The 115,343-nt window shown below is 66.0% G+C and carries 111 protein-coding genes, 1 tRNA gene and 2 pseudogenes (2 of these 114 running past the window's edge); 70 read left to right on the top strand and 44 right to left on the bottom strand.

Annotated elements, in window-relative coordinates; genetic code table 11:
* The 5 genes in view from ACQP2D_RS33180 to ACQP2D_RS33160 are tightly spaced (at most 38 nt apart) and all read right to left on the bottom strand, a layout consistent with a single transcriptional unit that may run on beyond the window.
* On the bottom strand, positions 1-91 hold the 5' end (the start) of the coding sequence (locus ACQP2D_RS33180; protein WP_433679856.1) for a carbohydrate ABC transporter permease. 722 nt of this gene lie to the left of the window's left edge; the window shows 91 of its 813 coding nt (coding positions 1-91); its start codon is at positions 89-91; the stop codon falls past the left edge of the window.
* Positions 81-1,022 (bottom strand): carbohydrate ABC transporter permease, encoded by a 942-nt coding sequence (locus tag ACQP2D_RS33175; RefSeq protein ID WP_433679854.1) that lies wholly within the window; start codon positions 1,020-1,022, stop codon positions 81-83. Before ACQP2D_RS33175 ends, ACQP2D_RS33180 begins: the two co-directional genes overlap by 11 nt.
* Positions 1,023-1,874: a metallophosphoesterase gene (locus ACQP2D_RS33170; RefSeq protein WP_433679853.1), complete on the bottom strand. Its 852-nt coding sequence runs from the start codon at positions 1,872-1,874 to the stop codon at positions 1,023-1,025. It lies immediately after the preceding gene.
* A complete protein-coding gene (locus ACQP2D_RS33165) occupies positions 1,871-3,244 on the bottom strand; it encodes an ABC transporter substrate-binding protein (RefSeq protein ID WP_433679852.1) in 1,374 nt (457 codons plus the stop codon). Before ACQP2D_RS33165 ends, ACQP2D_RS33170 begins: the two co-directional genes overlap by 4 nt.
* A gap of 38 nt (positions 3,245-3,282) precedes the next feature.
* On the bottom strand, positions 3,283-4,389 hold the full coding sequence (locus ACQP2D_RS33160) for an ABC transporter ATP-binding protein (protein ID WP_433679850.1): 1,107 nt from the start codon (positions 4,387-4,389) through the stop codon (positions 3,283-3,285).
* Positions 4,390-4,696: 307 nt separating this feature from the next.
* Between ACQP2D_RS33160 and ACQP2D_RS33155 the strand changes: the two genes are divergently transcribed.
* The 3 genes from ACQP2D_RS33155 to ACQP2D_RS33145 all read left to right on the top strand — a co-directional run bounded on the left by ACQP2D_RS33155 (position 4,697) and on the right by ACQP2D_RS33145 (position 6,953).
* The gene (locus ACQP2D_RS33155; RefSeq protein WP_433679848.1) at positions 4,697-5,395 is read left to right on the top strand and encodes a hypothetical protein; all 699 of its coding nucleotides are present in this window, start codon (positions 4,697-4,699) and stop codon (positions 5,393-5,395) included.
* 374 nt (positions 5,396-5,769) lie between these two features.
* A complete protein-coding gene (locus ACQP2D_RS33150) occupies positions 5,770-6,168 on the top strand; it encodes a hypothetical protein (protein WP_433679847.1) in 399 nt (132 codons plus the stop codon).
* A gap of 38 nt (positions 6,169-6,206) precedes the next feature.
* The gene (locus ACQP2D_RS33145) at positions 6,207-6,953 is read left to right on the top strand and encodes a hypothetical protein (RefSeq protein ID WP_433679846.1); all 747 of its coding nucleotides are present in this window, start codon (positions 6,207-6,209) and stop codon (positions 6,951-6,953) included.
* A gap of 309 nt (positions 6,954-7,262) precedes the next feature.
* On the opposite strand, the gene ACQP2D_RS33140 is transcribed toward ACQP2D_RS33145, so the two are convergent.
* Positions 7,263-7,916, bottom strand: a complete 654-nt coding sequence (locus ACQP2D_RS33140; RefSeq protein WP_433679844.1) for an IPT/TIG domain-containing protein — start codon at positions 7,914-7,916, stop codon at positions 7,263-7,265.
* 295 nt (positions 7,917-8,211) lie between these two features.
* A complete protein-coding gene (locus ACQP2D_RS33135) occupies positions 8,212-9,444 on the bottom strand; it encodes an ROK family protein (protein ID WP_433679843.1) in 1,233 nt (410 codons plus the stop codon).
* A 147-nt stretch (positions 9,445-9,591) separates the two neighbouring features.
* Here ACQP2D_RS33135 and ACQP2D_RS33130 point away from each other — a divergent pair, with 147 nt between their 5' ends.
* The 10 genes from ACQP2D_RS33130 (at position 9,592) to ACQP2D_RS33085 (ending at position 20,629) form a co-directional block, all read left to right on the top strand.
* Positions 9,592-10,641, top strand: coding sequence for a substrate-binding domain-containing protein (locus tag ACQP2D_RS33130; RefSeq protein ID WP_433679842.1), 1,050 nt, complete (start codon positions 9,592-9,594; stop codon positions 10,639-10,641).
* On the top strand, positions 10,632-12,152 hold the full coding sequence (locus tag ACQP2D_RS33125) for a sugar ABC transporter ATP-binding protein (RefSeq protein WP_433679840.1): 1,521 nt from the start codon (positions 10,632-10,634) through the stop codon (positions 12,150-12,152). The genes ACQP2D_RS33130 and ACQP2D_RS33125 overlap by 10 nt, the downstream gene beginning before the upstream one ends.
* Positions 12,149-13,207: an ABC transporter permease gene (locus tag ACQP2D_RS33120; protein WP_433679839.1), complete on the top strand. Its 1,059-nt coding sequence runs from the start codon at positions 12,149-12,151 to the stop codon at positions 13,205-13,207. Before ACQP2D_RS33125 ends, ACQP2D_RS33120 begins: the two co-directional genes overlap by 4 nt.
* Positions 13,208-13,243: 36 nt before the next feature.
* Positions 13,244-14,131, top strand: coding sequence for an SMP-30/gluconolactonase/LRE family protein (locus ACQP2D_RS33115; RefSeq protein ID WP_433679838.1), 888 nt, complete (start codon positions 13,244-13,246; stop codon positions 14,129-14,131).
* Positions 14,128-14,742: a bifunctional 4-hydroxy-2-oxoglutarate aldolase/2-dehydro-3-deoxy-phosphogluconate aldolase gene (locus ACQP2D_RS33110; RefSeq protein WP_433679837.1), complete on the top strand. Its 615-nt coding sequence runs from the start codon at positions 14,128-14,130 to the stop codon at positions 14,740-14,742. The genes ACQP2D_RS33115 and ACQP2D_RS33110 overlap by 4 nt, the downstream gene beginning before the upstream one ends.
* Positions 14,743-14,815: 73 nt before the next feature.
* On the top strand, positions 14,816-15,760 hold the full coding sequence (locus tag ACQP2D_RS33105; protein WP_433679836.1) for a sugar kinase: 945 nt from the start codon (positions 14,816-14,818) through the stop codon (positions 15,758-15,760).
* A 10-nt stretch (positions 15,761-15,770) separates the two neighbouring features.
* A complete protein-coding gene (locus tag ACQP2D_RS33100; RefSeq protein WP_433679835.1) occupies positions 15,771-16,526 on the top strand; it encodes an SDR family NAD(P)-dependent oxidoreductase in 756 nt (251 codons plus the stop codon).
* On the top strand, positions 16,523-17,668 hold the full coding sequence (gene dgoD, locus ACQP2D_RS33095; RefSeq protein WP_433679834.1) for a galactonate dehydratase: 1,146 nt from the start codon (positions 16,523-16,525) through the stop codon (positions 17,666-17,668). Before ACQP2D_RS33100 ends, dgoD begins: the two co-directional genes overlap by 4 nt.
* Positions 17,669-17,776: 108 nt before the next feature.
* Positions 17,777-19,732, top strand: a complete 1,956-nt coding sequence (locus tag ACQP2D_RS33090; RefSeq protein WP_433679833.1) for an amino acid transporter — start codon at positions 17,777-17,779, stop codon at positions 19,730-19,732.
* Positions 19,733-20,077: 345 nt separating this feature from the next.
* Positions 20,078-20,629 (top strand): hypothetical protein, encoded by a 552-nt coding sequence (locus ACQP2D_RS33085; protein WP_433679832.1) that lies wholly within the window; start codon positions 20,078-20,080, stop codon positions 20,627-20,629.
* A 149-nt stretch (positions 20,630-20,778) separates the two neighbouring features.
* Here the strand turns inward: ACQP2D_RS33085 and ACQP2D_RS33080 are convergent, their stop codons facing one another.
* Positions 20,779-21,702: an alpha/beta hydrolase gene (locus ACQP2D_RS33080; RefSeq protein WP_433679831.1), complete on the bottom strand. Its 924-nt coding sequence runs from the start codon at positions 21,700-21,702 to the stop codon at positions 20,779-20,781.
* A gap of 702 nt (positions 21,703-22,404) precedes the next feature.
* On the opposite strand from ACQP2D_RS33080, the gene ACQP2D_RS33075 reads away from it, so the two are divergent.
* Complete coding sequence (locus ACQP2D_RS33075; protein WP_433685842.1) at positions 22,405-23,154, top strand: alpha/beta hydrolase family protein; 750 nt, start codon at positions 22,405-22,407, stop codon at positions 23,152-23,154.
* Positions 23,155-23,374: 220 nt separating this feature from the next.
* Positions 23,375-24,169 (top strand): alpha/beta fold hydrolase, encoded by a 795-nt coding sequence (locus ACQP2D_RS33070; protein WP_433679830.1) that lies wholly within the window; start codon positions 23,375-23,377, stop codon positions 24,167-24,169.
* 327 nt (positions 24,170-24,496) lie between these two features.
* Here the strand turns inward: ACQP2D_RS33070 and ACQP2D_RS33065 are convergent, their stop codons facing one another.
* Complete coding sequence (locus tag ACQP2D_RS33065) at positions 24,497-25,120, bottom strand: TetR/AcrR family transcriptional regulator (RefSeq protein ID WP_433679829.1); 624 nt, start codon at positions 25,118-25,120, stop codon at positions 24,497-24,499.
* A gap of 120 nt (positions 25,121-25,240) precedes the next feature.
* On the opposite strand from ACQP2D_RS33065, the gene ACQP2D_RS33060 reads away from it, so the two are divergent.
* Both ACQP2D_RS33060 and ACQP2D_RS33055 read left to right on the top strand, forming a co-directional pair.
* Complete coding sequence (locus ACQP2D_RS33060) at positions 25,241-26,293, top strand: aldo/keto reductase (RefSeq protein WP_433679828.1); 1,053 nt, start codon at positions 25,241-25,243, stop codon at positions 26,291-26,293.
* Between the two features lie 186 nt (positions 26,294-26,479).
* Positions 26,480-27,421, top strand: coding sequence for an acyl-ACP desaturase (locus ACQP2D_RS33055; RefSeq protein WP_433685841.1), 942 nt, complete (start codon positions 26,480-26,482; stop codon positions 27,419-27,421).
* Positions 27,422-27,554: 133 nt separating this feature from the next.
* Here the strand turns inward: ACQP2D_RS33055 and ACQP2D_RS33050 are convergent, their stop codons facing one another.
* Positions 27,555-28,589: a PucR family transcriptional regulator gene (locus ACQP2D_RS33050; protein ID WP_433679827.1), complete on the bottom strand. Its 1,035-nt coding sequence runs from the start codon at positions 28,587-28,589 to the stop codon at positions 27,555-27,557.
* Between the two features lie 95 nt (positions 28,590-28,684).
* Between ACQP2D_RS33050 and ACQP2D_RS33045 the strand changes: the two genes are divergently transcribed.
* On the top strand, positions 28,685-29,581 hold the full coding sequence (locus tag ACQP2D_RS33045; protein ID WP_433679826.1) for an alpha/beta hydrolase: 897 nt from the start codon (positions 28,685-28,687) through the stop codon (positions 29,579-29,581).
* A gap of 67 nt (positions 29,582-29,648) precedes the next feature.
* On the opposite strand, the gene ACQP2D_RS33040 is transcribed toward ACQP2D_RS33045, so the two are convergent.
* Positions 29,649-30,593: an SDR family oxidoreductase gene (locus tag ACQP2D_RS33040; protein WP_433679825.1), complete on the bottom strand. Its 945-nt coding sequence runs from the start codon at positions 30,591-30,593 to the stop codon at positions 29,649-29,651.
* Between the two features lie 104 nt (positions 30,594-30,697).
* Between ACQP2D_RS33040 and ACQP2D_RS33035 the strand changes: the two genes are divergently transcribed.
* From ACQP2D_RS33035 to ACQP2D_RS33015, 5 genes are all read left to right on the top strand, one after another.
* Entirely contained in the window at positions 30,698-31,282 is a 585-nt protein-coding gene (locus ACQP2D_RS33035; protein WP_433679824.1) for a TetR/AcrR family transcriptional regulator, read from the top strand.
* 220 nt (positions 31,283-31,502) lie between these two features.
* Positions 31,503-31,964, top strand: a complete 462-nt coding sequence (locus tag ACQP2D_RS33030) for a hypothetical protein (RefSeq protein ID WP_433679823.1) — start codon at positions 31,503-31,505, stop codon at positions 31,962-31,964.
* Positions 31,965-32,188: 224 nt separating this feature from the next.
* Entirely contained in the window at positions 32,189-33,610 is a 1,422-nt protein-coding gene (locus ACQP2D_RS33025) for an amidase (RefSeq protein ID WP_433679822.1), read from the top strand.
* A gap of 18 nt (positions 33,611-33,628) precedes the next feature.
* Entirely contained in the window at positions 33,629-33,796 is a 168-nt protein-coding gene (locus tag ACQP2D_RS33020; RefSeq protein WP_433679821.1) for a hypothetical protein, read from the top strand.
* A gap of 111 nt (positions 33,797-33,907) precedes the next feature.
* Entirely contained in the window at positions 33,908-35,146 is a 1,239-nt protein-coding gene (locus tag ACQP2D_RS33015) for a cytochrome P450 (protein ID WP_433679820.1), read from the top strand.
* A 9-nt stretch (positions 35,147-35,155) separates the two neighbouring features.
* Here ACQP2D_RS33015 and ACQP2D_RS33010 read toward each other — a convergent pair whose 3' ends face one another.
* Entirely contained in the window at positions 35,156-36,043 is an 888-nt protein-coding gene (locus ACQP2D_RS33010; RefSeq protein WP_433679819.1) for a LysR family transcriptional regulator ArgP, read from the bottom strand.
* 65 nt (positions 36,044-36,108) lie between these two features.
* Between ACQP2D_RS33010 and ACQP2D_RS33005 the strand changes: the two genes are divergently transcribed.
* The 4 genes from ACQP2D_RS33005 (at position 36,109) to ACQP2D_RS32990 (ending at position 40,883) form a co-directional block, all read left to right on the top strand.
* Positions 36,109-36,738: a LysE/ArgO family amino acid transporter gene (locus tag ACQP2D_RS33005; protein ID WP_433679818.1), complete on the top strand. Its 630-nt coding sequence runs from the start codon at positions 36,109-36,111 to the stop codon at positions 36,736-36,738.
* 326 nt (positions 36,739-37,064) lie between these two features.
* Positions 37,065-37,826 carry an N-acetylmuramoyl-L-alanine amidase gene (locus ACQP2D_RS33000; protein ID WP_433685840.1) on the top strand — a complete coding sequence of 254 codons (762 nt, stop codon included), beginning with the start codon at positions 37,065-37,067 and terminating at the stop codon, positions 37,824-37,826.
* 115 nt (positions 37,827-37,941) lie between these two features.
* Positions 37,942-40,206, top strand: coding sequence for an MMPL family transporter (locus tag ACQP2D_RS32995; protein WP_433679817.1), 2,265 nt, complete (start codon positions 37,942-37,944; stop codon positions 40,204-40,206).
* A complete protein-coding gene (locus ACQP2D_RS32990; protein ID WP_433679816.1) occupies positions 40,203-40,883 on the top strand; it encodes a TetR/AcrR family transcriptional regulator in 681 nt (226 codons plus the stop codon). Before ACQP2D_RS32995 ends, ACQP2D_RS32990 begins: the two co-directional genes overlap by 4 nt.
* 21 nt (positions 40,884-40,904) lie before the next feature.
* Here ACQP2D_RS32990 and ACQP2D_RS32985 read toward each other — a convergent pair whose 3' ends face one another.
* On the bottom strand, positions 40,905-42,134 hold the full coding sequence (locus ACQP2D_RS32985; RefSeq protein ID WP_433679815.1) for a DUF2252 domain-containing protein: 1,230 nt from the start codon (positions 42,132-42,134) through the stop codon (positions 40,905-40,907).
* A gap of 267 nt (positions 42,135-42,401) precedes the next feature.
* On the bottom strand, positions 42,402-43,145 hold the full coding sequence (locus tag ACQP2D_RS32980) for a glucose 1-dehydrogenase (RefSeq protein WP_433679814.1): 744 nt from the start codon (positions 43,143-43,145) through the stop codon (positions 42,402-42,404).
* A 202-nt stretch (positions 43,146-43,347) separates the two neighbouring features.
* On the opposite strand from ACQP2D_RS32980, the gene ACQP2D_RS32975 reads away from it, so the two are divergent.
* Entirely contained in the window at positions 43,348-44,316 is a 969-nt protein-coding gene (locus ACQP2D_RS32975) for an alpha/beta fold hydrolase (RefSeq protein ID WP_433679813.1), read from the top strand.
* Here ACQP2D_RS32975 and ACQP2D_RS32970 read toward each other — a convergent pair.
* Positions 44,313-45,710: a WS/DGAT/MGAT family O-acyltransferase gene (locus tag ACQP2D_RS32970; RefSeq protein WP_433679812.1), complete on the bottom strand. Its 1,398-nt coding sequence runs from the start codon at positions 45,708-45,710 to the stop codon at positions 44,313-44,315. The genes ACQP2D_RS32975 and ACQP2D_RS32970 overlap by 4 nt on opposite strands.
* Before the next feature lie 781 nt (positions 45,711-46,491).
* Here ACQP2D_RS32970 and ACQP2D_RS32965 point away from each other — a divergent pair.
* The 3 genes from ACQP2D_RS32965 (at position 46,492) to ACQP2D_RS32955 (ending at position 50,334) form a co-directional block, all read left to right on the top strand.
* A complete protein-coding gene (locus ACQP2D_RS32965; RefSeq protein WP_433679811.1) occupies positions 46,492-47,394 on the top strand; it encodes a metal-dependent hydrolase in 903 nt (300 codons plus the stop codon).
* A gap of 11 nt (positions 47,395-47,405) precedes the next feature.
* Positions 47,406-48,497: a PDR/VanB family oxidoreductase gene (locus ACQP2D_RS32960; RefSeq protein WP_433679810.1), complete on the top strand. Its 1,092-nt coding sequence runs from the start codon at positions 47,406-47,408 to the stop codon at positions 48,495-48,497.
* Positions 48,498-48,561: 64 nt separating this feature from the next.
* A complete protein-coding gene (locus tag ACQP2D_RS32955; protein ID WP_433679809.1) occupies positions 48,562-50,334 on the top strand; it encodes an SDR family oxidoreductase in 1,773 nt (590 codons plus the stop codon).
* 6 nt (positions 50,335-50,340) lie between these two features.
* On the opposite strand, the gene ACQP2D_RS32950 is transcribed toward ACQP2D_RS32955, so the two are convergent.
* Positions 50,341-50,841 (bottom strand): hypothetical protein, encoded by a 501-nt coding sequence (locus ACQP2D_RS32950; protein ID WP_433685839.1) that lies wholly within the window; start codon positions 50,839-50,841, stop codon positions 50,341-50,343.
* A 979-nt stretch (positions 50,842-51,820) separates the two neighbouring features.
* Here ACQP2D_RS32950 and ACQP2D_RS32945 point away from each other — a divergent pair.
* Together ACQP2D_RS32945 and ACQP2D_RS32940 are read left to right on the top strand one after the other, a co-directional pair.
* Positions 51,821-52,819 (top strand): zinc-binding dehydrogenase, encoded by a 999-nt coding sequence (locus ACQP2D_RS32945; protein WP_433679808.1) that lies wholly within the window; start codon positions 51,821-51,823, stop codon positions 52,817-52,819.
* Positions 52,820-52,885: 66 nt separating this feature from the next.
* Positions 52,886-53,035 carry a hypothetical protein gene (locus ACQP2D_RS32940; RefSeq protein WP_433679807.1) on the top strand — a complete coding sequence of 50 codons (150 nt, stop codon included), beginning with the start codon at positions 52,886-52,888 and terminating at the stop codon, positions 53,033-53,035.
* Positions 53,036-53,037: 2 nt separating this feature from the next.
* Here ACQP2D_RS32940 and ACQP2D_RS32935 read toward each other — a convergent pair whose 3' ends face one another.
* Positions 53,038-53,469 carry a nitroreductase family deazaflavin-dependent oxidoreductase gene (locus tag ACQP2D_RS32935; RefSeq protein WP_433679806.1) on the bottom strand — a complete coding sequence of 144 codons (432 nt, stop codon included), beginning with the start codon at positions 53,467-53,469 and terminating at the stop codon, positions 53,038-53,040.
* A 156-nt stretch (positions 53,470-53,625) separates the two neighbouring features.
* Between ACQP2D_RS32935 and ACQP2D_RS32930 the strand changes: the two genes are divergently transcribed.
* A tRNA-Ile gene (locus ACQP2D_RS32930) sits at positions 53,626-53,699 on the top strand.
* Between the two features lie 773 nt (positions 53,700-54,472).
* Here the strand turns inward: ACQP2D_RS32930 and ACQP2D_RS32925 are convergent.
* Positions 54,473-54,601 carry a hypothetical protein gene (locus tag ACQP2D_RS32925; protein ID WP_433679805.1) on the bottom strand — a complete coding sequence of 43 codons (129 nt, stop codon included), beginning with the start codon at positions 54,599-54,601 and terminating at the stop codon, positions 54,473-54,475.
* Positions 54,602-54,627: 26 nt separating this feature from the next.
* Between ACQP2D_RS32925 and ACQP2D_RS32920 the strand changes: the two genes are divergently transcribed.
* On the top strand, positions 54,628-54,777 hold the full coding sequence (locus tag ACQP2D_RS32920; RefSeq protein ID WP_433679804.1) for a hypothetical protein: 150 nt from the start codon (positions 54,628-54,630) through the stop codon (positions 54,775-54,777).
* A 386-nt stretch (positions 54,778-55,163) separates the two neighbouring features.
* On the opposite strand, the gene ACQP2D_RS32915 is transcribed toward ACQP2D_RS32920, so the two are convergent.
* A complete protein-coding gene (locus ACQP2D_RS32915; RefSeq protein WP_433679803.1) occupies positions 55,164-55,952 on the bottom strand; it encodes a MerR family transcriptional regulator in 789 nt (262 codons plus the stop codon).
* 55 nt (positions 55,953-56,007) lie between these two features.
* Between ACQP2D_RS32915 and ACQP2D_RS32910 the strand changes: the two genes are divergently transcribed.
* Entirely contained in the window at positions 56,008-57,300 is a 1,293-nt protein-coding gene (locus tag ACQP2D_RS32910; protein ID WP_433679802.1) for an amidohydrolase family protein, read from the top strand.
* A 248-nt stretch (positions 57,301-57,548) separates the two neighbouring features.
* Here the strand turns inward: ACQP2D_RS32910 and ACQP2D_RS32905 are convergent.
* Positions 57,549-57,989 (bottom strand): annotated as a pseudogene (locus ACQP2D_RS32905) (helix-turn-helix domain-containing protein); the annotation flags it as partial.
* A gap of 410 nt (positions 57,990-58,399) precedes the next feature.
* The gene (locus ACQP2D_RS32900; RefSeq protein WP_433679801.1) at positions 58,400-58,627 is read right to left on the bottom strand and encodes a hypothetical protein; all 228 of its coding nucleotides are present in this window, start codon (positions 58,625-58,627) and stop codon (positions 58,400-58,402) included.
* A gap of 124 nt (positions 58,628-58,751) precedes the next feature.
* Here ACQP2D_RS32900 and ACQP2D_RS32895 point away from each other — a divergent pair.
* A pseudogene (locus tag ACQP2D_RS32895) lies at positions 58,752-58,931 on the top strand (IS481 family transposase); the annotation flags it as partial.
* Positions 58,932-59,095: 164 nt separating this feature from the next.
* Here ACQP2D_RS32895 and ACQP2D_RS32890 read toward each other — a convergent pair.
* Positions 59,096-59,941 (bottom strand): NAD(P)-dependent oxidoreductase, encoded by an 846-nt coding sequence (locus ACQP2D_RS32890; protein ID WP_433679800.1) that lies wholly within the window; start codon positions 59,939-59,941, stop codon positions 59,096-59,098.
* Positions 59,942-60,069: 128 nt separating this feature from the next.
* Between ACQP2D_RS32890 and ACQP2D_RS32885 the strand changes: the two genes are divergently transcribed.
* Positions 60,070-60,978 carry a helix-turn-helix transcriptional regulator gene (locus ACQP2D_RS32885; RefSeq protein ID WP_433679799.1) on the top strand — a complete coding sequence of 303 codons (909 nt, stop codon included), beginning with the start codon at positions 60,070-60,072 and terminating at the stop codon, positions 60,976-60,978.
* Positions 60,979-61,136: 158 nt separating this feature from the next.
* On the opposite strand, the gene ACQP2D_RS32880 is transcribed toward ACQP2D_RS32885, so the two are convergent.
* Positions 61,137-61,664, bottom strand: coding sequence for a DUF6508 domain-containing protein (locus ACQP2D_RS32880; RefSeq protein WP_433679797.1), 528 nt, complete (start codon positions 61,662-61,664; stop codon positions 61,137-61,139).
* A 989-nt stretch (positions 61,665-62,653) separates the two neighbouring features.
* On the opposite strand from ACQP2D_RS32880, the gene ACQP2D_RS32875 reads away from it, so the two are divergent.
* A complete protein-coding gene (locus tag ACQP2D_RS32875) occupies positions 62,654-63,436 on the top strand; it encodes an HAD family hydrolase (RefSeq protein WP_433679796.1) in 783 nt (260 codons plus the stop codon).
* Between the two features lie 52 nt (positions 63,437-63,488).
* Positions 63,489-64,928: a nucleobase:cation symporter-2 family protein gene (locus ACQP2D_RS32870; RefSeq protein ID WP_433679795.1), complete on the top strand. Its 1,440-nt coding sequence runs from the start codon at positions 63,489-63,491 to the stop codon at positions 64,926-64,928.
* Positions 64,929-65,345: 417 nt separating this feature from the next.
* On the opposite strand, the gene ACQP2D_RS32865 is transcribed toward ACQP2D_RS32870, so the two are convergent.
* Complete coding sequence (locus ACQP2D_RS32865) at positions 65,346-66,434, bottom strand: lipocalin-like domain-containing protein (protein ID WP_433679794.1); 1,089 nt, start codon at positions 66,432-66,434, stop codon at positions 65,346-65,348.
* A gap of 59 nt (positions 66,435-66,493) precedes the next feature.
* Positions 66,494-66,814 carry a putative quinol monooxygenase gene (locus tag ACQP2D_RS32860; protein WP_433679793.1) on the bottom strand — a complete coding sequence of 107 codons (321 nt, stop codon included), beginning with the start codon at positions 66,812-66,814 and terminating at the stop codon, positions 66,494-66,496.
* A gap of 60 nt (positions 66,815-66,874) precedes the next feature.
* On the opposite strand from ACQP2D_RS32860, the gene ACQP2D_RS32855 reads away from it, so the two are divergent.
* From ACQP2D_RS32855 to ACQP2D_RS32825, 7 genes are all read left to right on the top strand, one after another.
* A complete protein-coding gene (locus tag ACQP2D_RS32855; protein ID WP_433679792.1) occupies positions 66,875-67,861 on the top strand; it encodes a GlxA family transcriptional regulator in 987 nt (328 codons plus the stop codon).
* A 373-nt stretch (positions 67,862-68,234) separates the two neighbouring features.
* Positions 68,235-69,032 carry a crotonase/enoyl-CoA hydratase family protein gene (locus ACQP2D_RS32850; protein ID WP_433679790.1) on the top strand — a complete coding sequence of 266 codons (798 nt, stop codon included), beginning with the start codon at positions 68,235-68,237 and terminating at the stop codon, positions 69,030-69,032.
* A 247-nt stretch (positions 69,033-69,279) separates the two neighbouring features.
* A complete protein-coding gene (locus ACQP2D_RS32845; protein ID WP_433679789.1) occupies positions 69,280-69,447 on the top strand; it encodes a hypothetical protein in 168 nt (55 codons plus the stop codon).
* Positions 69,448-69,542: 95 nt separating this feature from the next.
* A complete protein-coding gene (locus ACQP2D_RS32840; protein WP_433679787.1) occupies positions 69,543-70,331 on the top strand; it encodes a hypothetical protein in 789 nt (262 codons plus the stop codon).
* Positions 70,332-70,477: 146 nt separating this feature from the next.
* Positions 70,478-70,816, top strand: a complete 339-nt coding sequence (locus ACQP2D_RS32835) for a hypothetical protein (RefSeq protein ID WP_433679786.1) — start codon at positions 70,478-70,480, stop codon at positions 70,814-70,816.
* A 131-nt stretch (positions 70,817-70,947) separates the two neighbouring features.
* Positions 70,948-71,352: a hypothetical protein gene (locus tag ACQP2D_RS32830; RefSeq protein WP_433679785.1), complete on the top strand. Its 405-nt coding sequence runs from the start codon at positions 70,948-70,950 to the stop codon at positions 71,350-71,352.
* Positions 71,353-71,400: 48 nt separating this feature from the next.
* Positions 71,401-71,994: a DUF3159 domain-containing protein gene (locus tag ACQP2D_RS32825; RefSeq protein WP_433679784.1), complete on the top strand. Its 594-nt coding sequence runs from the start codon at positions 71,401-71,403 to the stop codon at positions 71,992-71,994.
* Between the two features lie 15 nt (positions 71,995-72,009).
* On the opposite strand, the gene ACQP2D_RS32820 is transcribed toward ACQP2D_RS32825, so the two are convergent.
* Positions 72,010-73,305, bottom strand: a complete 1,296-nt coding sequence (locus ACQP2D_RS32820) for a hypothetical protein (protein ID WP_433679783.1) — start codon at positions 73,303-73,305, stop codon at positions 72,010-72,012.
* A gap of 507 nt (positions 73,306-73,812) precedes the next feature.
* Here ACQP2D_RS32820 and ACQP2D_RS32815 point away from each other — a divergent pair.
* The 3 genes from ACQP2D_RS32815 to ACQP2D_RS32805 all read left to right on the top strand — a co-directional run bounded on the left by ACQP2D_RS32815 (position 73,813) and on the right by ACQP2D_RS32805 (position 76,554).
* Positions 73,813-74,439 (top strand): hypothetical protein, encoded by a 627-nt coding sequence (locus ACQP2D_RS32815; protein WP_433679782.1) that lies wholly within the window; start codon positions 73,813-73,815, stop codon positions 74,437-74,439.
* Entirely contained in the window at positions 74,430-75,971 is a 1,542-nt protein-coding gene (locus ACQP2D_RS32810) for a hypothetical protein (protein ID WP_433679781.1), read from the top strand. The genes ACQP2D_RS32815 and ACQP2D_RS32810 overlap by 10 nt, the downstream gene beginning before the upstream one ends.
* 118 nt (positions 75,972-76,089) lie before the next feature.
* Positions 76,090-76,554 (top strand): hypothetical protein, encoded by a 465-nt coding sequence (locus tag ACQP2D_RS32805; RefSeq protein ID WP_433679780.1) that lies wholly within the window; start codon positions 76,090-76,092, stop codon positions 76,552-76,554.
* A gap of 142 nt (positions 76,555-76,696) precedes the next feature.
* Here ACQP2D_RS32805 and ACQP2D_RS32800 read toward each other — a convergent pair whose 3' ends face one another.
* Genes ACQP2D_RS32800 through ACQP2D_RS32790 form a run of 3 tightly spaced genes read right to left on the bottom strand, consistent with a single transcriptional unit; the run spans position 76,697 to position 80,698 of the window.
* Positions 76,697-78,337 (bottom strand): AMP-binding protein, encoded by a 1,641-nt coding sequence (locus ACQP2D_RS32800; protein WP_433679779.1) that lies wholly within the window; start codon positions 78,335-78,337, stop codon positions 76,697-76,699.
* Positions 78,327-79,268: an SDR family NAD(P)-dependent oxidoreductase gene (locus ACQP2D_RS32795; protein WP_433679778.1), complete on the bottom strand. Its 942-nt coding sequence runs from the start codon at positions 79,266-79,268 to the stop codon at positions 78,327-78,329. Before ACQP2D_RS32795 ends, ACQP2D_RS32800 begins: the two co-directional genes overlap by 11 nt.
* Positions 79,265-80,698 (bottom strand): TetR family transcriptional regulator, encoded by a 1,434-nt coding sequence (locus ACQP2D_RS32790; RefSeq protein WP_433679777.1) that lies wholly within the window; start codon positions 80,696-80,698, stop codon positions 79,265-79,267. The genes ACQP2D_RS32795 and ACQP2D_RS32790 overlap by 4 nt, the downstream gene beginning before the upstream one ends.
* Here ACQP2D_RS32790 and ACQP2D_RS32785 point away from each other — a divergent pair.
* Both ACQP2D_RS32785 and ACQP2D_RS32780 read left to right on the top strand, forming a co-directional pair.
* On the top strand, positions 80,646-81,830 hold the full coding sequence (locus ACQP2D_RS32785) for a lipase family protein (RefSeq protein ID WP_433679776.1): 1,185 nt from the start codon (positions 80,646-80,648) through the stop codon (positions 81,828-81,830). The two genes, ACQP2D_RS32790 and ACQP2D_RS32785, sit on opposite strands and share 53 nt — an antisense overlap.
* A gap of 280 nt (positions 81,831-82,110) precedes the next feature.
* Positions 82,111-82,491 (top strand): phage tail protein, encoded by a 381-nt coding sequence (locus ACQP2D_RS32780; protein WP_433679775.1) that lies wholly within the window; start codon positions 82,111-82,113, stop codon positions 82,489-82,491.
* 73 nt (positions 82,492-82,564) lie between these two features.
* On the opposite strand, the gene ACQP2D_RS32775 is transcribed toward ACQP2D_RS32780, so the two are convergent.
* Genes ACQP2D_RS32775 through ACQP2D_RS32765 form a run of 3 tightly spaced genes read right to left on the bottom strand, consistent with a single transcriptional unit; the run spans position 82,565 to position 84,718 of the window.
* Complete coding sequence (locus tag ACQP2D_RS32775) at positions 82,565-83,245, bottom strand: GntR family transcriptional regulator (RefSeq protein ID WP_433679774.1); 681 nt, start codon at positions 83,243-83,245, stop codon at positions 82,565-82,567.
* Positions 83,232-83,963 (bottom strand): maleate cis-trans isomerase family protein, encoded by a 732-nt coding sequence (locus tag ACQP2D_RS32770; protein WP_433679773.1) that lies wholly within the window; start codon positions 83,961-83,963, stop codon positions 83,232-83,234. Before ACQP2D_RS32770 ends, ACQP2D_RS32775 begins: the two co-directional genes overlap by 14 nt.
* 14 nt (positions 83,964-83,977) lie before the next feature.
* A complete protein-coding gene (locus tag ACQP2D_RS32765) occupies positions 83,978-84,718 on the bottom strand; it encodes a maleate cis-trans isomerase family protein (RefSeq protein ID WP_433679772.1) in 741 nt (246 codons plus the stop codon).
* A gap of 85 nt (positions 84,719-84,803) precedes the next feature.
* On the opposite strand from ACQP2D_RS32765, the gene ACQP2D_RS32760 reads away from it, so the two are divergent.
* Together ACQP2D_RS32760 and ACQP2D_RS32755 are read left to right on the top strand one after the other, a co-directional pair.
* Complete coding sequence (locus ACQP2D_RS32760; protein ID WP_433679771.1) at positions 84,804-85,769, top strand: D-2-hydroxyacid dehydrogenase; 966 nt, start codon at positions 84,804-84,806, stop codon at positions 85,767-85,769.
* A 28-nt stretch (positions 85,770-85,797) separates the two neighbouring features.
* Positions 85,798-87,183, top strand: a complete 1,386-nt coding sequence (locus ACQP2D_RS32755; RefSeq protein WP_433685838.1) for an amidase — start codon at positions 85,798-85,800, stop codon at positions 87,181-87,183.
* Between the two features lie 4 nt (positions 87,184-87,187).
* On the opposite strand, the gene ACQP2D_RS32750 is transcribed toward ACQP2D_RS32755, so the two are convergent.
* Positions 87,188-87,682, bottom strand: coding sequence for a DUF3830 family protein (locus ACQP2D_RS32750; RefSeq protein ID WP_433679770.1), 495 nt, complete (start codon positions 87,680-87,682; stop codon positions 87,188-87,190).
* Between the two features lie 16 nt (positions 87,683-87,698).
* A complete protein-coding gene (locus ACQP2D_RS32745) occupies positions 87,699-88,946 on the bottom strand; it encodes an aspartate aminotransferase family protein (protein ID WP_433679769.1) in 1,248 nt (415 codons plus the stop codon).
* Positions 88,947-89,074: 128 nt separating this feature from the next.
* Here ACQP2D_RS32745 and ACQP2D_RS32740 point away from each other — a divergent pair, with 128 nt between their 5' ends.
* The 7 genes from ACQP2D_RS32740 (at position 89,075) to ACQP2D_RS32710 (ending at position 95,646) form a co-directional block, all read left to right on the top strand.
* Positions 89,075-90,547, top strand: coding sequence for an NAD-dependent succinate-semialdehyde dehydrogenase (locus ACQP2D_RS32740; protein WP_433679768.1), 1,473 nt, complete (start codon positions 89,075-89,077; stop codon positions 90,545-90,547).
* Complete coding sequence (locus ACQP2D_RS32735) at positions 90,544-91,650, top strand: tartrate dehydrogenase (RefSeq protein ID WP_433679767.1); 1,107 nt, start codon at positions 90,544-90,546, stop codon at positions 91,648-91,650. The genes ACQP2D_RS32740 and ACQP2D_RS32735 overlap by 4 nt, the downstream gene beginning before the upstream one ends.
* Positions 91,651-91,828: 178 nt before the next feature.
* Positions 91,829-92,716, top strand: coding sequence for an ectoine/hydroxyectoine ABC transporter substrate-binding protein EhuB (gene ehuB, locus ACQP2D_RS32730; RefSeq protein WP_433679766.1), 888 nt, complete (start codon positions 91,829-91,831; stop codon positions 92,714-92,716).
* 4 nt (positions 92,717-92,720) lie between these two features.
* A complete protein-coding gene (locus ACQP2D_RS32725; RefSeq protein WP_433679765.1) occupies positions 92,721-93,446 on the top strand; it encodes an amino acid ABC transporter permease in 726 nt (241 codons plus the stop codon).
* The gene (ehuD, locus tag ACQP2D_RS32720; RefSeq protein ID WP_433679764.1) at positions 93,446-94,114 is read left to right on the top strand and encodes an ectoine/hydroxyectoine ABC transporter permease subunit EhuD; all 669 of its coding nucleotides are present in this window, start codon (positions 93,446-93,448) and stop codon (positions 94,112-94,114) included. The genes ACQP2D_RS32725 and ehuD overlap by 1 nt, the downstream gene beginning before the upstream one ends.
* A gap of 4 nt (positions 94,115-94,118) precedes the next feature.
* Positions 94,119-94,883 carry an ectoine/hydroxyectoine ABC transporter ATP-binding protein EhuA gene (ehuA, locus tag ACQP2D_RS32715; RefSeq protein ID WP_433685837.1) on the top strand — a complete coding sequence of 255 codons (765 nt, stop codon included), beginning with the start codon at positions 94,119-94,121 and terminating at the stop codon, positions 94,881-94,883.
* 25 nt (positions 94,884-94,908) lie between these two features.
* A complete protein-coding gene (locus tag ACQP2D_RS32710; protein ID WP_433679763.1) occupies positions 94,909-95,646 on the top strand; it encodes a glutamine amidotransferase in 738 nt (245 codons plus the stop codon).
* Here the strand turns inward: ACQP2D_RS32710 and ACQP2D_RS32705 are convergent.
* The 4 genes from ACQP2D_RS32705 to ACQP2D_RS32690 form a co-directional block, all read right to left on the bottom strand.
* Positions 95,643-96,725, bottom strand: a complete 1,083-nt coding sequence (locus tag ACQP2D_RS32705; protein ID WP_433679762.1) for a thioesterase domain-containing protein — start codon at positions 96,723-96,725, stop codon at positions 95,643-95,645. The genes ACQP2D_RS32710 and ACQP2D_RS32705 overlap by 4 nt on opposite strands.
* Positions 96,726-97,073: 348 nt before the next feature.
* Positions 97,074-97,241 (bottom strand): hypothetical protein, encoded by a 168-nt coding sequence (locus ACQP2D_RS32700; RefSeq protein WP_433685836.1) that lies wholly within the window; start codon positions 97,239-97,241, stop codon positions 97,074-97,076.
* Between the two features lie 442 nt (positions 97,242-97,683).
* Entirely contained in the window at positions 97,684-98,280 is a 597-nt protein-coding gene (locus tag ACQP2D_RS32695; RefSeq protein WP_433679761.1) for an NADPH-dependent F420 reductase, read from the bottom strand.
* 30 nt (positions 98,281-98,310) lie between these two features.
* A complete protein-coding gene (locus tag ACQP2D_RS32690) occupies positions 98,311-99,144 on the bottom strand; it encodes an inositol monophosphatase family protein (protein WP_433679760.1) in 834 nt (277 codons plus the stop codon).
* A 134-nt stretch (positions 99,145-99,278) separates the two neighbouring features.
* Between ACQP2D_RS32690 and ACQP2D_RS32685 the strand changes: the two genes are divergently transcribed.
* The 4 genes from ACQP2D_RS32685 to ACQP2D_RS32670 all read left to right on the top strand — a co-directional run bounded on the left by ACQP2D_RS32685 (position 99,279) and on the right by ACQP2D_RS32670 (position 103,781).
* Entirely contained in the window at positions 99,279-100,202 is a 924-nt protein-coding gene (locus ACQP2D_RS32685; RefSeq protein WP_433679759.1) for a LysR family transcriptional regulator, read from the top strand.
* A 161-nt stretch (positions 100,203-100,363) separates the two neighbouring features.
* Positions 100,364-101,005, top strand: coding sequence for an NADPH-dependent F420 reductase (locus ACQP2D_RS32680; protein ID WP_433679758.1), 642 nt, complete (start codon positions 100,364-100,366; stop codon positions 101,003-101,005).
* A gap of 282 nt (positions 101,006-101,287) precedes the next feature.
* Positions 101,288-102,550 carry a cytochrome P450 gene (locus tag ACQP2D_RS32675; protein ID WP_433679757.1) on the top strand — a complete coding sequence of 421 codons (1,263 nt, stop codon included), beginning with the start codon at positions 101,288-101,290 and terminating at the stop codon, positions 102,548-102,550.
* A gap of 10 nt (positions 102,551-102,560) precedes the next feature.
* The gene (locus ACQP2D_RS32670) at positions 102,561-103,781 is read left to right on the top strand and encodes a cytochrome P450 family protein (protein ID WP_433679756.1); all 1,221 of its coding nucleotides are present in this window, start codon (positions 102,561-102,563) and stop codon (positions 103,779-103,781) included.
* Between the two features lie 82 nt (positions 103,782-103,863).
* Here the strand turns inward: ACQP2D_RS32670 and ACQP2D_RS32665 are convergent, their stop codons facing one another.
* The 5 genes from ACQP2D_RS32665 to ACQP2D_RS32645 all read right to left on the bottom strand — a co-directional run bounded on the left by ACQP2D_RS32665 (position 103,864) and on the right by ACQP2D_RS32645 (position 109,950).
* The gene (locus ACQP2D_RS32665; protein ID WP_433679755.1) at positions 103,864-104,850 is read right to left on the bottom strand and encodes a potassium channel family protein; all 987 of its coding nucleotides are present in this window, start codon (positions 104,848-104,850) and stop codon (positions 103,864-103,866) included.
* 57 nt (positions 104,851-104,907) lie between these two features.
* A complete protein-coding gene (locus ACQP2D_RS32660; protein WP_433679754.1) occupies positions 104,908-105,690 on the bottom strand; it encodes a hypothetical protein in 783 nt (260 codons plus the stop codon).
* Between the two features lie 146 nt (positions 105,691-105,836).
* On the bottom strand, positions 105,837-107,516 hold the full coding sequence (gene glpD / locus ACQP2D_RS32655; RefSeq protein ID WP_433679753.1) for a glycerol-3-phosphate dehydrogenase: 1,680 nt from the start codon (positions 107,514-107,516) through the stop codon (positions 105,837-105,839).
* Between the two features lie 63 nt (positions 107,517-107,579).
* Positions 107,580-109,100 (bottom strand): glycerol kinase GlpK, encoded by a 1,521-nt coding sequence (gene glpK, locus ACQP2D_RS32650; protein ID WP_433679752.1) that lies wholly within the window; start codon positions 109,098-109,100, stop codon positions 107,580-107,582.
* 34 nt (positions 109,101-109,134) lie between these two features.
* Positions 109,135-109,950 carry an MIP/aquaporin family protein gene (locus ACQP2D_RS32645; protein WP_433679751.1) on the bottom strand — a complete coding sequence of 272 codons (816 nt, stop codon included), beginning with the start codon at positions 109,948-109,950 and terminating at the stop codon, positions 109,135-109,137.
* 257 nt (positions 109,951-110,207) lie between these two features.
* Here ACQP2D_RS32645 and ACQP2D_RS32640 point away from each other — a divergent pair, with 257 nt between their 5' ends.
* The 5 genes from ACQP2D_RS32640 to ACQP2D_RS32620 all read left to right on the top strand — a co-directional run bounded on the left by ACQP2D_RS32640 (position 110,208) and on the right by ACQP2D_RS32620 (position 115,090).
* Complete coding sequence (locus tag ACQP2D_RS32640) at positions 110,208-110,972, top strand: IclR family transcriptional regulator (RefSeq protein WP_433679750.1); 765 nt, start codon at positions 110,208-110,210, stop codon at positions 110,970-110,972.
* A gap of 65 nt (positions 110,973-111,037) precedes the next feature.
* Positions 111,038-112,561, top strand: coding sequence for a glycerol kinase GlpK (glpK, locus tag ACQP2D_RS32635; protein ID WP_433679749.1), 1,524 nt, complete (start codon positions 111,038-111,040; stop codon positions 112,559-112,561).
* A 13-nt stretch (positions 112,562-112,574) separates the two neighbouring features.
* Positions 112,575-112,772: a hypothetical protein gene (locus ACQP2D_RS32630; RefSeq protein WP_433679748.1), complete on the top strand. Its 198-nt coding sequence runs from the start codon at positions 112,575-112,577 to the stop codon at positions 112,770-112,772.
* A 105-nt stretch (positions 112,773-112,877) separates the two neighbouring features.
* Entirely contained in the window at positions 112,878-113,726 is an 849-nt protein-coding gene (locus tag ACQP2D_RS32625) for a DUF5995 family protein (RefSeq protein ID WP_433685835.1), read from the top strand.
* Between the two features lie 44 nt (positions 113,727-113,770).
* Positions 113,771-115,090: a vWA domain-containing protein gene (locus ACQP2D_RS32620; RefSeq protein ID WP_433679747.1), complete on the top strand. Its 1,320-nt coding sequence runs from the start codon at positions 113,771-113,773 to the stop codon at positions 115,088-115,090.
* A 48-nt stretch (positions 115,091-115,138) separates the two neighbouring features.
* Here the strand turns inward: ACQP2D_RS32620 and ACQP2D_RS32615 are convergent, their stop codons facing one another.
* Positions 115,139-115,343: the 3' portion of a hypothetical protein gene (locus tag ACQP2D_RS32615; protein WP_433685834.1), read on the bottom strand. Its footprint extends 71 nt past the window's final position; the window shows 205 of its 276 coding nt (coding positions 72-276); its start codon lies beyond the right edge, outside the window; its stop codon occupies positions 115,139-115,141.

The raw sequence follows: 115,343 nt of genomic DNA, 5'->3' as shown, positions 1-115,343 counted from the left end.
CGAACAGCCAGTAGATCGGGAATACGCACACCACCGCGGTGACCGCGAGCAGCGCATGGCTGCCCGCGGTGCGCAGACGGTCAATCATCATGGAAGGCAACCTTTTCCGAGATCCACACCAGAATCCCGGCGAGCACACCGAATCCGGCGAACAACAGCACTCCGGCCGCGGCGCTGAGCCCGGCGTCGAAGCTGTGGAAGGCGTAGTCCCACAGCAGGTAGTAGATATTGGTGGTGGCCTGCGCTGGCCCGCCCTGCGTCATCGAATCGATGAGTGGGAAGGTCAGCGTCGGACTGAGCAGAACGGTGGTCAGCACCAGGAACAGCAGGGTGGGGGAGAGCAGCGGCAGGGTGATCCAGCGCCGGATCTGGCCCGGGCTCGCACCGTCCACCTGCGCCGCCTCTTCGTAGTCGCCGCTGATACCGGCCGATCCGGCCCACACCACCAGCACCGCGAAGCCGAGCAGCTGCCAGCCGGTGATCCCGATGATGACGGCGTGCGCGGTGCCCGCGTCGTACACCCAGTTCCGATCCGAGCCGAGTACCCGGTCGACGAAACCCGTGCCCGGATGCAGCAACCATCGCCACACCGCCGCTGCCGCAACCGGAGCCACCAGAAACGGCACGAATAGGAAGGCGTGATAAATGGTCCGGCCGCGCACCCTGCTGCTGGCGAATGCGATGAACACCGGCAGCACCACGGTGAACGGCAGCATGCCCGCGATCAGTACCCCGGTCCTTTCGACCGAATCCCAGAAGGCCGGAAGGTGCACCAGCCGTTCGTAATTGCCGGTACCGACCGGCTTCATCGGTGCGGTCGGCAGCAGATTCCACGAGTAGGTGGACAGCTCGAATGCCTGGACCAGCGGTCGGTAGGTCCACACCACCAACAGCAATAGGGCGGGCGCGAGATAGAGGTAGGGCACCAGCAGCCGCCTCGCCCGGCGAAACCGGGCGAGGCGTCGGGGTAGCGGAGCCGGGGCGATATCCGCTGCCGCGGTCGGTATGTCGACGACGAACATCTACCCGGCCTCGGCAGCCAGTGCCGCCAGCTGGTCGAGCACATCCGCTTCGGCTCTGTCGTAGACGGTTTCGGCGGGTGTCGCCTCGATCGCGGTGGCCACCAAGGTCGTACCGAGCAGATCGATGCGGCTGTAACCGAATCCGCTCAGGCCGCGGTGCCGCCCGCGTGGCGCGATCGGATCGATCCGATATGCCATCGCTGGCCCGATCCACACCGGAATGCCGCCGAGGGCCGCCGCACCGGTCAAATGGTTGTGCCCGCAGATGATCAGTCGCACATCCGATCCCGTCAGCGCCTCGCCGAGCAGCTCCGGCTGCTCGAGCCGCAGATATTCGGTGGCGGCCACCGGGGACGGGATCGGCGGATGGTGCAGGACGAGCAGTGTGCCGTGCGGTGCGGGTTCGCGCAGCTGATCGGCCAGCCAGTCCAGCTGTTCGGGTTCGAGCCGTCCATCGTGCCGGCCTGGTGTACTGCTGTCCAGTGCGATGATCCGCAAACCGGCGACCTCGACCACCCGGTCATGGCTGGCGTCCGGATCGACCGAATCCAGGCCGAGCAATTCGATCCCGAAGGCCACGCGCTCATCGTGATTGCCCATCACGTACACCGGCTGTGCGCCGAGTTCGGCGGCCGCCGCCTCCACCGCGTCGCGCAGCCGCCGATAGGCCTCCGGTGCTCCGTTATCGGTCAGATCGCCCGACAACACCAGTGCGTCGATGCGCTGGCGCGAGTCCAGCAGCTGCTGCAGCACCTGGGTGAGGTTGGCGTAGGTGTCCACCATGCCGTGCACCCGTTGACCGGCGGGCCGGATGTGGGTGTCGGTGAGCTGGACGACGGTCACCGAACTCATGACGCGGGCAGCAGTTCGGCGCCCTGTGCGCGGGCGGTGGCCAAGGTGGACTGCGGATCCTTGCCCTGGAAGACGATCGATTCGACCGCATCCATCATGCCGTCACGGATCTGCAGGTAGTTGGTGCCCGGCATGGAGATCCACGGCTCCATATTCGCCAGCTGCGCGACATTCGGTGCCAGCAAGGGATTCTGCTCGGACCAGGTCTTCAGTCCGTTCGGATCGTCCAGCAAACCGGTACGCAGGGGCAGATACCCGATGCCCTGCGAGATCTTGGTGTAGGCCTGCTCGCTGGTGAGGAATTCGATCAGTTCCCACGACGCCCGCTGCTTGGCCGGGTCATTGGACAGAATATGCAGCGACGCACCGGAATTCGTCGGCACGGTGGGTTTGCCGGCGAAGCTGGGCATGGGCGCGGACCGCAGGTCCCATTTGTCCTTGGCGCCGGTGACGAAGGTGCCCTGGATGGCGCTGGTCTCCAGGATCATGCCGATCTCACCGCGCGCGAAGGCCTCGTAACCCTGCTTCTGGTTGAGCTTCGGCATACTGCCCGTGTCGACGAGTTGCCTGCTCATCCGCGTCACTTCGACCGCGGGGGCCTCGGCGAACGACAGCGTCCTGCGGTCTTCGGAGATGACCCGGCCGCCATTGGAGCGCACCAGCGACTGGAAGCACCAGTCCTTGGCGGTCTTGGTCAGACAATCGATGTACACGCCGCCCTTGCCGGTCTTCCCGGTGATCGCGGCGGCTGCCTCGGCGACCTGCTGCCAGGTGGCGGGTGGTTTCGCCGGATCGAGCCCGGCCTCGGTGAACAATGAGGCGTTGAAGTACAGGACGGGCGTGGAGAAGACGAACGGGACGCCATAGGTGTGGCCGTCCCAGTCCGCCAGGGTCCGCGCCTTCGGGGCATACGGGTACTTGGCCCCGTCGAAGTTGCGCTGGACCTCCTGTCCGGAAACCAGGGTGTCCAACGGCTTGGCGCCGAGCTGGTGGATGGTGTAGTCCAGATCGCTGAAGCCGAGCTGCGCGACATCCGGCGGGGTGCCGGCCACCAGCTGGTTCTGAATGCTGGAGATGGTATCGGTGGCCGGATTCGGGCTATTGCCCTGCGGCTTCTGCGCGGTGACCTTGATATTCGGGAACTTCTTGCCGAAATCGGCGAGCAGCGCGTTGAAGGTGTCGGTCCATGCTCCGGCGAGTCCGTAGTTATAGGACTCGAACACGATGGACACCTGCTGATTCGGCTGCAGTTCCGGGATCTGGGCGGTATCGGCATTCGAGTCGGTGGTGGTGCTCCCGAGGCCGCCGCAGGCGCTGAGCGCGACGGTGGCTGCGAACACCAGGCCCAGCACGGGCACGGTGCGTTTCACGATGGTTCTCCTCATTGGTGACGGATGGGTGTGATGAATCAGGCTGCTGCCGAATCTCGTTGTGGCTCTCGCCAAGTCAGGCGCAATCCGGATTCCGGGTGGAACAGGTGCAGGTGCGCGGGATCGACGCGCAGCCCGATGGACTGCTCGGCGCGGACTCCGGCCGGGCGCGGTGCGCGGGCGCACAGCGTGTGCGCACCGGTGCTGAAGTGGATCAGTTCCTCGCTGCCCAGGTTCTCGACCATCGTGACCCGGCCGCGAACCGCGAAGTCGGCGGGGGCCGGGCGTAACTGCTCGGGGCGGATTCCGGCGACGACGTCGATGTCGTCGCCGAAATCCGCTGCGGTGATAGCCAATTCGGCGTCGATGCCATCGGCCGCCAGGTACAGGCGGTCCGCGCGCCGGGTGACGACCGCGGGAAACAGATTCATCGGCGGGGCACCGAGGAATCCGGCGACGAAGGTCGAACGCGGCCGATCGTAGAGTTCGGTCGGCGTGCCGACCTGCTCCAGCCGACCGTCGTTGAGCAGCGCGATTCGATCCGCCATTGTCATGGCCTCCACTTGGTCGTGGGTGACATACAGAAACGTCGCGCCCAGCTCGCGATGCAGCGAAATCAGTTCGGCCCGGGTGGCACTGCGCAGTTTCGCGTCCAAATTGGACAGCGGTTCGTCCATCAGGAAGGCACCCGGATCGCGAACCATTGCGCGGGCCAGGGCAACTCGCTGCCGCTGCCCGCCGGACAGCGCGGCGGGTTTGCGCCGCAACAGCTCGGCCAGTCCGAGCGTCGCGGCCACCGCCGAAACCCGCTCGGCGATCTGCGCGCGCGGTGCGCGCCGTGCCCGCAGCGGAAAGCCGATATTCTTCGCCACCGTCAGATGCGGATACAGCGCATAACTCTGGAACACCATGGCCAGGTCGCGCCGCTGCGGCGCCTGATCGGTGATATCGGTGTCGCCCAGCAGGATTCGACCGCTCGTCGGGTCATCCAAACCCGCGATCATCCGCAGCAGGGTGGATTTGCCGCAGCCGCTCGGTCCGAGCAGCACCATGAACTCGCCGTCGGCGATATCGAGGCTCACCTCCCGCACCGCACAGGTCGCGCCGAATTTCTTGGATACCTGCTCGATACGCAGTCTCGCCACCGGATCTCCTCGGTCCACCAATCGCGCCACAGTGGGCATGGCGTCAGTTTCGGTGGACACACGGTGTTGGAGTCGCGTCGATAGTCAATGTCGATTGTGCGAATGAACTGCGCATTCGTCCGGTGCGGACCGGCTACATCTCGGCGACGGTTGTCGCGAAGTCGAGATAGCCGAGGGCACCGGGTGACGGAGCTTGCTCGCCCGCTGACCGGCGACCTCTGACCTGTCGGCGCGATCCGCGACCGGCATTCGGCGCACGCTCGCGCGCCCGACCTCCCCTGGAAAACCCGAGAGGAAAGAAATAACGATGAGGAAAATCGTTGCGGCGGCGGCCGGATTGGTCGCCGCGGTCGGCATCGCCGCCGGTACCGCCGGTGCCCAGCCCGAAGGTGCGGACGCCGTCGGATTCACCGCCGCCGCCACCGACACCCAGAGCATCATCAAAACCGACGCCGGTGCCATGGTCGTCGAGGACGGCGTCTTCGAGATCAAGGCGAGCAACGGGACCGTACTCACCGGCATGCCGCTGAAGTTCCGCGTCGATGACTTCGAATTCCCGATCGCGGCCGATATCGCTTACCGCACAGCGACTCTCACGCCGCAGTTCGATATGGCGCACGCGACTTACAAGCCGGTCGCGTTGCCCTTCGAGGACAAGGCGCCGTGGAAGACCGAGTACGACCGTGAACAGGCCGCTTGGACCCGCATGACCAGCACCATCACCATGGGCGCCACCATCGGCACCCTGGTGGGCGGCATCGGCGGCGGCGCTGTCGGCTGCGTGCTCGGCGGTATCGCCGGTGCGACGGTCGCCGCGGCCGCCATCGTCGGCCTGTTCGGCGCCTTCATCCCCGCCGCCGCCATCGGCTGTCTCGGCGGCATCGTCGCGGTCGGCGCCCTCGGCACCCTCGCGGGCCAACTCCTGGTGACCGCCCCGGTCGCCATCGGCGCCGCCATCCAATACTTCTCCACTATCAACCAGCCACCCCTTCCTCCGGCGAAGTAGATAGCGAAGAAGAACCCAACGACGTTCGTTGGGGGACACCCGATCCCGCCCGGTTCCTCACCCCGGGCGGGGTCTCACTATGTGGCGGTTGCACAACCTCGGCGTGCGTGTTCGGGTTCCTCGGGCGACGTAAGGCCGTGACGTAGTTGCGAATCAGCCGTAGCGTGAATGTATGAGTGCGGACCCTGGGGAGCGACTGAAGTCGTTGCGAAAGCGGCGCGCCCTGACCCAACGTTGGCAGACACTTCCGGCTGCTCACTGTCGTTGATCCGAAAGCTCGAGCAACGCGAGCGCACAGAGGTCCGAGTGGAGACCTTGCGAAAACTGGCCATTGCGTTGCGAACACGCACGTCCACCCTCCAGGCCCAGAGCAAGTGCAGGCCATCCTGCGCGAGGGTCGAGAGAATCAGCGCGGGGATCGTACTCGTGTGATCGAACCCTCGCGCGGGCAACAGCCCCAGCAGCAACCGCCTGCACCGCAGCGAACGCCTGAGCAGGAACGCGACAATGCCCGAGCGTTCGCGAAAGTGGCCGGGCTTTCGCCGGAGATCATGGGCATTCTGGGGCTCAACACCACCAACCCGACAAAGATGCTCGACGCTTACCAACCCCGAACCCATGCCGACGCCGAACGGGAGCGGTCGATACATCAGCAGCGCGAACGCGAACGGGCCGAACGCCGAACAACTGCTCCCGTTCGGTGGGGCGCGGTTCGCGGCCGACAACGCCGTGGAACGAAGATGCAAAGCGCCGGAATTGATGGTCTGCGTTAGTGTACTTGCCGAATACGAAGGCGCTGTTAGGGGTACCGATGGATTCAAAACGCACCGGCCGCAAGGTCGTTGACCCCGGTCGCTTCGATCCGGACACACCGAAGCGACGGACCTCCCAGCAGTCCCATCAGTGGCTGCTGGCGCGTATCCAGACCCCGGTCGTCCGCGAACGCGGAATGACGCCGCGGACAGCAGCAGCGACAGTGGCGCTCATGCTAGCAGCGGCGGTCGCGCTAGCAGGGTCGATAGCAGCTGCTTACTACGCTCTCCCCCTGATCAACGAATTCAGCGATGGGTGCAAGAAGTTGTCGGAGAGGGACGTCATCCGTGTGCTCGGGGCCGGAACGACGGTTGGTAGGTTCGATTACGAGCCCCCGCCTTCCGCCGCTCCGTCCCCGGGCATGGCCAGGAACGTGCTGGCGGAAGGGGACATGTGCGCTCGGGATGTCAGCGGATGGAAGGACGGCGACCGCGTGCGCAGCAGTATGGTGTTCGCGAGGACGCACACCGGGAGCGATGCGACAGCTGTATTCCGACGTGAGCGGGAAAAAGCCCTCACCCGCGACCCCCAGGACACAGTAACGCTGAGAACCTTCTTCCTGAACGACACCCGGCTCGGCGACGAAGCGTTCTGCACTGTCACCAAGGACGCCTATCACCCCGCTCACGGCGTGCTGGTGCGTTTCGGCGACAAGGTGGTATATGTCGATGTCCCCACTGTCAGCGTCCTGACCGATGGGGAAAACTGCGATCGGGCCCGACGGCTTGCCAACGAACTCCGCTAGGAATCTGCCGAACAAGCCTTATTCAGCAGATTCCTGGTGCCGCGTCCAGATAGCTCCTGCCGTATCGAGCCCGGGGCCTGGTTTCGTCGTAGTCGAATGGTGGTCGCGCATGCCCTTGGGGTTCGACCGCCATATGACTACGCTCGACGAGCAGTCGGAGTGGGTACAGCAATCTATTGCTGAAGGCGAAATTCGACGGATTCGAGGAGCACCCTTTCGGTGCGGGAGGCGGCGTCGCGGTACCCGCGATGGTCCCCGCCCGGTTCGGGCCGGGAACAACGCGCGGATAAATTAGCAGTCCTGCTGAGATCAAACGGCGATGCCGGATGCGCCGGTGAGTCCACCGGCGACCAAGGTGGGGTTCCCGCCACTGATCGGCGCGGACACCACCCTCAGATTCCCGCTGTCGGTGATGTAGAGCCTTCTACCGGAAACCTTGACATCGGTCGGGCCCGATAGACCGCTCGCAGCCAGGCGGGCTTCCTGGCCACCGTTCGGCGGCACCAGGGGGGTGACCGCACCACCGGTCGTCGGCACCGATACCACCCGGTTGGCCGCGAATTCCGCAATGTAGAGGGTGTTTTCGACGCGGGCGATACCCATGGGTCGATTCAGGCCGGTTACCACGGGGGTTGCCGTGCCGCCGGCGGCCGGTATCGAATACACCGTGTCTATGCCATCGCTGACGTAGATGAGGCCCTGAGCAGGAGTGTCGTAGGTGTAGGGCATCGGGTTGCTCGTGCCGTCCAGCAGTGCGGTGACGGTGACGTCCACGGTGCCCGTCCCCGGCGGGACGATGGCCGTGATCTGAGTATCGGAGTCGATGGTGAATGTCGTTGCCGTCGTGCCGAAAACCACGGTCAATGGACCGACATTGGCGAATCCGGAGCCGGCGATAACCACGGAGTTGAAACCCGCTTCGGGGCCGGAAGAGGGTGTGAGTGAGACGATTTGAGGTGTCATCGTACGCGTTCCTAACCACTGTAGGATGAGAAATAGTTGTGCTGCAACGGATGTCGATCTTGTCGGGAGCCCGCTATATCAAGTAACTCTCCAGAGAGGCACCTCGGCAACAAATCCCCGGTCCGTCTTTGTGCGGTTTCAACCACGTAGGCATCAAACGAGACTGCCCCGGCTTTGGTTGATCGGCGGTTTGATCGGTTCAGGCCGGCGTGGAAATCGCCGGGACGAGCCGAGATGACGAAGCCTTCGATCGGGGCGCGACCGGTCCGAGATATTGCCGCGCAGGGGAATCGCGTCAGGTGCTCGAGGTGCGGATGGCGCGGCGGGCGGCTATCGAGCCGAAGGTTTCGCGGTCGGCGAGGAAGCCTTCGAGGGCGAAGGTGGCGGCGCCGAGGCTGGAGGGGTTGTGGGGGAGGGTGCACAGTTGCAGGGTCACTGCGGCGAATGGGTCGGACATGGCGTGGTGGGCGGCTACTCGTCGGGTTACTTCCAGTAGGCGTTCGCCGAGGACGTTGGCGACCAGGTCGCCGAAGACCATAGTGCGGGGGTTGAACAGATTCACCAGGTTGGCGACGGCGACACCCAGGTAGCTGCCGGTCTTTTCGATGACTTCGAGTGCGGTGGCGTCATCGCGTGCGGCCGCGGCGGCGATCGCGGTGATGGTGGCCGCGTCGTCGGGTCCGAAAAGCGAACTGGCCGGGTCCGATTCGCGCAGGGTCTGGACGATGCCGGGGGCGCTGACATAGGCCTCGACGCAGCCCTGACGCCCGCAGCGGCACAAGCGTCCGTCGAGGACGAGGTTGGTGTGGCCCCATTCGCCCGCGCTATTGGTGACGCCGCGGTAGAGCGTGCCATCGATGACGACACCGATGCCGACACCGGCGCGCAGTGTCACGAAGATCAGATCGTCCACATCGCGTCCGGCCCCGAACCAAAGATGCGCCGCCGTACTGGCTTTCAGCGGATTGTCCAGGTACAGCGGATGCGGCAGGCGCGGTGCGAGCAGTGACTTGAGCGAAACATCGTGCCAGTGCCAGTACGGCGAGAACACCGAGACCCCGCCCTCCGGCTCGACCAGGCCGGGCACGCTCAATCCGACGCCGAGCACCTTGTCGGCATCGTCGGCGGTCAGCTCGCGGATGCCGCGGATAATGAGTTCGGCGACATCGTCGGGCCGGGTGGCCTCGGGATCGACGGGTATCTCGACCGAACGCAGCACCGTCATGGCCAGGTCGAAAAGGTCGAAGTGGATGCTGGTTTCGGCGATATCGACGCCGACGAGCATGCCGCGCTCCGGATTGATCGCCAGCTGGGCGCGCGGCCTGCCGACCCCCGGCGCGTCATAGCCGAGTTCGGCGAGCACCCCGACGTCCAATAACTCGGCGATCATATTGCCCACCGTCGCGAACGAAAGCCCGGTGGCTCGGGCGATCTCCTGACGGCTGGTGTGGCCCTCGGCGGCATATACCGCCTGCAGCACGTAGAAGCGGTTCCGGCGTCTGATGTCGCGCGCGGTCAGCTGGTACACGGTCGGGCCATCTCCTTTCGATTGATATTCGCAGACGTTACCCGAGCACTTCGGCCAACAGTATTTACAACCGTTAGCGGAAGTCCTACTGTAACCCAGGTCACCACCAGACGCCGAGTGCGCGGCAGATCACACAAGGAGCGCCCCATGTCCTGGACCCACCGAAGCCGTTGGACCAGAGCCGTTTTCTGCGGGGTATCGCTCGCACTAGCCGTGTCGGCCTGCTCATCCGGCAAGGACGACAACTCGAAGGCGACCGGGCCGCAACACACCAGCGGCCCGATCAGCCTGGTGTATGCCCAGAAGCAGGGCGATCAGGAGTACTTCATCGGCGAGGCCGATGGCGCCAAGGCCAAGGCCAAGGAATTGGGCATCGACCTGAAGGTGGTCAATCTCGGCAATGACGCGAACCGGGCGGTCACCGAGGTACAGAACTCGGTCAACCAGAAGGCCAGCGGCGTGATCGTGGTGGTACCCGATCCGTCGGTCGGCCCGCAGGTCGCGCAGCTGGCCAAGGCCGGTGGCGTCGCGCTGCTGACCTCCGATGACCAGGTCTGTGCGAACGGTCCGGATCCGGCGTCCTGCGCCAAGGACAATCTCGTGCCCCGGGTGGGCTTCAGCGGCACCCAAATGGGCACCGAGGTCGGCACCCGCGCCGGTCAGGACTTCAAGAAGGCGGGATGGAAGCCGGAGGAGACCGCGATCATCGACGCCTGGAAGCAGGACGTGACCGTCTGCACCGACCGAGTGAAGGCCAATCAGAAGGCATTCCGGGAGGCCGCCGGTGTGGATGTCAAGGTGATCGAGGTCGGCACCGACAACACCCCATCGGATGCGCAGAACAAGATCTCGGCAACGGTGTCGGGCAACCGGTCGGTGAAGAACTGGATTGTCATGGGCTGCAATGACGAGAATGTCAGCGGCGGTGTCGCTGCCATCCAGAACGCCGGATACTCCGCCGACAATGTGCTCGGTGTCGGCCTCGGCGCCTATCTGGCCTGCAAGGAATGGCGCGGCGGCAAGCCGACCGGATTCAAGGCCGCGCTGTTCATCAATGGCAAAGACGTTGGCGCGCTGTCGGTTCAGACGATCTACGACTACCTGAAGAACGGCAAGCAGATGCCGCCCGAGGCGTACGCGCCGACCAAGATGGTCGATTCGACCAACTGGCAGCAGGCGGGCGTCACATGCAGCTGACCGGACTGCGGGTGTCCGGGCTGAGCAAGAGCTTCGCCGGGGTGCCGGCCCTGCGCGAAGTGAGCCTGGATTTTCCCGCTGGTGCGGTGACCGCGCTGATGGGTGAGAACGGGGCGGGTAAATCCACCCTGATCCGCATCCTCGGTGGCGATCACCGCCCGGACAGTGGCCATCTCGAGTTGGATGGTGTGCGATTCGAGATGGCCACCCCGGCCGCCGCGCGGGCGGCCGGGATCCGGGTGATCGGTCAGGAGCCGGAGATCGTTCCGCATGTTTCGGTCGCCGAGAACGTCTACCTCGGTGCGCTGCCGCGGCGCGCGGGTCGCCTGCTCGACCGGGCGGCACTGCGCGAGCGCATGCGTACCGACCTCGCCCGACTGGGATTCGACCGTGATCTCGATCCGGACATCCTCGGTTCGAAACTCACTGCCGCACAACGGCAATTGGTGGAGATCATGCGGGCGCTGACCACCGACGCCAAGGTGATCGCATTCGACGAGCCGACCTCCTCGCTCTCGGACCATGAGACCGAATCGCTGTTCGCGCTGATCGGCCGATTGCGGGAGCAGGGCCTCGCGGTCATCTATGTGTCGCACCGGATGCGGGAGATCTTCCGGCTGGCCGACCGGGTCGCGGTGCTGCGCGACGGCGCGCTCGTCGGCGAGCGGGCGACCGGCGAGACCACCGATCGCGAGATCGTCCGGATGATGGTCGGCCGGGATCTGTCGACGTTGTTCGCGCGCAAGCACGGGACGCCGGGTCGGGTCGTCCTCGACGCGGATGCGGTCACGACCGACGATGTGTCGGAAGTGAGCCTGCGGGTGCGCGCCGGTGAGGTGGTCGCGCTGGCCGGACTTGTCGGCGCGGGCCGCTCGGAACTGGCCGGTGCGCTCGCCGGTGATCTGCCGATCCGCTCGGGGGAAGTGCGGGTGGACGGTAAGAAGCTGCGCCTGCGGCAGCCGCGGGATGCGGTGCGGGCCGGATTAGGGTATGCGCCGGAAGAGCGCAAGGCGCAGGCGCTGCTGCTGCATCGCGGTGTGCGGGACAATATTTCGCTCGCGATGCTCGACCGGTTGCGGCGGCTGCGGTTCGTCCGGCGCGGCGCGGAACGGCGGCTGGCTCGGCAGTACGTCGAATCACTGAGGGTGCGAACACCTTCCATCGAGCAGGAGGTGCGCAAGCTCTCCGGCGGCAATCAGCAGAAGGTGGTGCTGGCCCGCTGGCTGGCGCGCAAACCCAAGGTGCTGATCTTGGACGAACCGACCCGCGGTGTCGATGTCGGGGCGAAGGTCGAGATCTACCACATCATCGAGGAACTGGCCGAATCCGGCGTCGCGGTGCTGGTGATCTCCTCCGAACTTCCCGAAGTGCTCGGCCTGGCCGACCGGATCGTCGTCATGCAGCACGGCCGGGTCACCGGCGAGCTGGACCGGGGCGAGGCCAGCGAGGAGGCGATTCTCGCGCTGGCCATGGCCGCAGACCTGTCGCATACATCTCGAGGAAACCCATGACAGACCAACAACTCTCACTCCCGGTGGAGACCGCCGCCACCGCGCCGCCCTCGATCCTGGCGCGCGGTGCGGCCACGCTCACGCCGCGGCGTCTGGTGCAGGCGATCGGCAGCGGCAATCTCAGTCTGATCGGCGCGCTCGCGGTGGTGGTGGCGATCTTCGCCTGGCTCAACGACGGCTATCTCGATCCGGCGAATCTGGCCGGAATCGGTGAAGCGGTCACGGTTTTCGGTCTGCTCGCCGTGGTGCAGACGGTGGTGATCATCTGTGGCGCACTCGATATTTCGGTCGGCTCGCAGGCCGGTGTCGCGTCGGTGATCAGCGCGATGGCGTTCACCGCGACCGCCGACAATGCCTTCCTGGGCATTCTGGCGGCGATCGGTGTCGGGCTGGTGCTCGGGTCGATCAATGGGCTGATCATCGTCTATGGTCGCGTCAATCCGGTCATCGCGACGCTGGCCACACTGGCCGCGTTCAAGGGCGTCGCGCAGTTGATATCCGGCGGTAAGGCTCAGGGTTTCGTGCTGGGCAATGATGTGTTCATCTTCATCGCCCGCGGCAAGATTCTCGGTTTGCCGGTGCCGGTGGTCATCCTCGCGGTGGTCGCGACCGGCATGCATGTGCTGCTCAAATACACCGATATCGGCCGCAATATCTACGCCATCGGCGGAAATGACACGGCCGCACGGCTTTCCGGAATCAACATCAACAAGTACCTCATCGCGGTATTCGTGCTGGCCGGTGCGGTGGCGGCCGTGGCAGGAATCATCCTGACCGCGCGGACCGGCTCCGGACAGCCGGTCTCGGGCAGTGAAGGGCTCGAGCTGAAGGCGATCACCGCGGCGGCACTGGGCGGATGTGCGTTGAAGGGCGGCAAGGGCACCATCGGCGGCACGCTGCTCGCCGTTGTGCTGCTCGGTGCCTTGGACAACGGGCTCAACGTGGTCGGGGTGAATACCTTCTGGCAGAACGTCGCTCAGGGTTCATTGCTGGTCGCCGCGGTCGTCATCCAGCAGCGACGCAGCGGGGAACGCGCGGTCGGGCTCCCGACGTAGCCCGCCGCCGTTGCCAACTCACACCAGGAGCAAACGATGATCGAACTGCAAGCCGACCGGTGCTCGCCGCGGCCCGGCAGACTGTGTGAAGGACCGGTCTGGGATGACCGCACCAATGAGCTGTTGTGGGTCGATATCCCGGCCGGGCGCATCCATCGTGCCGCCCTGCGCGACGGCGACCTCGAACGCCGTTCCACCGTTGCGGTGGGCAGGCGGGTCAGCGCGGTGGTGCCGTGTGCATCGGGCGGGCTGATCGCGACCGCTGTCGACACCTTTCTGCATATCGCCGATGACGGGACGATCACCGAGGTCGCGGCACTTTCCCTGCCCGAGGACGGGGTGCGTCGACGCATGAACGACGCCAAGGCCGACCCGCGCGGTCGGCTGTTCGCCGGGACCATGTCGGAGGACGAAATCGTCGGCACCGCCGCGCTGTATCGTCTCGACCCCGATGCGACGGTGCGCATGGTGCGCGAGCAGGTGACGATCTCCAACGGTCTCGGCTGGAGCCCGGACGGCACCACGCTGTACTACGCCGACAGCCCGACGCATCGGGTCGATGCCTTCGACTACGACATGGCCACCGGCACATTCAGCGGTGGCCGGACCTTCGCGGAATTCCCGGATGGTCTCCCCGATGGTTTGACCGTGGACACACGGGGTTTCGTCTGGGTCGCGGTCTGGGGCGCCGGACAGGTGCGTGCGTTCGACCCCGCGGGCCGACCGCACGCGGTCATCGATATCGGCCCGCCGCAGGTCTCCAGTTGCGCCTTCGCCGGACCGGATCTGGATGTCCTCGTGATCACCACCGCCGCGGAAGGTTCCGCGGCACCGGGTGCGGGCTCGCTGTTCACCTGCAGGCCCGGTGCGACCGGACTCTCGACGAATACGTACTCCGACGCGAGGTTGGTGAGCAACCCATGACGACCGAGCACGACCTGCCCCTCGATCTGCCGGTGATCGCGATTCTGCGTGCCCCGTCGGCCACCCGGTTCGCCGAGGTGACCGCCACCCTGCACGAGGCGGGCATTACCGCGGTGGAGTTCACGCTCAATACCCCCGGCGCGCTGGACGCATTGCGCGACAGCTCCGGATTCGCCCACCCGGTCGGCGCGGGCACGGTACTCACCGCCCTCGATGCCACACGAGCTGTGGACGCCGGTGCGGCGTATCTGATCACGCCGACCGTGTGTCCCGAGGTGATCGCCGAAGGCCGCCGCATGGGCGTCCCGGTGATCTGTGGTGCGTTCACACCCACCGAGATCCACAGCGCCTGGACCGCGGGCGCCGCCATGGTCAAGGTGTTCCCGGCCTCGGTCGGCGGACCCGGATATCTGAAGGCGATCCGGGGTCCGCTGCCGCAGATCCCGCTGGTGCCGACAGGAGGAATCGGTCTCGCCGATGTCAGAGCGTATCTGGATGCCGGTGCCGAGGCACTCGGCATGGGCTCGCCGCTCGTCGGTGATGCGTGCACCAGCGGTGATCTGGATGCGTTGCGCGAGCGCGCGGCTGCTGTGCGGAAGGCATTGCTATGAGCACTGCTGTTTCGCGGGATGGGATTGCCTCGATTGCCATCATCGAAGCTGTCGCCGCGCGAAAGTCGCAGCTGTGACGGGCGGATTGGTGACACTCGGCGAAGCACTCGGTGTCGTCGCCGCCACTGAGCCCGGTCCGCTGGCTCCCGGTGCCGCACTGCGCATGGATTTCGCGGGTGCGGAAGCGACGGTGGCCATCGGCGTTCGCAGGCTCGGCCACGACAGCGCATGGGTGGGTAGCGTCGGTGCCGATGCCATCGGCACCATGGTGCTCGACCGGCTCCGCGCCGAACGCGTCGATACCTCGCGGTGCCGGATCGATCCGGAACTGCCCAGTGGTCTGATGCTGCGCGAGCGCCGCACCGCCGACCACATCCGAGTCACCTACTACCGCAAGGGTTTCGCGGGTTCACGACTGTCGGCTGTCGATATCGACACCACCCAGATCGCCGCCGCGCGCGTACTGCATCTCACCGGAATCACCCCAGCTCTGAGCCCATCCGCCCGCGACGCCGTCCACACCGCACTCGACGCCGCCGTCGATGCCGGAGTGACCGTCTCACTGGATATCAACTATCGCCGCGCACTGTGGTCGGAAGCCGATGCCGCGGTGGAGCTTTCGAAGCTGGTCTCCCGAGCCGATATCGTCTTCGGCGGCACCGATGAAGCGGCCCTGCTCGTTCCGGCCGCGAGCCCGGCCGCCATGGCGGAATCCCTTGCCGCACTCGGCCCTTCGCAGATCGTGATCAAACTCGGAGCCGAAGGCGCACTCGCACTGCACAACGGCGAGCTGATCCGGCAGCCCGCGGTCGCGGTCCGCAGTATCGACCCGGTAGGCGCGGGCGACGCATTCGTCGCGGGCTACCTCGCCGGAGTGCTCGACAACGGGTCCGCGCGACACCGCCTGCGCTTGGCCGCCACCTGTGGCGCATTCGCCGTATCCGTACCCGGTGACTGGGCGGGACTGCCGTCGCGGCACGAACTCGGCCTGATCACCGGCGCCGACATCAACCGATGAGGGGAAGAGCATGAGTCGTCTGGCAGACCGGGTCGCGGTCGTCACCGGGGCCGCATCCGGCATCGGTGCGGCCACCGCCCACCGGCTCGCCGCCGATGGCGCCATGGTCGTCATCGCCGATATCGCCGAACCGGCGGGGCGCGAGGTCGCCTCGAAGATCCGCGCGGCGGGCCATCGGGCCGAATTCGTCAGCTGCGATGTGTCCTCGGAAGAGTCCTGGATCGAACTCCGACATCAGGTCAACGAGCTGTTCGGACCGCTGGACTTCTTGTGCAGCAACGCATCCCAACAGGCCACCATCCCGGCACACGAGCTGACCCGCCGGGCTTGGGACGACGGTCTCGCGGTCAATCTGACCCCGCTGTTCCTCGGCCTGCGCACCTTCATCGACGATCTGCGCGACCGCGGCGGCAATGTGGTCGCGATCTCCAGTGTGCACGCACAATTCGGCCTGCCCGGCTATCCGGTCTACGCCGCCGCCAAGGGCGGGCTGACCGCACTGGTCCGACAATTGGCCGTGGAGTACGGACGCGCCCGCGTCCGCGTCAATGCCGTGCTGCCCGGCCCGATTCTCACCCCGGTATGGGACGACGTCGACGAGGCGGGTAGGCGGCTGTCCGCCGCGGCCACCGCCCTGGACCGGATGGGCGCGCCCGAGGAGGTGGCCGCCGCCGTCGCCTTCCTCGCCTCCGACGACGCCTCCTTCATCACCGGCGCCAACCTGGTCGTCGACGGCGGCTGGAGCGTGCGAAAGGAGTCCCGGTGAAAATCACCGCACTCACCACCTATCTGGTCGCGCCGCGCTGGTGCTTTCTGAAGATCGAGACCGACGAGGGCATCACTGGCTGGGGCGAGCCGGTAATCGAGGGCCGCGCGCACACCGCCGCCGCCGCCGTCGACGAATTGGCCGACTATCTCATCGGCAAGGATCCGATGAGCATCGAGGCGCACTGGCAGGTCCTCACCAAGGGCGGCTTCTACCGGGGCGGGCCGATTCTGTCGAGTGCGGTGGCCGGCATCGACCAGGCGCTGTGGGATATCACCGGTAAGGCGCTCGGCGTGCCGGTGTGGCAGTTGCTCGGCGGCGCGGTCCGCGATCGGATCCGGGTGTACAGCTGGATCGGCGGCGATCGTCCCGACGACGTCGCCGCGGCCGCGCTGGAGCGAAAAGCGCAGGGCTTCACCGCGATCAAGATGAACGGCTCCGCCGAACTGGAGCCGATCGATACACCACGCGCGACCCGGGAGATCGTCGACCGGGTGGCCGCCGTGCGCGCGGCGACCGGTGACGAGTTCGATATCGCCGTCGATTTCCATGGCCGCCTGTCGATTCCGATGGCGCGGCGGGTGCTGCCCCTGCTCGAGCCATATCTCCCCTTCTTCGTGGAGGAACCACTGGTCCCGGAATGCAGTGCGCAGATCGGCGAGATCACCCGCGCGACGAGCATTCCCATCGCGACCGGCGAAAGACTGTATTCACGCTGGGATTTCAATGCTGTGCTCGATCAAGGCATTGCCGTAGTGCAACCCGATCTATCGCACGCCGGCGGCATTTCCGAGGTCCGGCGCATCGCCGCGCTGGCCGAAAGCCGGGATGTCGCGTTGGCCCCGCATTGTCCGCTCGGCCCGATCGCCCTCGCCGCCAGCCTGCAGGTCGGCTTCACCACCCCGAATCTGCTCATCCAGGAACAAAGCCTCGGCATCCACTACAACACCGGCTCCGACCTCCTCGACTACCTGCTCGACCCGGCCGTCTTCGCATACCGCGACGGCTATGTCGAACTGCTGCGCGCCCCCGGCCTCGGCATCGAGATCGATGAGCAAGCGGTGGCGCGCGCCGCCGAGCAGGGCCATCGATGGCGTAACCCGATCTGGTATCGAAAGGACGGGTCATTCGCCGAATGGTGATGTGTCCCAGCCGCACGGGGCCTCGTTGTCCGACGGAGAGTTCCCGTAGATTTGCGCGGGGTCGGAGATCATCCGGCGTAAACCGGACGAATCTCGCAGGGGAATGTCATGACCACAACCCAGGAGCGAACGCGCTCGCCCTTCTCATCCTGGCTATTGCAGGGCGCGACCGACGAGCGGTATTCCCAGCATGCGGGTCCGATGCGCAAACCGGGCAATGCCGAACACGAGCGGTCCTGGTGGCAGGTGATGTGCCTGACCGGTGTCGACTACTTCTCGACCCTGGGATATCAGCCCGGTATCGCGGCCGTCGCGGCCGGTGTGCTGTCACCGCTGGCCACGCTGGTGCTGGTCGCACTGACGCTGTTCGGTGCGCTGCCGGTGTATCGGCGGGTGGCGCGGGAGAGTCCGCACGGCGGCGGCTCGCTGGCCATGTTCACCCAGCACCTGCCGCGCTGGACCGGCAAGATCTTCATCCTGGTGCTGCTCGGATTCGCGGCCACCGACTTCGTCATCACGATGACGCTGTCCGCCGCCGACGGTGCCGCGCATATCGTCGAAAACCCTTATGTCCCTTCGGCTCTGCACGATCACAATCTGCTGATCACACTGGTCCTGCTGGCATTGCTCGCCGCGATCTTTCTGAAGGGCTTCGCGGAGGCCATCAAGATCGCGGTAGCGCTGGTCGCGGCGTACCTATCGCTGAATGTCGTTGTCGCCGTGGTCGGTTTGTATCAGGTACTCACGGCGAGTGACCTGGTCGTGGACTGGACGCATGCGCTGACCGTCGAACACGGCAATATCGCGGCCATGATCGGCGTCTCGCTTCTGGTGTTCCCGAAGCTGGCGCTCGGGTTGTCCGGATTCGAGACCGGTGTCGCGGTAATGCCGCAGATCAAGGGCGCGCCAGGCGATTCCGAGGACGATCCGGTCGCACGCATCGCCGGTGCGCGCAAGCTGCTGACGACCTCCGCCCTGATCATGAGCACCTTCCTCATCGTGACCAGTTTCATTACGGTCGTGCTGATTCCGGAGCAGGAGTTCGAAACCGGCGGATCCGCGAACGGCCGGGCCCTGGCCTTCTTGGCGCACAAATATCTCGGCGATGTCTTCGGCACCGCCTATGACGTCAGCACCATCGCGATCCTGTGGTTCGCGGGTGCTTCGGCCATGGCCGGACTGCTGAATCTGGTGCCGCGCTACCTACCCCGGTACGGCATGGCGCCGGAATGGGCGCGCGCGGTGCGGCCCCTGGTGCTGGTATTCGCGGTCATCGCCTTCGGTATCACGTGGTACTTCGACGCCGATGTCGACGCGCAGGGTGGTGCGTACGCGACCGGTGTGCTCGTGCTCATCACCTCCGCCGCAGTCGCGGTGACCCTGTCCGCGGCGCGAAAAGGCCAGCGCAACAAGGTGTTCGGCTTCGGCGTGATATCGGCGGTCTTCGTCTATACGACCATCACGAATATCTTCGAACGCCCCGAGGGGGTGCAGCTGGCATCGCTGTTCATCGTCACGATCATCGCGGTGTCCTTCATCTCGCGCGCCCGGCGCTCCTTCGAATTGCGCGCCATCGAGGTGACTTTCGACGAAACCGCCGCCGCGATGATCGACCGGGCCGCGGCCGAGGGCATGATCCGCATCGTCACCCACGATATCGACCAGCGTCGGCCCGAGGAGTACCGGGAAAAGGAGGCCGACCAGCGTCTGGAGAGCCACATTCCCGCGGACGCCCCCATCCTTTTCCTGGAGGTCATCGTCCGCGACGCCTCCGACTTCAGCACCGACCTGCGAGTGACGGGACTCGAAGTGGCGGGCTATCGAATCCTCAGCGTCGAAGCCACCGCCATCCCGAACTCCATCGCCGCGATCCTGCTCGCCATCCGCGACCGCACCGGCCTGGAACCACACGTGTATTTCGAATGGACAGAGGGCAATCCGCTGGTCAACCTGCTCAAATTCCTCTTCGTCGGCGAGGGGGAGGTCGCACCGGTGACCCGGGAGATTATTCGCCGAGCCGTGCCGAATCCGGCCGAGCGCCCGCACGTCCACGTCGACAGCTAGCCCATCAGTCGACCCGCGCGGTCGGCAGGGGAACGTATTCGCCGAGTTGGGTGAAGTTTTCGTTCACCCCGCTGGCTCGCGGCATCATTCCGCCTCGGCCTGTTCGTTGCCGTTATTGCAACGGTGAAAATCTGCGCCCGGGTAGCTCGCGCGTCGATTCCGCATCGTTTTCCGCGACACGCGCGGAATACGGGAAATTCGGGCAAATCCCTAGGGGGCGAAAACAGACCAAAATTTGGAAATTCGGTTACCTATCGACATTAGTTAATTAGCCGGCGCATGATTGTAGTTGTCTGGGTGCCATTTGTCGGGGGATCAAAGGAATCGCCAAGGATTGGAAGGCAGATGTTCATCAAGAAATTGCTCGCGACCGCGTTTATGGCCGTCGCGGCAACCAGCATAGCCACGGCCACCGCACAGGGCGAAGCCGCGCTGGCGGATGTCAGCTTCACCGCTTCGGATGGCCCGATCGCCTACACGACGAGTCTCGCGGCCGATCACACCAGCGCTCTGGTGACCCTCGCCTCCGGCAGATTCGTACTCGCGCCGGATGCGGTCACTGTGCTTGCGGACGACGGCGCGATAGTCGGCACTATCCCGACGACACTGCGCACCGACGCGGGGCAGGCGCTCGCGGTGACACCGGGGCTGGACAGCACCAGCACGCAACTGACCCTGACACCGGTCGGCGGGCCGTCCGATGAGGTCATCACGTCGCAGAATATGCCCGGTGTGCATCAGGCATGGGGCCCGATTTCCATTGCCGTCGGTGCGACCATCGGCTGCCTGGTGGGCGTTGCGATCGGGATCTGGTTCTTCCTGGTCGGAGCCATCCCCGGATGCGCAATCGGCGCAGCCGTCGGTGCCGCGATCGGCTTCTTCTCACCGTTCCCGTGATCGGTGGATCAGCGGAGGTAATCGAACACAATGATCCGCGGGCCGGGCGACCATTGGCCGCCCGGCCCGCTTCTATATCCGCCCGTCGAGGAACCTGAGCGTGTCGCTACCCGACCGCGGGTTCCGCGGCTCGCACTCGTGAATGACCGTTACACGCCGAGCGCACCGAGAATCATCGGTCGCGCCGTCGCGAGTGCCTGCTGCCAGTAGGGCCAGGTGTGTGTTCCGTTGACGATGTCGATTCGGGCGGCAATTCCCAACGCCGCCGCACGATCGCGGAACATCTCGGCGGATATCTCCGTAATCGCCTCCAGGCCCATCGCGTTCACCGTATTCCCCACGCCGTACGGAAGGTCGAGTGGACCCGGCGTCCCGTTGCCCGTCCAGAGGTAGATCGGCAGTCCGCGCAGCAATTCGGCCTGTTCGGTGGCGTCATTTCGGTTCCATGCGGGATCCCCGACCGGGCCCCACATATCGTCGAGATTGAAGTTGCCCTCGTCCACCATGGCGGCGCGCATCGCTTCGTTCCAGAGCGGAAATGTCGGGTGCACGAATCCCGAAAAGGATCCGGCGAATTTGAACTGGTCGCGATGGTGGCCAGCCAACGTCAGTGCCGCACTGCCGCCCATGGAGGCGCCGACAATGGCGTTGTTGGTACGTGACACGCCGAACCCCTCTAAGAAGGCAGGCAGTTCCCGGGTGAGGAAGGTTTCCCACTTGTACGTGGTCGCCTGATTGTTGGTACTACTCGGTCGATACCAGTCGGTGTAGAAACTCGACCGACCGCCGACCGGAAACACCAACGTGACGTTGTCGCCCGCGAACTGGCGCAGCGCATCGGTGTCCGTCGTCCACTGACTATGGTCGTTCGGCGCACGGAGACCGTCGAGCACATAGAGTGCCGCGCTCCCGCCGCGCGCCGCCCACTGCACCTGGAGTTTGATCGGCCCCATGCTGGACGGCGCGAAAAGTTCCTCGAAACCGCCTGCTGGCGTGCGCACTATTTGTGTGTCCGGCGGATCGGCGACAGCCGCTGCCGCACCGATCCATGACACCAGCACAGCTGTCGCCATGACAATGCCGATTCTGCTCAGCAAACCATGAACTCCCCGCTCGTCCCTTGTTCGCGCTGTCACGTCCACTCGCACCTCCTGCTCGTTTTCTGACAAGTTGCCGAACGGACCGAATTCCGCCGCCATCCAGGCCGGGTTGCTTCGTGTGTGCCTGTACCCCCGTGCGCTCGGAATCGGGGATAGCCATCATAGATTGTGCCCGCATTTGCTCTCGAGGCTGGGAAATCGGGATCAGACGACCTGGATCAGCGGCACATTCGTTACCATTCGGCCGCAGTTACGGATGGGATGCGGCAGCTGCCTGTATGCCGAATTGATCGCCAGGAAGAATGGTTCGGCAGGCGACCCTGGACGCCCTGCAGGCACTGCCCGCATCTCGGCCGGGGTGGCACGGCACCGGCTTGATGTGACAGGTATCGGCGTCCATATTCCGCCGTTTGCCGATACCGCCGCCCGCTGCGTTGGCGCACGTCGCACCTCGATCTGCCGGACGTATGGACATGTACCGGAAGAAAATGATTGGGCGGGATGCGGTTCGGGCTGTTAATGTGCCCGAGACCGTGTATCGCGCGAGGAGGTGAGACCCATGAACGCTGTATCCGTATGGGTGCTCCCTTGTTCGTCACGGTCGGGCGATTGACGTAGGTGTCGCCGGGAGCGCCTGAAACAAGGCAATCCCGAAAGGCAACATCTGTGCATTCTGTGCATTTCACCGCGGAGACATCATCGAATGGTGTCGTCGAACGCGACTTCACGGTGGGGGAGGTCCCCGGCGTGCTCTTCTCGCCCGAATCCGGCTCCGAGCTGGCCCCCTTGGTGCTGATGGCACACGGTGGCGGCCAGCACAAGCGAGCTCCTGGAATCGTCGGTCGCGCACACCGTTTCGTGACCGGCTGCGGCTTCCATGTCGCCGCGATCGATGCGCCCGGACACGGTGGCCGGCCTCGAACGGCGGCCGATGAGCAGCACATCGCCGCGCTACGGCAGGCACAGGCGGCGGGTGAGCCGCTCGGCCCACATGTCGTGCGGATCCACATCGACCTGGCGGAACGTGCCGTCCCGGAATGGCAGGCGACCTTGGATGCCCTGCAGCAATTGCCGCAGATCGGCGCCGAAGGGCCGGTCGGCTTCTGGGGCATCATGCAGGGCACCGGGATCGGGGTGCCGTTGACGGCGGTCGAACCGAGGATCACCGCGGCCGTCTTCGGCTGCCTCGGGCAGGAATCCCTGACCGAGGCGGCAGCGCGGATCACCGTCCCGATCGAATTCCTGGTCCAGTGGGACGACGAGCACATCGATCGTCGATCCGGTCTCGCATTGTTCGACGCCTTCGCCTCGAAGGAAAAGACATTGCACGCCAATGCGGGTGGACATGGCGAGGTGCCCGGATTCGAGGTCGACAGCGCGGCCCGATTCTTCGCCCGGCATCTCGGCGGCACCGCACCGGCCTGATGTGACAGGTATCGGCGTCCGGTCATCAGCCGGTCGCCGATACCGCTGTCGAACCTCGTCGGCCCCGCCGGTGATGACAGGGCTCGGTCATCCAAAGCGCCTGCGACGCAGCACATCCTCCCGTGGGTGGAGGAAATATCCGCTCGCGGCAGGACGGCCCGATAGCGTTCGGCCGTAGCGTTTTCCCCGTGACCGATGAACTGTGAATAGACTTGGGCCCGTGCGGAAAACGGCGAAGGTCAACGATGACCAACTGGTGAGCTTTATCGATCACGGCGGCACCGGGCCCGCGGTGTTGCTGCTGCACAGCTACCTCATGGACGCCGATATGTTCGCCCCACAGGTGCAGGCGTTCGGCGGGGCGTTCCGGCTCATCGCGATGGATGAGCGCGGTCACGGTGGTACGCCGGCCGAGACTCCGTTCACCTATTGGGATGTGGCTCGCGACGCGCTCGGCCTGCTCGACGAGCTCGGGGTGGCCCGGTGCGCGGTGATCGGCACGAGCCAGGGCGGGTTCATCGCCCTGCGCATGGCACTGCTGGCGCCGGAGCGGGTGGCCGCACTCGCGCTGCTCGGCACCTCGGGCAGTGCGGAGGATCCGCAGGTAGCCGCCGGGTACCGCCAAGCGGCCGCCGCTTGGCACGAAAACGGTCCGACCCAGGAGTTGCTCGACCTCAATGCCGCGATCTGCCTGGGCCAGCACGACGCGACAGAGTGGCAGGCCAAGTGGCGGCGGCTGTCCGGGGACCACATCGACCGCGTGCTCACCCCACTGGTCGAGCGGGACAGCGTGCTCGACCGCGCGCCGGAGATCGCCTGCCCGGCACTGGTCCTGCACGGTTCGGCCGACGCCGCCTACTCCGTCGACCGCGCTCGCGAGCTGGCAGCGGCCCTGCCCAACGCCGAACCACCAGTGATCATCGACGGCGGCGCGCACTTCCTGAGCCTCACCGACGCCGAAGCCGTCAACCCACACCTGGGGGCATTCCTCGACCGGGCACTGCACGTCGAATAGGACGGCTCTGCGGTCCGCACGGACCTTCCGTGCGACCAAAAGCCCTGTGCCGCAACCCTCTGGGTGCAGCCAGCCACTGTCATCGCGGGCGTGCTGAGTGCCCAGGCGGTGGTTCCCGAGCTCACTGCTCCTGCATCGTTCGAGGAGGAGTGGCCCGACACGAACGGGGGCGCGAGTTCGGCTCGGCGTGGTCGGCGGGCGCGCTTCGTGACGCATGGCCGGCGTCCGGTGTGGCCCGCGGTGTTCGCCGGTCCTCACCTCATCGTCGGTCAACTTCGTCAGCACGAACAGCGGTCGGCCACTGGCACCGTCATCGCGGCAGGTGCCTCAGGTCGCTCGACCGCCAGGGGCGCCGTACCGCAACCCGTCGATGAGCAGGTCGACCATGCGCTGGGCGTGGGCGTTATCGGCGGGTAGGCACAGGTTGGCCACCGCTTGCAGCAGATCGTAGGGCTCGATATCGGCGCGGATCGAACCTGCGGCCGCCGCCGACTCGAGCAGCGATCCGAGAGCGGGCACGAGGTGCTGCTGGAAGTAGGCGGGTAGGGGCTCGAAGGCGGGATCTCCCGAGTGCAGCGCCGCGGCGAGTCCGCGTTTGGTCGCGATGAAGCTGGTGTACCGATGCAGCCAGCGCACCAGTGCCGCATCGGGCTCGTGCTCGGCCGCCAGGGTGGAGGCCGCATCGGCGCAGGCGTCGACCTCCTGTTGAAAAACGGCCACGACGAGGTCGGAGCGCTGCGGGAAGTGGCGGTAGATGGTGCCGAGGCCAACGCCCGCCCTGACGGCGATCTCGCGCACCGGGGCGTCCACGCCCGAGACGGCGAAAACAGCCTTGGCCGCGTCCAGCACCGCGGTGATATTGCGCTGCGCATCGGCGCGTACCCGACGTCCCGACGCACCCCGCGCGGTACCGGATGCGCCTGGGGTGTCGCCATGCTCGATCTCGCCCACTCCGCTCCTCCTCTTGCCATACCGGAACAATGTTCCGTATAGTTCTGGAACATCGTTCCGCTTGATTGATGGTAGGCCACGCACGCGGTGCCGACCATCGACCCCGCCATGAGGAGAGCCATGAACTACCGCACGCTGGGCCGAACCGGCATCAAGGTCAGCCCGTACTGCCTGGGCGCCATGATGTTCGGCGCAGTCGGCAACCCCGACCACGACGATTCGATCCGGATCATCCACAAGGCCCTGGACGCGGGCATCAACTTCATCGACACCGCCGATTTCTACTCACGCGGTGAGTCCGAGACGATCGTCGGCAAGGCCATCAAGGACCGCAGGGACAATGTCGTGCTCGCCACCAAGGCGCATCTCCCCATGGGGGAAGATCCCAATCAGCAGGGGAATTCGCGGCGCTGGCTGGTGCGCGCGCTCGACGATTCGCTGCGCCGACTGCAGACCGATCATGTCGACCTGTTCCAGGTCCACCGTCCGGATCCGTCGGTCGATGTGGAGGAAACGCTCTCGGCACTGTCCGATCTGGTGCGCAGCGGCAAGGTCAGGGCCATCGGCACGTCCACGTTTCCCGCATCGGACATCGTCGAGGCGCAGTGGGTCGCCGAGCGCCATGGTCTGCAGCGCTTCCGCAGCGAACAGCCGCCGTATTCGATCCTCAATCGCGGCATCGAGCGCGAGGTGCTTCCGGTCTGCCAGCGCTACGGAATGGGCACGCTGGTCTGGAGTCCGCTGGCCGGGGGCCTGCTCACCGGCCGCTACCGCAGGGGCCAGCAGCCCAACAGTCATCGGGCCGGCTTCGGCTTCCGACATCTGCGCGACGAGCGTCGGCTCGACGCTATCGAGCAACTCATCCCCGTCGCCGAGGCCGCCGGGATGTCGTTGACGCACCTGGCGACGGCATTCGTGATCACCCACCCGGGCGTGACCTCGGCGATCATCGGCCCGCGCACCATGGACCAGCTCGACGACCTGCTCGCCGGTGCCGAGACGATCCTGAGCGACGACGTGCTCGACCGGATCGACGCCATCGTGCCGCCCGGCACCGATATCGGAATGCTCGACATGGCCTACGACCCACCCGCCATCGAACAGGCCCGCCTGCGCCGTCGCCCGACCGACGAGCGCGCCGCCAGCGCGGATATCGTCCCCAGCTACCAGTGATCCCCAGCTACCGGTGATGCTTCCGCCGCCGCACTTCCTTCGGTCGGCCACTCGGTTGATCGACCGAAACCGGTGCACCAACCCGATCGCGCTCGTCTAGGGTTGGATGCGGCGAACTCGCACAGTCAAAGATGCATGAACAGCGGTACGTTCCGTGGTCTTCTCCACCGAATCGAAAGGCGCTGCATAGCAATGGATTTGACGCAGATCGAGTTACTCACCGAGTTGGAGCCGGTGGTGGCGACCAATGTCGACCGGCACTTGGCCACAGTCAAGGACTGGTGTCCGCACGATTATGTGCCCTGGGACGAGGGTCGCAATTTCGCGGCAATGGGCGGCCAGGATTGGGATCCCGAGCAATCACGGCTGTCGGAGGTCGCCAAGGTCGCGATGATCACGAATCTGCTGACCGAGGACAACCTGCCCTCCTACCACCGCGTCATCTCGGAGAACTTCTCGCAGACCGGTGCGTGGGGCACCTGGGTCGGCCGCTGGACCGCCGAGGAAAACCGCCACTCCATCGCCATGCGTGACTACCTGGTATGCACCCGCGCCGTCGATCCGGTCGCCTTGGAGAACGACCGGATGGTGCATCTGACTCGCGGTGTGCACGCGCCGCCCGGCTTCGGCGGTGTGCTCGATCAGGTCGCGTATGTGACGTTCCAGGAGTTGGCCACCCGGGTCAGCCATCGCACCACGGGCCGCGTCTGCGACGACCCGATCGCCGACCGGATGCTGCAGCGCATCGCCGCCGACGAGAACCTGCACATGATGTTCTATCGCAACATCACCGGCGCCGCGTTCGACATCGCTCCCGACCAGACGATGGAGGCCGTGACCGGCATCGCGAAGACCTTCGCCATGCCGGGTACCGGAATGCCGAACTGGCGTCGCAATGGCGTGTTGATGGTCAAGCACGGGATCTACGATTTGCGCCAGCACTTGGACGAGGTGCTGTTGCCGGTCCTGCGAGTCTGGGATGTCTTCCAGCGAACCGATTTCACCGCGCGCGGCGAGCGCAGCCGCGAAGAACTCGCCGAGTACCTCGACAAACTCGGTCGCGATGTCATCCGCTTCGAAGAACAGCGCGACCGTATCCTCGCCCGCGAGGCGGCACGAGTCGGGTAACCCACCCTGGACGTCACGGTCACTCGACCGTGACATCGTGCCCGGATGGGCGCCCGAACGCGCTGGTCGCGGCATCCCGCGGGCTCAGGGGCGGTCGCGCAGTTCCCGACCGATGGCGTGGGCGAGGACTTCCCTAGTCGTCGAGCAGCCGCCATGCGGTGAGGGCGAGCCTGGCCCGTATCAGTCCGGTGGGGTCGGTGAGTTCGAAGCCGAGGGTCTTGCCGATCTGTTCGAGGCGGCGGGCGACGCTGCTGTGGTGCAGGTGCAGCGTCTCGGCGGCCCGGCGTAGTGAGCCGGTTGCGCAGTAGGCGTCCAACGTATCCAGATCGTCCGGGTTGTCGGCCATTCGGGCGATCGCGGCGACGTCGGCGTTGTCTCGCGCGGCGTCTCGGGGGACCTGTGCGAGCAGCGCCAGCGCGCCCAAGTGGTCGTAGTGGACGATCGGTTGGAGCGCGGTGCTGAAGCGCAGGGCGGTGCGGCCTTGCCGCCAGGACCGGTCGGGGCTGGCGGTGGCCCCGATGCCCGCGCGGACACCGGCCGGAAACCGGGCCGGATCCACGGTGGTGGCCAGGATGACGCCCACCTCGGCGACCGGTGCCGCCTTGACCGGACGGTTCGGGCAGATCAGGCCACCGATGTGGTCGAGCGGAAGCCGCGACCGTACGGCGATGACGCGCACCGGAACATCGGCGGTGAAACCCAGGAGCCGCAGCGCTCGAGCTCTGGCCGCATCATCGCTGTCGGCGCTGATCACCAGTTCGACCAGGGCCGGGTCGGCCATGGTGGTGCGGGCCGGGCCGTAGCGCTCGACGACCGTCGCGACGGCAATGGCGAGCCGGTCCAGCAGCACTTCATCGAGCGATCCGGATGGGCCGGTGCGCTCCAACCACACCGTGCCGATCTCCTCCTCGTCCAGTGTGATCGGCGTCGTGCTGAACGCGGGAGGCGGCGGTGCCGATGCTTCTCGGCCGTCGGGCGAGAATCGGATCACCTGTCCCGTGCCGTGCAGTCGGACCCCGGCCACACATTCGGCCATGCCCGCCGAGGCTCGGGTGAGCGCGGGGAGATCCACCCGTCGGCGCATCAGTGTGTCGTAGAACATCACAACGCGAAGCGCGCCTTCGGCTTCGGTATCCAACTGCGACAGCCGACGGACCAAGGCATCCATCCCAGGAGGATATGCGGCGATCGTCGCGTGGCGGGGTCGGAATGTCCGACAGCTGGCGGATGATCCGGCGGTAGTCGATCGCGAGGATAGTTGTCATGGATCCCGAACTCGAACCATTCCTCCCACTGTTCCCTCCGGCCGACCTGACCGATCCGCCCACCGCGCGTAAGCATCTCGCCGAATTGGCCGCCGCGATCCCGGTGCCGGACACCACCCATATGGAGATCGAAAATCGTACTGTGCCAGCCGATTTCGATGTTCCGATCCGGATCTATCGGCCGCACGCGGCGCAGGGTGCCATTATCTGGCTGCACGGCGGCGGATTCGTCATGGGTGGTCTGGACACCGAACATCCGTGGGCCGCGCTACTCGCGAACGGCTCCGGCGCGACGGTGATCTCGGTGGACTACCGGCTGGCCCCCGAAAACCCGTTCCCCGCCGCGCATGACGACATCTACGCGGTGCTGAACTGGACGGCCGAGCGCGCGGCCGAACTCGGCATCGACCCGGCGCGGATCGCGATCGGCGGCCACAGCTCGGGCGCGGGGCTCGCCGCCGCGGTGGCATTGCGCGCACGTGACCAGCAGGGGCCGCCGATCTGCTTCCAACTGCTCAACCAGCCCGGACTCGACGACCGGCAGCAGACGTGGTCGCAGCGGAATTTCACCGATACGCCCTTCGTAACTCGCGACAAGGTCGCCCAAATGTGGGGGCACTACCTGGGCTCCCAGCCCGCCACGCCGTACGCCGCCCCGGCACGGGCCACCGATCTGTCCGGCCTGCCACCCGCCTACATCGCCACCGCTGAGTTCTGCCCGAACCGCGACGAAGATATCGACTACGCGCTGCGCCTGCTGCAGGCGGGCGTGTCGGTCGAGCTGCACCAGTGGTCCGGCACCTTCCACGGGTCGCAGGCGATTCTGTCCGCGGAAGTGTCCCAGCGGCAGAACGCCGAACTGGCCGCAGCTCTGCGCCGAGCGTTGGCCGCGTGATGTGATCGCGGCGCCGTGGCCAGCCACTTCGCCACGGCCATCGGTACTTCGGCGAGCGGCTGGTTCGTCAGATGTGCGCCGAGTTCGTGGTGAAGTAGTTGCCCTCGTCGAAATCGGCGAGGAGGCCGGGGTGGGTCGGTTCCCAGCCGAGGACGCGCCGGGTGGTGAGGCTCGACGTCGGGAGGTCGCGAGTGATCACCATCGTGAGGAATTCGCCGAAGTACGCCTGCAGCCGGTCCGCCGGGACGCTCTCGGTGGCCAGGCCCAGGTGGTCGCCGATGCTCTGCGCGATATCGCGCAGCGGTATGCCGTTGTCTGCGACCGCGTGCCATCGAGTGCCCGCCGGTGCTTTCTCCAGCGCCAGGCGGAAGAGGTGGGCGGCGTCGAGCGTGTGCACCGCGGGCCACCGGTTCGCTCCATCATCAGGGTGTCCGGCGAAGCCCTTTTCCTTCGCGATGGCGATCAGCATCCTGGCGAAGCCGACACGATCCAGCGTGCTGTGCGTGATCGGCGGGATCCGTACGACCGAGGACCGCACGTCCCGGTGCGCGAAGCCGACCACGGCGATCTCGGAGTCGATACGGCTGTAGGGCGTGCCCGCGTCCGCCGCTGTGCTGGGCGTACCCGCGTCCGCTTCCGTCAACGGTCGGCCCAACTCCCCGAGCGTGCCCGTGCCAGACGCTGTGACCAGCGGTTTCCCGGTTCCTGCCAGTGCGTCGCCGAGTGCTTGCACGGTGGCGAGCTCCGTGGCGACCGCGGCGGCGACGTGGCCGGAGAGCATCTGGTCGTGTTTGAACGCGACGTGGATGACGCCGTCGGAATCCGCGGCCGCCGCCTTGAGTCCGTCGAGATCGTCGAGGTCGCCTCGGCGCACGGTCGCGCCGAGCGCGGTCACGGTCGCCGCGGCCGTATCCGATCGCGCGAGGCCGACGACCTCGTGCCCGGCGGCAATGAGTTCGGAGACGACGGCCGAGCCGATATGGCCGGACGCGCCGGTGACGAAAACACGCATGGGTGACTCCTGGGTGCGATGAATGCTGGCCGAGTCGGTGATAAGACTCGGTCCCATCACCCTAGCAAGTGATGCGACTTGGTGCCATCACTTAGGATGGCGCCATGGGCAGATGGGAACCGAATGCGCGGGAACGCCTGGAACGCGCTGCGCTGGACCTGTTCGTCGAGCGTGGCTACGACGCCACCACAGTTGCCGAGATCGCGGACCGTGCCGGTCTGACCAAGAGCACGTTCTTCCGTCACTTCGCCGATAAGCGTGAGGTGCTCTTCGGCGGACGGGATCAGATGGCGGATCGCTTCGCCGAAGCGATCCGAACCGCTGCGCCCGAGGTGACGACCGTCGGGTGTCTTGCCGCGGCATTGGAGTCCGTCGCCCACGCGTTCACCGCGGAACGTCACGATCTCGCCCGGCAGCGGCAGGCGGTGATCGCGGCCAATAGTGAGTTGCGGGAACGCGAACTGCTCAAGCAGGCCCGCCTGGGTTCGGCCATGGCCGAAGCCCTGCGCGTGCGCGGGGTCGACGAAACGACCGCGCGCCTGGCCGCCGAGATGGGCGTCCTCGCGCTCGCCACCGCCTTCGCGCGCTGGACAGAGCCCGCCAATCGGGAGCCGTACACCGAGATCGCGCACGCGGTATTGCGTGACTTGCAGACTCGCGCAATGACGCTCGGCTCGGAAGTTTCGTGACCAGCGTGCGAGGTCCGTTCGGGCAACCGATATCCGAGATGACCGGTTGTCCGCTGCCGCCCCTGCCGTGCCACCGCCGTCCGCCAGGAGCCGATCGGACTCCGACGATCCGGGCGTTAAACTGCTGATCGAGTCGGCAGTGCCTCGCATCACGAGTTAGCCGACGTCGAGCGTGTCCGGCCACGTCGGTTTGCTGTCCCGGTCGCAGGGAGGTGGTGCCGTGTCAATTCGCCTGAGTGTGCTGGTGGCGGCGGTTCTGTGTGCGTTGCCGGTGCTGGGCGCGCCCCAGGGGCATGCCTACCCGCCCAGCGAGGGCAGTGGGGGCTGTCGGCAAGGCGGCACGATGACCGGCCGGTTGGTGCCCGGCACCGGTAGCGCGGGCCAGAACATTCGGCGTGAGGCCACCCTGCGGGAGTGTGTCAGTTCGCTGCTTCCGGGTATCGGGGCCGGACAGTTCAGTGTGACGATTCCGTGGAACGCACCCGGTGCGACCAGTGCGGCCACATTCGCGTGGTCGGATGGCAGCGTCAGTGCGGCGACCGGGTTCGGCAATGGCTTGTGGTTGATCACCGACGGCCCGGCGAGTGGCCACGCGATCCAGGTGGATGTCGCCGACACTTGGAACGGCTGGTACTTCAGCTATGCCGATGTCGTCGTCACCTCGGCGACCTTCCTGTCCTGAATCTGGCCGCGGGCGGGTGCGGTGAGTTACGGTTCGAGGTGGGCCGAGTCTGGGTTATGTTGCGGCAGGGGTGATTCGGGACGTACTCGCGGTGAATCTCCACTCTCCGAGAGCGTATCGGGGCACGCAGCTGTGTCGGAAACTGTGAAGAGTGTGTATTCCGAATTAGCCCGCCGGGCGCAGCCGACGTGGCAGGATCGGCGTGGACGACGGATGGGGATGTGATGACTGAAACTGATTCGACGGCAACGGCATTCACAACGATCGCGGAGGCGGCGGCCCGGCTGCGGCGGGGCGAGGTGAGTGCGGCGGAGTTGGTGGAGGGCGCGCTGGCCGCCGCGGATGCACATGATGAGAAATTCGGGGTGTTCCTGGCTCGGTTCCAGGACCGGGCTCGGGCGCGCGCCGCCGAGGTGGACCGGAAGATCGCGGTGGGGGAGCCGCTGGCGCCCTTGGATGGGATTCCGTTGGGGGTCAAAGATATCTTCGCGCACTCGGCGGGGCCGACCACGGCGCAGAGCCTGGTCTTGGATCCGGCGTGGGGGAAGTCGGTGGGGGATGCCACCGTGGTGCGGCGGCTCGAGCAGGCCGGTGGGATCGTGGTCGGAAAGACCACCACCATGGAGTTCGCGATCGGGGTCCCGGATCCGGAGAAGCCATTTCCGATACCCCGGAATCCGTGGGACGTGCAGCGCTGGGCGGGCGGGTCCAGTTCCGGATCTGCCAGTGGCCTCTTGACCGGGGCATTTCTTGGTGCGGTTGGCACCGATACCAGCGGCAGCCTCCGAATTCCCGCGGCCTTCTGCGGAATCACCGGATTCAAGCCGACATTCGGCCGGGTGCCGAAATCCGGTGTCGTGCCGCTGGCCTACACCCTCGACCACGCGGGGCCGCTGGCGCGCACAGCCGCCGACTGCGCCTTGCTGCTGGAGGTATTGGCCGGTCACGATGCCGACGATCCCTACAGTTCGAACGAACCCGTCGCCGATTACACGGCCGCGCTCACCGGTGACCTGCACGGCATCACCATCGGCGTGGACAACCTCGATCGCTTCGTCGGCGACGGACGGGATCCGCAACAGCCGCAACGGTTCTCGGCGGCCATCGATGCCCTGCGCGAAGCGGGCGCCACCATCGTTCCGATCGAAATCCCCATGTACGTGGAGACGACGGCGACTGCCCTGGTCGTGCTGGCAGCCGAATCGGCGGCCTACCACCGGCCGACCCTGCGCTCCCGCTACCAGGACTACGCGCGCGGCAGCCGCGTCGTCTTCGCCGCGGGCAGTTCCGTCAGGGGTGCGGATTACGTACAGGCCCAACGGGTTCGGCATGTCGCGCAGCGGCGGATGGCGGAGCTGTTCACCCAGGTGGATCTGGTGGTCACCCCGACCGGCCACCTCGGCGCCCCGCGCATCGACGCGATGGAGCAGCTGAACCCGGTGAGCGTGCTCGCGGGATTGCATACGCCGTACTGGAATTCGCTCGGCAATCCCACCATCGCGGTGCCGATCGGACCCACCGCCGATGGCGTGCCCTTGTCGATCTCGATCAGCGGCAAGCACTTCGACGAGGCGACGGTGCTGCGCGCGGGCGACGCCTACCAGCGGCGCACCGATCACCACCGCCGCACACCCACGCTGTCCTGAAGTTTGAAAGGTATTGCCATGAGCACCGATTCGACGTGGCCTGCCTCTGACGAGGAGAACGCGGCCATCGCCCTGCTAGAGCAGCTCCTGCAGGGGATGGCGGGTCTGCTGCACTCGGTCGAGGACGCCCGATATATCGACCCCAGCGGCGGCTATGTGCCGTACCGGGGAGTGACGCCGGGCTGATTCGGCATCCATACGCCGCAGGGGTGGGGCGGTGAATTCGGCTCTACCTCCGCGGTATTCGACGTAGACGACATGCGCGTCGAATTTGTTCCACCGTTTGGAGTTAGTTTCGTGACCACCCCGCTGTCTCCCTCCTGTCCCGTTCCACACGGCTCTCCGATCGGTACCGACGGCGAACGCGCTCCCCTCTACACCCCGGAGTTCGCCGCCGATCCGCACCGCGCCTATCGGGAGATGCGCCGGAAGTACGGTTCGCTGGTGCCGGTGGAGCTGGCTCCCGGCATCCCCGCGACCTTGGTGGTCGGCTATCGCGCCGCGGTGCGCATCCTGCATGATCCCGAGCGCTTTCCGCGGGATCCGCGCACCTGGCAGCGCGATGTTCCGCCGGACTGTCCTGTCTTGCCCATGATGGACTGGCGCCCAACCCTTTTGCACAGCAATGGCGCGGTGCACGCCAGATACCGGGAAGCGGTGAACGCGGCCATCGAGGGGGTCGATCTGCACGCGCTGCACACCACGGTGGCGGAGATCGCCGTCCCGCTGATCAATGCCTTCTGCCGGACCGGGTCGGCGGATCTGATCGCCCAATACGCACTTCCGCTCGCCTTCACCGCGATCAATGCCGTCCTCGGCTGTCCGCCCGACATCGGCGGGCGCACCGCGCTCGGTCTCGCGGCGATGTTGGATACGGTCAATGCCGCCAAGGGAAACGAACTCGTGCACGAGGCGCTGACCGAGCTGATCGCGCTGAAGAAGGACGAGCCCGGTGACGACATCACCACGCGACTGCTACAGCATCCGGTCGGCTTCGACGATCAGGAGGTACTCGAACATGTGATGCTGCTCTACGGCGCTGGCATCGAACCGGCGCAGAATCTGATCGCCAATACGCTGCTGCTGATGCTCACCGACGACCGCGTCGCCGACAATATGCTCGGCGGTAGCCTGTCCACCCGTGACGCCCTGGACGAGGTGTTGTTCACCGATCCGCCGCTGGCGAACTACTGCATCACCTATCCTCGACAGCCCATCCTGATCGACGAAATATGGCTGCCCGCACACCAGCCCGTCCTCATCAGCATGGCCGCCTGCAATAACGACCCCGAAATCGATGGGGAGCACACCGGGAACCGCTCGCATCTGGCATGGAGCGCGGGCCCGCACGCCTGCACCGCAAAGTCCATGGCGTACTTGATAGCTCAGGACGCCATCGACCAATTACTCGACGCAATACCGGAATTGCGACTGGCGACTCCGGCGGCCGAGCTCACCTGGCGACCCGGCCCGTTTCACCGGGCGCTGACGGCGCTTCCGGTGACATTCCCCAAAACGCCAGCGTGGAGCGTCTGAACCAGACGATCAGCGCAGCGCATCGGCCGCGGCCGCCGCGATCGCCGCCGCGACCGCACCGAGCGCGGGGGAGTCGACCTTCCACTGTTGCCAGTACAGCGGAACATCAATGGCGGAATCCCCATCGATAGGCGCCAGGTCGCGCCCGGCCCGACCACCGCGAGTCTGCAGATCCGGCAACATCCCCCACCCGAGCCCGATCCGGATCGCCTCGGCGAATCCGGCCGATGACGGCACATAGTGGCGTGGCGGATCGACCGGCCGCTTACACCGACGTCGCAGATGCCGATCCTGCAGATCGTCCTTGCGATCGAAGAGCACCACCGGCGCGGCGGCATACGCCTCGGCGGTCGGCCCATCCGCGAACCAGGTCCGCGCGAACCGCGGATTCGCCATGGGCCGATACCGCATCGCACCGAGCTTCTCGACCCGGCAGCCCTGTACCGCCGCCGCGGTGGCGGTAATCGCCGCCATAACCGTCCCATCGCGCAGCAGCCGAGTCGTGTGCTCCTCGTCCTCGCGATGTATCTCGAAACACACACCGGCCGGTGCGTGCCGTAGCGCGGGCATCACCCACGTTTCCAGGGAGTCGGCATTGACCGCGATCGGCACCCGGATCGGCCGATCCGCGGGTCGATCGGCGTCCCCGAGTTCGCGTGCGGTGTCACCGGCGAGCAGTTCGATCTGCCGCGCCAGCCGCAGCACCGCGAGTCCGGATTCGGTGGGGCGCACCGGTTTTGTGCGCTGCAGCAGAATGCGACCGGCCGTATCCTCCAGCGCCTTGATGCGCTGACTGACCGCCGATGGCGTCACGCGCAGGCTGCGCGCGGCCGCGTCGAAGGTGCCCTCGGTGACCGCCGCGTTGAGCGCGCGGAGCTGATCGAACTGCAGGTCCATTAAGAAATCTTAAAGGTACTTCAGAATCTTTAGCTGGTCTGGTGAACTGTGCGGATCTAGCGTCGATGTATGTGACGGCATCATCGGCGGCCCTGGCGGCCATCTCGGGACTCGGCTTCGGACTTTCCTTGATCGTGGCGATCGGCGCACAGAATGCCTTCGTGCTGCGGCAGGGTCTGCGTGGGCAGCATGTGCTGGCGGTGGTCGCGGTCTGCACGGTGTCCGACGTGGTGCTGATCGCCGCCGGAGTCGGCGGGTTGGGAGTCATCGTCCAGTCGGCCCCGGTGGCGCTGACGGTCATCCGCTACGCGGGTGCGGCCTTCCTGATGGGCTACGGGCTGCTCGCGGCGCGGCGCGCCTTCGCGGCCGCATCGCTGACCCCCGAAGCCACCGGCGCAACCGTCGCGCTCGGCGCGACCGTGCTCACCTGCCTGGCACTGACCTGGCTCAACCCGCACGTCTATCTGGATACGGTGCTGCTGCTCGGCTCCTTCGCCAACACCTACGCCAGCCCCGACCGCTGGTTCCTCGGGGCGGGCGCGATGCTCGCCAGCGTGCTCTGGTTCACCGCACTCGGCTACGGCGCCCGCAAGCTCGGCCCGCTGTTCGCCAGGCCGAGCGCCTGGCGGGTCCTGGATTCGGTGATCGCGGCGGTGATGTTCGCCCTTGCGCTGGGCCTATTGTTGACCAGCTAGGCCCGCTGTCCAGGGCTGAGCTTGCGGAAACGTGCAACGCCGGGGGACCGGATCGCGATCAGTACGTGACTGGTTCGGCGATGCGGGGTGGCCGCCCCAGGCGTGAGAGGCGGGCAGGCAGTGAGCTATCCGTACGGCTGTGGGGAGCTGTCGCCACGGCGGAATCCGGCGGTGTGGGGGCAGCCGGTGAGGGACAGGCCGCCGCGCTCGGCAAGTTCAGCGACGCGGATCTGCACCTGATGAAGCGTTCGCAAGCCTATGGCAGTGTCGAAGTCATGCGACTCCGAAGCTGGAACACGACCGCCGCGATCTGCGCGTGGGGCCTGCTGCTCGGCGGGTGCGCACACAGCGCACCTACGCCGACCGTGGCATCGGATACGACGTCTTCGGGAGCGATGCCTACGGAGGCGGGACCGATACCGACCCCCGCGCGCTTTATCGCCGATGACCGTGTTGTCGTCATCGATCCCGGACACAATGGCGGCAACGCCGCAAACCCGGGGGAGATCAACCGGCAGGTGCCCGACGGTCGCGGAAAGACCAAGGCGTGCAACACCACCGGCACCTCGGCCAGCGACGGATACACCGAGCACGAATTCACCTGGGACGTCGCCAATCGTGTTCGGGACGCATTGGCCGCCCGTGGTATTCGCGTCGTGATGACCCGCGACGACGATGCGAGTGTCGGCCCGTGTGTCGACGAACGCGCTGCCATCGGAAACCGCAGTGGCGCGGCGGCTGTCGTCTCGATCCATGCCGACGGCGCCGCCGCGGGTGCACACGGCTTCCACGTCGCCTACTCGTCGCCACCACTGAATTCCGCACAGGAAGAGCCGTCGCAGCGACTGGCGACAACGTTGCGCGACACCATGATTCGCTCCGGTTTCACCCCGTCCACCTATGTCGGGTCGGACGGTATGAACCCGCGCGCCGATCTGGCCGGACTCAATCTCTCCGAACACCCGGTCGCGCTGGTCGAATGCGGAAATATGCGCGACCCCGGCGATGCCGCGCTGATCGAATCTCCCGACGGCCGGGTTCGCTACGCGGACGCCATCGCCATCGCCATCACCGGCTTCCTCGGATAGGTCACTCTCGTGATCGGGATCACTATCCGTGCGTAGGTCGGCCCCTATACCTCTTGAGATAACGGCGTTACGCTAACGCTGTTACCTCGAGCGCAGTCGAATAGGGGAGTCGCTCATGCTCGTACGGATCGCCCATCTGGCCACCCGGCATCCACGCACGATCCTGCTCGCCGCCGCACTGTTGGCCGTGCTCTGCGGTGTATTCGGCGCGTCGGTGACCTCGCACATGAAGACCGGCGGCTTCACCTCGAGCGATGCCGAATCGTCGCGGGCCGCCGAACTCATCGCCGATAACTTCGGCGGCGCCGAACCCAACCTCATCCTGCTCGTCCGCGACAATGCGGGCGCGGACAGCCCGGCCGCCAAGGCCGCGGGCGCGAAGGTCGTCGATACGCTGCGCTCCCGCAGCGACGTGATCGGCATCCAGTCCTACTGGAGCACCCCGCAGCCGCTGTCCACCGCATTGCGCAGCAACGACGGCAAGAGCGCGCTGGTGATCGGCTACATCACGGGAGGCGAGACCGCGGCGCAAAAGGTCGCCGGTGAGCTCGCCGAACAAGTGGTCGGAACCAATGACGGCGTCAGCATCGATCAAGGCGGACTCAGCTCGATCTACCACGACGTGAACGGACAGATCACCCACGATCTCGCGGTCGCCGAGGGGGTGGCCATCCCGCTGTCGTTCCTCGTGCTGATCCTGGTATTCGGCAGCCTCGTCGCGGCCTTCCTGCCGCTGGCCGTCGGCATCTTCGCGATCCTCACTACGTTGGCGATCTTGCGCACCCTCACGGTGTTCACCGATGTCTCGATCTTCGCGCTGAATATGACCACGGCACTCGGTCTCGCGCTCGCGATCGACTACAGCCTGTTCATCGTCAGCCGCTACCGCGAGGAACTCGGCAACGGCCTCGATGTCGAGGCGGCCGTGGTGCGCGCGGTGCAGACCGCCGGACGCACCGTCCTCTACTCGGCGCTGACCGTCGCGCTGTCGGTGGCGGCGCTGGGGGTGTTCAACCTGTACTTCCTGAAGTCCTTTGCCTACGCGGGCGTTGCGGTCGTCGCCGCAGCCGCTGCCGCCTCGATCCTGATCCTGCCCGCGGTCCTGATGCTGCTCGGACACCGCGTGAACGCGGGTGACCTGCGAAAGCCATTGGGGCGCCTGTTCGGTCGGACGCCGCGTGCGGATCTCGCACCCGAGCAGACCTTCTGGTACCGCACGGTGCAGCGGGTGATGCGCAATGCCGCACCGGTCGCCATTGCGATCATCGTGCTGCTGCTCGCGGTCGGATCCCCATTCCTCGGCGTGAAATTCGGCTATCCGGACGATCGGGTGCTCAATACCAGCGCGTCCGCCACTAGCCGCACGGTCGGCGACGCACTGCGCAACGACTTCCGATCCAATGCCGCCACCAATGTCTCCGTGGTGCTCGACGGTTTCCATGGAAGCCCGACCGCCATTGGTGATTACGCCGCCGGGCTGTCGAAGGTGCACGGCGTGGCCGGAGTGCTCTCCGGTGCCGGCGTGTATTCGGGCGGGTCCAAGGTGTCCGCCGGACCTCCGCAGATGACCAACGACACCGGTGCATTCCTCACTGTCGCGACCACAGTCGATCCCTTCACCGCCGCGGGTAAGACGCAATTGGCCCAACTGCGCGATGTGCCCGGTCCGGGGCCCGCCCTCTTCGGCGGCGCAGCCGCGGTCAATGCCGACGCCCTCGACGCGCTGGGTGCGCGGCTGCCCGTGGCCGGTGCGCTGATCGTGCTCGCCACCTTCGTCGTGCTGTTCCTGTTCACCGGGAGCTTGCTGCTGCCACTGAAAGCTCTTGTGCTCAACACCCTTTCGCTGACTGCGGCGTTCGGCGCGATGGTCTGGATCTTCCAGGAGGGACACCTGTCCGGTGTGCTCGGGAGCGACGCGACGGGATATCTGGTCCCGACCATGCCGATCCTGATGTTCTGCCTCGCCTTCGGCATGTCCATGGACTACGAAGTGTTCCTGCTGTCGCGCATCCGCGAGGAGTGGTTGGCCTCCGGGCGCACGGCGGCGGACAGCAACCGCGCTGTCGCGCTCGGCGTCGCGCGCACCGGCAAGATCTTCACCGCCGCCGCAGTATTGATGGCCATCGTGATGGCCGCCATGGTCACCTCGAAGGTATCGTTCATCCAGATGATGGGCCTCGGACTGACGTTGACGGTGCTCGCGGACGCCACGCTGATACGCGGCCTCCTGGCGCCCGCACTCATGCGAATGCTGGGCACCGCGAACTGGTGGGCGCCCGCGCCACTTGCCAGGCTGCACGCCAAGATCGGGTTGCGCGAGGATGAATCCGCGACCGGCGCAACCGAATCCGACGAACACGAACTGGCCGGGCGCACGTGAATTTGACCCGTCGGCAACGCTCCGCGCGCGGCACGGGCGAGGGGCTGCGCACCGAAATCATAGATGCCACAAAGGATTTGCTGGCTCGCACCGGTCAGGTGGACGCCGTCTCCATCCGCGCTATCGCCAAGATCGTCGGTGTCACCCCGCCATCGATCTACCGCCATTTCGCGGATAAGGATCAGTTGATCGATGCGGTGGTGGCGCAGGTATTCGAGGATCTGGACGCGGTGATGTCGGCGGCGAGCGATCCGAACGAGTCGCCGATGGAGCGGCTGCGCCAGCAGGGACTGGCCTATGTGCGCTTCGCCAGAGAGCATCCCGAGCACTACCGGCTGGCCACCACGCCCGGCGAGACCGCTGGCGCGGTCGATCAGGTCTTGACCAGCAGCGCCTTCGCGCATTTCGCGGCGACCGTCACCGAGTGCATGAACCTCGGCATGATCGCCCCCGGTGATCCGGTGCCGGTGGCACTGGAACTGTGGTCGAGCGCCCACGGGATCGCCTCGCTGCTGATCGCGAAGCCCCATCTGCCGTGGGGAGATCTGGACGCGTTCACCGATCGCGTACTGCGCTCGGTGTGTGTCGGCCGGGTCGTCATCGACAATGTCCTCGGCCAAGACGTGACTCCCGATGGCGTCGCGCAGTGGCTCGAGGCGAACCGTCGGCAGCCCTGATTCCCTGGCGCACCGTACTTCTCAGCCCTCGGCGGCCTCGACTCGCCCCGACGCGATCGCCGCGAGCAGCGCGTCATGGTCGGCATTCGTCTGATCCGCGTATGCGATGGCGAACTCGCCCATCGCCCGCTCGAAGGCGTCACCGGTACCGAGATACGCCGCGATCGCGGCACGATCACCGGACCGTGCGTGCGCCCGAGCCAAAGTATGCCCGCACAGCATGGCGTAATCGCGGAGTACGGCACGGCTCATATTCTCGATGACCGCCGAACCCTTCATATCCCGCAGCTGGCGCAGGTAATAGCTGCGCTTGTCCGACCCACTGGCCCAGCCGAGAAAGATATCGCTCACCGCCTGAATCAGCCGCTGCCCGTTGACAACCCGATGGCCGTGATGCCGAAACTCGCTCGGCTTCAAATGCGGCGCGAGCACCGACTCCTCGGCCTCCTTTACCTGGATGAACAGCGGACTTCCACTGTGCTGCCCCGCGAGCAGCACAATGAAGCACCGCATCCCGACGCTGCCGACACCGACGACCTTGCGGGCGATATCGAGTATCCGATGCCGTTCCAGCAGCACCCGCCGGTCCTCGCTGAGCGTTTCGCGATAGTCGGTGAAGAGTTGGTCGATAACCGCCTCGTCCAGCTTTTCGATCGGCACCAATAGCGGCGGCCGACTCCGAATGCGCGGCGTGCCATCCGGCCCGGGCTCGGTGAGCTTGCCGAGCGCCTGCAAACTGGTGCTGGCCCGAGCCTTGTTGATCGCTTTCGCAACATCCTTGCGCCGCTTGGGCGCTCGCACCAAGGCCGCCGCCTGCTCGGCATCGACCCGCTCGTACCACACGCTCATCTCATCGAGTCCGGCCAGTCGACGCATGGTCTCCCGGTATCTTCGAGCCGCCGCGAGCACCGCCGCCCGCGCATCGGCATCACTGAACCCATTCGCCCGCGCCGCCACCGCGACACTCGCGACCAGTCGCTTCACATCCCATTCGAACGGCCCCGGCAATGTCTCGTCGAAATCGTTCAAATCGAATATCAGCGCCCGTTCCGGCGAGGCGTACAAACCGAAATTCGACAAATGCGCATCCCCACACAGCTGCACGTCCAACCCTGTGTTGGGTCCGACGGCCAGATCGGCCGCCATGATCGCGGGCGCACCCCGCAAGAAGGCGAACCGCCCCGCCGCCATCCGCCCATACCGAATGGGCACCAACTCCGGCACCCGACTCGCCGCCTGACGCTCGAGCACCCCAACCGGATCCCCCCGATCCGCCGGGGCCTCCCACACCCCCAGCGCCGACCGAGAAACCCGCCGCCGAACCGCCCGCCCAACCCCACTCGAGGCCCGCGCGGTCGTCACAGTGCTCGGCTTCGCCACCTGCCCAGTCTCACCCCGAACCCCCGCCCACAGCAACCACCCGGCCATCGCTGGAATGGCATCGCCGCCGTCAGGGTGGTAAGGCGAGGGTGGCGGCGACGCCGCGGATGGCGTGGGAGGCTGCGGCCGCCCGATCGGTCAGGAGAAGGTCTTGTGTGGGACGCCCACGGTGAGGCCGCCATCGATGACGAATTCGGCGCCGGTCGAATACGAGGATTCGTCGCTGGCCAAGTAGGTCACCAGGGCCGAGACCTCGGACGGGTCGGCGGCGCGGCCGAGCGGGATCTGCAGGAAATCCTCCGGGATGCCCTCGGTCATCGGGGTGCGGATCAGGCCGGGATGGATCGAGTTCACGCGAATTCCATACTGCGCCAACTCGAGTGCGGTGGATTTGGTCAGGCCGCGCACGGCGAATTTGGTGGCGGTGTAGCCGTGCAGGCCCGGACTGCCGCGCATGCCCTCGACCGAGGAGATATTGATGACCGAACCGCCGCCCGCCTCGATCATCGCGGGTGTCGCGGCCTGCATGCCGAGGAAGGTGCCGGTGAGATTGATATCGACGATCTTCTGCCACTCGGCCAGCTCGAAGTCGACGAGCAGGTTGCCATTGACGATGCCCGCATTGTTCACCAGGACGTTGAGCGAACCGAACCGCTGCACCGCCTCGGCGACCGCGTCCTGCCACTGCTGCTTTTCGCGCACATCGAGATGTACGTAGGCGGCGTTGTCGCCGATTTCCTTGGCGAGTGCGGCGCCCTCGTCGTCGAGGATGTCGCCGAGCACCACCCGCGCGTCCTCGGCCGCCAGTGCCCGCGCGTGCGCGGCGCCCATACCGCGCGCCCCGCCGCTGATCAACGCCACCTTGCCGGTCAACCGCCCCATCGCGGCCTCCTCTCGATTCCCGTCAACTTACTGAAACACGTTACAGAGAATTGGCTGATCCGTTTCTACATCGGTCCGGTCAGTGGAATCGGGGATAGTGTGCAACCTACCGCGCCCTGGCCTGAGTTCTGCCAGGTCCTGTGGCATCATCGATATAGAACGCGTTCTAGTAATGCCGCGGACTGCGCCGAGGAGGCCGACGATGACGAATCCGAATCCGGACGCGGCGGTCGCGATGCGACGGTTCTCCCGGCGTTCGGGAGTGCCCGATATCGCGCAGGTGCCCGGCGGACGGCTCGTCGACTTGGCGGGCCGGGGCCGCACCTATGTCGTCGATATGCCAGGACCCGCGGGCGCACCGACCCTGATCCTGCTGCACGCCACCGCCTGCACGGGCTACCTCACCTGGTTCCCCGCGCTCGATGCGCTGGCCGAGCGCTACCGGGTGATCGTCTTCGACCAGCGCTGGCACGGCCGCGGCATCCGCTCGGCGCGGTTTTCGGTGCGGGACTGCGCGGATGACGTCGTTGCCATTGCCGATGCACTCGGCGTCGAGCGGGCCATACTGGCCGGATATTCCCTCGGCGGTGTCGTCGCCTTGCTTGCCGCGCACCGGCATCCGGATCGGGTGAGCGGTCTGGTGTTGTGCGCGACACCGTATCGATTCCAGGAAAAGCTGCGCGAGCGCGCCTTTCATCTGACATTCGGCGCATTGGCCGCAGCCATCGGTCCCTATTCGTACCGCCGCGCCGCGGAGCATGCCGGTCAGCTACCCGACATGCCGGAACACACCTGGGAGCCGGGAAAGCTGAATCGCTGGGCGCTCAGTGAATTTCGCAGCAGCAGCGGCTGGGCGATGACACAGGTCATTGCCGAGGTCGGCCGATTCGATTCGACCGCTTGGCTTGCCACGCTGACCATGCCGACCGCGGTCGTGATCACCACGCGGGACCGGGCGATTCCGGTCTATCGGCAGTTGGAGATGGCGACCATGATTCCCGGGGCGAGCATTCATCTGGTCAAGGCCGGTCACGCGTCCTGCGTGCTCGAGGCCGACCGCTTCGTGCCGGTACTGCTGGAGGCTTGTGCCGCTGTCGCCGCAAGGCGGGCGAAGACTTCGAATGCGGCCCTGTTCGGCGGCGATGGCGAACAGGGCAGCGGTGTGGGTTAACCCAGATCGCGTGCCGCGGCCAGCAATTCATTGACGACGCCGGGGACCGCATCGGCGATCGTCTGCAGATCGGGCACCAGTTCCCTGCAGGCGATGAAGCCGAAGTCCAGGTCACCGTTATTGGACAGGACGGTGACCGTCAGTCCCGCGCCGTGGAAAACCGGCCCGAACGGATACATGGCCTCTACCTGGTGGCCGAGGAAGTACAGCGGCATCGGCGGGCCGGGAACATTCGACACCACCAGGTTGTGCACCACCGGGTGGCGCTCGGCCAGCTTCAACGATGAATAGACGCGTGCGGCCAGCTGAAAGGTGTTCGGCGGGGCGTACTTCGACCAGTCCATCAGGAAGTCCGCGCCGACCAAGGCGTGTTCCTCCTTGGCGTCGCGGTTGGCCTCGGCCACGTGTCGCAGCCGCTGCACCGGATCGGCGATATCGGTGCCGAGGTGCGAGAACAGCGAGGAGACCTTATTGATGCCCGCGGTGTGCCGTGAGGTGTCGTGCACCGAAACCGGCACCGAGGCGATCAGGGATTTGTCGGGCAGCTCATCGTGCTTCTCCAAGTAGGAGCGCAGTACGCCGGCGACGATGGTCAATACCACGTCGTTGACCTTCACATCGAAGGTGGTCTTGATCTCCTTGATTGCGCCGAGGTCGGTCTCGGTGAAGGCCACCGCGCGATCCGGGCTGATCGCGCCGTTGAAGGGGGTGCGCGGTGCGGTCAGGGGTAATGCCATGCCGGCCTGGTTGTTTCGGCGCCGCTGCGCGAAATTGGCGACCAGACCAAGGGTTTTCGGCACCATACCGACCAGGCCGAGCCTATTCGGCAGATTCACGACCGCCTCGGCCGCCAGTTTCACATCGCTCGGCTGGGGTTCGGGCCGCCATTCCTCGGCTGGTTCGGGCTCGCTCAGGCCGGGCTCCAGATCGCACAGGTGCATCATCATGTTGGTGCCGGTGATGCCGTCGACGGCGGCGTGGTGGTACTTGCAGATGACCGCGATCTTGCCGTCTTCGAGTCCCTCCACCACGTGCATCTGCCACAGCGGGCGACTGCGATCCATCGGCACACTCGCGATCTCGCCGACCAGGTCCGCAAGTTCCTGGCGTCCGAAGGGGTGTGAAGTCTCGATCAGTCGAATGTGGTGGTCCAGGTCGAAGTCCGGGTCTTCCACCCAGACCGGATGATCGAGGTTGAACGGCACCTCGTGGATCCGCCGCCGCATCTGCGGTATCAGCGGCAGTCGGCGGCCGAGTTCTGCTTTGAATGTGTCGAAGGTGTACTGCGTGCCCCCTGCAGTGGGATCCAGGATCAGCAGCGCACACACGTGCAAGTGCTGGGTCCCGGTCTCGAGGTACAGGAAGCTGGCATCCAATCCCGTTAGTCGCTCCATAGCAAGAGACTACTAGAACGTGTTCTAGTAGTCCTGGCAAACGAAGGGATATCTGTCACAGTGAAGCCCTCTATTGTCAAGTGAGCTAGCGCCGTTGAGGCAATCCGAGGAATCCTCACGGTGTCAGTGCGGATTCGTGCGATGTGCGCGCCGACACATATAGGCCCTGCGGATCTCACGACCTACGCACCATCGCGATCCATCGGGACTGCGGTCCGCCGCGCGACACCCGTTGGCATCCCGACGGCGCGCGTGCTCGCTCTGGACGTGTGATCACCATGCGCTCATGTAGGTAAGTGTCGAGAGTGCCGCTGCGTCGGCGCATTCTCGCCTGATTGTCGGTGGGGATGTGCTCGCTCGGGTGGTTGGGGGTGGATCGCGTCGGCCGGTTTGTTGGGTGTGGCAGTTTGCGGTGGCTTGTCCTGATGGAGAAGTGGGCGGTGCTGTTTCGGGAGTGATCGGCAGCGGTTCGGTCGAGGGTCTTCTGGGGATGAAGAAGCTGCACTGCTGACCGGCTGTTGATGGGGGTGCCTTTGGTGTGAGCCGCATCTGGTCGGGAAGGGGTGGGGTGCCCCGCACGGATTGAACGCTGTTCAAGTTGGTTGCTATGGTGCGGCTATGGCGTTGGTAACCGGGCTGCGACGGCCGCTGCGCACGTGTGTGTTACTAAAGGTTTCATATATGTGTATGATCATTGCTACGGCCATGCAGGAAGGTGGGCAACGTCGCGGTCGTGGCTCGTTGTGGGCTGTGGCGCGGCCGGTGAGATCGAGGAGTATCGATGAAGCTACTTCGTAGGGCACAGCAGTGGGCGGACGTCGATCCCGGCGAGGTTGCCCTCAGTGCGCGCAATGTGCGATTCGACTGGGCGGATACTCCTTTGCACTGGATGTCCGCGGAACCCATTGCGTCACATCTGATCAACGCGCTGAACCTGTTGCTGCCCGAGGGCGAGCGCATGTTCTGCGCGGCGTATTCCGAGGCGCTGCCGTATGTGAAGGACGAGAAGCTGCGTGAGGCCATGCTCGGCTTCATCGGCCAGGAGTCCATGCATGCCGAGACGCACGACAAGGTGCTGCACGAGGTGCTCGCCGCCAACGGTATCGATCCGGAACCCTATGTGCGGCAGGCGGAATACCTGTTCCGCAAATCGCTGGGGCCCAAGGATGTCGATGGGGTGGCGCAGCGGCAGGTAATGGTGGAGCGACTGGCGTTCATCGCCTGTCTGGAACATTTCTTCGCCTATCTCGGTGACTGGGTGCTCAATGCCGACCTGGAGAAGTTCGGCGCCGACCCCCGGGTGGCGGACCTGTTCCGCTGGCACGGCGCCGAGGAGGTCGAGCACCGGCACGTAGCGCACGATGTGGCCGTCTACTTCGGCGTTGGCTATGTGCGGCGCGCGGCGATCATGATGATCGTCTTCCCGATCTTCATCACGCTGGTGGTTCGCGGCACCAAATTCATGGTGCATCAGGATCCCGCGCTGCCCGACCTCGGCTATCCGCAGTTGATCACTCGGGTCTTCGGCTCGATGTGGCGCGGTGCGCTGCCCGGCGTGCCCTCGCTGCTGTGGAGCGCGCTGACGACTTTCAAGCCCGGCTACAACCCGGAATCGGTCGGATCGACGGCGCAGGCGGTGGCCTACCTGGCCAAATCCCCTGCGGCACAGGCGGTCGCGTCTTGAACTGGCGGCCGATGCCGGAGCAGATGCCCGTCGACCTGTTCGGTAAGCGCGATCAGGATCGGGCGGTCCGGGTGCTCGACGCGGTCGCCTCGGCGCGGCTGCGCTGGACCACCATCATCAACCGCCGCGACCTGTCGCCACGGGCCGATGATCACCGGCTGCCGCTGGTGGTGACCGGCCGCCGCATCGAGGCGCACGATCAGGATGTGGTGAGTCTGCGGCTGGAATCGCCTGACGCGCAGGAGCTTCCGCCGTGGCGGCCGGGCGCGCATCTGGATCTGGAGCTGCCATCGGGCCGGTTGCGGCAATACTCGCTGTGCGGCGATCCGGCCGATACCCGTGCCTATCGCATTGCGGTGCGCCGCATTCCGGACGGTGGTGGTGGTTCGGTCGAGGTGCACGACGAGCTGCCCGTCGGCTCGCGGATCGTGGTGCGCGGTCCGTGCAATGCCTTTCCGTTCGCGGTGCCCGGTCACGGATCACCCGCCACCCGTTTGCATTTCATTGCGGGCGGCATCGGGGTCACACCGATTCTGCCGATGGCCCGGCTGGCAATGCGGCTCGGTATCGAGTGGTCGATGGTGTACACAGGGCGCAGCCGCGACACGATTCCGTTTCTCGACGAGATCGCGGGATTCGGGGATCGGGTCACCGTGCGCACCGACGATGAAGACGGATTGCCCGATGCCGCTGCCCTGCTGGCCGGTGTCACCAGCGATACCGCGGTGTACTGCTGCGGACCGGTGCCGATGAACGCCGCCATAGCCGCCGCGGTGCGCGAAATGCCCGGTGTGGAACTGCATTCCGAGCGCTTCTCGCCGCCGCCGATCGTGGACGGTGTCCCGTTCGAGATCGAGTTCGCCACCACCGGTGCGGTCGTCGAGGTGCCCGCGGACAAGTCGGCGCTGGAGACCATTCTGGAGAGTCGCCCGGATCGGCCGTACTCCTGTCGGCAGGGTTTCTGCCGTACCTGCAAGGTGCGGGTGCTGTCCGGCGAACCCGAGCATCGCGAGACGGTGCTCACCGCCGCCGAGCACGAGGCGGGGGAGATGCTGGTCTGTGTATCACGGTCGCGGGGTGGGCGATTGGTGCTCGATCTGTGAGTGGCCGGAGCAAGCGAACCACGGGCACTGCGCCGGTGGGAGGAAACCTCGAGGAGATACGTCAATGACGACGACCGATCTGGCTTCGGCCGAGACGCGGCGAACGGTGCGCAGCGGCGAATTCGATATCGCCGTCTTCGAATACGGTGATCCGAGTGCGGAAACCATTGTGCTGGTGCATGGTTGGCCCGACACCCACCACCTCTGGGGTGCGGTGGTGCCGCTGCTGGCCGGACGCTTCCACGTCGTCAGCTACGACACCCGAGGCCACGGGGAGTCCACCCGCACCAGGCGCGCCGCGGACTTCCGCCTGGACGAGTTGGCCAGCGACTTCTTCGCCGTCGCCGATGCGGTCAGTCCGGACCGGCCGGTGCACGTGCTCGCGCACGACTGGGGTTCGGTGCAGGTGTGGGAGGCGGTATGCGAACCGCGGGCCGCCGCGCGAGTTGCCTCGTTCACCTCGGTCTCCGGGCCGAACCTCGACCACCTCGCGAAGTGGGTGCGCGCCAGGCTGTCCCGGCCGACCCCGCGCAATCTGTGGCAGCCGCTCACCCAGGCACTGTCGTCGGGGTACACGGTCTTCTCCATGACGCCCGGACTCGATCAGGTGTTCCGGGTGGTGGCGCACGAGAAGCGCTGGCAGCGCATCGTGTCGATCATGAACGACACCGCGCCGTCGAATATCGTTCTCGGCCCGACCTTCCGCCGCGACGCGGTCGAGGGTCTGCTCATCTACCGGGCGAATATCCTGCCGCGCCTGCTCGCTCCGCGCGAGCGCCACACCGAGGTGCCCGTGCAGTTGATCGTCGCCGGGCGCGATGTCGCGGTGCGGCCGGCGGGCTATGACGACCAGCACAAATGGGTTTCGCGGCTGTGGCGGCGCGATGTACCCGCCGGGCACTGGATGCCCTTCTCCCATCCGGAGCTACTCGCCACCGCGACCACCGAACTCATCGATGCGGTCAACGGCGGTGCGGCATCGCGTGCGCTGCGCCGCGCCGAAATCGGGCGCCGCCGACGCCCATTCGAGGATCAACTCGTGGTGATCACCGGCGGCGGCAGCGGCATCGGTCGTGAAACGGCGTTGGCGTTCGCGCGGCTCGGCGCGGAAATCGTGCTGTCGGATATCGATCTGGACGCCGCCAAGGAGACCGCGGAGCTGATCGGCGCGGAAAGCGGTGTGGCGCATCCCTATCGGCTCGATGTCGCCGATGCCGGCGAGATGAATGCGCATGCGGCGGAGGTAATCGCCACGCACGGTGTGCCCGACATTCTGATCAATAACGCCGGAATCGGACAGGCCGGTGGATTCTTCGATACGTCGGCCGCCGAGTTCGACCGGGTCATGCGGATCAATCTCGGCGGTGTGGTGAACGGCTGTCGTGCCTTCGGTGCGGCGATGGCCGAGCGCGGCCTCGGCGGGCATATAGTCAACCTGTCCAGCATGGCCGCCTACAGTCCGCAGCAGGGGTTCAGCGCGTACTCCACCAGCAAGTCGGCGGTGTTCATGTTCTCCGATTGCCTGCGTGCGGAACTGGCCGGGCGCGGCATCTCGGTGCACACCATCTGCCCCGGCATTGTGCACACCAATATCGTGGCCAACACCAGGTTTTCGGGTGTCAGCGCGGAGGAGGAGAAGCGTAAGCAGGAGCGGTACGACAAGCTGTACCGGGCGCGACGCTACGGGCCGGAGAGGGTGGCCGCGCAGATCGTGCGCGCGGTCGAACGCGATCGCAGCATTGTTCCGGTCACCCCCGAGGCGCGGCTGCAGTATCAGTTCAACAAGTTCGCTCCGGCGCTCGTGCGGTTCTTCGCCGCGCGGGTCAAGCTCACCTGAGCCGAATCAAGAGGGCGTCCTGGCGAGTTCGGCTTCGATGGCCGCTACTCGCTCGGCGCCGATTCCCCACGGATGCTCGACGCCGACAACGCTGTCGAGGTTCCAGAGCACACACTCCTCGCCCGGCTCGGCGACAATCGACCAGGCGACCACCGTGCGGCCGAGTTGTTCTGCCATGGAGCCGTGTGCATTGCCCTGCGTCGGTACGCCTTCCGGAAAGTGATGCAGGAACCGGCCGTAGGCGGCGGAACAGAATGCGGCATACATCTGGGTGCACAGGATGAAGCCGTGCCAGGCCTCGTCGACCGCATGTGACGGCATTCCGATCACCTGACCGTCACGCATCGCGGCGCCGCAGCAACGCAACCACTGCCGCAAACCGGTCTCCACCACCTCACGCGGTTGCCACGGGCTGGTCTTGAAGACCGCATCGGGGAACTCGAGTGCGGCCACCGCCTTGTCGACAGCATGGAGGTCTATCCGGCGGGCACGGTTTCTGGGACGCAAAAGCACCACGATTCACTGTACGGCGATGTGGGAATGCCATGCGAGACGGGATCCGCAGGGTGGAGATCGAGCATTTTCGCAGCCTTTGATTCAGGTGCGAGCGATACCATTCGGGAATGCTGGTCTTTCTCGTTGTGCTGCTGGCCATTCTCGTGATCGGAGGCGGCGTCGCGGCGTTGATCGCGGTCCTGATCGTGCGAGCGACGAGAAGGCCATTGCCGCCGGGGCGGCGCGGGTACATGGACCAGAGCGGGAGTGACAGCTCGCCGTGGGCTTACGGAGCCGCGGGGTTCGAGTCGGGGACCTTCGGTGGCTATGACCCCGGCAGCGGTGGGCATGGCCATGGACACGGGCACGGCCATGGGCACGGACATGACAGTGGCAGTGGCAGCAGTTGCGGCGGGGGCAGCAGTTGTAGCGGCGGTAGCAGCGGTTGCGGCGGTGGGGGTAGTAGCTGTGGCGGCGGGAGCAGTTGTGGTGGGGGAGGTTCCTGAATGACGGCACTGCTACTGGTCGTCCTGATCACGGCCGCCATCATGGGCGGTACCGCGACCTTCGTAGCACTGGCATCCAACTGGTCGAGTCGCCCCCGCCGGGGAGCCGGGTGGCTCGGAGGATCCAGTTCGTCATGGTCGGCGGGGGATACCGGTAGCAATGACTCGGGAAGCGGGGGTAGCTGCGGCGGCAGCAGCTGTGGTGGTGGAAGTAGCTGCGGAGGCGGAAGCAGTTGCGGCGGCGGCTCCTGACCGGCGGTGTCGTCGCGCACCATGTCCGCCGCTGCAAAGCCGCATCCATTCTCGGGATCTGCGCGCTCTGTCCCGGTACTCGGCGGGGGTGACCAAGATCAGGTCGGAACTGTTGGCGGGGGCTCTCGCGTATTTCCGCCCATAGCGTAATCATCCCGTTCCGCTTGACCTCAACTCTGCTTCAGGTTCGAGGCTGGTCGCTGTCGGATCGAGCGAAAATGTTGGAGGTTGTTATGCGCGCTGTGCACGCTGCGGAATTCGGTGGGCCCGAGGTTCTTTCGGTGCGGGAGGTGCCCGGGCTGGTGGCCGGCCCGGGACAGGTGGTCGTCGATGTCGCGGCAGCCGATGTGATGTTCTTGGATGTCCAGCTCCGAAGTGGTTGGGGTACAGAGTTTTTCAAGATCGAACCGCCCTATGTGCCGGGTGGGGCGGTCGCCGGGGTCGTCGCTTCGGTGGGTGCGGACGTCGACCCGAGTTGGGTCGGCAGGCGCGTTACCACCCAGACCGCCGCCAGCGGCATCGGTGGTGGGCAGCCGATCGGCGGGTACGCGGAGCAGTCCCTTGCCAAGGCTGAGACCCTGGTGCCGGTGCCCGATGGGTTGAGCCTTTCGCAGGCGGTGGCACTCGCCCATGACGGCAAGATGGCGCTCGCGATCTTCGATCGGGCCGCCATTCGGCCCGGCGAATGGGTGCTGATCACGGCGGCAGGTGGGGGATTGGGCACCCTGCTGATCCAACTCGCCCGCGCGGCCGGTGCGAATGTGGTGGCCGCGGCACGCGGCAGCGCCAAACTCGAGCTCGCGTCGCGACTCGGCGCACATGCTGTCATCGACTACTCCGAGCCCGACTGGTCTGCCAAGGCGCGCGCCGCGACCGGCGGAAAGGGTGCGAACGTCGTATTGGACGGGGCGGGAGGCACATTGGGTGCGGGCGCCATCGCGGCGGCGGCCGATGGCGGGCGATTTCTCGGATATGGCGCTGCCGCAGGGCAATTCGCTGATGTCGATCGAGAAGCGGTGGCAGCGCGCGACATTGGCGTACTCGGTCTGTTCGACCTGACCGACAACGACGATATCGATTGGCACGCGTTGGCCGAACGTTCGCTCGCCGAGGCGGTGGCGGGACGGCTGGAAGTTGTTATCGGCCAATCCTTCCCGCTCGAACAGGCGGATCGCGCCCACGCCACGATCGAGTCTCGAACGGCCATCGGACGCACGGTTCTTACGGTCTGAACGACCTTGCGTGACAACTTGTCTCACATATTGGCGGGCACCCTGGTTCGGCGCTAGGGTGCCCGCGTGGAAACACTGATTATCGTTGTTGTCATCTTCGCCGTGTTGGGTCTCGTCGCTTTCAGCGTGCAGTTGGCCAGCCGCCCGCCGCGCGACGAATTCCGCTGGGACCGTGGCGATGTCGACGATGACTACGACGGCTGGGAGGGCGACTGAACTCAGCCGACCGGAGTCAGTACCACTACCGCGATCGGCCGCTTGGTCATCTTCTGATACGCGCTGTAGCGCCCCTGATTGACCTTGTCGACAATCGCCCAACGTCGCGCGTAGTCCGGATCGTCGGGCAGCGTGGCCCGCGCAACCACCGCCAGCTTGCGCCGCCCGACCTGAATCTCACACTCCGGCTTCGCTTTTACATTCGCCAACCAACCCGGTGGCCGCGGCGATCCCCCATTCGACGCGGTCACCAAATAATCCGCCCCATCCCGCCCGTAGGTCAGCGCCGAGGTCCGCGGTTGCCCAGTCTTGCGCCCTACCGTCCGCAACAGCAACGTCGGATTCCCGAACAGCAGACGGTGCCCCAACACCCCACCGCTGTTCTCATAAACCCACTGATGCACCTTCAGCACATTCGCGAACACACTCGCCACAGCCGACCCTCCAGCCTGGTTCCGGGGTTACACCCCCACCCTAACCGCGCCAGACCCGCCCGCCCGTCACCCCGCCACCGCGTTCCGCGGTATCCGAGTGGTGCCCACCCCCACCCACCCGGTACCATGCCAACGCTGTCGGTATCCACCGAGCACGGGGCGGTAGCTCAGTCGGTTAGAGCCGTGGACTCATAATCCATTGGTCGCGGGTTCGAGCCCCGCCCGCCCCACAAACTCCCTGTTCAGGGGCCTTGCAGCCGAGGTTTGGGCCGTGCTTTGACCGCCTGGGTCACCACTTACTCACCTTTTTCGAATTGCGGGTACATGCTGCTCGCTCCAGCTCCCGACAGCCTGTCCGGCCAGGGCATCGGGAGCTGGTTGTTCGCTATCCAGTGGTGACTGACCTCGGGCGCCGTCACCTCCGGCTCGTCGTGGCAGTCCCGTTTTGCTCATCCAGCAGAGCGAAGGCCGCGAAACGATTCCGGGTGTCCGGACCTTGATGGGTGCATTGGACGTAGTGCCTTCGTGTCACCGCTTCGGTGTGATTGGGGTAGCTGACTACTTCGTCCGGCACTGACGGATAGACCAACACTCGATTTCGACCTCACATACACGGTGGTGGCTTCGTAGCCGGGACCGATGTCTCGGATGAGTCGATGGGAGTAATTATCCTGCAGCACAACATTTTTCGAGCGAACACGCCTGCCGAAGTTACCGGAGCTGTGACGGATGATTCAGATGAGCCGACAGGCGCAATCGTTCTGCGGCGCGGCGTGATTCGTGCAGCGTTGCCTTTGTTGGCTGCTGCGGGATTCTGGCCGTGTTGTCGGGACCGCGTCCGCGCAGGTGACACCGGAGCCGATCGGGGGCAGGGAGCGGGTGAAGGTGACCATCACTGGCGAAGTCCAGCGATGGCTGCCGCTCGCGCAGGTAGTCCACGATAGTCGCCGATGCCGCCCGCAAGCGTGCAGTAGAGCACTTCCCCAATCGGGCGGCGTGCAGATCAAGCCGGATCCTTCCACAGTCCCGACACCGCATCCGGCGGCATCTCGCCGCTGCGCACCGCCAGCAGCACACTCGCTCGCCGCAGGCGCACCACCTGGTTGATCACCAGCGCGGACTGCTCATCCATCTCTGTCGGCGGGGGATCGGTGGGCGTTGGGGGTTTTCGCCGAGATCGCCGAAACCAGCGAGGTTGATCCGCTGCGTCGGATCTGCGATGTGGTCGCGGCTGTGTCGGCGCCCGCCGCGGGCGGTCGGGTGTTGGTGGTGGTCGGTGACGCGCATCTGCGTTCTCGCGGGAGGTGACCGCACAGTTGGCCGCGGCGGTGCTGGGTGGGTCGGTCGAGTCCTCGACCGCGACCGCGTTGTGGCGCTACACCCGCGGGAACGTGCTGTACTGCGGCATCTGATCGACGGCGAGCGCGCGGCCGAGCGACTGACCCCGCACAGCCGGTGACAGCAACGGCGTCGCCGTCGAAGTCGACGATGATCAGGGTGCGCGGCATCGAGCCGACGGCCACGTCAACCCCGACCTGTTCGCACAGCAGATCACCGGCCAGACGGTCGTAGCAACGGTTGAATAACCACCATGCGGACCTGGCCGCCGGTAAGCAAGCCTTGCCGGCGGGCTAAACGGCGATCCATTGTCAATGTCCGTAGTCGGCTGCACGGATGTCCGAACTCCTAGGCACTCATGCCAGCCGGCCGTCCGGAGGCTGGTGCAGTCCCAGTCGGTGCCGCGCGTAGGCAGGGATGGCGGCGGCCAGCCAGGCGGATAGGTCCGGGTCCACCTGTTCAGCCATCCACCGCTGCTGAGGGTCGGTCAGATACATACGTCCCAGGGCCGCATACGCCTCGGGTGTGGGCTGCCAGTACTTGCGGACGGACTCGTAGTGCTCGGCGACTTCGTCTAGTGCGGCAGGCTCCTCCGGTGTGATCCCGTTCCGCATGACCTTGGCCAGCCGTCGGAACAGGGCGGTTCCCTGGGCTGCGGCGTGCTCGTAGTCTGCGGCGGTGAGGCCGTCCTGGGCCGTATCGGCGGCGTCGAAGGCGGCCAGGCCGGCTTGCCCGAAGGACTTCCCCAGGGTCTGCCGCATGGTGGCTTGCTCCTTGCGTAGACCAGCGAAAAATCGCTGCGGATCCTGTATCCGGGCCGCGTCCAGGTCGCTGATGGTCTCCTTGACGGTGGTGATGATCTGGTCGAGGCGGCGGCGTTCGTCTTCCAGGTGGGCCAGGTGTCCGCGCAGCGCGGCGGCCTCGTCGGCCTGCTCGCGCAGGATCTGTCCGATCTGTTCCAGCCCGAGCCCGAGGCGGCGCAGCACCAGGATGCGTTGCAACCGCAGCAGTTCCGCCCTGCCGTACCAGCGGTACCCGTTGGTGGTGACCGTGCTGGGGGCAAGCAAGCCGATCGCGTCGTAGTGGCGCAGCATCCGGGCGGACACGCCGGAGGCTTTGGCGACCTGGCTGATGGAAAACCGCACGCAACCACTCTCTCGGCTTGACCTTCACACAATGTCAACTTTTACCGTGGCCGCTATGGCAACCACAATCACCGGGGTTCGCGTCTTCGACGGCCAACGCCTGACCGAGCACACCGCCGTGCGCCTTGCGGGCGGCCTGATCGAGGAGGTTGGCGGCCTCGAGCTACTTCGGGCCGGTGACCAGCACGTGGAGGGGCACGGCGGCACCCTGTTGCCCGGGCTGATCGACGCGCACATCCACCTGTTGCCCGGCGCGCCTCGCCAGGCCCTGTCCTTCGGGGTCACCACGGTGCTGGACATGTTCAGCAAACCCGACACCGTGCGCCAAGCCGTGGCCCAGGGCGCCGGGCCGGACGCCGCCGAGGTGCGCTCTTCCAGCATCGGCGCGACCGCGCCCGGCGGGCATCCCACCATGATGTATGCGCCCTTCCCGTACGTGACCGGACCGCAGGACGCGGAGGCGTTCGTGGCAGACCGCCTCGCCGAGGGTGCCCATCACCTGAAAGTCCTCTACGACGACGGCGCGGGCGGCGGTCCAATGCCCATGCCATCGCTGGACATCCCCACCGTGGCCGCGCTCGTCGACGCCGCACACCGAGCCGCTCTGATTGTGGTGGCACATGTGACCACCGCCCGGGCGGCCATCGACCTGCTGCCCACCGGCGTGGACGTCCTGGCCCACGCACCCTTCGACCGGCTTACCGACGCCCAGGTCGGGGCCATCTCGGACGCGGGTGTCGCGGTCGTAGCCACGCTGTCGGTGGCCGACGGGTTTCCCGGTGACGGCAAGGGGATGCCGCTGCTGGCCGAGCCCGAGTTGGCCCGGCGGCTGGGGCTGGCCTGGTCCGGAGTCATCCAGCGGCAGGCACAGCGGTGGCTCCCGCCGCAGCTGCCGGATTTCGCGGCGCCGGCCGACAACGTCGGGCTGCTGCACGACGCCGGGGTACCGGTGCTGGTCGGCACAGACGCCCCCAACCCGGGCACGGTGCATGGGGCCAGCGTGCATCGTGAACTCCGGCGCCTGGTTGCTGCTGGCCTGGCGCCCGACCAGGCCCTGGCGGCCGCGACGGCGCGCACCGCCGACGTGTTCGGCCTTGCCGACCGGGGCCGCATCTGCCCCGGACTACGTGCGGACCTGGTCTTGGTCGACGGGCGACCGGACCGGCGCATCACCGACACCCAACGCGTGGCGGCGGTATGGAAGCACGGCGTCCGCGCGGATCTGGCCACCTATATCGGGTCAGCCGACGAGCGCGCGGGGCTGGCAGCCCTGCGTGCGCAGACCGACAAGGTCATCGCCGCAGTCCAGGACAGGCTTCCGCAACTCATTTCTGGAGCTCGATCATGAGTGCTGACATGCCGATTGCCATCCACCGCGAGTACGACGGGGAGATCTTGGGCTACCTGCGGCGTATGGGTGCGCAATGGCAGCCGGTGACCGTGTTCGGCGGTGTGCTGGCCGGGCCCACCTCCCGCGAGGAGGATGAGCACATCCTCCGCTGCGATGGCCTGTCAAGCCTCGGTGACATTTGGTGGGTCCAAGATGGGCCGGATGGCTTCGAGCAAGCCCTGATCCAGGAAGCTCACCCGGATCGCCTACGGATCCGGTGGTCGGACCCCTTGGCTGAGCAGACCCCGCACGGGCATTGGATCGACCCACGGGCCGTGCGCGTAGAGCGCTATCACCCAAAGGCTCGGTGAGAAGTTGGGGTACATCCCAATATGGCACATGACCGGCGCGAACAGCGTCGGGATAGGGTCCATTGTCGCTTGCTGTTGCCATCGGTGGAGGAGCCGACGCCGAAACTCCCATTTGCCCAAGGGGTATTCGGGGCAGCTCCACCGAGCCAGCAGCACCTCGGTCTCGGCTTGCAGCTGACACGCCAGCGCGCACACCTCGGCGCGCTGCGGCGTGGTGATCGTGCGGGGCTGGCCACTGCGCGGCTGATCGGTCAGCCCGGCCAGACCGTGCTCGGCGTAACGACCCCGCCACAGTTCGACAGTGTCCTCGGTGATTCCCACCTCACCGGCGATCTCGGCTGGAAGACCACAGCGGCCATGGGCAGTCCGGCCGCGGCAGAAGAACTCCCCGATCACGAATACTGCCGGGATGTATTGCAGCAGCGATCCGAACAGCATCGGCTGGCTCTGCCACGACAGCGAATGATCACTGAAAGTGAAGGCGCAGAGCATTATCGACGTACGAGTCCACCGGCGGTGGCCAGGCACCACAACAGATTCCGCCGATCGTCGCGTACCCGGCCACCACTCGCTGTGGCCACGATCAAACGCCCGGCCCGTACGGGGAGCGCCGGCGTATCGCTGCGAATCGGCCCGGCCGTCTTGAATCTGGATGTCCTCTCCAGCGCTGAAAATGAGCAGAGCACAACATGTTTGGATACCCAAGACAAGAGGGCACCGGCGGACGGCCGGTGCCCTGACGTCAGCTAGAGGCAGCTGGGGACCTGCCCCATCAGGCAGCGCAAGATCTCCGAGGAACCACTCGCGCTTCCGGTTTCCATGGGTGTCCCGATGGGGCTGGGGGTCGTCTGCTGGGTCGCGGGCGCCTCGTCGGCCGCGGTGAGCGGCATCCCGGCGGTGGCGGAGGCCGTGCTCACGGGGGTGAGCAGTGCGGCGAAACCGACTAGGCCGAAGGCGATTCGACGTCGAATCAAAATAAATCTCCTGACTCGCTGGATCATTCGCCGAGTGCGAACGATCTACAGCGAAGATCGCCAGTGTCCGAACGGCTGTTACTTCAGACTGTCGCTCGACAGCCCGAGCACGCGCCCGGCGACGCTCACCGATCTGGATCCGCCGACCGGGACGCAGCTGCGGAAGATGGTGCGCTACGAGCACACCGAGCCCGATAGCGTGGTCCATGTCGACGTGAAGAAACTCGGCCGCATCCCCGCTGGCGGCGGCTGGCGGTCGCACGGTCGCGGGTGCGCGAGGGGCGTCCCGGGGCGACGTGCTCGCACTGGCGTTTACGGCCTTCCAGGGTCAGCGGGGGCATTACGGGTGGTGTCCGCGCCCGGGTCCAGGTGTGAGGCCTCCATCCTGCTGAATCATGCTTCCCCCGAATACGTTTCGCCGTATCCCCCGGGTCGGCGCCACCCGCGAGCCTCGACCGCGGCGGACGCTCATGCCTTGTTGACGGTGCTCCAGTCCTCGTGGCCGCGGCCCTGCGCGACGGCGTCGGAGAAGACCGACAGGACGCCGTCCAGGATCGGGTAGTGGACCTGCTCGGACATGCGCGCCGCGTAGCTCAGGTCCTTGAGCGCCCACTCCGCGGAGAAGTTGATCGGCTCCGGCGGGGTGCCGAAGCTCTGCCAGGCCAGCTGTGTGATGACCCCGCCGGGCCGGTCGACGAGCGCCGCGCCGACCTGTTCCACGTCCAGCCCCGCCGCGGCGGCCAGCTTGACCGCCTCGCCGAAGGCGGCCAGGTGGATCGCCTGGAGGGCGTTGAGCACGAGCTTGAACCTGGTGCCCGCGCCGACCGGCCCGAAGTGCCTGACGTCCCTGGCGATCGCGCCGAGCACCGGCTCGAGCGCGGCCAGCCCGGCCTGGTCGCCGCCGGCCAGCATCACGAGGTTCCCGCTCTGGGCTCCGGCGCTGCCCCCGGTGACCGGCATGTCGAAGAAGGCCAGGCCGCGCCGCGCGCACTCGGCCGCGAGCTCCTCCACCCAGGACACCGACAGTGTCGCCGACGAGATCAGCACCGTCCCAGGGCGGGCGCCGGCCACGATGCCGTCGGGTCCGAGCCACACCTCGCGGGAGGACTCGTCATTGGCGGTGACCTCGAAGACCACGTCGGCGCGGGCCGCGGCCTCAGCTGGCGTCTCGGCGCGCGTGGCACCCCCCTCGACCAGGTCACGCGTACGGCCGGCGGTCCGGTTCCACACCGTCACCTGGTGCCCGTGCTTCAGCAGGTTGTCGGCCATGCCCCGGCCCATAATGCCCAGGCCCACCACGGCAACATTCGTCATCTCGGTTCTCCCGTCTCGTTCGGTATGCCGGCAAGTCTGCTGCCGGTGCCCGGCGCGAGGCAGCTCCCCTCGAGGGGGGCCCTGGCAGGGCACCCCACGGCGATCCGGCGCCGGGACATACTCGTCTGGTGACGAATCAGATGGACCTGGGAGATTTCCTGCGGTCGCGGCGGGCGCGGGTGACGCCGCAGGAGGCGGGCCTGCCGGCGACCACGGGCCGGCGTCGCACCGCCGGGCTGCGCAGGGAGGAGGTGGCGATGCTGGCGGGGTTGAGCATCGAGTACTACACGCGGCTCGAGCAGGGCAAGCAGAGCCGCCCGAGCCCGGCAGTGCTGGAGGCCGTCGCGGGTGTGCTGCGGCTGGACGAGGACGAGCGCCGGCATTTGTTCGAGCTCGGCCACGCGGCGGGCCCGGCCCGTGCGGCGGCGGCCCGCGGCGACGAGGCGCCGCGCACGGTGCGGGCGGAGGTGCGCCGCATGCTCGACATCGTCCGCCCCTACCCGGCCTACCTGCTCAGCCGGGCGAACGACCTGCTGGCCGCCAACGACCAGGGGATGCGGCTGCTGCCCGGCATCGAGGAGTGGCCGGCGCGACTGCGTAACACGGCTCGGTACACCTTCCTGCACCCGGACGGCAGGCGCGTGTACGGCAACTGGGACGAGGTCGCCGCCGCGACGGTGGCCCACCTGCGGGCGGTCGCGGGGTCGAACCCGGATGCGCCCGACATCACCGGGCTGATCGGCGAGCTCATCGTGAAGAGCCCGGAGTTCGCCGCGCTCTGGGAACGGTACGACGTGCGGGCCCGCACCAACGGGCGCAAGTGTTTCGAGCATCCGGCGGTCGGGCGGATGACGCTGAGCTACGAGGTCTTCACCGTGGCCCGCGACCAGGGGCAGCGGCTGGTCGTGTACCAGGCCGAGCCGGGCACGCCCGATCACGACGCGATGATGCTGCTCGACTTCGCGGCGCCGCGCGCCGGTGGGCGGGACCAGGACGAGGAGCCCGCGCCGCACGCGAACCGTCACCAGGCGGGCTGACCGGCCCGCCGTTCCCTGGAATTACGGCATCAGGCGCTATATCCAGACCACCAAACGGTCCGAGATGACCTCGGTCCGTTGATCTTCGGGATGTGGCGTCTGGCCGCTTCGAGACGTGCGAGTCGCGGCATGAGTGGGCATCGACGTGAACCGTTATCTCACTCTCGTAGCACCGCCTGGAACCGACGGAACGCGTTGATGCGTTGCGAGATCCACGACTGGCCTGGTGGCGCGTGGATGTGCTCGGCGTGGATCGTCGCTATGCCGTCGTACCACCTGCGTAGGCGCAGCAGGGCTGCCTGAAACGTGCCGTCGTCGAGTGCGTGCCCGATCGTTCCGTCGCTGAATCGCTCGGCCCGTGTTATCGCGGTCAGCATTCGGCAGGCGTCGGCGACCGACGCGTCGGCCAGACCCTGGCCGCCTCGATATCGCTGGATACCGTCCCAATTCGTCCAATCGAACCCCACGATCGCGTCCACTTCGTACAACGCGTGCTGGACGTGCCACACGGCGTCGCTGTAGACGGCGTAGGGCATGCACAAAGAACCGTCGGCGTTCTGGGTGCGGATTTCCCACGGGCTGGGCTGCTCGGCGAGCAGTTCGTCCACCGTTGACCACAGCTGCTGCCACCGCTCGGGTGGTGAAATGAGCAGCTGTGCCTTGATATTGGAATCGCTCGGCTCCACGCCGGCACGATACCTCTCTATTCTGATCGCGCGGCGGCCGTTGACGTGCGACTGGCCAAACCACCCCGGTAACCGACAGCTCGCACTGGTTCCGGAGGCTGCAGCCTCGAGCGTGCCGGGTGCGGCAAAAGCATCGTCGGGCTGATGCGGTCGGGGATCGGAGTTCGTGCAGCCCGGAGCTGGCGGCGAAACTCGCTGCGGCACTGGATGTCCCGTCCGAGCACATGTTCCGGATCGAGGAGAAGGGATAGCCGAACAGAACCGAGAACAGATTTCGTCTACTCACCTGGGGGAAACGAGTCGGCCATGCTCGCCTGGAGTTGCCCAAACACCGCAGACGCCTGCGAAGAGGAGGCCCGATGGCTCGCCATCGGTCTCCCGTATGAACCCAGCGCTGCCACCCCTCCAGGTGAGATCCCGCCTGAACCGGAATGCATCTGTGCCTGGCTGCCGATCGCTCCCAGCCCGCCCTGGAGTGCTTGGCCCAACAGCTTCTCGAACAGCTGTGATCCCCAGCAAGGCAGCAAGTGTTCGCCTTCTTAGCGAAGGGGAACGGATCCAGCGACGAAGGGGGTAACGGCCTCGTCCGGTACTTGGCCCACCGCCTGATACACGACGGTGAATCGGTGATCGACGTGCCCGCGAAATTGTCTGCGCAGATACGAGACTTCGCCACCGGCAACGGCCGCAACACGACTCGGTGGATGCGCGCTCGGTCGCGCTCGCGGCACTGCGGGCCCCGAATCTGAGACGCGTGGAAGCGGATTCGGAGCTGCTCGCTCTGAGCATGCTCGTCGACCGATCTCGGCTACCACGCCGGTGAGACCTTTGGACGGCGCTTTGTGGAGCGGATCACCAAGACCCGTTCCGAGTGGTAGCTCGCCGTACCCCTTGGTAGGTTTCGGCTTGTTCGCGCAACGTCGCGCATCACCTTCAGCCTTTGACTCGCGGAACATTCCTTCGATCCACAGTTGTGCGCCTCTTTCGTCATGGAAGGAGGCGGGAATCGTCATACCCACGCAGCCGATTTCGCGGTAATTCTCGACGGCGAAGTCGGCGGCGGCACCGTGCCCGCCCTGCTCGCCGCAGGCGTGGCTGCCCTGTCCCATCAAAGCCTTGGAGAACCGGTGGCAACCGCACTACCTCACCAGCCCGCGGAACTCGACGCGGTCATCTTCGACTACAACGGCGTCATTGGCCTACAGCCCACCGTTCCTATGTGGAGCAGGCTCGCCGAGCTCGCCGGATGGCACGCAGACCAGCTCGGACTCTTCGAGAATGCTTTCTGGAGCGCCCGCGAGCCCTACGATTCCGGCGAGTTCGACGACGCGGACTTCTGGACCGCCGTGCTCGGCCATCGCCCGGAGCCGGAATTGCTCACCCGGTTGCGTGCCGTCGACACCGCGCTGTGGACCCGGACCGACGACCGCGTCGTCGCGCTCCTCCACCATGTCCGGCGGGCAGATCTCCCGATGGTGTTGCTCTCCAACGCACCCCATCCGGTCAGCGATGCCCTCGATGCCTCCGACTGGCGCACGCTGATGACCGACGCCCTCTACTCGGCCCGGCTCGGCATGAACAAGCCGCACCCCGACACCTACCGAAAAGCACTCGCCGCGACCGGAGTTCGCGATCCCGGCCGCGTCCTGTTCGTCGACGACCGCGCCGACAACTGCGAAGCCGCCGCTCGCCTCGGCCTGCGCGCTCTCCACTACTCCGGCTCGCCCGCCGATATCGAGGATCACCTCCGCCTCGCGACCGTCGCCGCATAGGTCCCCGCGAGTCGTCACGGGACTTCCAGAGTCGCGCGACATCGCTGCCAAAATGACCGAGCGCACGTTGCTCGGGCTGGAACCGTGGCGGTCGGGTCCTAGCGGAGAGCGGCGTCGCGGCCGGGCGGACAGTGGACGACCGGAGGATGCGAGACACTCGCCGGGACAGTTGGCCGCCTACGGAGCCCAGCACATTCTGACGATGTACGGGGGTGTGATCGCGCCACCGCTCATCGTCGGCGGCGCGGCCGGGCTCTCCGCCACCGACATCGGACTACTGGTGACGGCCGCCCTATTCGTCTCGGGCCTCGCCACGCTCCTGCAAACCCTCGGAATCGGACCGTTCGGCAGCCGATTGCCCATCGTGCAGGGGGTTTCGTTCGCAGGCGTATCGACCATGGTGGCGATTGCCACCACCGGCGGGTTACGTCCGGTATTCGGCTCCATCATCGTCGCGGGGGTAATCGGCCTGGTGCTGTCATCGTTCTTCGCGCAACTGGTGCGATTGTTCCCCGCGGTGGTGACGGGCACGATCATCACCGTGATCGGCCTTTCACTGATGCCGGTCGCCTTCAACTGGGCAATGGGCAACAACGCCACCGCACCCGACTACGGTTCCCTGGCCAACATCGGATTCGCCGGGCTGACGCTGCTGATCATCCTGGTGATCAGTCGACTGTTCCAGGGCGCGCTGTCGCGACTGTCGATTCTTATCGGGCTGGTGCTCGGTACCGTCATCGGGGCGTGTGCGGGCAAGGCCGATTTCTCCGATGTGGGCAACGCCCGCTTGGTCGCGCCGCCGCAGCTGCTGCACTTCGGGTCGCCGACCTTCGAAGTCGGGGCCATTGTCGCGATGACAATCGTGATTCTGGTGACCCTGATCGAAACCACGGCCGACATCCTCACGATCGGTGAAATCGTCGGGACCGACGTCGATGCCAGGCGCGTGGCGGACGGGTTGCGAGCCGACATGCTGTCGACGACGGTTGCCCCGGTCTTCGGGTCCTTCACCTGCAGCGCGTTCGCACAAAACGTCGGCTTGGTCGCACTGACCGGAATCAAAAGCCGGTTCGTAGTGGCAACCGGCGGCCTGATTCTCCTGCTGCTCGGCCTGCTCCCGGTGGTCGGCGCGATAGTCGCCGGAATTCCGTACCCGGTGCTCGGCGGCGCCGGACTCGTGCTCTTCGGATCGGTTGCGGCGAGCGGGATTCGCACCCTGTCCCGGGTGGACTACCAGGACAACCTCAACATGATCATCGTCGCGGTCGGCATCGGCTTCGGACTCATACCCGTTGCGGCACCGAAATTCTGGGACGCCCTCCCCGAAAAGATCGCAGTGGTCCTGAACTCCGGAATCAGCGCCGCCGCAGTCGCCGCCGTCCTGCTCAACCTGGCCTTCAACGAATGGAAATTCGGCAAACGACCGGGTTCCTCCGTCCTCGCCGCAGCCATCGACGAGCGCGACCGGCTCGACAACGACGTCAAGCCATAGATCACCTGAAAGTAGTTTTGCACCATCGGGTTTCTCTCCTTATCGTGGCCGGCGCCCTCGGGCGCGTTATCGGGTCGGGTACGTCGATGACCCGGACGTCGCCCGGGCCGTGTATATAGGTCGCTCGCATAGGGAACCTTTGCCGGTGTAGAGGTCTCGGTGCGGGCACGCGTTGTGCCCGAAGTCGTGACGCGCTGTCATTTCAGGACGAATGATCGTGGCGTGGGCGATGACCGCGTTCGATGACGACTTCACCTGCGGCCGTGGCGATTCGGTCGTCGATGCTCGGTTGCTGCGTTCGTTCGTTCTCCCGAGTTCACCGCAGTCGATAGGCGCGTGCACGCCCATCGACTGCGGTGATGTTGCGCCGGGGTTGTCGACGGCAGCGCTCTCGCTGACTGCGGGTCGGTCTGCCGGTCAGGCCTGGTGGCCGATGATGAGGGGCCGCTCGTCGCTGACCGGTGTCACATCCACCGGTGGGTGGGAGCGTTCACCGAAATACAGCAGTTCCCACACGGTCTTCGCGCTGAACGCTTCGGCGTGACCGTCGCGGGTTTCGATGAGATCGACATCGCCGAGGAACCGGTGGTAGGCGCCGTGTCGGCCGAAATCGATCCGGAAAATGTCCGCGGTGTAGCGGAACGTGACGGTGTAGGTGGTACCGGATTCCTCGATCGAGTACTGCACGCGCCGGTCGACCGGCACACCGCTGTCGGGATGGATCGACCGGTCGGCGGTGACCACCTCGACGCCGTCGCCCACTCTGGCCGCCACGATCTCGCTGCCTCTGGCGATCAGCAGCACGGGAACCGTTGTGCCGCCGTAATTGTCGTTGACAACGAAGGTCAGTGACACGATGGTGTAGTCGCCCAGAAGCGCTCTGCCCCAATACCAATGGTCGAGAACCTTGCGCGGGGCGATATTGCCCCAGTTGTGGTCGTGATAGCCGAGCCCACTCAGTGCGGTGGTATGACCGTCGACGGTCAGGGTGGCCTCGACCGCACCACGCGCCACGACCGGCAGCCAAGCGATGTAATGCTCCTCATCGGCGCCGAAGTACAGGAAGCCCGACTCCGGCCGCCACGGCGGCACCTGTGGCGTGAGGGTGAGGTCCACGGTGAACTCGTCGAGCTCGACGTGGATCTCGTAATGCCGGTCCTCGATGCGAAACACGTTGGGGCCGATGCGCACATCACAGGCGTCGGTCGCGGCGGAGAACGCCGTCGGCTTTCCGAGGTAGGTCTTCTCGAGCCGACTGCTGTCGGCGCGGGTCAATGTCACCAGCACGAACGGGGTCAGGGGTGCCTTGGGTGACACAGAGGGGGGTTTGGTGTGGAACTCGATGGTCAGGACCGAACCATCGTCGAGGTGGCCATCGAAGTACCACCACTCGAAGGTCCCATCGGCCGCGCCGGTCCGCAGACCGTCTTCCCAGCCGTGGATCACTCCGGGAGTTTCGTTGGTTTGTCGATAGTGGCTTTCGGTCCGGCCGACAACGGCTTTCATCCCGCGCTCCTCATCTCGGGCGGCCACGTTCGGCGCGGCCGCGACTGCGACGGCGTGGATCACGCCGACTCGTTCTTGACCGCGATCACCGACAGTGGCGACACGACCGGAGGTTCGGCGAGCAGTTCGGCGCCCTCGCCGAGGATCAGCTTCGCGGCCTGACCGGCCATGTGGTCCTGCTGCGCCTCGGGGGAGACGAAGACATCGACCAGATGGAACGTCGACGGCTCGGTCGCCGACCGGCCCGCCAGCCACACCGTCGTCCCGTCTTCGGCCCGGATGTGCGGCAGGGCACGGTCGAGGATTTCAGCGAACGCGTCGGCCTTGCCGTCAGCGGTGGTGAAGGTGACCAGGATCGCTGTGTTGGTGCTCGTTGTCATGACCGTGACTCTAGGAGCGCGAATAATCACGATTGCGACAAAAGAACTACTCTTTGCGACATGAGGATCGGTGTTGCCGCGATCACGGGCGGCTGGGACTCCGGCCTGACCACTGTGCTGGATGTGCTGCGGACCGCCGAGGCGGCCCGTGAACGCGTCGATCGCGACATTCCCGCAATCTCGGTACAGGTCGTCGCGGCCGCTCCGACGCCGGTGCCCACGCAGGGCGGGCTCCTGGTCCCGATCGACTTCACCTTCGACGATGCTCGGATGGATCAACTCGACGTGCTCGTCGTGCCCGCGATCGGCGCGAACAGTCCGCCCGGTGTGATCGATGCGTTGATGCGTCCCGACATCTCCGGTTTACGCGCTCGACTGCGGGACTGGGCCGAGGAAGGGCGTCAGCTCGCGGCCGCCTGTACCGGCACACTGCTGCTCGCGGAGTCGGGGATCCTCAACGGGCGCCGGGCTACCACCAGTTGGTGGCTCAGCGCCGAATTCCAGCGGCGCTATCCGCGGGTTGATCTCGATATGTCCCGAATGGTGGTCCAGGACGGGCACATCACCACCGCGGGCGCGGCGTTCGCTCATATCGACCTGGCGATCAACCTCGTCGCCCGGGTCAGTTCGCAGCTGGCCGAGTTCACGGCCGCGACACTGCTCATCGACCAGCGTCCGGCCCGCAGCGTCGAATCCGTGCTGGGTTACCTGTCGACTGCCGATCGGCTGATCACCGACTTCGAAACCTGGGCGCGGCTACACCTGGCCGAACCGATCTCGGTTGCCGACGGCGCGGCGGCCATCGGCACGACCCGCCGCACACTCGAACGCCATGTCCGGCAGCGGCTGGGCACCACCCCCAACGCGCTCATCCAACAGATGCGCGCCGAACGGGCTCGCCACCTGCAGCGCACCACCAACCTCACCCTCGCCAAGATCGCGCCGATGGTCGGTTATCAGAGCACCACCGCGCTGCGTAAGGCGCTCAACACCAGCCAAGGCCGCGACACCGCGGAAGCGGAACCGTCGGTCGTCTCCCACGACTGAGCGCACAACCTCGCTGCCGGCCGAACGGCCACCGCCGTGGGACAACACCATGACCATCCGTGTAAGCCCTTGTCGCATAGGGATATTCGAGCAACTGATCCGGTATCGATTGTCCAGGTCGACTTTTGGGAGTGCTGGTTCGGTCGCCGCGGCGTACTTCCCGCGATGGCATCGAACGCGGTGAGGAATCCGCGCACGGATATGTCGCAAACGTTGCTTGCCATGTCGCATCAGTGACCTTCGTGCTGCGTAGCGTCGACCGCGATGGCGAATTGGTCGCTCTGGCTGTGGCGGGACCACCCGCTGTTCTGCTCGACCAGGAAACAACGGTGCGCGCCGGGCTGCGGCGAACGCCACGACAGGAGTTCAGGCATTGATCAAGAATTTGCGGCCCTGCAAGGTCCTCAGCGTCGAGAAGTCGGGTCGCGTGCTGCTGATGGGCCTGAACCGGCCCGCCAAACGTAACGCGTTCACTATGGACCTGCTGCGGGCGCTCGGCAACGCATACTACGTGCTCGACACCGACGAGGACCTGCGCTGCGGTGTCCTCTACGGCAACGGCGACAACTTCACCGGCGGACTCGATCTCGCCGATGTGCTGCCCCAGATCGTCGACGACACTGTCGATTGGGCCGAAGACGAATGCAACCCGGTCTCCACCACCGGCCCCGCACGAACGACTCCGGTCGTCGCCGCCGTGCACGGATGGTCCATGACGATCGGTATCGAACTGCTGCTGGCAGCCGACGTCCGAATCGCCGCCGCCAACGCCCAATTCGCCCAGATGGAGGTGCAACGCGGAATCTTCCCGCTCGGGGGCGCCACCTACCGGCTGCCGCGGGAAGCCGGCTGGGGCAACGCGATGCGCTGGCTGCTCACCGGAGATTCGTTCGACGCGAACGAAGCATTGCGATTGGGGCTCGTCCAGGAGGTCGTCGAAACCGGCCAACAGCTCAGCCGCGCAATCGAACTGGCGGAACGAATCAGCGAGCAAGCCCCTCTCGGAATCCGAGCGACCATGGCCTCGGCTCGGCTCGCACTCACCGACGGCGAGGTTGTCGCGGGCGACGCGATCCGAGACGAGCTGCGCCGCCTCTCCACCAGCGACGACGCCAAAGAAGGCATGCTGTCGTTCCTGGAGCGCCGCCCCGCCCAGTTCACCGGGCGTTAAAGTCTCGCGGCTGTCGGGGTATTCGCGCGGCCACCACATCCCGCGCTCTCTCATTCGGGACAGACAGGACATGCTGGACGTCCGGTTCGGTGCAGAATCTTGCTCGGTGCTGAAGCCGCATGTCCAGATCCTGCTCGCCCGCGGATTCCGGAGTCAAAATTGGCACACGGTCGTTGTTCAGCATCATTCCCGCTATCAGGTCGCGTTTCATTGTCGATGACCGAGTTCGACCTGATGAGGAGTAGCTGTGCAAAGCAATGTGAAAGTGCGAGAGGCCAAAGGACGTTTCGTCGACATGTTCGAGGCCGCAGTCACCGAATTGAAGGAAGAAAGTGATGCGGTGACCGATGTGCGGGAACGGCGCCGCACCGGGCGTCCGATGATGCCGCGGATGACGCCGGACAACAACTGGTGAGCAGAACACCTTCGGTGGGGCAGGGATTGCCTTTCACCGGCGCGACGATAGTTTCCTATCTGCAGCAGGAAGTTCATTCGCGGTACGGTGCGGCGTTGCCCACCAGTCGAATCGAACTGTTCGGCGTGGAGAGTGGCTATTTCCTTCTTCCGATGCAGATGGCGGCTGAGCGTGGTGTCGGCGAGGCAACCCTGTTCGATATGGCGGTATGCGCCGGATATGGGCACGCGTTCCACCGGCTGGTGGATTGGCATGTCGATGAGTTGGCCATGACCTCCGATGATGCGCTGCTCCTCGCGCCGCTGGCCGAGCGATACGAGGAACGGCTCGCACGGTTGGCCGGTCCGGCGCTGCGCACGTTGAACGGCTATCGGCAGGACTACTACCGGCGTTTCGTCGCGGCGCGTGAGCGCGAGCGCGAACGTGCGCGAAGCGGTCATGTTTTCGGCAGCGACGATATCTTGGCCTTGGGGGATAAGTCCGGCCCGCTGATGGTGCTGTTCGATCTGGCGGATGTGTTGTCGCCGGATGGGCCGACCTTCAACCGTCAAGAGTTCTATTGCAGCCTCCAATTGTTGGCGGTCGGACTCCAACTGGAGGACGATGTCCACGACTACGCCGAAGATTTCGCGTCCGCGAACATCACCTATCCCATCGCCAAAGCGGCTGAACTCGCAGGAGTTTCACCGACCGCCCCGGATTTGACGGTGGAGGACATGGGCGGACTCATTCGCCTACTGGAGGTCGACGCGCATTGCCACCAGTTGGCCGCGACCGCATTCCGAGAATCCGCGGAGCTAGCGGTCGGGGCAGGATGGAAGCCGTTCGCCGATATAGCGTCGAGTTGCGCGGCGCGGGCGGCGGAGCTGAGCAGGTCGGATTGAGCACCTTGGCCACGGTCTTGCTCAGCCAGAGCCCGCGGCCCTGGAATCCGCGGCGTGTCAGCATTGTCAGCACGGCCTTCGCGACGATGTGCCGGACCCGATACTCCCATGCGTCCCTCGAAGTGGACGGCGTCACATACACATATATGACGTCGGGACTGAAGGTCCGGCCTCGGCCGATTTTCGACAAGCGAATGTTCGAGGTATGCGAGATCGGTTGCGCACCAGTCGATATGCGGGTGGTTGCCGCGGCGGCGGGTCAGGGCACGACCTATGACTGGGGTGCGTTGTCGCGCGGTATTCCGTTCCTGTTGGCCGGGCAGGCACTGCCGTATCAGCCGATCCGCGGCGACCGGTATACGTGCACGTCGTTCGTTGCGCACGCGTGTGGGTTGCATCCGATTGGTGTGCGGCAGGTCAACAGGTATACGACGACGGCGGATATCGAGGCCGCGTTGTGCGGCATCGGTAGGCCGGCCTCGTGACGACGTATCGGTCGAGCGACGATCAACGAGCCACCTCGATACCGGATATCGTTCGGTGGTTTCGGGGCAGGGGCGGCACGACGATGCTGCTGACTGCTACACCGGCTCGTCCGAATCGCCTGGTGCGCAGCGTGTCCGGTAGCCGGTACGGGCACGCTATCGCCGTTGTCGACGGTTGCGTCGATCGCGCGGCAGCGTTCGGTCCCGGCGGGTTCACCCTGGCCCCCGTCGAGCACTATTTGCATGCTTCCCTGGGTTGCGCGACAGTCGCATTGGAGTGCCGGATGGATATCGGCGAGCTTTCGGCATGTCGCCGATACGACTACGCGACATGCCTCGTCGGCGGGCTCACTTACCGATGGGGTCGGGTGCCGCACTGGTCGCCGCGACGGGAGCACTGGACGTGTGTGACCGCGTTCGGACCGGCGCTGGGCATCGAACTGAACCGCTTCGCGGTGCCCGATGTCTTCCTGTCCCTCGGTGTGCCGAGGCATTTCGTGCGGGTCGAGGGTGACCGCTTTCTTCCGGCGGGCTGATCGATGCGATCGCACCAGCGGAATGCGCTCGCTCGCGTTTACGAGCGCATGGGCGGACTGGCAGGGCTGGTCTATTCCAGCCTGCCGACCATCGTCTTCATAATCGTGAACCTGACACTGGGCTTGGTGCCCGCCGTCGTGGTCGCGATTTCCGCAGCCACCCTGATCTTCCTGTGGCGACTGCGTCTCCGGGATTCATGGCGGGGCGCCATGCTCGGCCTGATCGGGGTGGGCATCTGCGCCGCCACCGCGTACGTGACCGGTTCAGCCCGAGCCTATTTTCTGTACGGAATCTACGGCAGCCTCCTGTACTGCGCGATCTTCACGGCATCCATTCTCGTGCGACTCCCCATGGTCGGCATCATCTGGTCCGCCCTGGCCGGAGGCGGCATCGCCTGGCGCAGCAACAGCGCAATCATCCACCGATACGACATCGCCACCGCCGTATGGGCTCTCATCTACGGTGGACGCTTCGCCGTCCAATCCCACTTCTACCGCACAGGCGCCGATCTCTGGCTCGCGATAGCCCGCCTGGCCATGGGTTGGCCGCTCGGCGCAGTCGGCATGTTCATCACCATCCTCACCATCCGCCGCGTAGACCAACTCCGCGCGCCAACCGACCCCGAGCAGATAGTCGAGTAGATCTGCGCCGCAACACTATTGGACCGGACCCCCACGCAGACTGGGCAACACAGCGAGCAGATCCTTGGACAGAGCGATCTTGTCCCCCAACCGTGGATCGAGAACCCTCGCAAGGCCGACCACCGCCCAGAGGATGGAAAAGGGAACTAATCCCCCGAGCAGCGCGGCAGGTACGTCCAATTCTGTCGCGCCGACGACAACGGTAGCGCTCAGCGGCGTCAGTGCAATCACGAGCTCTCGCAGGAGATAGCCAGCGCGGTCGCGAAATGGAATCTGGATGGCTTCCTCGTGCCGAGGCAGGTTATCGAACTGGGCCAGGAAGACAGTCCGGATCAAAGTGTGCAACTCGGCGGTGAGGAACGCGGGCGTATCGGCTCTCGGTAAACCCACCCAAACAGCAAGTGAGCGGACGAATGCGGCAGCGCTGGCTTGCCTCTGTTGCACAACGGCGCGACTGGCGGTATCGGGTAGAACCGAACGACCCGGCAGCAAATCCCGGATCGAGCCTGCCGAGATGACGATCAGGGAGATGGCCGTCTCGCGTTCGGCGACAAGTCGGAATCGCGCGGGGGTCCTGATGATTCGGCATGCCGCGAGCAGTCGTCGGCAGAGCGTATCGATCGGATTGTGTGAATCGAGCCTTCGGCGCATCCCGAGGGTGAGATAGAACATCGAACCGAATGCCGCCAACACCATCAGGTTGCTGACCCCCGCAGAGAGTACGGCCGTGTTCAGAAGGCTCATTGCGTCGTGACGCTCCAACTGGATGCCGACACGTATGGCATAGGTGAGGCACACCGTGCTCCATCCGAGCACCACCGCGAGTTCGATGATGAACGAAACGCCGTGGACGCGCCGGATGGCTGCGCGGGATACGACCGGAAACGCGAGGCCGATGTTGAATCCGAGGTAACTCGCGGCAGCCTGGTGTACCGATCTCGAAACAAGAAGTACACCGAAGGCTACACCAGCGAGCAGGACCGGCATGGTCATCGAGTACGCGGCCATAACGACATGTATGCGAAAGAGGCCAGTTGCCAGTGTCCGAATATCCTGGATGCGGTTTCGACGATAGGTCGCCAGCAGATCTGCCCGTTGTGCTGGATCGATACTGCTGAGAATATCGTTCAGGTCATCTGTGTCGCTTCGCGCATCTCGAACAGCCGCCCGCATGATCGTGTGGAGTTCCGAGATCCGCCGTCTGGTGTGATCAATTAATGCCGCGGGAGTCGCAACGACGAACCGATGCGTTGGCTGATGGCCGGCAATTCCCTCGGCTCGGACAAATGTTCGGTACGGCGCGCGATCCAACAATGGAATCCTTCGGCGAACAACATTCTGGGCAATCGTGTCGGTTGTCTCGACCGGGCACAGCTTAGATACACCGCACGGTGTTCGGCCGAGAACTCTCCTATCCGTGCCACTATTCATTACTTGCCGGAGCAGACCGGCCAATAGTTGCTCGGGTCGGCGGACACGAGCAAGACCTTGCCGCATGCGCGGTCTCGCACCGTATTGCAACTCCACTGCGTCACCGGACTGGTCGGCATCTGGCACCGCATCTGGTCACTTCATCGCTGTGCCAATGGATTTCGGGCGTGCACTCGGCTCGTATGGCGATGCTGACGGGGTGACCGAGGGCGGTGCGGTGGTTCCACCATGGCCACGGATGGCGGCCGTTCGTGCGCGCTTGTCCGCAGCTTGCACGTCGGATTGTCGAGGGGTGTCAGCTGCGCTGGTCGGCATTACAGGTTGACATTTTATGTCGAGTTGTAACATGCTTCGGGCGTTCGTGGTTCAGGAAGGTGGCGGACGCTGATGACCGAGCATGCCCAGGCGGCTCTTCAGTTGGTTCGAGACAGCAGCCAGTTCAAGTGGTACGTCATTCCGCTGCTGCTCGTTGTGATCTACGTGTACGCCACCGAGGTCGAGCGGCGGAATTGGAATGTGTTCTTCGCTGGGCTCGCGCTGTGGGGTGTGGACGGGTTCAACGAGATATGGAACTCCGTGGTCTTCCATGCCACCGGTCGCGCACCAGTCTGGGGCGCGAGCGGGCCGACGGCGTATCAGCTGCTCATCGGCCTCAATATCGAGATCTGTTTCATGTTCGCGATCATGGGCGTGGCGGCGGCGAAGATGTTGCCACCCAAGCAGACCCGCATTCTCGGAGTGCCGAACCGGCCGGTGCTCGTCGCGGTGAACTCGGCCGCGGCCGTGCTGGTCGAGGTGCTGCTCAACAAGATCGGTGTGCTCACCTGGGATTGGTCCTGGTGGCAGGCGAGCTTTCCGCTTCTCATTTTCTTGATCGGATACGTTCCGTTCTTCGCCGCCTGCTTCTGGGTCCACGACCTGGTCACGGTGCGCGCCAAAGCACTTGCCGTAGGCGCGATCCTGGGTGTGGACGCTACGGCGATCATCGTCTTCGGAGCACTGGGGTGGCTGTGAACGTGCGCGCGAACAACAAGGCTGTTCTCGCTGCTGTTGCGGGACTGATAGTCGCGAGTCTTACGGCGAATCCTGGTGCGAGCGCCGATACCGGTAGCTGCACGCTGCTCGGCACGGTGGGGACACCCGAAGTGGCCGAGGACGAGAGCAACGCCGGACTCGACGCGATGCCTAGCGCGGAGACCCCACTGCCCGCCGAGGTACACCTCCGCGGTTCCACTGAATCATTCAATCGCCGTTGGTCTTTCGCGGCTCGCGATGGTCATATCTATGTCAAAGAGGCCGCGGTGAGCGGCGGGTGGCGGCACCTGCCGCTGCCCAGCTGCCTCGAGGGCCGAATCTCGGGCGTCTCCGCCGATGACGACGAGGTCATGGCCATCGATCGCGACGGCCGATTCGTCACCATGGACCACGCGACGAGCGCACCGAACGACTGGAACTGGAGCAGCCGCTACGGCAACCCGCTGTGGACCGGTCCGGGCAATACGTTGCCTGCGGGCACCCTCGACTGGAGTTGGTCGGTGCTGTCGCCGAACGAGGACCGGCACTGGCGCGACACCGCCGACAATGATCATTCCGTCGGCGGCGCGAAGGTCTCGCATGTCTTCGCACTGACCGATGGCGGCCGCCGTATCCGATATATCGACCCATGGCTGCCCGCCGACCACAGCTACGAAATGGCCACCCCGGCCCGCGGGCGATTCCGGGCCGTCGCGCTGTCCACAAGCGGATCGACGACATTGGTGGTCAACCGCTTCGGTGACCTCTACACCCGGCTGTACGACTTCGACATCTCCGGCGCGGACAAGGTCTTCTTCCGCTACTCCTACGACGATCAGCGGGGGCTGCCCGCGGCAGCGGACATGTTGTCCGAACGCGTCGACAGCCATTACGCCGCGATCCAACTTCCGGCCCCCGAGTGGGTACGCCAACCCAAGATCCCCGGCGATATCACCGACCGCGTCTCCGTGCACAAAACCGGCATCGGATCGGACGCACGTGAACTGCGCGTGGAGGGAGTCAGCGGCAACCGCACGGGCTATTGGACGAAAACGCTCACCGCCCCCGCATGGACCTTCGTTACCACCGATCAGCCGCTGACCGGGCATCGGCTCGACAATTCCGTCGCGGACCGGACCATCGACGAGTCCGCCTCGCCCACAGGCGATTCGTATGCCGGAACGTCGGCCGCCGGGTGGACCGCACGCATCGAATCCTTCGATGTCGCGGTCACTCCCACGCCGCTGCGGCTGAGTTTCAGCGACGGCTCCCGCCTGGAGCTCGTTCTGCACACCGTCGACGGGTTGCGGCAGTCACCGCAGCAATCGGGAATCAGCACGCAGTCGAGGCATTTCGACGGCACCATCGAAGTCCCCGAACAGGTACTGAATTCGCTTGCCACCGAACCCGCTTCGGTGCGCGAATTCCTGACGACCACACTGGGCGCCCGCCGCTTCACCGACACTGCCGTCGAGGTCACTACCGGTGAGTTCCGAATCAGCGAAATCGGTCTCACCATGGCCCATCAGTGATGCGCAATTGGGCGGTGGCCGCGCGGGCTGGCCCCGTCTTCCGTCCGGGTCGCTCGAGCCACTCGCAAGATCATCGATCTCGCCGCCGGTGCTGGAGCCGTACGTTCAGAATTGAGTCATGTCGACAGGGGTTGTCTCAACGTTGGTTACCGGCCTGCTGCCACTGTTCGGCGCGGGGCTCGGCGCATCGGCAACGCTTATGGTGCAACGGAGTTCGGCGCGTGCGGCGAAGCTCCAGTTCCTCGCGGAGAGTCGCCTTGCCCGCAGAGAGGAGGTGAAGTCGGCGATCATCGACTACCTCGAGTCAGCACAGCGACTGCAGGGAGAACTCGACATCCGAGAGCACGGAGGTACCCCCGCCGATCTGAAGCGACTCATCGAAAGCGTCTGGCTGGCAGAGAAGCGGGTCGAGATCATCTGTTCGGATGCATTGCGGGACAGGGTAGTTGCCCATGCACGGGGATTGCACGACGTCGTTCGGGACCCGGTGACCCACCCTGACTGGTGGGCTCACTGCTCGTCCCTCCAATGCGACCTCCTCGCAGAAGCAAAGGCAGAGCTGATACCGAAGCACGATTGGTGAACGCGTTCAGCAGACAAACAATCGCATCATCGACCAGCCGCGCTCACCAACCGCGCGCGGCTGCGGTTGGTATTCGGGCACGGCGGCAGATGCTGGGGGAGTAGCCGACGATCGTGGTGGTGCGATGTGCCCGCGCGCACTGCTATCCAGCGATGGTTCTGCTGTGACTTTCCAGCTCGCGGCGCAGGATCTTGCCGCTCGGATTGCGCGGAATCTGTTCGAGCGCAATGAATTCCTTGGGCACCTTATAGCGTTCGAGTCGCTCGCGGATGTGCGTTTTGAGTTCGTCGGCGGTGGGTGGGGTGTGACCGGCGGCGGTGACGTAGTAGGCGCGCAGCACTTGTCCGAATTCGGGGTGCGGAACGCCGATTACGACGACGTCGGTGACGGCAGGGTGTTCGGCGATGACATCCTCGACCTCCTTGGGGTAGATGTTCTCACCGCCGGAGACGATCATGTCGTCGTCGCGGCCGTCGACGTAGATCCGGCCTCGGGCGTCGAGATGTCCCATATCCCCGGTGTTCACGTAGCCGTCGACCACTTCCTTCGTGGGGGTCTTCGACTTTCCGTCGGATACATAACCGTGGTAGCCGAGTCCGCCGCGCACGAAGATGCTGCCGGTTTCGCCGATCGCGGCGGGGGTGCGGTCCGCGCGCAGGATGCGCACCGAGACGCCGATGGCGGGGCGTCCCGCGGTCTTCGGTGATTCGGCCAGATCCTCGGTGGTGGCGATCGAGACCACGCCGGCCTCGGTGGAGCCGTAACCGTTCACCAGGATGGGACCGAAGGCAGCGATGAACTGGCTGATCGTCGCCGGCGCGATCGGCGCCGCTCCGGTGACCGCCAAACGCAGTGAGCCGGTGCGGAATTCGCGACGCCGCTGTTCCGGTATCGCCACCAGGCGCTGCACCATCACCGGTACCCCGACGAACACCGTGGCGCGATGGTTCTGCACATCGGCGAGTGCCTGCTCGGCGTCGAAGCGCCGGTGCGTGATCACCGTCGCGCCGAGGGCCAGCGCGCCCACCATGATGGCCAGTCCGAAACCGTGGAAGAACGGTGGGGCCATCACGATCACGTCGCGGGAGTTGAATCGGGTGGCCGACATCGCGGTGGCGACCATCTCCAGCACCGTGCGCTGGCGCAGCGGCCGGGACACGCCTTTGGCGAGTCCGGTGGTGCCCGAGGTGAGCAGGGTGATCTTCACCGGGTGACGCACCGGCGGTGCGGCCGGATGTGACTGCTGGGCAAGGGAATCCAGTGATAGCGGTGCCTCGGTGTCCTGCCAGGCCCGAACCCGGGTGCCCGGAAATTTGGAGGCGTCGATCGCTTCGTCGTACTCCTGGTCGTGCACCAGGATGTCGGGACGGTGCCGTTCGAGAATCTGGACGAGCTGGGCTCGCGGTAGATCGGTATTGAGAAAGACGAGTTCGCAACCGAGTTGGGCGCCGACCACCGACGCCTCGATGAAGCCACGGTGGTTGCGGCACAGGATGGCCATCGTCGCCGCGCCCGGGTGCCGGATGTGCAATGCCGCGGCGATCGCTTCGGCGCGACGCTGCAACTGTCGGTAGGTAATCGCACCATGCTCGTCGATGACGGCGGGGCGATCGCCGTAGCGGGCCGCCGATATCGCCATGACTGTGGCGATCGAGGGCCCGAATCGCCGGACGGCATCGGTGATCCGGACCGCCGTGGTGATGCCGACCGGTCGCAGCGCACCCGAAGTCGCCAGTGGGACAACCGCATTCCGCCATTGGAAGCCGGTGTGGTCAGGCGACATCGTTGTCCCCCTTCTCGACGCTGGCCAGCGAGGCCGCCGTGTCGCCGAGGAAGCGGTAGATGAAAGTGGTGAGCAGTTCGATCGGGGTGCGCAGCAAGGGCACCAGCACCGCGAGTGGCCAGCCATAGACCGGGGTCAGTGTGCGCGGCTTCTTGACGATCGCCTTGGCGATGACATACCCCGCCTGGCGGGCGGACTGCCCGGGCAGTGCGGAAATCCAGCCGCTGGGTGCGCTCATTCGGGTGAACATCGAACCGGCGTAGAAGGTCGTCAGCGTGACGCCGTCCGGGCGGGCCTCCATACCGACCGCACGCATCCAGATGTCGAAGGCCGCCTTCGATGACACATAGAACCCCCACTTCGGGGTGACCGGAAACATGACGGCCACGGTGGAGACGTTGACGATGTGGCCGGATCCGCGGGCGCGCATGCTCGGCAGCAGCGCCAGCGTCAGCCGCATCGGTCCGAGGTAGTTGGCCGAAGTTGTGGTGTTCAGATCCTTGGGCCGGTCATAGGACAGGTGGATCGACCGCCGCAGCGATTTGCCCGCGTTGTGCATGAGGTAGTCGACGTGGCCGAACTGGGTCAGCACCTCATCGGCAAAGGATTTGATGGAATCCTCGGATGCGAGATCGAGTGGGATGGCGACAGCGCTGCCGCCCGCGGCCTTGATCTCGGTCACGATCGTCTGCAGTTGCTCCGCCGACCGCGCCCCGAGGACGACGGTGGCGCCCGCGGCGCCGAGCATTCGAGCGGTCGCTTCGCCGAGACCATAGGACGCGCCGGTCACCACCGCGATCGTGCCCGCGACCTCGCGGCGCAGCCGTTCCGGGTTGCGCAGCCCGCGCGGGCCCACCAGCCAGGCGACGCCGCGCCCTATCGGTCCGGCCGCGAGCCAGTTGTTCGGTCCGTTATCGAGAGATGTGGTCACTCTTGGTGCTCCGTCTGCTTCGTGGGTTGGGCGTGCTCCAGGAGCGCATTGATCGCGCGGGAGGACAGTGGGGTGCCGGGGTCGAGCGTGAGGATCGACTGTCCGATGGTGTACAGGCTCGCGACCAGCAGTTCGCGCAGTTGCACGCGGCTGATGTCGCGGGTGCGCAGCCAATCGGCAACGGCGCCTTCGACGAAGGCCATCCACCCTGCCATGGCCGTACGCGCGAGGGCGGTACCGGCGCCGCCGGTGAGTTCCTGCATCATCGCCGTGACGAAGCGATCGATGTGCCGATGGTGCATCGCCCGCAGCTCTTCGTCGGTCACCTGCGTCGACAGCGCCAGTGGTGAGCCTTCCCTGGCTTCGGCCTGATCGATGTAGAGGTCGAGACCGCGAATGAGGCGAGGAACGGCCGGTCCGCGCAGCGCTTGGAGTACATCCCAGAAGTCGCCGTAGACGGCGTCGGCCGCGGCGAGGTAGAGGCCGCGCTTGCCGCCGAAGTGATAGTTGATCAGGCCTATCGCGGTGCCTGCCCGCTGCGCGATCTCGGTGGTCGATACCTCGTCGAAACGCTTCGAGCCGAATACTTCGATGGCGGCATCCAGCAGGGCCGAGCGTGATTCGTCGCTGCGTGCGGTTCCGCGACGGCGCTTTGAACGCTTTTCAATATCGGTGGGCGACTGTCCGTTTGATTGAACAGTTTTCAACTCGGTGGCGTTGGCCGCGGCGAGCAGAGCGGGTAATAGCCTCGCGACGGGACCGGTCGAGATCGTCGGATCGATCGTCCGTTGGATGCTCAACCCCAGGCCCATGCTGAACACGGCCTGCGCGGTATCGGCCGAGAAGTCGGACGAGCCGCTGCCGGTCACGGCGGCCAGCAGCTCGGCGATCGCCGACCGCAGCGCGGCCAGGTTCGCCGCGATCTGGTCGCGCAACCGGGGATCATCACGGCTGGTCAGCGTCAGTTCGAACTCGAGCCGGGTGAATCCGACATCGTCGATGCGCTTGCGCGCCCACTGCGTCAATGCGGCGATACGGTCCTCGGCCGAACCGCGCATCTCGGCCACGGCGGTGATCTCCGCGAGCGCCTCGGTATGGATCAGTTCGAGAACTTCCAGGCAGAGCTCGTTCTTATTGCGGAAGTTGGAATAGACCGCGCCCTTGGAGTAGCCCGCCGCCTCGGCGACTCGCGCCAGCGAGGTATTCGCCATGCCGTCGGCGATGAACAGATCGCGGGCGGTTCGGGCCAGGTCGGCGCGCGTTCGCGCCTGGCTTTCCGGTCGCGTCATCCTTGACATGAATTCAAGATACCACTGGTATCTGGATTCTGTTAGTCTGCTCAATACAATTCCAGCAGTCCCGATCGGAGGTGCAACGATGCGACTCTCGACGATCCCGAACCCGTTGAGCCTGCGTGGATCAGCGCGCAAGCACGAGGAGTTCTACCGCCCGCCGTCGTCGATCGACGGCGGGCCCGGTGACCTGCTTCGGGCCGAGCCCGTCCGAGTGAAATTGCTGCCGGGTGTGCGGCTGTGGGTGCGGGCTTGGCGAGTGCTGTATCGCAGCAGTTCGGCAACGGGTGCGCCGATCGTGGTGTCCGGAACCGTGCTCGTGCCGCACCGGCCGTACCGGGGGCCGCGACCGTTGATCGGCTATGCCATCGGCACTCAGGGGCATGCGCAGCACTGTGCGCCGTCACTGCAGCTTTTGGCCGGACTGGAATACGAAACCCCGCTGATCACAAGGATATTGGGGCGCGGCTGGGCGGTCGCGCTGACGGACTACCCCGGGCTCGGTACGGGCGGCGGTCACCCGTACATCGTCGGCCGCGCCCTCGGTCCCGCGGTCCTCGATTCGATGCGGGCCGCGCGCAATCTCCCCGACACGGGACTAGCCGAGGACGGCCCTGCCGCGCTGTTCGGATACTCCGAGGGTGGCACCGCCGCCGCTTGGGCCGCGCAGTTGCAGCCCGCCTACGCGCCCGACATTCCGCTGGTCGCGGCCGCGGTGGGCGGTGTCTGCGCCGACCTCGAATACGCCGCCGACTTCCTGACCGGTGGTCGCTTCGCCTGGCTGCAGGCGTATGCGGCGGTCGGTCTCGATATCGCCTATCCCGAGTTGCGGCTGGCGCGCTACCTCAACCATCACGGCCATCGCATGTATCCGAAGCTGATCGACACCCATATCGTCGGACAGATAATCGCCCGCACGCCATACAGATTCGACCGGGCGCGCTATGTCGTCACCGATCCGCTCACCGAACCCGACTGGCTGGCCCGCATGCGCGAGAACCGGCTCGGTGCACTGGCCCCGGCCGCGCCGGTGCTGCTCACCCACGGCCGTGCCGATCAGGCGGTCGGTTACGGACAGGCGCCTCGGTTGCGTGATGACTGGTCGCGCCTCGGCGTCGATGTGACCTTCCGCGGCTATCGCGGACTCGAACACCTCACTGCCGCGGTCGCGCACATCCGCACCGCGCTGCCGTGGCTCACCGCACACATAGCCGGCCATCGCGCGGGCGGCCTGGGGACGCCTCCGATTACGGGCTTCGAAACCGCATGACGATCGGGCGAGCGGGTCGGGCGGGGGGCGCCGGACAGGATGTCGATCGCGCTCCGGTTCACGAATATCTCGGCGCCACCTCTCTGGGGATATGTCCGTTCCGCTGCGGAGTCGCCAGTTATAGCCAGATGATATGCGAATGCGATATGGGCATCGCGCCCACGGTCCCGGCCGAGTTCGTTGTGTTCTCCATGACGTAGACGATGGCGCGACAGTAGATGCGGGTCTCGTACTTCAGGTGACGAGGTCTGCTCAGCGCCCCGACAGACAAGGAGTTTCCATGGCTATCGGCGACACCATGAGTGGATCCACCTTCGTTATCGATCTGGGAATGTTCCCGGTGGAAACGGTTCAGCAGATCAGTGAGCTGGATTCGGCGCCGGTGCGCGGTGGTGCGATCACGATCATCCGCGGGTTGGACCGCAGCAAGGTGTTCACCGACTGGATCCACGCAACCTTCACCAAAGGTGGCGCGGATGGTGCTCGCCAGGACATCACGGTGACGGTGATGGACCCGAACAAGAATCCGGTCAAGCGGATTCGCCTCTCGGGCGCATGGGCGTCGGATTGGCATGGACCGTCGCGACGGGCCGGGGCGGACGAGTTGGCGACCGAAGACGTGACGATCGCCTACGAGGGCGTCGAGGTCGAGAACGCCTGACTTTCGTTGCGCGGCTGACGAGGGCCGTGGTGCGCAATGACGCACCACCCTCGCCGGCTCGCGGCCATCTGGACTACGTAGCGGGCTCACCGCCGGAGTATTGACGGCGCAGCCGCTGTACCGCGTCGTCCATATGCTCGACCAGCAATGCGCGGGCGCGGGGCGCCGGTCCGGATCCGATCGCATCGCGCAACTCGACGTGCTCTTGGGCCTGTTCGCGCAGGTCTGGGTACGTTGTCTGCAAGGCGCCCAGGCACATTCGGGTCTCGATGAGCAGGGTGCGGGCGGCGCGGACGAGCCGCGGGCTGCCCGCGCTCTCGACGAGGGCCTCGTGGAACGCTTGGTCGGCATCGGAAACTCCTGCGGCGTCGCCGGTTTCGGCGCATGCGCGCATGCTGGTCACACTGGGCTCGAGGGCGGTGTAGGCGATATCGCGGCGGCCGTCCAGGATCAGTGCGAGCGCGCCGCCTTCGATGGCGGTTCTGGCTCGGTAGATATCCACGACGTCATCGATGGTGAGTTCGATGACGAAGATGCCGCGGTTGCGAATGCTGTAGAGCAGGCCCTCGGTGAGCAGTCGCTGCATGGCCTCGCGCACCGGACCACGCGACACCCCGAATCGTGTTGCGAGATCGGCTTCCCCGAGCTGCGCGCCGGGCCCGAGGTTGCCGCGCATGATCGCCTCACGCAGCCGGTCGGCGATCATTTCCGCCGTCGACTGCCGGTTCACCGGCTCGAAATCAACGACCGACATAGGTGTGCCTTTCCGAGAAGAGGGAGCCGAGCACCGCGGCGGTCGGCACTTCGCCGATGAGCCGCAGACCCTCCCAGATGGTGACCTGATTGGCGGTCAACACGGTCTTGCCGAGTGCGGCCTCGAGTTCCGGGAGCACCGCGATGGTGTGCATGGCGGTGTCGGGAATCAGCAGGGCCTGCGCGTCCGGGTGATCGTTGGCGAGCGTCAGTTCGCGCACCTGCGCGGCGGTCAGCGTGCCGACCTCGGCGGCGGTGTCGATCCCGGCGCTCGACTGTGCGACCACCTCGATTCCGGCGTCGGCCAGGAAGTCGACGAACAGGCGCGCGACCTCGTCCGGATAGCTCGCGGCGACCGCGACGCGCCGCACGCCGAGCGCCCGCGCCGCCGCGACGAAGGCGAGGCTGGTGCTCGATGCCGGTACCCCCGCGGCCGCGGCCAGCGCCCGCACCTGATCGCGTGCACCCTGCGGCCCGTACACGAAACTGCCCGAGGTGCAGGCCCACACGACCGCCGCGGGCCGTTCGGGCGCGAGCAGTTCGGCCCCGTGTCGTAGCTTGTCGGGACTGCCCAGATCGAGCAGTTCGGCAATGGCGTGCAGATCGGTGCCGTAGATATGGGCCACCGGCAGTCGGGTGCCGAGGACCGCGGCGGCCAGCGGGTAGTCGTCCTCGGCCGCGTGGTCGGGATAGATGAAGCCGACGGTGGGTGCCTGCATGCCTGTTCTTCCGTTCAGAAAACGTTGAGTAGCCACTTTCCCGGACCCATCATCGGCAGCTTCATCCGGCCCAGGCAGGCCCACATGGTGAGCTGATTGGCGGTGAGCACGGGTTTGCCGAGTGCCTGTTCGAGTGGCTCGATGACGTCGTAGGTCGGCAGGTTGGTGCAGCTGACGAAGATGGCCTGGGCGCGCGGATCGTCCGCGCCGACAATGCGTTCGGCGATGGTGCGGTAGTTCACCTTCCAGATGCCGCCGCCCAATCCGAGGTGGTCGGACCGGATGACGGTGCAGCCCGCCTCGGCGAGGAAGTCGTGCAGTTTGCCGGTGAGGATTTCGTCGTAGGGGGTGATCACCGAAACCCTGCTGATGTCCAGATGCCGGATCGCCTCGACGAGCGCGCCGGAGGTGGTGACGGCCTCCTGTGCCCCGGCGCGACAGATGGTGTCGCGCAAGGACTTCTCGTAGGCCAGGCCCCTGATGAAGCTGCCCGAAGTGCACAGGTAGGCAACAACTTCCGGTTCCACGTGCAATACATCGCGGGTCGCGGCGGTCAGATGCACCGGATTGGAGACCAGTTCGGCCATCGCCATCGAAACCGGGACCGGTTCGTACGGGGTGCGGGCCAGATGCAGGCTGACGTCCAACGGCGCCCAGCGCCAGAGCTCACGTTCGAGCGCGAGGTCGAACGGTGCGATGATCCCGATACCCCGTTGTGCTACGGGCCCTTCGATATCGGGAAAGCCGAGTTCCAATGCGGCCCCTCTCGCGCTCAGCCGTCAGACCTCCGAGAACGATCGGATTGTTGACAATCATACGATGCGATTTTAGTGTGTCAATGTGGAACAGGGCCCGATTGTCACCGTCCTGCACAGTGACAGTGTGCCCGACGCGGACCTCATGGCCACCGTGGCCGAACGAGCCGAAGTGCGCTACACGGAGGCGTCCGGACTCGCCGACGCGCTGCGCGGCGCCGAGGTGCTGTTCGTCTACGACTTCCTGACTCGCGCGGTGCCCGGTGCCTGGCACGCGGCCGACCAGCTGCGCTGGCTGCATATGGGTTCGACCGGGGTGGACCCGGTGATGTTCCCGGAACTGCGGGAAAGTGCGGTCGTGGTCACCAATACCCGCGGCGTATTCGACACTGCCATAGCGGAATACGTGCTGGGTCAGATCCTCGGTTTCGCCAAGGATCTGACCGGATCGCTGCGGCTACAGCAACGGCAGGAATGGCGGCATCGCGAATCCGAACGCGTCGCGGGCGCCACCGTCCTGATCGTCGGTACCGGTTCGATCGGCCGAGCTATCGCGCGATTGCTGCGCGCCGCCGGGATGAATGTGCGGGCGGTGGGTCGGCGTGCGCGGGCCACCGACCCGGATTTCGGGGCCGTGAGCACCGATCTGATCGCGGAACTCCCCATTGCCGACTACGTCGTCGCGGTCGCACCGTTGACGCCGCGGACCCGGGAAATGTTCGACGCCAAGGCATTCGCCGCGATGAAACCGCATGCCAGGTTTGTCAATGTCGGCCGTGGGGAACTCGTTGTGACCGACGACCTCGTCGCCGCGCTCAGTTCCGGATCCATCGCCGGGGCGGCACTCGACGTGGTGGATCCGGAGCCGCTACCGGCGCGGCATCCGCTCTGGGATCTGCCGAATGTGCTTATCACTCCGCACAATTCGGGTGACTTCATCGGTTGGCGAACCGAGGTGGTCACCGCATTCACCGCCAACTTCGACAAATGGATCGCCGGTCGGCCGTTGGACAACGTGGTCGATAAAGCGCTGGGGTACGTGCCCGGCTGAAGGAGCCAATGCCATGAGTTACCCCCGTATCAACAGCAGCACCCAACCGGCCGAGATGACCGCCGTGGAGTTGGTGTCGGCCTATGCGGCCGGCACCCTCTCGCCGCTCGAGGCGACCGAGGCGATTCTGGAGGCGATCGCGGCGCGTGACGGCGAGTTGAATGCCTTCTGCCTGGTCGACCCCGACCGCGCGCTGGTACAGGCCAAAGATTCGCAGGCGCGGTGGAATTCGGGCTATGCCCGTGGGCTGCTCGACGGTGTGCCGATATCGATCAAGGACATCTTCCTGACCGAGGGCTGGCCCACCCGGCGCGGCAGCACATCGGTCGATCCGAGCGGTCCCTGGCAGGTGGACAGCCCGGTCGTGGCCCGGCTGCGCGAGGACGGCATGGTGTTCCTCGGGAAGACGACAACGCCCGAAATCGCTTGGAAGGCGGTCACCGACAGCCCGCTGACCGGTATCACCCGCAACCCGGCCGATCCCGCGACCACCTCGGGCGGCTCCTCGGGCGGCAGCGCGGCCGCGGTGGCGGCCGGCATGGGGCCGGTATCGGTCGGCACCGATGGCGGCGGCAGCATTCGCATTCCGGCCGCGTTCTGCGGCATTGTCGGCTTCAAGCCGACGCACGGCCGGGTGCCGCTGTATCCGGCGAGTCCGTTCGGTCCACTCGCGCATGCGGGGCCGATGACCAGGACGGTCGAGGACGCGGCACTGCTGATGGACATACTGTCGCTGCCCGATCCGCGCGATCCGACCGCGCTGCCGCCCACGGTGACCACCTTCCGCGGCCAGATGTCGCGCGAGGTGCGCGGGCTCACCGTCGCCTATTCACCGACCCTCGGTTATGCCGAGGTCGATCCGGAGGTCGCCGCGGTGGTGGACGCGGCGGTGCGGCGGTTGGCCGAGGCCGAGCTACGGGTCGTCGAAACGGATCCGGGCTTCGCGGATCCGCGCGACGCGTTCGAGGTGCTGTGGGCCGCGGGTGCGGCCACCATGTTGGCGACGTTCCCGGACGGTACGCGCGAACAGGTGGACCGGGGGCTGCGCACGGTCTGGGAGCGCGGCGAAACCATCAGTGCCGTCGACTATCTCGACGCCCGCGACGTCGCCGCCCAGCTCGGCATTGCCATGGGCGCGTTCCACACCACCTACGACGTGCTGATCACACCGACAATGCCGATCACCGCATTCGAGGCGGGCCACGACGTCCCGCCCGGCAGCGGGCTGGGCAGTTGGCCGCAGTGGACGCCGTTCACCTACCCGTTCAATATGACCCAGCAACCCGCGATCAGCATTCCGGCCGGCACCACCGCTGCCGGGATGCCGGTCGGACTGCAGATCGTCGGGCCGCGCCATTCCGACGATCTGGTGCTGGCCGTCGCCCGTTATGCCGAGTACGTCCTGGGGTCGTAGCCGGTCAGGCGCGGGCGAATGCCAGGGTTTCGCCCTGGACGCCGTGCAGCCAGAGGGTGTTGCAGGCGTCCGCGATATCGGTCAGGCCCGTCTCGATGGTGGCGAAGACATTTCCGGGCACCCAGCCCAGGTCGCCATTGATGAGCAGATTGTTGCGGCCGTAGAACAGCGCGAGATCGGTGGCGCCCTGCTCGTGGTGCGCCGCCGTGCCGGGCTCGTAGCCGTAGGCCGGGTTGCCGATCTCCCACGGTTCGAAATCGAACAGGCAGACATCGCCCGGAATGGGTGTGACGGTCGGGTTTTCCCGATGTGGTGCCGCGGCGATCCGTGGCACCAGCGTGTACACCTCGTTGCGGGCGTACTTGGCGTGGAACGCGTCGCCCTCCCGTGGCAGGGCATCCCACACCGCGGCGCAGGTCTGTGGCGCCTCGGCGTCGAGCAGGCGGGCGCGGCAGCTCACGCCCGCCTTGGTCAGTGTGATGGTGATGTAGCGGGGCATCGGTGCGGTCTCCTGGTCATCCGGGGAGTTCGGCGAGAACGGTGGACCAGATCGCGAGCGCGTCGTCGATCTGGGTATCGGTCACGATCAGCGGTGGAATCATCCGCACCACGTTCATATGCGCACCGCAGGTGAGCAGCAGCAGGCCCTTGTCGACCGCGAGCCGCTGCGCCGCTGCGGCCGTCGCGGTATCGGGTTCGCCTGTCGTGGTGGTGAATTCGGTGCCGCAGAGCAGTCCGAGGCCGCGCACATCGCCGATCGCCTTGGTGGCGCTGTCGCGCAGTCCGGCCAGCAGTTGCGCACCGCGCGCGGCGGCGTTGTCCACCAGCCGCTCCGATTCGATCACCTCGAGGGTGGCGATCGCCGCCGCACAGGACACGGCATTGCCGCCGTAGGTTCCGCCCTGGGATCCCGGCCATGCCTTGCTCATCAGCTCGCGTGACGCCGCGATACCGGATAGCGGGAATCCGCTGGCCAGGCCCTTCGCGATGGTGATGACATCGGGGCGGACGCCGAAGTGCTGATGTCCGAAGAACTTTCCGGTCCGGCCGAAACCGGTCTGGATCTCGTCGAAGACGAGCACGATGCCGTGCCGGTCGGCGCGCTCGCGCAGTCCGCGGAAGAACGTGCTGTTGCCGGGGACGTATCCGCCCTCGCCGAGCATCGGTTCGACGACGAACGCGGCGGTGTCGGCGGGGGAGGTGACGGTGGCGAAGAGATAGTCCAGTTCGCGCAGCGCGAAGGCGGTGGCCTCGGCCTCGGTCCAGCCGTAGCGGAACGCGGTCGGGAACGGGGCGACGTGCACACCGGACATGAGCGGACTGAATCCGGCGGAGAACCGGGTGCCCGAGGTCGTCATGGTCGCGGCCGCGACGGTGCGGCCGTGGAATCCACCATGGAAGACAATGACATTCGGTCGTCCGGTCGCCTGGCGGGCCAAGCGCAGCGCGGCCTCGACCGCCTCGCTGCCGGAGTTGGCGAAGAACAGCGTATCCAGGCCTTCCGGCAGCACGGTGGCGAGCCGCTCGGTGAGTTCGAGCAGCGGTCGGTGCATGACAGTGGTGTATTGACCGTGGATCAGACTGGCGACCTGCGCCTGGGCCGCTGCGACCACATGGGGGTGGCAGTGCCCGGTGCTGGTCACGCCGATACCCGCGGTGAAGTCGAGATAGCGGCGGCCGTCGGTGCCGTAGAGATAGCAGCCCGATCCGTGGTCGACGACTACCGGGGTGGCCTGCTTGAGAACGGGGGATAGCTCGGTCATGGTGGTCCGCCTCCCAGGCGTGCATCCGCTGATATCTATTGTCGGATTGTTGACAATATGCATAACATGGGCCCGGGGGTCGCAGCAATGGCCGGAGGCTGCGTCATGACGGAAAAGGAGTCCGCGCCATGCTCACCGAGACCACCCTGACCGCGGCCGAACGCGCCGCGATCGATTCGGTGCCGACAGATCTGTTCATCGACGGACGGTGGCGCGCCGCGTCGGGCACGCTGCCGGTGACCGATCCGGCGACCGGGCAGTTGCTCTGTGCGGTGGCCGATGCCGATCCGGGCGACGGGCTGGACGCCCTGGCCGCAGCCGATCGGGCACAGGCGGACTGGGCGCGGACGTCGCCGAGGCAGCGCAGTGACATCCTCATGCGCGCGCATCGGGCACTGCTCGCCGATACCGAACGACTCGCGCTGATCATGACGCTGGAAATGGGTAAGCCGCTGGCCGAGGCGCGCGGCGAAATCGCCTATGCGGCAGAGTTTTTCCGCTGGTTCGCCGAGGAGGCGGTGCGCCTCGACGGCGGCTATATGCCCGCCCCTACGGGCGATTCGCGCTTCCTGGTGACCAGACAGCCGGTCGGTCCCAGCCTGCTCATCACACCGTGGAACTTCCCGCTGGCCATGGGCACCCGCAAGATCGGTCCCGCACTGGCGGCCGGATGCACGTGCGTGGTGAAACCCGCTGAGCAGACACCACTTTCGATGCTGGCGCTGGCCGAGATCCTGGATCAGGTCGGTGTGCCCGCCGGTGTCGTCAATGTGCTCACCACCGCCGACCCGGGGGCGGTGATGACACCGCTGATCCTGGACAGCCGCTCGCGCAAGCTGTCGTTCACCGGTTCCACCGCCGTCGGCAAGCTGCTGCTCGAACAGTGCGCGCGGACGGTCATGCGCACGTCGATGGAACTCGGTGGCAACGCACCGTTCATCGTGTTCGAGGACGCGGATCTCGACGAGGCCGTCGAGGGCGCGCTCGCCGCGAAGATGCGCAATATCGGGCAGGCCTGCACCGCCGCGAATCGAATCTTCGTGCAGCGCAGCATCGCTGATGAATTCGCCGCTCGGCTCGCCGACCGGCTGGCGACGCTGCCGCTGGGGCGGGGGACCGAGCCGGGAGTCGTCGTCGGTCCGCTGATCGATGCCGACGCGGTGGCGAAGGTGGTGCGCTTGGTGGCCGATGCGGTCCGCCGTGGCGCCACGGTGCGCATCGGCGGTGAGCCGCTGGACGGGCCGGGGAACTTCTATCCCGCGACGGTCTTGACCGGCGTACCGGATGACGCCGAGATGTGTCGGACCGAGATCTTCGGACCGGTCGCGGCGATCGGCACCTTCGATACCGAGGCCGAGGTCATCGCGCGGGCCAACAACACACCGTACGGATTGGTCGGCTATGTCTTCACCGAGAATCTACGGCGCGGACTGCGGGTATGCGAGGCATTGGAAACCGGCATGGTCGGGCTGAATCAGGGAGTCGTATCGAATCCCGCCGCGCCATTCGGCGGAGTGAAGGAATCGGGGCTGGGCCGGGAAGGCGGACGCACCGGAATCGATGAATTCCTGGAGACGAAGTACATCGGAGTGCGGCTGTGACGGCGGCACCGCCGAACGGCGGTGGACGCTATCGCATCGCGACCATTCCCGGTGATGGCATCGGCGTCGATGTCACCGCCGAGGCCGTCGCGGTGCTCGACGCGGTGCTGCCGGGTATCGAATGGACCGAATTCGACTGGTCCTGTGCCGAGTATCTGCGCACCGGAACGATGATGCCCGCCGATGCGCCCGAGCTACTGGCCGGGTTCGACGCGATTCTGCTCGGTGCGGTCGGCTTTCCCGGTGTGCCCGACCATATTTCGCTGTGGGGATTGCTCATTCCACTGCGCCGGGCCTTCGGCCAGTACGTCAACCTGCGTCCGGTGCGGCTGCTGCCGGGTACCGAATCGGCCTTGCGCGACCGTACTGCCGCGGATCTGGACATCCTGATCGTGCGCGAGAACTCGGAGGGCGAATACTCCGCGATCGGCGGCATGCGCCATCCGGGTCGCCCGGACGAATTCGTGCGGCAGGAAGCCATTTTCACGCGGGTCGGCTGTGAACGGATCATTCGCTACGCCTTCGAATGCGCTGCCGAACGCGACGGCCGACTGTGCTCGGCCACCAAATCGAATGGGCTACTGCACTCGATGCCCTACTGGGACAGCATATTCGAGCGAATTGCCGCCGAATATCCGCAGGTGGAGACCAGGCAGATGCATGTCGATGCGCTGGCCGCCGAAATCGTGCTGCATCCGGATCGGCTCGATGTGATCGTCGGGTCGAATCTGTTCGGCGATATCCTGTCCGATCTCGCCGCGGCGGTGACCGGTGGGCTCGGCCTCGCGCCATCGGGCAATATCAATCCCGAGCGGACGGCGCCGTCGATGTTCGAGGCGGTGCACGGCAGCGCGCCCGATATCGCCGGGCAGGGTATCGCGAATCCGGTCGCGCAGATCCTTGCCGGGGCCATGCTGCTGGAGCATCTGGGTGAGCACAGTGCCGCCGCCGCGGTGGATCGCGCGGTCTGCGATGTCCTGCGCGAAGGCCGTATTCGCACACCGGATCTCGGGGGCACCGCGACGACGAGTGAGTTCGGCAGTGCCATCGCGCGGCGTGCGGCCGAATTGGTGAACACCGGTTCGGTGCTCGCCGATCGATAGGTCCGCACTGTCGATATGGTGCTGTCCTGGTGTACGGCAACGGCTTTCGGCATGCCTTGATTCGAAAGCAGGCATTGTTTCACCAGATTCGTCATGCGACCGCAAAGAAGTCGACCGGGCATCGCAAAGTTCATTCGCAACCATGGGTCGACTCGTGTGTCTGCGGAAGGACGGGGTCATGAAGATCGAATTCGGGGGCGCGCGCGGTCGGTTGCGTCGCGCCATGGCCGCCGCGGTGGCCGCGGCCAGCCTGGTGGTGGTAGCGGGCTGTGGTCTGGGCGGCGACGATGCGGCGGCGGTGACCTACGAGGACGCGAAATCGTCCGGCAAGATCAAGGTTGGCTTCGCCAACGAGGCGCCGTGGGCCTTCCTCGGCGCTGACGGTCAGCTGACCGGATATGCGCCGACCGTCGCCCGCGCGGTATTGCAGAAGCTCGGTATCAATGAAATCGAGGGTGTGGTCACCGATTTCGATGGACTGATCGACGGTGTCCGGGCGAAGAACTACGCATTCGTCGCGGCCGGGATGTTCATCAACCCGAAGCGGTGTCAGAGCTCGGCGTTCGCCACGCCCGACTACCAGGTGGGTTCGGCATTCCTGGTGCCGGAGGGCAACCCACGCAATATCACCCGCTTCGAGGACATCACGCGGGAGAACGTCCGGATCGCCACCCTCGGTGGTGCGGTCGAGAACGGCTACGCCCAAACCTCCGGCGTGCCATCCCAACTCGTCGAGCCGATGGCCAAACAGGACGACATCCTGCGGGCCGTGCGCAATAAGGACGTCTACGGCGCGGCGATGCTCGACGTCACCGCCTCGTGGCTGGTGAAGAACAATCCGGACGCCAAATTGGAGGTCGGCCAGTCCTTCCGATTCGGCAACCGTCCGGATGTGGGCACCTTCAACTTCCGCATCGGCGACGATAAATTCCGCGAGGACTTCAACCGTGAGCTGCGCGCACTGCACGAAAGCGGCGAATGGCTGAAGCTGGTGGAGCCGTTCGGTCTGACCAAGGCGAACGAGGCGGACCCGGCGGCGACCGCCGAGCAGTACTGCACGGCTTGACCTCGTGTCCGCGCATTTCTCGACCTACCTCGAGCGGGTACTCCAGGGTCTTCCTTTCACGCTGTGGGCGGCGGTCGGCGGTATCGCGCTGACCGCCGTGCTGTCGTTCGCCGCCGGTATCGCGATGCTGTCGCCGTCACTGCCGGTGCGATTCGTCACGCGCATTTATGTCGAGGGATTCCGAGGCAGCTCGGAAGTGGTGCAGCTGTTCTTCTTCGCGGTGGCGATACCGATCTTCTTCGGGGTATCGCTGGGTGCGACGGCGAAGGGGCTGCTGGTCATCGGCATCATCGTGCTCGGTCTCAACCACGGTGCCTATGGCGCCGAAATCGTCAGGGGCGCCATCGGATCGGTGCCCAAGTCGCAGGTCGAGGCCGCGATCGCGCTGAATCTGTCACCGGCGCAACGCATGTGGCGGGTGATTCTGCCGCAGGCGGTGGTGGAGATGCTGCCGTCGTTCAACAATCTGTTCATCCAGCTGGTGAAAGCGACGGCGCTGCTGAGCTTCATCGCGGTGCCCGAGGTGTTCAAAAAGGCCGATGAACTGCGGGCGGTGCCCGCATTCTCTCGCGAACTCGGTGTCATCTACGCGATCCAGTTGGTGGTGTATCTGCTCATCGCGGTGGTCGTCACGGTGATCATGCGGGTACTGGAGCGACTGGCGGCACGGCGGGTCGGGCGGCGGCCGAAGCGGTCGAGCATCGGACTTTCGGCGCGGGTGGGGGTCTGATGGAGAAATGGCGGTGGGACCGCTTCTTCGATGCCTTTCCCTTTATCTGGGACGGGCTGCTCGTCACGATCGAGTACACCCTGCTCGGCTCACTCGTCGCGTATGTGCTCGGTCTGGTTTTCGCGGTAGTCCGGCGGCTGCGGATTCCGGTGGTCGATCAGCTGCTGTGGGCGTTCATCGAATTCATCCGCAGCACACCGCTTCTGGTGCAGATCTTCGTGCTCTATTGGGTGGTGCGGCCGGATCTGCTCGGTGGTCTGTCCATCGACACCCAACGTCTGGTGGTCGGTGTGACCGCGCTCGGCGTCCACTATGCCTGCTACACCTCGGAGGTGTTCCGCGCGGGCATCGACGCGGTGCCCGCGGCGCAATGGGAGGCGGCCACGGCCCTGAATCTGCCGCGCACCCGCACCTGGATCGATGTGATTCTCCCGCAGGCGGTGCCGCGGGTGTTGCCCGCGCTCGGCAATTACACGATTGCCATGTTCAAAGAGGTGCCGCTGCTGTCCTCGATCGTCATCCTCGACATGGTCTATCAGGTCAAAACCGAATATGCCGCCGATACCGGCGGCGCCGGGCCGGAGGCCTGGTTCGCGGCCGGTCTGACCTTCCTCGCACTGAGCTATCCGTGCTCGATCCTGGTACGAAAGTTGGAACGACGTGTCTGAACCGATGATCCGGTTCACCGGTGTGGAAAAGCGCTATGGCGCGACGGTATGCCTGGACGAACTCGATTTCTCCATTGCGCCAGGTGAATTCGTCACCCTGATCGGACCGTCCGGCTCGGGCAAAACCACAATTCTGCGCCTGCTGATGGCGCTCGAACGAATAGACGCCGGGACCATCGAGGTCGGCGGAGAGTTCCTGAGCCATCAGCAGCGCGGCGGCAAACTGGTGCCCGCCGGTGCGGCGCACCTGCGCCGGATGCGCCGCAAGATCGGCATGGTATTCCAGCAGTTCAATCTGTTCCCGAATATGACCGTGCTGCGCAATGTCACCGAGGGGCCGATCCGGGGTCTCGGCGAATCGAAGGATGCCGCCGAGGAGCGGGCGCGGAAGTTACTCGAACTGGTCGGGCTCACCGACAAAATCGATGCCCGCCCGGCCCACCTGTCGGGCGGCCAGCAGCAGCGAGTGGCCATCGCGCGGGCACTGGCCATGGAACCGGAGGTGCTGCTGCTCGATGAGGTGACCTCGGCGCTCGACCCGGAGCTGGTGACCGGAGTACTGCACCTGCTGGCCGATATCGCGGCCGATACCGAGATCACCTTCCTCTGCGTCACCCACGAAATGCGTTTCGCTCGTAGGGTTTCCGATCGGGTCATGATGTTCGACGCCGGTCGCGTCCTCGAGGACGGTGACCCGGAGAAGATCTTCACCGATCCCGAGCAGGACCGAACCCGTGAATTCTTACAGGCGGTGTTGGATGAAAACTGACACCCGATCTTCCACAATCTGATGCATGACCAAGCCGTGTCTGGTCCTGCAGCTGCGACCCGAACGCGCCGCCGCGGACGATGAATACCGTGCCATGCTGCGCGCCGCCGACCTCGATGTGGGCGACACGGTGCGGGTGCTGATGGATCAGGATTTGCCCGATATCGAGCTGGACGATTTCTCGGCGGTCATCGTTGGCGGCGGGCCGAGCAATGTCAGCAGCCCGGAGGCCGAGAAATACGGGTACCAGCGGAAATTCGAGCCCAGGCTGAAGAAGCTGATGACCGAGATCGTCGGCCGGGATTTCCCCTATCTGGGTGCCTGCTATGGATTGGGCATCCTGGCGGATGTGCTCGGCGGCCGGGTGAGTGAGCAGCGATACGGTGAAGCGGTCGGGGCGCAGACCATCGAAGTGACCGAGCAGGGGCGCGTCGACCCGCTGCTCCAAGGTGTCGCGCAATCGTTCCGGGCGTTCGTCGGGCATAAGGAGGCCTGCCAGGACGTCCCGCCCGGTGCGGTACTGCTGGCCGGATCGGCCGATTGCCCGGTGCAGATGATTCGCGTCGGCCAGCATGTGTACGCCACCCAATTCCATCCCGAGCTGGACGGTGACGGACTCGCGCTGCGCATCGAAATCTACCGGCATGCAGGCTATTTCGAACCGCACGAGGCCGAGGACCTGATCGCGCTCGGTCATCAGGAATCGGTCACCGTCCCGGGCGAGATCCTGCGCCGGTTCAGCGCGCGATACTGCCGCGGCTAGGGGCTCACCCGCTGCGCACCCGCATGCTCCTCCAGCACTCGCCCGATCTCGGGCAGCACTTCCGGTGCGGTCATCTGATCGTGGGTGGCGGCGAGCGGGTAGGTGGTGACGGTCCCGGTGACATACCGACGCCAGCGGCGCGCCGCGGCGCGCGGATCGGCCTTCGCCACCCCATCGGATTCCTGTGCGGCGCAGAACAGGATCAGGTCGCCGTCGTATCGGGGAGCGCGATAGTCCGAGACCATCTGCACCGACGCGTTATAGGAGGCGGTCAGCCGCTCGAGATCGGAGCTCGTGACTTCGAGCGTGCCCGCCGAGCTGGCGCGCGGTATGGCGGCGGCCGCGTCGGAGCTCAGCGCGGTCGAGTCGACGTGCAGGCCGAATACCGCTCCGAATTGGTGCAGGAACTGTCCAGGGGTGAGTGGACCGGGCGGCTCGCGCCGCCGTACGCCCAGGTCGGTATCGAGCAGCACCAACTGCACGGGCTCGCCCGCCAGGCATAGTGTGGCCGCGATCTCGTGCGCGACGAAACCACCGAAGGACCAGCCGAGTAGGTGGTACGGGCCGCGCGGGGCGATCTTGCGGATCTCGCGCAGATAGTGCTGGGCGGCCCGGCGGATGGTCGCGGGACCGGAATCGCCGGGCTCGCCCGCCAGGTCCAGCGATTGCAGACCATAGATCGGGCGGTGCGGGTCGATATGCGCGCCGAGCCCGGCGTAGCACCAGGCCAGGCCGGAGGCCGGCGCCAGACAGAACAGTGGGGGCAGGTCGACCTCGTCAGTCCTGGCCCGGATGGGCAGCACCACTTGCAATGCCGTGCGCATCGCGACGCTCGGTTCCGGCGCACCCACGGTGCTGCCCGCGATGCGTTCGGCCAGCCCGGCGACGGTCGGATCGGCCAACATCGCAGATACCGCGATATCGGCCTCCAGTGCCTCTCCGAGCAGCCGGATCACCCTCGCCGCGCTGAGTGCGTTGCCGCCGAGGGCGAAGAAGTCGTCGTTCAGGCCGATGTGATCAGTGGGCAGCCCGAGCACATCCGCGTATGCGGCGGCCACGACTCGCTCGGTCCACGTCACTGCCGGACGGAACTTCGCCTGCACCGTACGCACCCGCGTCGTGGGATCCGCACCCCCTGCCAGGTGATCTGTGCTCGCTGTGTGGTCGGTGGCTGCCTGTGCAAATCGGTGGTCCTGCATTGTTCCTCGCTCGAGTTCTTCCCGGCCACAGACCGCCGGGTGTGGACACCACACTCCCGTAGTCGCAGCATTCAGTTCTCACGCGCAGCGCATACCGACGCCGGTGTCGGCATGGTTGCTCCGAGGGGGTTGGCTATCCCCGACCGGACCCTGGCACCCGCCCTCCGTGGACGGAGCCCCAACTTCGTTCAACCTTCGATCGGCCTATTACTGATCTTGTGTTACAGATCACTCGATATTCAAGGATCGACGTGTCCGCAGTCTTCGCAATGCCTGCTCCGATGCCGACCCCGGCGCTGCCGCGAACAGATCGAGCCCACAGCATGACGGTGCGTCGGGGAGTGCGATGAGCTCGCCATGCAGGGTCAGTTCGCCCACCAGCGGGTGATGCAGCACGTACAAGAGAGCTTTGGACAGCGGAGTAACTGTCGCGCTCGGCGATGAAGCGGATCGATTCGTTGCCTTGGCAAGGGCGGACCTCGAGGCGTGTACGACGCTGTCCCAGTTTCCGACCCTGTATGCGGGACAGCTGAGTGCCGAGGAGGAGCTATCCGTGGCAGCGGTAGACAAATTGGTCGAACGTGTCGCCGATCCGGCGAACCGAGGGTTCGATCCTGAGAGCTATCTCGACGTCGTCGAGCAACTCGACCGGATACCTATCGTCGGTCGAGGACGGCTGGGCTCGAAGATGCGGCGGACTGCGGGCGACGTGGCCGACGACGGTAAGCCCCGAAGTTTCACCACGATCGACAGCGATCTCGGGTCATGCCTGCTTGGAAACAGGCTCGCCTTCGGCACCGTCGACGAAGCCGTAGGCAGGAGGCGCACTCTGTGCGGATCAGCGAGCGATCGAGATCGCGAAGGGCGCGAATCCGCCGGATCGGATCACGTGCGGTACGAACAAGATCGCGGCCTCGGCAGCCCGGGCGGTCTCGATCCCGCCGAGGTCCGTGATCCACTCCTGGTGCCAGCCGAGGTCCGCGAGAAGCCCTCGGACGACCTGCTTGGCCTCCGGGGCCTTGCCGGAGAGGAACGCGGTTGGCGTCTGGGTGAGCGCGGCGGGCGCGGTCATCACCGAGTGAAGCATCGTGTTGAGCGTCTTGACGACGTGCGTCTCGGGGAGCGCCTCCTGGAGTTGCTCGGCGAGGCTCGAGCCGGGGTAGAGGAGATCGGCGGGCAGTCCATCCGGTCCGTCGACGGTGGCGTTGGAGACGTCTACGAGGATCTTGCCGCGCAGTTGCTCGCGCAGCGCGGCGAGCCGCTCCAGCGAGCCGGCGCCCGGCGTGGCGTTGATGACGATCTGCGCTGTCCGGGCAGCGTCGTCGGCAGCGCCTGGCGAGCGGTCCGCCACGGTCACTTCGTGCCCGGCCCGGGTGAGGGCGGTGGCCAGGCCGCCGCCGACGCGGCCGCCGCCGAGAATGGTGATCTTGCTCATGCTGAACGGGTCCTCCTGGTTTTCTGGTGGTCAGCGGGAGAGCGTGGCGACCGCATCGGCGTGCACGCCGGGCGCCGCGGCCAGGAAGCTGTCGCTCTCCAGGGTCCAGGGGCGGCCCTCGGCGTTGGAGATCTGTCCGCCGGCCTCGGCGACGAGCAGCGCCCCGGGAAGCAAGTCCGCGCGGGACCCGGCGAGCTGCCAGAAGGCGTCGATCCGGCCGGCGGCCACGTTCAGCAGGTGCAGGGTGGCGGGCACGGCTGTCCGCACCACGAGCGCGTCGATGAGCATCTCGGTGATCGAGGAGCCGACGCGCCGCACGACCTTCTCGTCCTCGTCCGGCCTGGCCTGGCTCGTGGCCACGATGCTCAGCCCGAGGTCCGTGGTCCCCGACACGTGCAGCGGCCGGCCGTCGCGGTGGGCGCCGGCGCCGGCGAGCGCGGTGTAGGTCTCGCCGGTCAGCGGCAGGTGGACCGCGGTGAGCACCGGCTGGTTGTCGCGCACGAGGGTGGCGGTCACCGCCCACTCCGGCAGGGCGTGCAGGTGGTTGACGTTGCCTTCGACCGGATCCACGACCCACCATTCGCCGGCCGGCAGAGCGCCGCCGTCGAGCTCCTCCTCCACCCAGCGGGCGTCCGGGCGCAGGACTTCGAGGCGCGGGCGCAGGATGTCGAGAACCATGTCGTCGTTGGCGGCGAGCGCGCCCATCAGCTCTTCGCGGGTCTGGTACTGGACCACGTCGCCGAAGCGCTCCCGCAGTGCCGAACTCGCCGTGCGTACGGCGATCGCCGTCTGTGCGAGCAGGTCGGCGTCGGAGGCGGAGCTGGTAGCTGTGGCAACACCGGTGTTCCGAATCGACTCGGGCATGGCGGGTGCTCCTATCTGGGCAGGGGGATGAGGTCAGCCGGGCCAGAATCGTGGTTTTTGCGCCCGCATTTCGAACATTAGGAGGGGTCATCATTAACTTCAAGTGCATGTAAAGCACGTCTAACATGACTCTCATGCAATTGGATTTGAATCTGCTCGCCGCGCTCGACGCTCTCCTGGAGGAAGGCAGCGTGGCCGGCGCGGCCGACCGCCTGCACGTCACCGCTCCCGCGATGAGCCGAAGCCTCGGCCGAATCCGGCGCACGACGGGGGATCAGATCCTGGTGCGCACAGGGCGCACGATGACTCCGACGCCCTACGCGCTCGCCGTCCGGGAACAGGTGCACGACCTGCTGCGGCAGGTTCAGGGCGTGCTGGCGCCAAGCCGTGAGCTCGACCTCGCGACGCTCGAGCGCACCTTCACGCTGCGCTGGCACGACGCACTGGTCGCCCTCAGCGGCCCCGCCCTTCTCGCTGCCGTGCGCGAGCAGGCGCCGGGCGTGCGTCTGCGCTTCATCGCGGAATCGAGCATCGACACCCCCGAGTTGCGGCGCGGCGAGGTTGACCTCGCCGCGAACGCGGACCGCCCGACCGCACCCGAGATTCGCGCCGATCGGGTGGCCGAGACCCAGCACGTCATCGTCGTACGGCGGGGGCACCCGCTCACCCATGTCGAGACCGTCACCGCTGCGCGGTACGCCGCGGCCGAGCACATCACCGTCTCGCGGCGCGGAAGGCTCGGCAACATCATCGACGACGCTCTCGCTCGGCTCGACCTCACCCGACGTGTGGTGGCGACCGCGCCCACCGAACGAGCGGCGTTCGAGTTCGTGCGAGGCTCCGACCTCCTCGTCACAGCCCCCGAATCCACGGCGCGTTCGGCCGCCGCGGATCTCGGCCTGGTCCTGCTCCCGCTCCCGTTCGACCTGCCGCCGGCACCGGCGTACCTGTCATGGCATCAGCGCTATGACACCGACCCCGCACATATCTGGCTACGCGATCTGGCACGGACCGCGTTGATCAGTGCGATGAGAGGACAGGGGCAGACGGCGCGTTGACACCTGCCGACGCAGAGAACCAGACGCCAGATTCACCTATGTGGCGCGACCGTGCGTTTGCCCCTCCCGTCGCTGGCAGGCACCAGGACGTTACGCGCCCACCACGCGTCGGTCGCAGCCCACATCCGCTGACCGCCCACCAACAGCTTCCCATCGAAGCCGTGGCTGGAAAGACGGTTATCGACACCGCGAACTACTACCCCGAACGAGACGGCCACCTGCCCGAACTGGATACGGGCGCACTGACTTCCAGCGCCCTGCTCCAGCGCCACCTCGCCGATGCCCACGTCGTCAAGGCATTCAACAACGTCACCCCACACCAACTGCGCTCCCTCGCCCGCTCCGCGGACGCACCGGACCGCAGCGGCCTGCCCATCGCCGCCGACGACGCCGAGGCCAGGGCCGAGGCCATCCGGCTGCTGGACGTCCTCGGTTACGACGCGGTGGACATCGGCACTCTTGCCGCCAGCTGGCGCAGCGAACCCGACACCCGGTGTACATCCAGCCCTACCTCGGCGACATCCCAGCTATGGACGTCGAAGCATTCCTGCGCTGGACCGGCCGAACCCCCGGCATCCCCGTCCCCGCGACGCGAGTCGCCGAACTCATCGAAAGCGCAGTCCGCCGGCCTGCGGGCGAAGCCAGGCTGCCGAGCGCCGACTGACTCGGTAGCCCGCACCTGTACCTGGTACCGCGATGTGATCAATAGCAGCTCAACATATTTGCCGGTTGCCGCAGGTTCGCGGATGACACCGGCCGATGCCGCGAGCGTTGGTGGCCGATCGAGAGAGACTTTTAGTTGATGCTGCTAACGTTGGCGCGTCGTCGAGTTCTGGGCGGCTGGTAGGGCATCCGGTGATTCGTGTCGAAATTGCCTGTCCTGCAGCTGCTGTGAGGTGACTCCAGTGACCTGCGGTAGCCCGGCCAGGGGTCCGGTTCTCGACGCGGACCTAATGGCCGGGGTCACTTATGGTCGGCGTCGCAAGGAGGGCTGAACTGAGTGCTGTGGCCGCAGGCTGTGTTACCGCCGCGGTGCTTTCATCGATCCTGGCCCCCTTCCTGATTCAACGTCTGGAGTCACGTCTTTGACCACGCCACCGTCTGTCCACACCACGGCGACCGGGGTCTGCCCCGTCCTGCAGGGTTCCCCCATCGATGGCGGGGAACCGCGAGTGCTGTTGCACACGCCGGAGTTCGCCGCCGATCCGCACCGCGCCTACCGGGACGCGCGCAGTCAGTACGGTTCGCTGGTTCCGATGGAGTTGGCGCCCGGGGTGCCCGCCACCCTGGTGGTGGGATATCAGACCGCGCTGCGAATTCTCAACGATCCGGAACACTTTCCGGCCGATCCGCGGCACTGGGAACAGGGGATTCCCGACGACTCGCCAGTCAAGCCGATGATGATGTGGTACCCGAACGCCCTGCGCAATGCCGGTGCGGCGCATGCCCGCTATCGGCAGGCCTACACCGGAAGTATCGACGGAATCGATCTGCACGCACTGCATTTCACGGTCGAGAAGATCGCCGTCCCGGTGATCAACTCCTTCTGTGCGTCCGGTGCTGCCGACCTGGTCACCCAGTACGCGCTGCCGGTCGTATTCGAGGTGCTCAATCAGATGGTCGGCTGCTCAGCGGAACTGGGGCAGCGGGTCGCGACCGGTATGGCGATGCTCTTCGATACCGTCGAGGCCGCCGCCGGGATGGAAATGCTCAGCGCGGCGCTGATGGAGCTGGTACAGCTGCGGCGGGACGAGCCAGGTGACGATGTCACCTCCAGGATGGCGCATCACCCGTCCAAGCTCGACGACACCGAAATGCTGTGCCAGCTGATCAGCTTCTACGGCGCCGGTATCGAACCGATGCAGAACCTGATCACCAACACCCTGCTACTGATGCTCACCGACGACCGATTCGGTGGCGATATGCTCGGCGGCAGCCTATCGACCCGCGATGCGCTCGATGAGGTGCTTTTCAACGACCCGCCGATGGCGAACTTCAGCATCACCTACCCGCGCCAGCCGATCCTCATCGACAACACCTGGCTGCCAGCCCATCAGCCGGTTGTCGTCAGCCTATCCGGCTGCAATAACGATCCCGCGATCCGCGGCGGGGATCGCACCGGCAACCGCTCCCATCTGGCGTGGGGTGCCGGACCGCATGCCTGCCCCGCGAAATCCGTTGCCTACCTGGTGGTACAGGACGCCATCGATCAGCTGCTCGACGCGCTCCCCGAAATGCGACTGGCCGTGCACGCGGACGAATTGACCTGGCGGCCCGGTCCATTCCACCGAGCCTTGGCGGCGCTGCCGGTCGAATTCCCGAAGTCCCCTCTGTTGCCAGTGTTCTAAGGAGATAACGATGGAGCATGAACCAATAGCCCTGGACCTGACCGGCGCCGATATCCAAGGCGAGAACGAGCGGATCAGGGCGCGTGGGCCGGTCGCGCTGGTCGCATTGCCGGGCGGCGTGCCTGCCTGGTCGGTGACCGATGCCGCCGTGCTCAAGAGTCTGCTCGCCGACCCCCGGGTGTCGAAAGACGCTCGACAGCACTGGACTTCGTTCATCAACGGCGAGATCGCCCAGGAGTGGCCGCTGCATCCGTGGGTCGCGGTGGACAATATGTTCACCGCCTACGGTACCGAGCACCGCCGCCTGCGCAGGCTGGTCTCGCCCGCGTTCACCCACCGGCGCACCACCGCGCTGCGCCCGCGCATCGAGGCCATCGTCGAGGGGCTGCTCGAGGCGCTCGCGGCCACTCCGCAGGGCGAAACCGCGGACCTGCGCGAGGGATTCGCGTATCCGGTGCCGATCGAGATCATTACCGAAATGATGGGCGTGCCGGAACATCTCGGCCCCGGCATGCGCACATGCGTCGACGGGTTCTTCGACACCTCGTTCGGGCCCGAGGAAGCACAGGCCAACTACCTCGAGATGTACCGTCTCGTCAGCGAACTCGTGGCCTACCGCCGCGAGACGCCCGGCGACGATGTGACCAGTGTGCTGATCGCCACCCGCGATGAGGACGACGGTTCGCAGCTGAGCGAGAAGGAACTCGTCGATACGCTGATGCTGGTCATCAATGCCGGGCACGAGACCACGGTCAACCTGCTCGACCAGGCGATCTTCGCACTGCTCACCCATCCGCAGCAGCGCGCGGACCTGGTCGAGGGCCGGGTGCCCTGGTCGGATCTGGTCGAGGAGACACTGCGCTACCAGGCGCCGGTCGCGCATCTGCCGCTGCGCTATGCCGTCGACGATATCGAGATCGGCGATATCCGAATCCCCAAGGGCGAGGCCATTCTCGCCTCCTACGCCGCCGCGGGCCGCGACCCGAACCTGCACGGCGCCACCGCCGCCGCATTCGACGTGCACCGGGCCAATAAGGAACATCTGTCCTTCGGTCACGGCGCCCACCACTGCATCGGTGCGCCGCTCGCCCGGCTCGAGGCGACCATCGCGCTCCCGGCCATCTTCGAGCGCTTCCCGAATCTGCGCTTGGCCGTCGACCCGTCGGAATTGGCTCCGGTGGGCAGTTTCATCTCCAACGGACATCGCACACTGCCGGTGTTCCTGGACTAGTTCCGCCGCTGACGTGGGGTGCCGCCGCATCGGCACCCCACCCGGCAGCGCTGGATCGAGTGCCGCTGTGCCGCAGCGCGAACTACTTGACGCTGAGCTCCCGGGTCGCGTCGAGCTGGGCCGGTGTGCCGAGGACGATCAGAATCGTATTGGCCTGGAGCGTGGTTTCGCCGGTGGGATTCGCAATGAACTGGCCGGTCGCTGTTCGAATGGCCAGCACCAGTGCGCCGGTTGTCTGGCGCAATGCCGAATCCTTCAGGGAACGGCCGACCAACGGCGACCCGGGGACGATCTCGACTTCCTCGATTCGGTAGTCGAGTGTTTCGTCGTGCATTACGACGTCGAGGAATTCGGCCACATTGGGTTGCAGGGCGAATGCGGCCATCCGGCGGCCACCGATCAGCTGCGGGTTCACGGCTCGATTCGCACCGGCCCGCAGCAGTTTCGGTTTCGAACCCTCGGTCCGGGCGCGGGCGATGATGACCAGATCCTGCCGCAGTGCGCGGCTCGACAAGGTGACATAGACGTTGTCGGCGTCGCTGTCGAGCGCGGCGATCAAGGCTTGGGCGCGGTCGATTCCGGCAGCCCGCAGAGTGCTGTCGTCGGTGACATCGCCGAGCACAGCCGGGTATTCGAGATCCTGTAGGCGCGCCGGGTCGCGATCGACGATGACGATCTGCTTACCGAGTCCGCTGAGGTACTGCACGCAGGAGCGGCCGACGCGGCCCCAGCCGCACACGATGATATGACCGGACATCCGGTCGATCCGGCGGTCCATGCGTCGCCTCTCCATATGTTGGCGCAGATGTCCCTCGATGAGCGCCTCGAGCACGACACCGAACAGATACAGCGCGGTGCCGGCGCCGACCACGATGAGCACCATCGTGAACACCATGCCCGCCGCGTTGAGCGGGTGGACCTCGCGAAAGCCGACGGTCGTTATCGTGGTCACCGTCTGATAGAGCGCATCGAGCAACCCGAAACCGAGCAGGCCATAACCGATGGTTCCGGCCAGCACTATCAGCAAGAACGCCAAAAGCGCTCGGCCGATACGTCGTAACGGGCTCACGCGAGGATTGTCCACCCGCGGCAACGCTCATATCCGGCAATTGCCGCGCGACGCGCGTTATGCGATTGTCGGCTGCTCCTCGTTCGGTATCGGGGAGATCGAGCCTTCGACAACTCCGACGACCGCGCCGACGGCGGCGCCGACAGCGGCGGCCGGGGCGGCGATCACCGCATAACCGATGGCCGCGCCGATGATCGGGACGACCACCAGGCCCGCCGGGAGGAATGGGATTCCGGCGATGAAGCCTGCGACCGCGCCGACGGCGGCACTGGTACTGGCGAGCGGGCTCGACAGGGTGGAGCCCACCGACGCGCCGATGACCGCGTCACCCACGACAGCACTGGCGATCTGGTCGGAACGACCGCGTTCGACACCACCCGACTGCAGGGCTTGGGACAGCGAGGATTCGGTGCCCTTGGAAGCGTCATTGATCTGGGCGGCCACTTCGGGCGGCAGGAAGTCCGGGCGATCGACCTGGATTTTGCCGATGCGGATGTAATTGGTGGGGGTAGCGACGGGCGCCTGCGGGACTTGGTCCGACAGTGCCGCGTTCGGACTGTCCGGCACCGCGGAGTTCGGGTCGGCCACGGGTGTGGCGGCGTAGTGCAGCGGCCAGGAGGTGAATGCGGCCGGGTCGTCGACCTGAGCCGACGGATCGGCGACGAGCGCCAGTCCATAGGGGGTCCGCGACAGCGTCGTGGTACCGAGTGGCTGCGACTCGGCACTGGCAGATGCGGTGCTGGTCAGGGCGACGGACAGGGGAAGCGCACTGGTCAGGATCAGTGCGGCTGCGCGTCGACGTATGGGATGAACCTGAACGGGGGGCTGATGTTGGCCCATGGGTTACCTCATTCCGAACATCGGTTGGCTTACTTACCTACATTCGGAACAGCCCGACTTTCGGATGAATACGAATTTCGAGGTTGCCCGCGCCATGTGCTCGGCCCTGTGCGGTGGCTACCGCACAGGGCCGATGATGGTTCGGATCAGGCCACGGCGACCAAGCGGGCCGCATTGGCCGACTCATCGTCGGCGGCCTTATTGGCCGCCAGTTCGGCCTCGACCCGCTTGCGATAACGGGTGATTTCGCGGTCGGTGGTCGCGGCGTCCCAGCCGAGTGGGGCGCCCATGAGGTAGGCCACCGCGGGGGCGGCGGCCAGACCGCGGTCCGCGGCTTCGATGGAGATGCGGGTGCGGCGGGTCAGGACATCGTCGAGATGCAGTGCGCCCTCATGGGTGACCGCGTAGACGACCTCGGCGCCGAGGTACTTGTCGGCACCCGGGAGCGGTTCGGCCAACTCCGGTTCGGCGGTGATCAGGTCGAAAAGTTCGGAGACGCCCGAACCGTAGCGGCCGAGCAGATGTTCGACGGTCGCGACGGGCAGGCCCGCGCGCTGCGCGACGCTGTACACGTCGGCGGCCAGCTCCTGATAGCCGACTGCGCCGAGCAGCGGCAGATGCTCGGTCACCGACGGGGCGGCGGCGCGGCCGAGGCCCTTGACGGCGGCATCGACCACATCGGCGGCCATCACCCGGTAGGTGGTGTACTTGCCGCCCGCGATCACGAACAGACCCGGAACCGGTTCCGCGACAGCGTGTTCGCGCGACAGCGATGCGGTATCGCTGGACGCACCCGACAGCAGCGGCCGCAGACCGGCGTAGGTGCCGACAATATCGTTGCGGGTCAACGGCTCTCGCAGCACCGCGTTCATATGGTCGAGGATGTACTGCACATCGGCATCGCTGGCGACGGGATGATTCTTGTCCAGCGCCCAGTCGGTGTCGGTGGTGCCGATGATCCAGTGCCCAGCCCATGGGATCACGAACAGCACACTCTTCTCGGTGCGCATGATCAGACCGGTATCCAGGTCGAGCCGTTCGCGCGGGACCAGAATGTGCACGCCCTTGGACATGCGCACGTGAAACGGGAATTCCACGCCGGTCATCTGGTTCATCTCATCGGTCCAGACACCGGTCGCGCTGATCACCCGGCGGGCGCGCACGGTGTATTCGCGACCGGTCTCCAGATCGGTGACCTGCGCGCCGACGACGCGCTCGCCATCGCGCAGCAGTCCGGTGACCTTGGTGCGGGTGAGCACCGTCGCACCGTGCTGGGCGGCGGTGCGGGCGATGGTCATGGTGTGGCGGGCGTCGTCGACCTGCGCGTCGAAGTAGCGGATCGCGCCGATCATCGCGTCGTCACGCAGCGCTGGCGCCAATTCCATTGCGCGCGTGTGCGACAGGTGCCGGTGCATGGGCAGTGCCCTGGCGCCGCCGATGGTGTCGTAGAGTGCGACGCCCGCGCCGATGTAGGCGCGCTCCCATACCCGGTGCTGTAGCGGCAGCAGGAACGACACCGGACGCACCAGATGCGGGGCGATCCGGCGCAGCAGCAGGCCGCGCTCCTTCAATGCCTCACGCACCAGCCAGAAGTCGAGCTGTTCCAGGTAGCGCAGGCCGCCGTGGATGAGCTTGCTCGAGCGGCTCGAAGTGCCCGCGGCGAAGTCCCTGGCCTCGACCATGGTGACGGTCAGGCCGCGCGCCGCCGCGTCGAGGGCGGCACCGGCGCCGACCACGCCGCCACCGATGACCAGTACGTCGATTTCATTGTCGCCCAATGCATTCAGCGCATCGGCGCGGTAGTTCGGGTCCAAACGTGCGGACACGGTATGTCTCCTTGATTCGGTGCAACTAGGTCTTCGGGTCCGGGCCGAGCTGGTTTTCGAGGGTCATTCGTCCACGTCGATCCAGTCGAGGGTGCGTGCGACCGCCTTTTTCCACCGGGCATAACCGCGTTCGCGCTGCTGCTCGGTCCAGGTGGGGGTCCAGCGCTTGTCCTCGTGCCAGTTCTGTACGAGTTCGTCGGTGTCGCTCCAGAATCCGACCGCCAGCCCCGCCGCGTAGGCGGCGCCGAGCGCGGTGGTCTCGGCCACCACCGGTCGCGAGACCGGCACATCGAGGAAGTCGGCCTGCAACTGCATGCACAGTTCGTTGGCGGTGACGCCGCCGTCCACGCGCAGGGTGTCCAGGCGCACACCGGAATCGGCCTCCATGGCCTCGACGACATCGCGGGTCTGATAGCAGATCGATTCCAGCGTTGCCCGCGCGAGATGGGCATTGGTGCTGTAGCGGGACAGACCGACGATGACGCCGCGCGCATCCGAACGCCAATACGGTGCGAACAGTCCGGAGAACGCGGGTACGAAGTACACCCCACCGTTGTCCTCGGCCTGCCGGGCCAGCGATTCGCTTTGTGCCGCACCGGAAATCACGCCGAGCTGATCGCGCAGCCATTGCACGGCCGAACCGGTGACCGCGATCGAACCCTCCAGCGCGTACACCGGTTTGTCGTCGCCGAACTGGTAGGCGACGGTGGTGAGCAGGCCGTGCTGCGAGCGCACGATCTCGGTTCCGGTATTGAGCAGCAGGAAGTTTCCGGTGCCATAGGTGTTCTTGGCCTCACCCGGACGGAAGCACACCTGACCGACGGTGGCGGCCTGCTGATCGCCGAGCACACCGGCCAGCGGCACCTCGCCGCCGAACGGGCCGTCGGCCCTGGTCTTGCCGAACAGTTCCGGATTCGATGACGGCGCGATGGCCGGCAGCATTGCGCGCGGAATCCCGAACAGCGACAGCAGTTCGTCGTCCCAGTCGCAGGTTTCCAGATCCATCAGCATGGTGCGACTGGCATTCGTCGGATCGGTGACATGCACCCCGCCGTCGATGCCGCCGGTGAGATTCCACAGCAGCCAGGTGTCGGTGGTCCCGAAGATCGCCTCGCCCCGCTCGGCATCGGCCGCGACGCCGGGAATGTTGTCCAGGATCCAGCGCAGTTTGCCGCCGGAGAAATAGGTGGCGGGCGGCAAACCGGCCTTGCGGCGAATGATTTCGCCATGGCCCGCGCGCTCCAGTTCCGCGGCGATCTTATCGGTCCTGGTGTCCTGCCAAACGATGGCGTTGCAGTACGGGCGCCCGGTCCGGCGATTCCACACCACCGTGGTCTCGCGCTGGTTGGTGACACCGACCGCGGCCAGATCGCTCGCGACGAGATCGGCCTTGTTGAGTGTGGAGGCGATGACCGAGCGGGTGCGCTCCCAGATCTCGGTCGGATTGTGCTCCACCCAGCCCGCGCGCGGCAGGATCTGCTCATGCTCGAGCTGGTGCCGGGCGATCTCGTTGCCGCCATGGTCGAACACCATGAACCGCGTGCTCGTAGTGCCCTGATCGATGGCGCCGACGTACTGGCTCATCGCTGTCCTTTCGACAAATGCATGGGAAGAAGATTCAGAACAGGAACTGCGCGGCGAGTCCGGCGAGCGCGCCGCCAGCCAGCGGGCCGAGTACGGGCACCCAGGCGTAGGACCAGTCGGAGTTGTTGCGACGGGACTCGGCGGGGGCTTCGGGCAGCTGTTCGGCATATGCCGCACCCGCCGCAACCGGGATTCGCGCGGACTGCGCTGGCGCGGGCTTGCCGATCGGCAGCAGCGCGTGCGCGATGCGTGGCCCGAGGTCACGGGCCGGGTTGATGGCGTAACCGGTCGGGCCGCCGAGCGAGGCACCGATGCCGACGACCAGCAGTGCCGCGGCGAGCGGACCCAATCCGGTCGGGGTGTGGCCGAACGCGATGATCACCAGAACGAGGACGAAGGTGCCGATCACCTCGGTGGCGAGGTTCCACCGCAGGGCACGGATCGCGGGCCCGGTGGCGAAGACCGCCAGCTTCTTCTCCGCATCGGTCTCGGCGTCGAAGTGCCGTTTATAGGCCAGATAGGCCAGATTCGCGCCGAGGAAGGCGCCGACCATCTGCCCGCCGAGATAGGCGATGGTGTTGACGACCGAGATGTCGACACCGGACGCGTACTCGTCCGCACCGCTGAAGAGAATGCCGATGGTAACCGCGGGATTGAGGTGAGCGCCCGATTTATAGGCGACGTACACCCCGGCCATGACGCCGAGACCCCATCCCATATTGATCAGCAGCCAGCCGCCGTCGTATCCCTTGGATTTGGTCAGCAACACATTCGCGACCACGCCGACACCGAGTAGCAGCAGGATCCCTGTGCCGAGTGCCTCGCTTACGAATACCGAGCCGAAGTTCACCGTTGAGCCTCCGTTTGAAATGCCAGCCGCGGTTGCGGCCACTGGCGCAGACGCTACGACCGCTTTGCTGAACCGGACATAGCTCGCGTTCGACAATGCCGAACGGTTGTGGTGGCCATCGCTATGGGCCGCCACTACTGTCCAGCGACCATGGAGGTCGCTATGGCGCAGGTCACATCGCATAGCGGATGTGTTGCTCGAGGGTTCGTAGGTGTTCGACATTGTCGAACCCGCCGCTTCGGGATAGGTTTCGGCGTATGCCGGGTCCGATCCAATCGATCGAACGAGCGGCGGCCGTCCTGCAGCTGCTCGCTCGGGGTTCCGGCCGCCTCGGGGTCGGTGAGATCGCGGGTGCGCTCGATCTGGCCAAGCCGACCGCACACGGCATTCTGCGTACGCTGCAGGGTGTCGGATTCGTCGAACAGGATCAGGCCAGCGGCAAATACCAGCTCGGTGCGGCCGTCTTGCATCTCGGGACCAGCTATCTCGATAACAACGAGCTGCGCTCGCGGGCGATCAACTGGGCCGATGCCTTGGCCGCGCGCACGGGTGAGTCGGTGCGAATCGGCGCGGCGGCGGAAGCAGATGTGGTGGTCGTGCACCATGTCTTCCGGCCGGACAATACCGAGCAGGCGCTCGAGGTCGGGGAACTGCTCCCGCCGCATGCGACCGCGCTCGGCAAGGTGCTGCTCGCTTATGACGCCGAGCTGGCCGCCGCGGTCCGCGCCGGTGAGTTGGCGCGACTCACCCGGCGCACGATCGTCGACCGGGCGGCGCTCACCCGGGCGCTCGCGGCGGTTCGGCAGGCCGGATGGGCCGGAGAGACCGAGGAGTTCCGGTCCGGCGTCGCCGCCATCGCGGCGCCGATCCGCGCGCACGGCGGGCTGGTGGTCGGCGCGATCGGGATCAGCGGGCGCGTCGACCGGCTCTGTGATCCGCAGCTGCGGCATCGGCCGACGCTGGTCGGCCTGGTGCGCGACGCCGCGTACGCGGTATCGCGGGATCTCGGTGCCGGGTACTGAGTTCGCCGAACTCGATCCGAATCACGCTCCACCGAACCGAATTTTCATCCGATAGGAAGCAGGCGATGTCGCAACGCTATGTGCTGGCGATCGACCAGGGCACCACCTCGACCAGGTGCATCCTGTTCGATCAGCGTGCCCGCCTAGCCGGTGTCGCCCAGCGCGTACACCAGCAGTACTACCCGCGTCCGGGCTGGGTCGAACAGGACGCGATGGAGATCTGGCGCAATGTCGAGCGGATCGTCCCGCAGGCATTGCGGGATTCGGGTATTGCCGCCGAACAGGTTGTGGCCATCGGCATCGCCAATCAGCGCGAAACCACCGTGGTCTGGGATCGGCGCACCGGCGTGCCGATCGGGCGAGCGATCGTCTGGCAGGATATGCGCTCCGACGACCTGGTACGCGAATTCGACAGTAAGCCGGGTGCGGAACGGATCCGCGAATTGTGCGGTCTGCCGCTTGCGGGCTATTTCGCCGCGCCGCGCCTGCGCTGGCTGCTGGATACCATTCCGGGACTGCGGGATCGGGCCGAGCGCGGCGAAGTGCTGTTCGGCACCATGGAGACCTGGCTGATCTGGAATCTGACCGGCGGTGCGGACGGCGGTGTGCATCGCACCGATGTCACCAATGCCAGCCGCACATTGTTGATGAACCTCACCACGCTCGCCTGGGATCGGGAACTACTGGAATTCTTCGGAATTCCCGCCGCGATGCTGCCGACCATTCAGCCCTCGACCGCGTCCTACGGGACGACCAGCCGCGTGGTGCCCGGCATCCGGATCGCCGCCGCGCTCGGCGACCAGCACGCCGCGCTATTCGGCCAAACCTGTTTCGCCCGTGGGGAAACCAAATGCACCTACGGCACCGGCGGCTTTCTGATGATGAATACCGGGCGGGATCTGGTGCAGTCCGCACACGGTCTGCTCACCACGATCGGCTATCAGATCGGGCCCGAACCGGTGTACGCGCTGGAGGGGCCGATCGCGGTCGCCGGATCGCTGGTGCAGTGGGTGCGCGACAATATCGGCCTGGTGTCGAGTGCGCCCGAAATCGAAACCCTCGCTCGCACAGTCGAAGACAATGGCGGCTGCTACATCGTGCCCGCCTTCTCCGGTCTGTACGCGCCGCATTGGCGCAGCGATGCGCGGGGTCTCGTCATCGGCCTTACGTCCTATATCACCAAAGGCCACCTCGCCCGCGCCGTGCTGGAGGCAACGGCCTGGCAGACCCGCGAAGTCGTCGACGCCATGAACGCCGACTCCGGCCTGCACGCCCGCACCTTGCGCGTCGACGGTGGCATGACCTCCGACAACCTGCTCATGCAGATAGTCGCCGACGTCCTCGACATCCCTGTCATGCGCCCCTTCGTCGCCGAAACCGTCTCCCTCGGAGCCGCTTACGCCGCCGGTCTCGCCGTCGGCTACTGGCCGGACCTGGAAGGTCTGCGGAGCAACTGGCGCTTGGCGGGCCAATGGGTCCCGCACATGGACCCGGTCCACCGCGCCGATGAATACGACAACTGGAAGCGCGCGGTAGCCCTCACCTTCGGCTGGGCCCGGTCGAAACGAGCGGCGGGCCCCACCCGCTGAATCTCGGGTCTCGGTGCCCCGTCGGGTTCGCATCCGAGTCCGGCCAGAACCGTTCGAGGGGAACTGGTACCGATACTCCGAACCCTTCGACTGCGTCGAAACCGATAGGAACGAACGGCAGGCCGACCACGATATGCGCTTCGTCACCGCATTGGGCGGCACCTGGAACGCCGCCAGCATCCACTACGGTGACCGCGAGTTCGTCGGATAGTCCGGTCGGCACGCCCCGACGCAGTCGGCGCAAACCTGAATCGCGCTTTAGACTTCGGCGGTGCGAACTTCGTTGCGACCGGCCGTCCTAGGTCTGATCAGTGCGATGCTCGTGGTGGCCGTCGGGTCGACCCCGGCGGCCGTCGCGCAAGCGGCCGACCCGGCGGTCTGTGGCACGCCGCTCTCGCCGGATGAGCTGGACACCATCGCCCGGCTCTCCGATACCGGCACACTGGCCGGAGATGCATTGCAGCGGTTGACGGTCGCGGTGGCGCGCCATCATGAGATCACCGACATCCTGGTCGCGCACCGGGATCGGCGCGGGCTGTTCCCACTCGGACTCGACGGTGTCGAGCAGTCGGCGGTAATGCCATTGCAGCGCGATCCCGCCGCATTTCGGGATCGGGAGTACGCGCATGCGATCAGCCTCGAACTACTGGGGCGATTCCTGCACAACCTGCATGCGGCCTTCACCGGCGCGCCCGTAGAGCCGCACTGGGCGCGATATTTCGAGCTGGCGCAGCGGTGTGAGGTGTCGCCGGCCCGCGTCGCGATGGCAGGCTACAACGCGCATTTGACCATGGATCTCGCGTATTCGGTGGCGTCCGTGGGCAGCAAGCCGGACAACGCGCCCGACTACTTCAAGATCGTCGATGCCATCGCGTCATCCGGTCAGGTGATCGTCGATCGGACGAAGGAGATCTACAACGGGGATCTCGGTCCGCTGTGGCGGTTCTATTTCGTCGGTGAGGGCCTGGACCTGCTGCTCGGCGCGGGGGTCGCGACCGGTCCGCTCCTGCGGGCCGCGGATCTCGGGTACAACGTGGTGATCTACGGCAACGGGCTGGCGCTGGAGGATCCCGGACTGCACGATGCGACCGTGGCGGAGATCGGGCTGCTCAGCGATTCCGTCGATGCCGCACTGGAAGTGTTGACGCTGCTCAGAGGTTTGTGAGACACCTAGGCTGTACGGGGTCGGTGGTAGGGCAAGGAGTCGCGGTGGGCACATCACTCGTCAAGGGGCAGAACGGCCCGCTTGCGGTGTCGAATGTCGTTGTCTCGGTGCGATCGGCGGCAGCGGTCGATGTTTCGGCACTGTTGGTCAACGATGCGGGCCGGGTGCGCACCGATGCCGACTTCGTCTTCTTCAACCAACCGTGTGCGCCGGGTGTCGAGTTGCGGTCGGAAATGCCTGCGGCGCTGGTCGTTTCCATGGCCGAGGTAGCCGCGGAAATCGCCCGAATTCGCGTGGTCATCACACTGGACGATGTCACGGCAACTTTCGGGCAATTCGCCCCACCGGTCGCCTCCGTCGCCGATGGATCCGGAAACACCCTGTACGAGTATGTGATCGATGGACTCGACACCGAATCGGTCGTCATCGCACTGGAACTCTATCGGCGTTACTCCGACTGGAAGATCCGTGCCGTCGGGCAGGGCTATGCGGGTGGGTTCGCCGCGCTGGTCACCGATCACGGGGTGAGCGTCGACGATGAACCCGCGCCGATCAGATCCACAGCCGTTGCGCCGGAGGGATTCCCAGCACCGCCAGCCCCGGTCGCGCCTCCCACACCTACGGCCACCGCGCCCGAGGTCCGCACCGTACCCGGCGAGGCCGCACTCTCCTTCGAGAAGCGCGCCACCCTCGACCTGCGCAAACGCGAAGTCGCCAAGGTCCTGATCACCAAGAACGCCTTCGGGATTCGTGCCCGAGTCGTTCTGGTGATCGATAAGACCCTCAGCATGAGCAGGCAATACAGCAAGCAGGTCGTGCACCGCGTCGTCCAGCGGATGATCCCGGTGGCGACCCAACTCGACGAGGACGGCACCCTGGAGGCCTATCTCTACGCCCTGTCCTTCGTGAAACTGCCCGATATCACTGTCGAACACGGCGACGCATGGGCCCAGACCTTCCTGCACCTCACCGGCATCCACCAGGGCATCGACTACGCCCGAATCGGTGGCCGCAATGACGAACTGCCGATCATGCGCGACATCATCGCCTCACTGCGCCCCGGTGACACCCCGACCCTGGTGCTGTTCTTCACCGACGGTGGCTTCGCCAAGAAACGCGAAATCACCGCACTCATGCGCGATGCGTCTCGGCTGCCCGCCTTCTGGCAGTTCGTCGGCCTCGGCAGGGCCAACTACGGCCTGCTGCGGACCCTCGACGAAATGTCGGATCGCGTCGTGGACAATGCGGGCTTCTTTGCCCTCGACGACATCGACCAGGTGGACGACGCACAGCTCTACGCCCGCTTGCTCGGCGAGTTCCCGGACTGGCTGCGCGCCGCGACTCGGGCGGGCATCATCGGCTGAAACCAACGGCGAACCGAAAGACGGTCGCGCGCAACCGTTGACGCGTGCTCAGCCGATGACGGCGTTCATGATGGTGCCGGCGCTGGTGGCGACCACGCCGCCGATCATGGCTCCAGCCACCATCTTCGGCGATTCCAGGCCGCCGCCGGTCCATTTCTCCCAGGCGAAGCGACCACCTGCGTAGATGATGGCGGTGATGCCAGCGAGCAGCACGAACCAGGTCAGATAGCGGACCATCTGGAGGAACTTGTCG

Origin of the sequence: Nocardia sp. CA-119907 (assembly GCF_050955995.1) — a bacterium.
Classification (GTDB): Bacteria; Actinomycetota; Actinomycetes; order Mycobacteriales; family Mycobacteriaceae; genus Nocardia.
This window is presented reverse-complemented; position numbering and strand designations above follow the sequence as displayed.

Coding starts and splice junctions, on each gene's coding strand:
- ACQP2D_RS32925 (WP_433679805.1), bottom strand. CDS start 54,601: ATGGATGAGCAGTCCGCGCTGGTGATCAACCAGGTGGTGCGCCTGCGG.
- ACQP2D_RS32805 (WP_433679780.1), top strand. CDS start 76,090: ATGTCGACAGGGGTTGTCTCAACGTTGGTTACCGGCCTGCTGCCACTG.
- ACQP2D_RS33145 (WP_433679846.1), top strand. CDS start 6,207: ATGGATTCAAAACGCACCGGCCGCAAGGTCGTTGACCCCGGTCGCTTC.
- ACQP2D_RS32695 (WP_433679761.1), bottom strand. CDS start 98,280: ATGAGCAAGATCACCATTCTCGGCGGCGGCCGCGTCGGCGGCGGCCTG.
- ACQP2D_RS32975 (WP_433679813.1), top strand. CDS start 43,348: ATGACGAATCCGAATCCGGACGCGGCGGTCGCGATGCGACGGTTCTCC.
- ACQP2D_RS32660 (WP_433679754.1), bottom strand. CDS start 105,690: ATGGGCCAACATCAGCCCCCCGTTCAGGTTCATCCCATACGTCGACGC.
- ACQP2D_RS33140 (WP_433679844.1), bottom strand. CDS start 7,916: ATGACACCTCAAATCGTCTCACTCACACCCTCTTCCGGCCCCGAAGCG.
- ACQP2D_RS33025 (WP_433679822.1), top strand. CDS start 32,189: ATGACTGAAACTGATTCGACGGCAACGGCATTCACAACGATCGCGGAG.
- ACQP2D_RS32835 (WP_433679786.1), top strand. CDS start 70,478: ATGACGTCGGGACTGAAGGTCCGGCCTCGGCCGATTTTCGACAAGCGA.
- ACQP2D_RS32870 (WP_433679795.1), top strand. CDS start 63,489: ATGACCGAGCGCACGTTGCTCGGGCTGGAACCGTGGCGGTCGGGTCCT.
- ACQP2D_RS32690 (WP_433679760.1), bottom strand. CDS start 99,144: ATGCCCGAGTCGATTCGGAACACCGGTGTTGCCACAGCTACCAGCTCC.
- ACQP2D_RS33090 (WP_433679833.1), top strand. CDS start 17,777: ATGACCACAACCCAGGAGCGAACGCGCTCGCCCTTCTCATCCTGGCTA.
- ACQP2D_RS33100 (WP_433679835.1), top strand. CDS start 15,771: ATGAGTCGTCTGGCAGACCGGGTCGCGGTCGTCACCGGGGCCGCATCC.
- ACQP2D_RS32860 (WP_433679793.1), bottom strand. CDS start 66,814: ATGACAACGAGCACCAACACAGCGATCCTGGTCACCTTCACCACCGCT.
- ACQP2D_RS32685 (WP_433679759.1), top strand. CDS start 99,279: ATGCAATTGGATTTGAATCTGCTCGCCGCGCTCGACGCTCTCCTGGAG.
- ACQP2D_RS33035 (WP_433679824.1), top strand. CDS start 30,698: ATGGGCAGATGGGAACCGAATGCGCGGGAACGCCTGGAACGCGCTGCG.
- ACQP2D_RS33115 (WP_433679838.1), top strand. CDS start 13,244: ATGATCGAACTGCAAGCCGACCGGTGCTCGCCGCGGCCCGGCAGACTG.
- ACQP2D_RS33155 (WP_433679848.1), top strand. CDS start 4,697: ATGAGGAAAATCGTTGCGGCGGCGGCCGGATTGGTCGCCGCGGTCGGC.
- ACQP2D_RS33170 (WP_433679853.1), bottom strand. CDS start 1,874: ATGAGTTCGGTGACCGTCGTCCAGCTCACCGACACCCACATCCGGCCC.
- ACQP2D_RS33125 (WP_433679840.1), top strand. CDS start 10,632: ATGCAGCTGACCGGACTGCGGGTGTCCGGGCTGAGCAAGAGCTTCGCC.
- ACQP2D_RS32740 (WP_433679768.1), top strand. CDS start 89,075: ATGCTCACCGAGACCACCCTGACCGCGGCCGAACGCGCCGCGATCGAT.
- ACQP2D_RS32625 (WP_433685835.1), top strand. CDS start 112,878: ATGCTCGTGGTGGCCGTCGGGTCGACCCCGGCGGCCGTCGCGCAAGCG.
- ACQP2D_RS32825 (WP_433679784.1), top strand. CDS start 71,401: ATGGGCGGACTGGCAGGGCTGGTCTATTCCAGCCTGCCGACCATCGTC.
- ACQP2D_RS32910 (WP_433679802.1), top strand. CDS start 56,008: ATGGCAACCACAATCACCGGGGTTCGCGTCTTCGACGGCCAACGCCTG.
- ACQP2D_RS33175 (WP_433679854.1), bottom strand. CDS start 1,022: ATGTTCGTCGTCGACATACCGACCGCGGCAGCGGATATCGCCCCGGCT.
- ACQP2D_RS33110 (WP_433679837.1), top strand. CDS start 14,128: ATGACGACCGAGCACGACCTGCCCCTCGATCTGCCGGTGATCGCGATT.
- ACQP2D_RS32980 (WP_433679814.1), bottom strand. CDS start 43,145: ATGGGGCGGTTGACCGGCAAGGTGGCGTTGATCAGCGGCGGGGCGCGC.
- ACQP2D_RS33050 (WP_433679827.1), bottom strand. CDS start 28,589: ATGGATGCCTTGGTCCGTCGGCTGTCGCAGTTGGATACCGAAGCCGAA.
- ACQP2D_RS32815 (WP_433679782.1), top strand. CDS start 73,813: ATGACCGAGCATGCCCAGGCGGCTCTTCAGTTGGTTCGAGACAGCAGC.
- ACQP2D_RS32855 (WP_433679792.1), top strand. CDS start 66,875: ATGAGGATCGGTGTTGCCGCGATCACGGGCGGCTGGGACTCCGGCCTG.
- ACQP2D_RS32785 (WP_433679776.1), top strand. CDS start 80,646: ATGCGACTCTCGACGATCCCGAACCCGTTGAGCCTGCGTGGATCAGCG.
- ACQP2D_RS32775 (WP_433679774.1), bottom strand. CDS start 83,245: ATGTCGGTCGTTGATTTCGAGCCGGTGAACCGGCAGTCGACGGCGGAA.
- ACQP2D_RS33080 (WP_433679831.1), bottom strand. CDS start 21,702: ATGGCGACAGCTGTGCTGGTGTCATGGATCGGTGCGGCAGCGGCTGTC.
- ACQP2D_RS33085 (WP_433679832.1), top strand. CDS start 20,078: ATGTTCATCAAGAAATTGCTCGCGACCGCGTTTATGGCCGTCGCGGCA.
- ACQP2D_RS33010 (WP_433679819.1), bottom strand. CDS start 36,043: ATGGACCTGCAGTTCGATCAGCTCCGCGCGCTCAACGCGGCGGTCACC.
- ACQP2D_RS32960 (WP_433679810.1), top strand. CDS start 47,406: ATGCCGGAGCAGATGCCCGTCGACCTGTTCGGTAAGCGCGATCAGGAT.
- ACQP2D_RS32640 (WP_433679750.1), top strand. CDS start 110,208: ATGCCGGGTCCGATCCAATCGATCGAACGAGCGGCGGCCGTCCTGCAG.
- ACQP2D_RS33120 (WP_433679839.1), top strand. CDS start 12,149: ATGACAGACCAACAACTCTCACTCCCGGTGGAGACCGCCGCCACCGCG.
- ACQP2D_RS32875 (WP_433679796.1), top strand. CDS start 62,654: ATGGAAGGAGGCGGGAATCGTCATACCCACGCAGCCGATTTCGCGGTA.
- ACQP2D_RS32770 (WP_433679773.1), bottom strand. CDS start 83,963: ATGCAGGCACCCACCGTCGGCTTCATCTATCCCGACCACGCGGCCGAG.
- ehuB (WP_433679766.1), top strand. CDS start 91,829: ATGAAGATCGAATTCGGGGGCGCGCGCGGTCGGTTGCGTCGCGCCATG.
- glpK (WP_433679749.1), top strand. CDS start 111,038: ATGTCGCAACGCTATGTGCTGGCGATCGACCAGGGCACCACCTCGACC.
- ACQP2D_RS32670 (WP_433679756.1), top strand. CDS start 102,561: ATGGAGCATGAACCAATAGCCCTGGACCTGACCGGCGCCGATATCCAA.
- ACQP2D_RS33005 (WP_433679818.1), top strand. CDS start 36,109: ATGTATGTGACGGCATCATCGGCGGCCCTGGCGGCCATCTCGGGACTC.
- ACQP2D_RS32750 (WP_433679770.1), bottom strand. CDS start 87,682: ATGCCCCGCTACATCACCATCACACTGACCAAGGCGGGCGTGAGCTGC.
- ehuD (WP_433679764.1), top strand. CDS start 93,446: ATGGAGAAATGGCGGTGGGACCGCTTCTTCGATGCCTTTCCCTTTATC.
- ACQP2D_RS33020 (WP_433679821.1), top strand. CDS start 33,629: ATGAGCACCGATTCGACGTGGCCTGCCTCTGACGAGGAGAACGCGGCC.
- ACQP2D_RS33130 (WP_433679842.1), top strand. CDS start 9,592: ATGTCCTGGACCCACCGAAGCCGTTGGACCAGAGCCGTTTTCTGCGGG.
- ACQP2D_RS33045 (WP_433679826.1), top strand. CDS start 28,685: ATGGATCCCGAACTCGAACCATTCCTCCCACTGTTCCCTCCGGCCGAC.
- ACQP2D_RS32945 (WP_433679808.1), top strand. CDS start 51,821: ATGCGCGCTGTGCACGCTGCGGAATTCGGTGGGCCCGAGGTTCTTTCG.
- ACQP2D_RS32745 (WP_433679769.1), bottom strand. CDS start 88,946: ATGACCGAGCTATCCCCCGTTCTCAAGCAGGCCACCCCGGTAGTCGTC.
- ACQP2D_RS32800 (WP_433679779.1), bottom strand. CDS start 78,337: ATGTCGCCTGACCACACCGGCTTCCAATGGCGGAATGCGGTTGTCCCA.
- ACQP2D_RS32970 (WP_433679812.1), bottom strand. CDS start 45,710: ATGGAGCGACTAACGGGATTGGATGCCAGCTTCCTGTACCTCGAGACC.
- ehuA (WP_433685837.1), top strand. CDS start 94,119: ATGATCCGGTTCACCGGTGTGGAAAAGCGCTATGGCGCGACGGTATGC.
- ACQP2D_RS33040 (WP_433679825.1), bottom strand. CDS start 30,593: ATGCGTGTTTTCGTCACCGGCGCGTCCGGCCATATCGGCTCGGCCGTC.
- ACQP2D_RS32710 (WP_433679763.1), top strand. CDS start 94,909: ATGACCAAGCCGTGTCTGGTCCTGCAGCTGCGACCCGAACGCGCCGCC.
- ACQP2D_RS32965 (WP_433679811.1), top strand. CDS start 46,492: ATGAAGCTACTTCGTAGGGCACAGCAGTGGGCGGACGTCGATCCCGGC.
- ACQP2D_RS32865 (WP_433679794.1), bottom strand. CDS start 66,434: ATGAAAGCCGTTGTCGGCCGGACCGAAAGCCACTATCGACAAACCAAC.
- ACQP2D_RS33060 (WP_433679828.1), top strand. CDS start 25,241: ATGAACTACCGCACGCTGGGCCGAACCGGCATCAAGGTCAGCCCGTAC.
- ACQP2D_RS32890 (WP_433679800.1), bottom strand. CDS start 59,941: ATGACGAATGTTGCCGTGGTGGGCCTGGGCATTATGGGCCGGGGCATG.
- ACQP2D_RS32780 (WP_433679775.1), top strand. CDS start 82,111: ATGGCTATCGGCGACACCATGAGTGGATCCACCTTCGTTATCGATCTG.
- ACQP2D_RS32995 (WP_433679817.1), top strand. CDS start 37,942: ATGCTCGTACGGATCGCCCATCTGGCCACCCGGCATCCACGCACGATC.
- ACQP2D_RS32955 (WP_433679809.1), top strand. CDS start 48,562: ATGACGACGACCGATCTGGCTTCGGCCGAGACGCGGCGAACGGTGCGC.
- glpK (WP_433679752.1), bottom strand. CDS start 109,100: ATGAGCCAGTACGTCGGCGCCATCGATCAGGGCACTACGAGCACGCGG.